This is a genomic window from Massilia rubra (genome assembly GCF_011682065.1).
Lineage (GTDB): Bacteria > Pseudomonadota > Gammaproteobacteria > Burkholderiales > Burkholderiaceae_D > Telluria_A > Telluria_A rubra.
Genome location: NZ_VUYU01000001.1, coordinates 57,672 through 171,972, shown reverse-complemented (window position 1 = coordinate 171,972; position 114,301 = coordinate 57,672). Strand labels below are relative to the sequence as shown.

Genomic DNA, 114,301 nt, shown 5'->3' with positions numbered 1-114,301 from the left:
AACGCCGCAGCGCGTGACCAGGGACCACACGCAGGGCGGCATTACATTTGGGCAAATTATACATCCAGGCAACACTTTGAGGGGCCAGGCTGGGCCGCGCCATGCCGACGCGGCCGCCTCGGCCCGGGTGCTTAGAGCCTATCTCAGTCGATCGGCGTCGCTGCTGCCGCGCCTGGCAAGCGAGTGCTGCGTTGCTCGTCGTTGCATGGCTAGCCATGCGGTCTCCTCGCGCCTTGCCCTCGCTTGCCATGCATCGCCATCAGCTTCCCCCGATCGACTGAGATAGGCTCTTACTGCTTGGGCGAGCCGCCGAGCAGCACGGCGATTTTCTGCTTGGGCTTGGTGCTGGCGCTGACCTGGTCGGCCACCACCGGCGTGCTCTTCTTGGCCGGTTCGTACGGGGTCAGGAACCAGGGATCGACTTTTTCGCGGCGCGGATACGGACCGGAACGGCCCGGCGCGCCGCTGGTCGAACTGCGCTCGGTGCTGGAACTGCGCTCGGCACTGAAACTGCGCTCGCCGCCGCGTTCGCGTTCGGGCGGACGGCTCGACGAACGGGGCGCACCGGCGCCGGCGCTGTCATCGCGGCGCGGACGGCGTTCGGTGGACGACTCCAGGCGCCCCGCGCCGGTCGTGCTCGCTGGCACGAAGCCGGGCAGCTCGCCGCGCGTGATGGTTTGCTTGATCAGTTTTTCGATATCGACCAGCAAGCGCTCGTCCTTGTCCGAAAACACCGACAAGGCGTCGCCCGAGGCGCCGGCGCGGCCGGTGCGGCCGATCCGGTGCACATAATCTTCGGCGTTGTACGGCAGGTCGAAGTTGATCACGCATGGCAGGTCGGAAATATCGAGCCCGCGTGCGGCCACGTCGGTTGCGACCAGCACGTCGATCTCGCCCTTTTTAAAGGCGTCGAGCGCGGCCATGCGTTCCTGCTGGGTCTTGTCGCCGTGGATCGCGGTGGCCTTGATGCCGCCCTGCTCCAGGTGGCGCGACAGGCGCGAGGCGCCGATCTTGGTGTTCGAAAACACCAGCACTTGCTTGAGGTCACGCCCGCGGATCAGGAATTCGACCACGTCGCGCTTGGCTTCGTCGGCCACCTTGTAGACGATCTGGGTGACCTTGTCGGCGGTGGCGTTGCTGCGCGCCACTTCGATGGTCACCGGGTCGGTCAGGAAACTGTTGGCCAGCTTCTTGATCTCCGGCGAGAAGGTGGCCGAGAACATCAGGTTCTGGCGCTTCTTCGGCAGCAGGTTGATGATGCGCTGCAAGTCCGGCAGGAAGCCCATGTCGAGCATGCGGTCGGCTTCATCCATGACCAGCATCTGGACCTGGCCCAGGCTGACGTTTTTCTGTTCGATATGGTCGAGCAGGCGCCCCGGGGTGGCGATTACGATTTCCACGCCGCCCTTGAGGATGATGGTCTGGCCCTTCATGTCCATGCCGCCGAACACCACGGTCGAGCGCAGCGGGGTGTGCTGGGCGTAGGCCTTGACGTTCTCGGCCACCTGCACGGCCAGCTCGCGCGTCGGGGTGAGCACCAGCGCGCGCACCGGGTGGCGCGCCGGCGACATGCTCGGGCTGGCGTGCGCCAGCAGCAGCTGGATGATCGGCAGCGAAAAGCCGGCGGTCTTGCCGGTGCCGGTCTGGGCCGCGCCCATGACATCGCGTCCCTGCAGCACGATCGGAATGGCCGCGGCCTGGATCGGCGTCGGATGGATATAGCCCTGGTCCGTCAGTGCGCGCAGGATCTCCGGCGCAAGGCCGAAATCGGCGAACTTGACGGTGGGTGCACTGTCGGCTTCGATGGTAATCGGTGTTTCAGACATAAGTTTTCCGGGCGTAAGTTCAATCTGCTCTACGCCCGGACAAGCCGACGCGGGGAACTTCCAGGATGGACGGGGACGAGCCGGCTGGCAGCCTGTCAGGCTTGGGGAGTCGAAGCGAAAAAATAGCTGGGCGAGGCCCTATTTCGACGATTTCGCAGTGCCAATAGCGAGCTATTGGCCGAGAAAGCGGTGAGATATGGCCCGTCCAGATATTTTTGCAGCCGACGATCCCAAGTCTGACAGGCTGCCAGTGGCAAGACCGATGGCCAGCTCGAATAGTGCCACGACAGCGTCGGCAGAACCGGGCGTACGGACGTAGATGCAATAATAGTGCCGTAAACGATACCCTAAATCCCGGCAACTGTACATCGATAATACATCTTGAAAGAGGTATTGCCGCACAGCCAACTTGGTTTACACTGCCCGGGTTCCCCGGCATTCCCGGGGTGGCCGGTACTGTAGACACCTATTTGCCATGCTCAGCGTATTTACCGCCTTCGCGCGTCACCCCTTCGCCCTGCCGCGCCTGCTGCTGTGCGCCCTCCTGTGCCTCATGTCGATCGCCGCCCAGGCCGGCACCGCCCCCACCTCGGCGCTGCGCTTCAAGCGCCTGCCCTCGTTCGATTCGAGCGAGCTGTCGATCCTGGCGCTGCTGCAGGACCGCCAGGGTTTCGTGTGGATCGGCACCCACAGCGGCGGGCTGTACCGTTACAACGGCTACCACGCGGTCAAGTACGTGAGCAACGCCAACAGCGGCGGCAACCTGCCGCACGACCGCGTCTCCGACCTGTATGAAGACCCGGCCGGCGCGATCTGGGTGGCGACCCAGAACGGGCTGGCGCGCTTCAATCCCGAGACCAACAATTTCACCCGCTTCGTGCCGGCCCCCGGCCCGGCCTCGCAGCGCATCGTCAAGAAGATCATCGGCGACGGCAAGGGCGGCATGTGGCTGGCCACCTGGGGCGGCTTGCAACACTTCGATCCGGCCAGCGCCCGCTTCACCCTGCACCTGCACGACGCGGCGCGCCCCGGCAGCCTCGCCTCGAACGACCTGAACGCCATCGCCCTGGACGCCGGCGGCGGCCTGTGGGCCGCCACCTGGCCGGGCGGGCTCGATTACCTGGCGCCCGGCGCGCGCGATTTCACGCACTTCCGGGTCGACCGGCCGGAGGCGCCCGATCCCAAGCTCAACATCGTGCGCGCCCTGCACTTCGCGCCCGACCAGACGCTCTGGATCGGCACCGAGACCGGGGTGGTGAGCTGGCGCGCCGGCCAGCCGTGGAACACGCGGCGCCAGGTGGACTCGCCCGCGACCCGCATCAACACCTTGTACGGCGACCGCAACGACACCGTCTGGGCCGGCACGCTCGGCGCCGGCCTGCTGCGCTGGGATAAACAGCGCGAGCGCCAGGAACAACCCGGCGCCCAGGCCGTCCATTACGTGCACCGCGCCAACGATAGCTACAGCCTGCCGTCGGACGATATCCGCGCCGTCATGCACGACCGCAGCGGCATGCTGTGGATCGGCTCGATCACCGACGGCATCAGCCTCGTCAACCTGAACAGCGAAGGCTTCCAGCGCTTTATTCCCTTCGACGTCGATGCCAACAACCTGCGTCCCAACAATGCCATGCGCGCCATGGAAGGGGCGCCCGACGGACGCTTGTGGCTGGCCAATAACGCCGGCCTGTCGCTGTTCGACAGCGCCAGCGGCGCCGTGCTGCGCAGCTACCGCGCCGACGCCAGGGCCGGTCCGGGCGCGGCGCCAGCGGGCCCGCCCGGACCCGCCCTGAGCAGCAATATCGTCTACAGCCTGTACCAGCAGCCGGACGGCCCCTTGTGGATCGGCACATCGGCCGGCCTGAACCGCCTCGACGCGCTCGACGCGCCGCTGCGGGTGGTCAGTTTCGGCTCGGTCGGCAGCGACTTCATCAACACCATCGCCCCGGCCGCCGGCGGCGCCCTGTGGATCGGCACCGGTTTGCACGTGCTGCGCTACGACCCGGCCAGCGGCCAGAGCACGCCCTACCCGTCCGACCCGGCGCGCGCGGACAGCCGCAGCGTCAGCGGCACCACCAGCATCGTCGAAGACCGGCTCGGGCGCGTGTGGATGGGCTCGGAATGGGGCGGCGGCGGGCTCGACGTGCTGGACCAGGCCAGCGGCCGCTTCCGCCACCTGCGCCAGCGCGCCGGCGATGCGCGCTCGCTGTCGGACAACAATGTGGTTGCGTTGTACCAGGACCCGCAGGAACGGCTGTGGGCCGGCACCGCGCGCGGCGTGAACCAGGTCATGACGGACGCGGCCGGGGCGATCAGCTTCCGCCGCTACGACGGGCCCGACAGCGTGGGGCCGCTGAAGATCCTGGCGATGCGCAGCGACCGCGCCGGCCAGTTGTGGCTGAGCACGGCGAACGGCTTGCTGCGGCTCGACCCGGACAGCGGCAAGGTGGCGCGTTTCTCCGCCGCCGATGGCTTGTCGGAAGGATTTTCCTCGGGCGCCGCGCACGCCGCGCCGGACGGGCGCCTGTATTTCGGCGGGGTCAAGGGGATCACCGGGGTCAGTCCGGCGGCGGTGCGCAGCGTCTCCTCGCCGCCGCAAGTGGCGATCACCGACATCAGCGTGTTCAACCGCTCGCTGCGCGACGGGCGCGCGGTGCCGGGCCTGAAACTCGACGGTCCGGTGACGGCGCCAAGCAACCTGACCCTGGCCGGCGACGGCTCGGTGTTTTCGATCGAATTCGCGGCCCTGCACTTCACCGATCCGGTGCGCAACACCTACGAATACCGGCTCGACGGTTTCGACCGCGCCTGGGTGCAGACCGACGCGGCGCACCGCAGCGCCACCTACACCAACCTCGATCCGGGCAGCTACACGTTTTCGGTGCGCGCCGCCAACCACCAGGGCGTGCGCAGCGAGAACGCGGCCAGCATGACGGTGACGATCCTGCCGCCGTGGTGGAAAACCTGGTGGTTCCGCACCATCCTCGCGCTGCTGGCGCTGGGGCTCCTGAGCGCGGCGTACCGCGCGCGGGTGCGCGACCTGACCCGGCGCCAGAAGCAGTTGCAGCACATGGTGGCCGAGCGCACCGCCGAGCTCGAAGCGAGCAACGCCAAGCTGGCGGCGCTGTCCTCCACGGACGGGCTGACCGGCATCGCCAACCGGCGCGGCTTCGACCATGCGCTCGAAGCCGAATGGAAGCGCGGCGCGCGCAATGGCTATCCGGTGGCGCTGGCGATGCTCGACGTCGACCATTTCAAGAGCTACAACGACCATTACGGACACCAGGCCGGCGACCAGTGCCTGCGCGCGGTGGCCGGGGTGATCGCGGCGCACGCGCGCCGTCCGTCCGACCTGGTGGCGCGCTACGGCGGCGAGGAATTCGCGCTGCTGGCGCCGGCCACCAGCGTGGCCGAAGCGCACGAACTGGCCTGCGCGCTGTGCCTGGCGCTGGAACAGCTGGCGCTGCCGCACGCCAAGTCGCCGTACGGGGTGGTGACGATCAGTATCGGGGTGGTGTCGCTGATGCCGGACGAGAACGGCGCGCCGGAGCAACTGGTCGAACATGCCGACCGCGCCATGTACCGCGCCAAGACCGAGGGACGCAACCGGGCCTTGTGCGCCTGACATCGTCGTGCGCCGGCGCCTGACCTGGCGCAGCCGCCCTCAGCGCTTCCAGCCGCGGTCGCGCGCGGCGCGTTCCGCGATCGGATCGAGCGGCTCGTCGGCGCGCCGCTCGATGGCGCCGCGCAGCGCCTGCGGCATATCCTGGCCGGGGCTGCGGTACTCGCCCGGCGCGCCGTCCATGCTGGCGAACAGGTCGATCTGCCAGCCGCCGCCATCGATGCGGCAGGCCAGCCCGCCGCCGTTGGCAACCCGGAAACTGCGGCAGTAAGCGCCTTCTTTGGACAAGTAACTGCGGGCGATCCGCACCGGGGCGTCGGCCGCCGGGGCGCCCGACAATTGCTGGGTCAGCGCCAGCGCCAGCGCGCCGCGCGCCATCAGGGCCGCGCCGTCGCCGTCGGCCAGCGCCAGCGGGACCGGGCCGATCGCGTAGCCGAGGCCGGCGCCGGCCAGCACCGCGGCCGACAGCATGCCGCCCAGCTTGGCCCAGGCCGGCCACGACCAGATCTGCGGCGTTTCTTCGGCCACCGGCGCGGGCGTGCCGACCACCCGCGCGGCGCGCACCGCGTGCAGGTGCACCACCTTGGCCGAGCGCGGCGCCTGCGGCTGGCGCTGGGCCGCACCATCGGCGCTGCCCGGACCGAAACCGGCAAAGGCGTTGCTGTGCTGGGTCAGGAGCAGGCGCACCCGTGCCGCCAGCAGCGGATCCTCGCGCAGGGCCGCCTCGACCGCCTGGCGAGTGTCCTCGCCCAGCGCGCCGTCGGCGTAGGCCTTCAGGATTTCATCGGAAAAGCTCATACTGCCATCCTCGTCTGATCGGGGCGCCCGTGCGGCAGGGGCAAAAGTCGCTTCCTGCTATCTTATCATTGCGCCGTGGCCGCGCAAGAGGCGGACTCCGGAACACGTTTCAGGACGTGATCAGGCCATGTTCGTCCAGCATATCGTGCAACAATTCGAGCCGGATGACCGGGTTGTCCAGCATCAGCAAGCGGTATTTCTGGTCGTTCGGCAGCGGCAGCAGGTCGCACCAGCGGTTGGCGACCCAGCCGCAGTCGTCCAGGCGGAACGGCGGCAGCACCGGCCAGCGCTGTTCGGGCACCTCGTCGAGCGAGGCCAGCACGCGGTCGAGCGCGTCGGCCGCGCCCTGCAGCTCGGACGGCACCGGCACCGGGTGGTCGTCTTCGACCAGTTCGGTCTCGGCCATCCACAAGCCGTTCGGGCGGCGCTCGCTGGCCAGGATGCGAAAGCGCGCGCCGCCGCGGCAACTGACCTGCATCAGCCCGGGCGCGCTCATGGCGCTGTCCTGCACCGAAGCCAGGGTGCCGGCCGGGTGGAAACGCTCCTGTCCCTCGGGCGTGCGCACCTCGTGGCCCTCGGTCAGCAGCACCACGCCGAACGGACTGCCGCTGGCGATGCACTTGCCCACCATGTCGAGGTAGCGCACTTCGAAAATCTGCAAAGGCAGCACGCCGTCCGGAAACAGGACCGTACCAAGAGGAAACAGAGGGAAAGAGAGGGTCGCCATCACCCCATGATGCCAGAATCCGGGCCGGCAGCGAAGCACGATTGTCCGGCCGCGTGCCGGCGTGTGTGTATCGCCATTTTACTTTTTTTACATCAAGCAACCCCTTTTTGGAGCCGCTTCCGTTACATTCCATGTCCCGCCAATGCGCAATAGTCGCTGCGGGGAAACAACAAGAGACAAGAAAAGACAACCACCAGGAGAGCCACCCCATGTCGCACTTTTTCGCGGCCGGCCTGGCGTTGCTGCTGCTCGCGGGCTGCCAGCAGCGCGCCAGCGAGCCGGCGCCACCGAAAACCCTGCACGCGTTCGAGGACGACGCGCAGCTGGAGGCGTTTTTCAAGGACCAGCCGGCAGCGGCCGCGCCGCTGCCAGCGGACCCAGCGCCACCGGCCGACAGCGCCCTGGCCGCCGAGCACGGGCGGCATTTGGTGCTGCTGCGCCACGGACGCCTGTTTACCGTCGAGATCGGCAAGGACCAGCTCAAGCCGGTCGTGGCGGTCGACGCCTTCGCGCCCGGCGCCGCCGCCATGAGCCGCCATGACGCGCTGATCGTGTCCGATGACACGGTGGCGCTGATTGGTTACAGCGACCCCGAGCGCAGCACCGGGATCAACCTGTTCGACATCGACGCCGGCGGCCGCCTGGCGTTTCGCGCCAGCTACCTGCTGCGCGCCGGCGATGGCGGCGCGCCGGGCACGGTCGCCGTCAGCCAGGTCGACAGCAAGCTGGTGCTGTACGCGGCGCGCGCGCCCGATGCGCTGGCCGCCGACCCGCTGGCCGCGCTGCCGGCGCTGCGCGCGGGGGCGGCGCCGTTCCAGCGCATCGCCCCGGCCAGCCGCGTGTATCGCCTCGACGCCGCCATCGACAGCGGCCTGGCCTTGCACAGCGTCACCGTGTGCGACCTGGCCGCGCGCGCGCTGCGCTGCGATGCCAGCGTGCTGCTGGCGCCGCGCGCGCGCGCCTTTTACATGGCGCCGCAAGCGCTGTACGTCTGGACGCTGCCGTACGCGGGCGACGCCGGCGCCGGCCTGGTGCGCATGCCGCTCAACGGTGGCGCGCCAGGCGCGCTGCGCGTGGCCGGCGCGCCGTACGACCAGTTCTCTTTCCACGAAAGCGCGGACGCCCACTTGAACGTGCTGGTGGGCGCGGACGGGGCCACCCGTTCCTGGCGCGGCCAGGCCGGCGCCAACGCCCTGGCCTTGCTGCGCCTGCCGCTACAAGCGTTTTCCGACGGCAGCGAGCGCGCGCCCATGGCCAGCTACAAGGACTTGCCCGATTTTTCCTCGGCGCCGATGCGCAACCGCTTTATCGGCCCGTGGCTGGTGTATGGCGGCGCGGCCAGCACGGCCGATGGACGCGCGCCGCTGTTCGCGCTGCGCTGGGATGGCAGCGGCGGCTTGCAGCGCCTGCAACTGGCGCACCCGGTCGAACGCATCGCGGCCATGGGCGTCGATGCGGTGGTGGCCGGCCAGGCGCGCAGCGCGCTGCACCTGAGCAGCATCAGGCTGGGGCCGGGGCCGGACCAGCAAGCCACCCTGGCCAGCACCTATGTCCATCCGAACGCGCGGGAGACGCCGGCGCGCGTCCAGGAGCCGTATTACGCCGCCCAGCGGCCCGGCCAGGGCATGCTGAGCCTGGCAATCGTGGAAGAAGCCGCGCAGCCGGATCGCAGCGAGGACGCGGTCGCGGTCGCCGACGCGGCCTCTGTGCTGTACCTGCGCAACACCGCGCTCAAGCTGCGCGAACTGGGCGCGCTCAAGGCCGGGCACGACGCACCCGGCGACGCCGCTGTGTGGTACGGCAATGCCCGTCCGCTGTTCGCGCAGGGACGCCTGTTTGCGCTGCTGGGCGATGAATTGGTGGAAGGCAAGCTGAAAAACGGCCGCCTGCGCGAAGCGCGGCGGATTAACTACGCTCCGGCGGCCCCTTGATGGCGTAACCGCGCAGCGCCTGTTCGAGCGCGTACAGGCGCCAGCGCAGGCGGTCCGGTCCGGGATTCGGATGGATGCTCACGAGCACCGTCAGTTCACCGCTGACGCGCGCGCTGCACGGCAGTTGCAATTCGGTGGCGCGCTCGAAGGGCAGGCGGAATTCCTGGCCCGGCATCAGGCGCAGGCCGCCGACCTGGTGCGGCACGCTGTCGCTGTTCCTGAGCAGCAGCACGTCGCGCAAGCCCACGGTCAGGCGCACCACCGGCGGCAGCACCTCGGCCTTGTCGCCGGCGCGGCGGCGTTCGGCGGCGTGTTCGGGAATGTCGAGCAAGAAATCGCGGCTGCCGGGGCGGATCGGCGCCATCGCGGCCCAGACCAGCGACAGCAGGAACGCGGCGAGCAGGAGCGAAGCGAGCCAGTGGCGGCGCAGGTGCTGTTCCATGCTCAACGGCCCGCCGGCGGGCTCGCCCGGCGCGGCGTCAAGGATCGATCACCGCGGCGCAGGCGTCGGTCGGCAGCGCCGCCACATGCCCGACCACGGGAACCATCTTGATCACGGCCGAACCGACGCGGCAAGGCGCCGCCATCACGCCGCAACCGCTCAGTACGGCAGGCAGCAGGAGGATGGCGGCGATACGGCAAACCAGGCGGGCATTCATTGTGAAATCCGGGAAAAGTGAAAGTGAGAAAGAATTGTAAATGGCGCGCCACAGCGGCGACAACAAATTCGAGGTAACAAAACGTATGTGCGCCACATTGTGCGCCACACAGTGCTAGGATATTCCGTATGGAATCGCATAACAGAGAATTACATATCGGCATCGTCGCCTGCTCGGCCGAGGGGGCGGCGCTGTGCTACCGCACCATCTGCCACGAGGGCGCGCGCCAGCTCGGCCCCTACGAGCATCCGCAACTGACCATGCATTCGCACGCGCTGGCCGCCTACATGCGCTGCATCGACGCCGACGACTGGGCGGGCGTGGGCGAACTGATGCTCTCGTCGGCGCACAAGCTGGCCAGCGCCGGCGCCGATTTCCTGATCTGCCCCGACAACACGATTCACCAGGCGCTGGCGCCGATCCTGGCGCGCTCGCCCCTGCCCTGGCTGCACATCGCCGACGTGGTGGCTGACGAGGCGCTGGCGCGCGGCTACAAGCGCATCGGCCTGACCGGCACGCGCTGGCTGGTCGAGAGCGAAGTCTACCCCGAACGCTTCGCCGCGCACGGCCTGGCCACGGTGCGTCCCGGCCTGGCGGCGCGCATGGAAATCAACCGCATCATCATGGACGAACTGGTCAACGGCGAATGCAAGCCGGCGGCGATCGCCTATTTCCAACAAACCATCGCGAAAATGAAAGATGGCGGTTGCGACGCGGTCGTGCTGGGCTGCACGGAAATTCCGCTGATCATGAACAACGGCAATTCGCCCCTGCCCACGCTCGACTCGACCCGGCTGCTGGCGCGCGCCGCGCTGCGTCATGCGATTGGGCAAGAATGACAGGCAGCCTGCACGGCCCGGCCTGCGCGGCCCGGTCCGATGGATTGACACGACCGCTTAAAACTGCGACGATACGAGCATGACAACGTTTAACTCACATGCCCGGTATTTGAATTGGTGGCTGCGCTGACATCGCGCGGCGCTTGCACCATCATGTGTTTTCCATGAACGCCGCCTCGATTGGGCGGCGTTTTTCATGAGCGTTTTCCGATAGGGGCACCCACCCAAGGACTATCGAAATGTCTTCACCCGCATCGACCGCAGCACCCATCATCCTGACCGGCGACCGTCCGACCGGCCCGCTGCACCTCGGCCACTACGTCGGCAGCCTGCGCAACCGCGTCACTTACCAGCGCGATTACCGCCAGTTCATCATGCTGGCCGACGCCCAGGCGTTGACCGACAATATGGACGACCCGTCCAAGGTCCAGCGCAACGTCATCGAAGTCGCGCTCGACTACCTGGCGACCGGGATCGACCCGGCCCAGTCGACCATTTTGATCCAGTCGCAGATTCCCGAACTGGCCGAACTGACCTTTTACTACCTGAACCTGGTCACGGTGGCGCGCCTCGAGCGCAACCCGACCGTCAAGGAAGAAATCCGCCTGCGTGGCTTCGAGCGCGACATTCCGGCGGGATTTTTGACCTATCCGGCCAGCCAGGCGGCCGACATCACGGCCTTCAAGGCGGTGCTGGTGCCGGTCGGCGAAGACCAGGTGCCGATGATCGAGCAAACCAATGAAATCGTGCGCCGCTTTAACCGCATCGTCAATAAAGAGGTGCTGGTCGAAGCCAAGGCGCTGGTGCCGGAAATCGGCCGCCTGCCAGGCATCGACGGCAAGGCCAAGATGAGCAAGTCGCTCGGCAACACCATCAACCTGTCGGCCACCGCCGACGAAGTGCGCGCCGCCGTCAAGAAGGTCTACACCGACCCGCTGCACCTGCGCGTGGCCGATCCCGGGCATATCGAAGGCAATATCGCGTTCGCCTACCTGGACGCCTTCGATCCGGAAAAGGACGCATTGGCCGAGATGAAGGCGCACTACCAGCGCGGCGGCCTGGCCGACAGCATCGTCAAGGCGCGCCTGGAAGCGTGCCTGCAAGAGTTCCTGGCGCCGATCCGCGCCCGCCGCGCCGAGCTGGAAAAGGACCGTGGCCACGTGATGCAGATCCTCAAGGAGGGCACGGCGCGCGCGCGCGAAGTGGCGGCGCAAACGGCCGATGAAGTCAAGCGCGCGATGGGCCTGAGCTACTTCTGAGTTACTTCTGGGTTACTTTCAAGCTGCTGGCGCCGCCCTCAGCGGTAGCGCGCCAGGATGGCGTCCACGCTGCCATCGTCGATCAGGCCGTTGATGGCCTGGTTGACCTGCCCGAACGGCACCCCCGCCTTTTTCGAGAACGCGCACTGCGCCTTGAACGAGGCGAACACCAGGTCCTGGCGCAGTTTCAGGGCATGGTTGGTACGCATCTGGTAGGCCAGCGTGGCCTGCCCGATCACGGTATGGAGCACCTTGCCGGCCATCAGTTTGCGTAAATTCTCTTCCATGGTGGCCGATTCGCTGCGCTGGAAGCGCAATCCCAGCACTTGCTCGACACGCGGATAGCGGTAACCGGCCACCGTGCCGACCGGGCGGTCGCGCAGGTCGGCCAGCGAGCGCACCGGCGGCGCGTCCTGCTGCGAGGCGACCACTTCGGCGTCGGCAATGAACGGACGGCTCCAGTCGTATTGCCCGTCGATCCAGAACGGGCGCACATAACAGATCCCATCGGCCATGCCGGCAGCGAGCGCGTCGCTCACTTGCTCGCTGGCCACGCTGACGTAGACGACGCCGCGTCCGAGCCGGTGCCCGATGGCGTCGCCGAGGTCCTTCAGGATGCCGCCGCTAAGCTTGTTATTCTGAAACTGGGCCAGCGGCATGTTCTGGTTCAGGGGCGCGATCATGACCAGGTCCGGGGCAGCGGCGGACGCGAGCGGCGCGCAGAGCGGGACAGTCAGTGCGAGGAGGCAGGCGGATCGCTTGAACATGGGGTGGCCAGGTGGTCGGACGGTGTGTCCAATGTACCATCGGCATCACGCTCGCACGCATCATCCTGATGCAATTTAGCAATATTTATCGCATAGAAGCGGCGAATATGCCACAAGCGCCCCAGCGCCAGCAACAGCAGGCAGGCGGGGCCGCCACAATAGGTCAGCATGGATTGGGCGTCGCGCACGCTCGGCAGCGGGCGCGGTATATCGCGCAGCATCAGGACGAACACCAGCGCGCAGAACAGGTAGCCGGCCAGCACCCAGCGCGGCGTCGGGCTGATGTAGGCGTCAAAGTGGCGCGCGGTCCAGAACAGGGACGCCAGGCTGACCCAGCCCATCAGCAGGATGACGCCCATGACGGCGCCGGGCAGGAGCTGGGGGAGCCAGGGGCTGCCGCCATGGGGAAGTAGCAAGGCCACGGCGATCATGGTGCAGAAAGCCCAGCCCGCCACTGCCGGGATCGTGAAGATAGCCATCAGGATGGCGAGCGGGCGCAGGATGTGCATGGAGAGAGGAAAACGGTGTAGCCCGGGATCATATCGCACATGCACGCACGCGCTCAAAAGTCGAGCGCCGCCGACAGCACCACGCTGCGCGGCGCGCCCGCGATCAGGGTGCCCCAGGTCGAGGCGCCCGCCCAGTAATTGTTCTCATTTTTGACCTATACAAAATAATGCCGCCAATCTTCGCCTGCCACAACATGGCAGTGCCGGCCATCCCTCTTTCCGGTGATGCGCCTTCCGGCGCATCGCTCTATCCTGCCGCGGCGGGCGCATCCCGCGCTTGCCAACCATCCCACGGAGAACCAGCGATGAGCACATTGACAACCAGCGACGGCGTCGAGATCTATGACAAGGACTGGGGCCACGGTCAGCCGATCGTGTTCTGCCACGGTTGGCCGCTCAATGCGGACAGCTGGGAGTCGCCGATGATCTTCCTGGCCGGCCAGGGCTACCGCTGCATTGCCCACGACCGGCGCGGCCACGGCCGTTCGAGCCAGCCGTGGGACGGCAACGACATGGACCACTACGCCGACGACCTGGCCCAGTTGCTCGACAAGCTAAGCTGGCGTTTATCCAGTCCTGATTCCTTTTTGTCGCCACCCGGCTGACAAGCTGCATCCATCAACACATCGGCCGGTGCCCCGCGATGGCGCCGCCATTGCTGTCCACTCCTCTGAAAGAAGCTTCCATGAACAAACTGACCACGGCCGCGGGCGCACCGGTGCCCGACAACCAGAACACGCAAAGCGCCGGTCCACGCGGCCCGCTATTGCTGCAGGACGTATGGCACCTGGAAAAACTGGCCCACTTCGACCGCGAAGTGATCCCGGAACGGCGCATGCACGCCAAGGGCTCGGGCGCGTTCGGCACCTTTACCGTCACCCACGACATCACGCGTTTCAGCAAGGCCACCCTGTTTGCCGAGGTGGGCAAGACGACGCCGCTGTTCATGCGTTTTTCGACCGTGGCCGGCGAGCGCGGCGCGGCCGACGCCGAACGCGACATTCGCGGGTTTGCCGTCAAGCTCTACACCGAACAAGGCAACTGGGATATTGTCGGCAACAACACCCCGGTGTTTTTCATGCGCGACCCGCTCAAGTTCCCGGACCTGAACCATGCGGTCAAACGCGACCCCAAAACCAATCTGCGCAGCGCCGAAAACAACTGGGACTTCTGGACCCTGCTGCCGGAAGCGCTGCACCAGGTCACCATTGTGATGAGCGAACGCGGCATTCCTGCCTCGTACCGCCACATGCACGGCTTCGGCTCGCACACATACAGCTTCATCAACGCCGCGAACGAACGCTTTTGGGTGAAGTTCCACTTCGTTTGCCAGCAGGGCATTAAAAACCTGAGCGACGCCGAAGCGACCGAACTGGTCGGGCGCGACCGCGAAACCCACCAGCGCGACCTGTTCGACAGCATCGAGAACGGCGAGTTCCCGCGCTGGCGCTTCCAGGTGCAAGTGATGCCGGAACGCGATGCGGCGACCTATCACATCAATCCCTTCGACCTGACCAAGGTATGGCCGCACAAGGACTACCCTTTGATCGATGTGGGCGTGCTGGAGCTGAACCGCAACGCCGAGAATTACTTTGCCGATGTGGAACAGGCCGCATTTGCGCCCGCCAACGTGGTGCCGGGCGTGAGTTTTTCGCCGGACAAGATGCTGCAATCGCGCCTGTTCTCGTATGGCGACGCCCAGCGCTACCGGCTCGGCGTGAACCACCACCAGATCCCGGTCAACGCGCCGCGCTGCCCGGTGCACAGCTACCACCGCGACGGCGCCATGCGGATTGACGGCAACCATGGCGCCACCATCGGCTATGAACCGAACTCCAAAGGGCAGTGGCAGCAGCAGCCCGATTTTTCCGAGCCGCCGCTGGCCATCGAGGGCGCCGCCGCGCACTGGGACCACCGGGTCGACGAGGATTATTACAGCCAGCCGGGCGCCCTGTTCCGCCTGATGACGCCGGCCCAGCAGCAGATTTTGATGGACAACACGGCGCGCTCGCTGGGCGGCGCTTCGCGCGCGGTGCAGGAACGGCATATCGCCAACTGCGCCCGGGCCGATGCGGCCTACGGCGCCGGGGTGGCGGCGGCGTTGGCGCGCGGGGTGGCGTCGGCGACGCCGAACAAGGTGCTGTAAAGACGTCGATAGCATCCGGACAGCAAGGGCGCTGCGCCGCCCTTGCGATGCAAGCTTGTCAGGCGCACCATCGCGGCGCGACGTTTTGCCTCCGATTGTCTCAATCGCACCACGCCGCTACGCGCTTCTTCCGCGCCAGGCGCCAAATGGCATACACTACGCATTTCCTTTAAGCATCAATATTTTCGGATGAGCTACATCTTGAAAGTGGTGGTCCCGCCAGTGCCTTCCGACAATCTGTCAGTGCGGGGGTTTGCCAACACGCTCGCGCATACCTCGATGGACTTGCCGCCGTCGGCGCGCCTGCTGCAGTTCTACGAGGCCATCACGGCGCGCTATCCGTGCGCTTCGAGCGGCGCCTACAGCCGCGCCAGCGCGGCTGCCTGCCCGTGGGGCGACACCCCGCTGCTCGACTGCCTGACCGGCGACATCGGCGTGCTCACCCTGTCATACAAGAATATCGAGGTGCTCTCGTTCGTGCTGCGCCGCGCCGGCGCGCTGTCGCTGACGGTGATCGACACCCAGGCCGGCCTGGTGTACCGTCCGGCGCGCTTTCGGGTGGTGCTCACCAGCATCCAAAAAAATGTGAATACGAGCGCCCTGCTCGACAAGCTGGCGCCGCTGCTCAAATGCACGCGCGAACAGGCGCTGGCGATGCTGGGGTCGCCGAACGCCGTCGTGCGCAGCCGGCTCGACCATATGACGGCGCAGCGCCTGGTCGCCACCATGCACCTGCTCGGCTGCAACTGCAGCGTCGAGAAAGAACCGTCGCGCTCGGCGCAGAAAGCGGCGGCCAAGGCGGCCATCGCTTCACCGGCGCCACGCGCTGCGGCCCCGCGTGCGCGCGTAGCGGCGCCGTCGGGCTTTGCGCTGGCGTACAAGTCGGTGCTGAACCGGGCCGTATGCTTCATGCAAGGGCTGTTCGAACGCCTCTGGGAACGCATGACGGCCACGCGCCCGTATTCTTAGCGCGCCGGCCAAGTGGTAGGATGCGCGCTCGCGGGCGTTTCGACAGCGGCCGCACCCTCCTCCACGGCAACCCAGGACCCCACATGAAACTGCTGCTGAACATCATCGGTTGCCTTGCCGTGCTGCTGGGCATCCTCGGCATTTTCCTGCCGCTGTTGCCGACCACACCCTTCCTGCTGCTCGCCTCGGCGTGCTTCGTGCGCGGCTCGCCGCGCCTGCATGGCTGGCTGCTGGGGAACAAAGTCTTCGGCAAATACCTGAGCGATTTCGAGCAAGGGCGCGGCATCCCGCGCCGCGCCAAGATCACCATCATCGTGCTGATGTGGGCGTCGCTGGCGTATTCGATGCTGCGCCTGCAGCGCACCGGCCTGACCGTGCTGCTGCTGTGTATCGGCGCCGGCGTGAGCATCTACCTGCTGCGCTATGTGCCCACCGGTGCGCCGCGTGTCGCGCGCCTGGAGAGGCCCGGCCAGGAGAGGCCCGGCCAGGACTAGCACCTGCCCGGCGGCGCCGCGCACGACTGATGCAGCGCAAAGGTTCAGCGGGTTCGCTGGCTAGAATGCCTCATGTCCGCTCATCACGACCTTGGTTACCGTTCGCTGTTCGCCCATCCGGAGCTGGTGCGCGAGCTGGTCACGAGCTTCACGCCCTTCAAGCTGTTCGACGATGTAGCGCTGTCCTGCTTCGAAGCGGTCGATCCGGCGTATGTCAGCGAAGGCCTGGCGGCGCGCCAGAACGACATCGTCTGGCGCGTCAAGATCGGCGAGCAATTCCTGTACGTGTACATCCTGCTCGAATTCCAGTCTGGCGTGGACCGCTGGATGGCGCTGCGCATGCAGAACTATGTGGGTTTGCTGTGCCAGAGCCTGGTCAAGCGGCATGCATTGCCGCCGTCCTTGCTGTTGCCGCCGGTGCTGCCGCTGGTGTTCTACAACGGCGTGCCGCATTGGAGCCCTAGCACCGACCTGGCCGCGCTGTTCATGGAAGCGCCCGCCGAACTGGCGCCGTTCCAGGCATCCCAGCGTTACGTCCTGATCGACCAGCAGCGCCTGGATGCCGAGGCGCTGGAAGCCAATGCCACCCTGCTGGCGCTGCTGTTTCGGATGGAACTTTCAAGCGCTTCCGAGGTCAAAAACACGATCTTGCCCGCGCTCGTCACCTGGTTCAACGATGCGCCGCAAGCGAGCTTGATGCGCTCGGTGGTGGTATGGATTGAATGCCTGGCGAAGCGGCGCGGCGAGCCGGCATCGTTCACGTTCGACAGTGCAGAGGAGGTCACCGACATGGGACGTAAATATGCAACCTGGGCCGAGGAATTCGAAGATATCGGCTTTCAGAAAGGAAGCGAAATTGGCAAGGCGGAAGGGCAACTGAGCGCATTGCGCGGCGTGCTCACGCATCTGTTGCGCAAGCGTTTCGGCGACCTGCCGGAAGCGGCGGTGCAACGTATCGCCGCAGCCACCCAGGCGGACCTCGAACAGTGGTGCCAGCGCAGCCTGGACGCGCCGGGTCTGGATGCCGTCTTCGGCGACAGAGCGACGTCGGCCTGACTAAAAGAAACGCCGCGCACGCCTGATGCAGCGCAAAGGTTCAGCGGGTTCGCTGGCTAGAATGCCTCATGTCTACCTATCACGACCTCGGTTACCGTTCGCTGTTCGCCCATCCGGAGCTGGTGCGCGAGCTGGTCACGAGCTTCACGCCGTTCAAGCTGTTCGACGATGTGGCGCTGTCCTGCTTCGAAGCGGCCGATCCGGCGTATGTCAGCGAAGGCCTGGCGGCGCGCCAGAACGACATCGTCTGGCGCGTCAAGATCGGCGAGCAATTCCTGTACGTGTACATCCTGCTCGAATTCCAGTCCGGCGTGGACCGCTGGATGGCGCTGCGCATGCAGAACTATGTGGGTTTGCTGTGCCAGAACCTGGTCAAGCGGCATGCATTGCCGCCGTCCTTGCTGTTGCCGCCGGTATTGCCGCTGGTACTCTACAACGGCGTGCCGCATTGGAGCGCCAGCACCGACCTGGCCACGCTGTTCATGGAAGCGCCCACCGAGCTGCTGCCGTTCCAGCCATCCCAGCGCTACTTCCTGATCGATCAGTAGCGCCTCGATGCCGAGGCGCTGGAAGCCAATTCCACCCTGCTGGCGCTGCTGTTTCGGATGGAACTTTCGAGCGCTTCCGAGGTCAAAAACACTATCTTGCCCGCGCTGATCACCTGGTTCAACGACGTCCCCCAGACCAGCTTGGTGCGTTCGGTGGAGGTATGGATTGAATGCATGGCGAAGCGGCGCGGCGAGCCGGCATCGTTCACGTTCGACAGTGCAGAGGAGATCACCGACATGGGACGTAAATATGCAACCTGGGCCGAGGAATTCGAAGACATCGGTTTTCAGAAAGGAAGCGAAAAAGGCAAGGCGGAAGGCCGGGCGGAAGGCCGCGCGGAAGGGCAACTGAGCGCACTACGCGGCGTGCTCACGCATCTGTTGCACAAGCGCTTCGGCGACCTGCCGGAAGCGGCGGTGCAACGTATCGCCGCGGCCACCCAGGCGGACCTCGAACAGTGGTGCCAGCGCAGCCTGGACGCGCCTGGTCTGGATGCCGTCTTCCACAGTGAAGCAGCATCAGCCTAGCCAGCACCCAGGAGTCCACGCGGCAGAAGCTTGTCGGCCGCGCAGACTCCTAGCCGCGCGGCGGCGTGTTCAGTTCGCGCATGGCCATGTTGGCCAAGTCTTCCAACCCCTGCAGTTCGCGGCTCTTGAGCCGGCGCGGCTCGCGGTCGATCACGCACAGCGTACCGAGCGCCAGGTCATTGACACCGACTAAAGGAAACGCCGCGTAAAAGCGGATCTCCGGTGCGCCCGTCACCAACCGATTATGGCGAAAGCGCGGGTCCTGCAAGGCGTCTTCGACGATGAATGGCTCACGCTGCAGGATGGCGTGCGTGCAGAACGCCCATTCACGCGGCGTCTCGGCAGCTTTCAAACCAACCCGTGCCTTGAACCACTGGCGCTGCGCCGTCAGCAAGGTAATGAGCGCGATCGGGCAATCGGTCACCAGCGACGCCAGGCGCACGATGCGGTCGAAGCGCTCCTCGGGGGCCGACGGCACCAGCTGCAGCGCCGCCAGCGCGGCCAGGCGCGCCTGCTCCTCTCGCGGCACCGGATACGGCGGGTCGGCCAGCAGGGTGAATTCGGGCGCCAGCGGCGCAGCGGGGCTGACCTGCGCCGTGGCGGCGGATGGGGCCGGCCGGGTCATGCGCAGCACCGAACTCATCAACGCACGGCGATGTCCGCCCGGGGTCTTCCACGAGGCAATCGCCCCGCTTTCCATCCACAGCTGCACCGTACTGGTGGCCACACCCAGGAGGCGGGCGGCGTCGCTGGTAGTCATGACGGGATCGGAGGTCGCTGTTGATGGGCCAGACATGGTTAATTGCTTTGACGAAAAATTCAGTGTAACGCGCAAATGTCATTTGCCCAAGCGCGCAGTTATCGAAATTGACGAAAGTTGCGCAAACACCTTCAAATTAACGATTAATCGGCATTATCGTCAAATATTTATTGATTATTGGAAATTTTTGATTCAAAATATCAACAGATTCAGCAATTTTGCCGTGCTCACACTGTTGCCTGGTTGAGCGACGCCATCGATTCCCGACCGCTCGACCTTGCTCACCTTCCCCACCATGAAAATTGCTACCAAACTCTACAGCGCCTTTGCCTTGATGCTCTTCATCACCTTGGGACTGGCCATCTTTGCTGTCGTGCAAATGCACAGCGTCGAAAATGATGTTGTCAGTCTCAACAAGGTGACCGCCGAGCAACTCGATCCGCTGTACGTGGCGCGCGAAGCGCTGGACCAGACCGGCATCGCCGCGCGCAATGCCTTCATCTTCGTGGACAACGGCGCCGCCACCAGAGAGCTCGACATCGTCGACCAGCAGAAGGCGCTCTACCTGGACGCGCTGGCACGGCTCGATAAAGTGTTCGGCGCCGATGCCGACTTCGCCAAGGTCAAGGCGGGCTTGCAGGCGATGGCGAAGGAACTCGAACGCCCGCGCCAGTACCGCGCCAAAGCCGAGATGGATGCCTTCGGCCAGTTCCTGGTCAACGAGTGCAGCCCGCTGCGGCGCCAGATCGTGGCCGACATCGACGTTCTGCTGAAAAAAGTCCAGTCGCAGAGCAACGCGGCCAGCGGCCAGGCCGGCCGCCGGGCGGCCAGCGCGACGCTCTGGATCGGCGCGCTGAGCATCCTGGCGGTGCTGGTGTGCACCAGCGTCGCCTTTCTGATCGTGCGTGGCCTGCTGCGCCAGCTCGGCGGCGAACCGGCGTATGCCACCGAAGTGGCGCAGCGCATCGCCGAGGGCCAGTTGCAGCATGCGGTGAATGTGCAATCGGCCATCCCATCGAGCCTGGTGTTTGCGATCAAGACCATGCGCGACAGCCTGAGCGGGATCGTCGCGCAGGTGCGGCACGGCACCGAATCGATGGCGCTGGCATCGAGCGAAATCGCGGCCGGCAATATCGACCTGTCCAGCCGCACCGAGCACCAGGCCTCGGCGCTGGCCGAGGTGGCGGCCTCGATGGCCCAGCTGGTCGGCTCGGTCGAACGCAATGCCGGGTACGCGGCCAGCGCCGGGAAAATGGTGCAGGCGGCGTCGGAAGTATCGGTGCGCGGCGGCGAAGCGGTCGATGGGGTGGTGGCGACAATGGGCGTGATCAATGCCTCCTCGCGCAAGATCGTGGACATTATTTCGGTGATCGATGGGATTGCGTTCCAGACCAACATCCTGGCGCTGAACGCCGCCGTGGAGGCGGCCCGGGCCGGCGAACAAGGGCGCGGCTTCGCGGTCGTGGCGACCGAAGTGCGCAACCTCGCGCAGCGCTCGGCGGCGGCCGCCAAGGAAGTCAAATTGCTGATCGACGATTCGGTGGCCAAGGTCGGCACCGGCACCATCCTGGTCGAGCAAGCGGGCAACACCATGCGCGAAGTGGTCGCGGGGGTGCAGCGCGTGAGCCAGATCATGGACGATATTTCATCGGCCACGCGCGAGCAGAGCGCGGACATCCGCAGCGTCGACCAGGCCATCGTCAAGCTCGACGAAATGACCTTGCAGAATGCCGCGCTGGTGGAACAGGCGGCAGCGGCGGCCCAGTCAATGCAGAATCAGGCGGCCCAGTTGGCCGACGTGGTGCGCGTGTTCAAGCTCGACGCGGCGCACGCCTGAGTTACCCGACCTTCGGCGGACGTAAAAAAGCCGGGAGTGCCCGCTAACGGCGCTCCCGGTTTTTTTACGTCATGCTCTTAATGCATGATGCCTTCTTTGACAAAATACTTGCGCGCGAAGGCCAGCAATTGGCCATCGTTCGGATGGTCGACCGTTTCGACGCTGACGACCTTGGCGGCGATGGCGGCGTGCTGCTTTTCCAGGTGCTTGATGAACACCAGCTTTTCCTGGCCCGGGCCGACGATCAGGATTTCCTGGGCGGCTTCGATGGCGGCGGCGATCTCGTTCAGGTAATCGGGATTCTGTTCCGATTGGACGCTGGCATCGACGCCGGCTTTTTTATGCTGCGAATGGACGGAAGCGGTCTTGATGACTTCCGACTCGGCGGCATCGCGCGTGAAATGGATAACGTGAGCTTCGGCCTGGTCGAGCCAGACGACGACGTGATTGAATGACATGGTGTATTCCTTGATAAAGCGTGATCGTGCGCGGACGGCGGCCGGGAATGCAAGGCGCGACGCTAAAAGACGGCGCGGCTCTTGAAGCCGCGCCTTAAACGGAAAATGCACCGGCTGGGGGCCGGGCATTGCAATCGAATGAAGCCATTGTGCCCGCTTGGAGCGAGGCCGTCCGTTCGGAAGCGCACGTAGCCGGGATGACAATCTTTTTGGCGCGCGGGCACACCGCATTGCACTACGCGCCGGCTGGCTGCCGCTCTCTCAGTGGCCCATCAGCCGGCTCAGTTCGGTGGTCAGACTGCCATCGCTAAAAAGTTTTTCATCATTCAATCGGAGTATGGCTGGTGCGCCCCTGCAAAATCGCCTCCAGCGCCAGCTCGGAACTGTTCAACGCCCCTTCCACGAACCCCTGGTAATCCGAATACGCTTCGCCGACGATGTGCACGTTTTTCGCGCCGCTGCCAAAGTCGAAGGCCTTGAAGGCGTCCATCACTTTCCATGAGCGCACGCCCGGCTGCCAGCCGTGGTTGGCGGCCCCATACGGCGCCCGAGCCCAGTCGCGGATGCCATAGGTGATGATCGAATTCTTGATGTAAGCCGTGGCCTGGGCCAGGGTCTGGTCGCGAAACACTGCCTTCGAGTGGTCGTTGAGCTTGAGGTGCGATTCGTTCGTTTCCAGCAGGCGCTTGACGTCGCGCGCGACGAACAGGGCGAAAGCGTCGACGATGCGCGCATCCTGGTCGACTTCGGCGCGGTCGTGCTTGTCGGGCTCGCTCAGGTAATGGCGCCAGAATTCGGTCGAAGGGCGGTCCATGTACAGCAGCACCATGCCGTGGCCGTCAAGATCGCGCCCCTGCGGACGGCGGAAATAGTGCACTTCGCGGGTCGGCAGGCAGTTCGCGTACTGCTGCGGCGGCTGGTCATAATCCCACCAGGGCGCGTTGCTGACGAAGAAAATCTTCAGCATCGGAAAGCCGTTGACGGCATCCAGATGGGTGGCGATGTGCTCCGGCAGATGCTGCGCCAGCTTGATCAGCGGCATGCGCGGCAATGCCAGGATCAGGCGCGCCGCCGGCAGCTTGATGGTGTCGTTCTTGGTGCGCACGTCCAGCTCCATGCTGGACTGGCCCAGGCCGGTCGGACGGAAACCGAGCAGGGTGTGGCCGCCGGCCAGGGTGATGTTGGGCAAGCTGTGGATCTTGGCCATCAGGCCATCGGTCAGCTTGGCCGAGCCGCCGGCGATGCTGGCCAGCTTCTGGCCCACGGTTTTCAAGGCGCGCAGCCACCAGATGATCCATTCGATCGCGTTCAGGTTCTCGGGAATCATGTGATAGAAGGTGCCGGTGTCGCGCAGCTTGACCAGCGCCCGGTGGCTGAGGATGCCCTGGCCCGACATCACGTTCCAGAAACCGGTGGCCCACAGCGGATGGCCGTGCAGTTGCGCGTGGCGGCGCAGGCGGTTGTAGTCGGCTTCGGTCAGGCCATCGATCCAGGCCTGGTCGGCCGGGTCGCGCCCCATCACCAGCATGATGCCGCGCTTGAGCAGTTGCAGCGAGTTCAGGCCCTGTTCTTCGGGCGGCAGCTGGCTGTCCGGTACGCTGATTTCATCGGCCGAGGGGCCGGAAAAATCGACCAGGCCCACGCCCAGTTCGGCGCACAACTGGGCGAAGCGCGGCTGCAGGGTCGGTTCGAAACGCATCGGACCGTATTCGGCGATGAAGCCGTCCATGTCTTCGGTTTCGATGCGCCCGCCCCAGCGGTCGGACGAGGCTTCCAGGATCAGCACCTGGTGCCCGGCTTCGGCCAGGCGGATCGCGCAGTACAGGCCGGAAACGCCGCCGCCGGCGATGACGATTTGTTGTTCAGACATGGGAACCATTCACGCGGATGTTGTGCCTTTGGCACCGAGGGCGCGATTGTGCCATGTAATTGATGAGCTTGGCAGGACCGGCATCCGGCGACACCGGAGCGTTGTTGTAGTTTGGCATCACTCGCTCATAGGTTGTTTATGGGCAATGTTTGTGATGCCCAGCTCTTGCATAGTTGAGCGGATGAATCACCCGTCCGCCTCTCTCTTTGCAGGAGTGCATGCATGATTGCCAGTCCCCAGCCAGCAGCTTTCCTCAGCGAAGCGAACCGTCCGATCCGTCTGCGGCTGTGCGGCGACGATGGCGTACTCGACGACAAATTGCTCGTCAAACAGGTGAGCGGCATCGAAACCATGTGCGGAGGGATAGAGTATTGCCTGCTGTGCGTCGCCACGCAGGCTGGCATGGAGCTCAAGCAATTCATCGCCAATCCGGTAGAACTGCAGTTTGTCACCGCCAGCGGCGGCTTGCGCTCGGTGTGCGGCATCGTCGCCGGTGTGGCCGAAGGCCAGAGCGACGGTGGGCTGGCAACCTATCAGTTAATCGTGCGCGATGCGTTTTCGCTGCTCGACAAAACCTGTAACACACGTGTTTTTCGCAACGCCAGCGAAATCGACATCACCAACGTGGTCCTGCGTGAATGGCGCCAGTCCAACCCGATAGCGGCGCGCGCCTTTGAATTCGACCTCGGCCACCTGAACAGCTATCCGGCGCGCGAATTCACGATGCAGTACAACGAATCGAGCGCCGCGTTCTTGCGCCGCCTGTGGAAACGGCGCGGCATCGCCTGGTTCATCGAGCCCGGCAAGGCGAGCGAACGAGGCAGCGACGATACGCCGGTTCACACGCTGGTACTGTTCGACGATGCCATGGCTTTGAAAAAGAATGCCGCCGGCACGGTCCGTTACCACCGCGACGCGGCAACCGAAACGAGCGACACCATCACTGCCTGGCATGCCGTACGCAGCCTGACGGCGGGCCGGGCGAGCCGGCGCAGTTGGGACTATACGCAGGCATGGTCGATGGCCAGCCAAGAGAGCGGCGCTAACGACCAGGGCATGCTCGGCAACCAGTTCGCCGCCAGTCTCGACGATTATCTGATCGACGTGCCGCATGCAGGCGACAATGCCGGCGACTACCGCAGCCTGGCCGCGCTGCGCATGCAGCGCCACGAATACGAGGCCAAGTTCTTCCAGGGCGAAGGCAGCGAGCGCAATATGTGTGTCGGCCAATGGAACAGTGTCACTGGCGATCCGGAGCTGGCCTCGCACGCAGCACACGAATGCGAGTTCGTCATCACCGAACTGCGTGTGGAAGCCGAGAACAACTTGCCCAAGGCGCTGGACGAACGTGTACGACGCCTGTTCGCGCTCAACCATTGGCGCAGCGACAGTGGCGGGCTCACGCAAGCCAGTGCCGAGCGCGACGTACGCTACACCAACCGCTTCACCTGCGTGCGGCGCGGCATCCCGATCGTCCCAAGCTACGACCCGCGCGTCGACCTGCCGCGCACGGAAGCACAAAGCGTGACGGTCGTCGGACCGCCCGGCGAGGAAATCCATTGCGATGCAATGGGACGCGTGAAGATACGCTTTGCCGGTTGCCGGGTAGAAGACCACGCGCACGCGCAGGGCGCCGGGGCGTCCGACAGCGAGCGCGACTCGGCTTGGGTGCGCGTGGCCAGCGGCTGGGCCAGCGCGCACTATGGCGCTATCTCGCTACCACGTGCCGGCGACGAAGTGATTTGCGTCTTTCTGGGCGGCGACCCGGACAAGCCGCTCATCATGGGCCGCGTGCATGGTGGCGATACGCCGCCGCCCTCGTTCAGCCACACCAGCCGGCTCCCGGGCGAGCGCTGCCTGTCGGGCATCGTGAGCAAGGAAGTCCATGCGCAGCGCTACAACCAGCTGCGCATGGATGACACGCCGGGGCAGATCAGCGCCCAACTCGAGAGCGAACACGGACACAGTCAGCTCAACCTGGGGTATCTGACGCATCCGCGCTGTAACGGCGCTGCGGAGCCACGCGGTGAAGGCTTCGAGCTTGCCACCAATGACAGTGGCGCCATTCGCAGCGCGAAGTCGCTGCTGATCTCGGCGTGGAAACGGCTCGACGCCTGCGCCGGGCAGTTAAGCAGCGAGGAACATCTGGGGCTGATGCAGGATTGCCTGGATTTGTTCAAGTCGCTGGGGCAGTACGCGGCAGAACACCAGGCGCTGGAACTCGACCCGGCGCCGCAGCAGGAACTCAAGGACGACCTCGACGCAGCGGCCGGCGGCAGCAATACGGCGCCGCAACAGCCGGGCGGCAAGCCCACCTTGAGCATGACGGCGCCGGCCGGGCTGGCGTTGAGCACGCCGAAGACGCTGGTCAGCTACGCCGGCGTCAATGTCGATACGGTAGCGCGGCAGCACATACAACTGATCAGCGGCCAGCGTTTCAACCTGAATGCGGGCAAGGGAATATCGCTGTTTTCGCAGCGGGATGGCATCACGCAAATTGCCCATCATGGCAAGTTCCTCATGCAAAGCCAGCACGACGACATGCTTGTCGATTCGGCCAAGGACATCAAGATCACGGCCGGGAAACGCGTGATCGTCATGGCGGAAGACGAAATCACCTTGATGGTTGGCGGCGGCGCCTATCTGACCCTGAAAGGCGGCAATGTGGAGATCGGCGGGCCGGGACCGATCGACATCAACACCAACGGCCATCACTGGAATGGGCCCGCCAGCGCCACGCCGGTCCTGCCCTCGTTCAGCGACGGCGAGTTCGGCCGCATCCCACGCCTGCTGCGCCCCACCGACGGCAAACCGGTCGAAGGCATGAAGCTGCATGTCGAGCGATCGGACGACGGCCCGCTGTCCGGCAAAAGCAATGCCGCTGGCGAAGGCGACAAGATCACCAGCGACCGCTTGCAACTGCTGACCGCTACGTTTTTCCGCTCAGATTCTGAATGAGGAACCTTGATGACCGCAGCTTCTAACCCGGAACAAGCGCAGGGCGCGACGGCGGCCTGCAGCCCGCTTGATGAACCCGATGCCCTGATGGTGGGCGTCAATTGTGGCATTTCCCTGCTCAATGCCAAGCATCTCGATGTGCTGATGCAGTTACCGCTGCCTGGCATCATCATCTTCGTCCATGGCGTCAATTCCGACGGCGAATGGTATGAGCAGGCAGAGGATGGATTATGCAAGGGACTGAACGACAGGCTCAAGCGGCGCGATGAACACATGGTATTTCCGACGCCGGCGGGCGGGCAACTGAGACCGGTGCAGTATCGCGCGGAACTGACGGAGGATGGATTTCTCAACCCGGACTGCACGGCAAAGCAGTTCATTTCAGAGGAGGAGCATTTTTCTCCGGTGATCCGGTTCCGCTGGGGCTATAAAGCTAGTGACGTAGATCTGCAGCAATACGGCGACGGACTGTATCTCAATGAAAAGAACTATTGGGGTGGTGGGCCGTTTGCGAATGGATGTACGGGGCTGCCCGATTTGTGGAGCAGTGGCTTGTCCGATCAACTGTTTCTATGGCTGCATGTGCAGCACTTAAATCCCACCAATAACCGCGACGTGTATGCGTGCCCGCCGCGCCCCTATTATGTGCTGGCGGCGTTGCGCCTGGCGAAACTGATCGAATCTCTGCGCAAGAAGCAGGCTGACGTGCCGATCACCATTGTCTGTCATAGCCAGGGCAATATGGTCGGCATGGCCGCCGCGTTTATTGGCGACGAACTGGCCGATGTGACAGATAAAAAGGGGAAAAGCGGTCGCTGCGTGGCCGATACCTATGTACTGTGCAATCCGCCATTCAGCCTGGTGGGTAAAAACGCTACCCAAGGCTGGGCCGAGCGCGATATGAAAGATGCTCAGGGCAACGGGGGACGCCAGTCCTTGTCCGCGCGAAACCGCACTCTCGCCGCCTTCTTCGACATCCTGCGCAAGCAAGTGCCGAAGGAACAACCGGTGCAGAGCATCGACGAATTCATGAAGAACGAAGCGCACGGCTTCGACGCCCAGTCCGACCGCAACAAGTACGGTTACGGACTGAAACCGTCGACGTATGGCCGCGTGACACTGTATTTCAATCCGCATGACCAAGTGATCTCTGCAAGCACCGTGCAGGGGATCGGCTGGCGCGGCTTGAGTCAACAGGAAATCAATGCCACCAACGGCGGCGGGACGTTTTGCCAGCGTGTCTTTTCCCAGAATTTTTTGGTGGGGTTGCAGGGGCAGTACGATTTCTGGGAAAACCAGTACGGCAAGCCCAAGCGTGGTAGCCAGGCATTCTGGTCTCCGGAGTCGCCCAAGGCAAGGTATTCGATATCCAAAGGCCTCGATGCCAACACGTCCTTTGTCGGAAAAATATGGACGGTCATAACAGCGCCAGTGATGATCGTCGCGACGGGGGTAACGAGCATCCGCATCAACGCACTACCGCCGGACGACTGGACGGTTCCGCTGACCGCGCCGATCCTGCCGGAAGCGTTTTTACCCGAAGGCCTGCGCTTGGGCGAGTCCAGCAAAAACTTCGATCAGGGTTTCGACGCGCCGGGGGAATATCGCAACAAGGATCGGGAATACAAAGATGGCGATCCCTACAAGGACGAGCAGGCGGTGAGCGCAGGGGAAACCGCAGGTGCCGAGGCCAAGCCGGGTGGCGCCGCTAAGGGCGACAAGGAGAGCGAAGCATCGCTGCGTTATGAACACCATGCCATGCTGCGCATGAAGGCCAGGCGCGAGGGTTTGTACAAAAAAGACGCGAAGGTAGATGAAGAAGACAAGCCAGACAGCGCCAGGGAAGACTACAAGGCGTGGCGCTCGAAACATATCAAGTCCAATCTGGCCGCCAATATCAATGCGCATGCGACCGATCACTCAACGATCATGACCAATGGGATGCATGCACAGAAGGCGCTGGCGTATGACGTGGCGATTGGTTGTTGCTATATCAAAAAGGAAGATTTGCATACGTTGAGAATAGCGGCAGATTGGCGGCATCTTGACGGATTAGAAACAAGCGATAGCAACAGAGTATTTTTAGAGTATTTCAAGGACGGAAAAATACGAGCTAAACCAGTGGAGAATTGGGCAACAGACGTTAAAGAAGGACTTATGCCAACAAAAATTGTCAATCAGCGAGAAATTTTCGGGAGCAGCAAAGGTGAAAAAATATGACCTATCTTATTTCTAACTGGAAGAGACGCATCGGCTGGACGTTGATTTCCTTCTGCTTCGCTTTTAGTGCTTCGCTATGGATAATTTATCGGCTGGACAACATCTCATCAATCAAGTTAACCGACGGAGAACTTATGCGCCGCTTGTTCATTTTACCCACGCTACTTGCAGCCGCAGTACTTGCGCTAACCACTGCGTGCGCAAGCAAACCAACAACCACGCAAGTCGATATCGTCCCAGACATTTCCACTAAACCAGACACTCCCTTCATCGTTCAGGTAGTAGGTTTGCAATGGCTGAATCCCCTTCAACGACGAGACTACCCAACAGAATGGCAGTTACTGTGGACGTTAGGACTCGTAAAGCCCAACAAAGATGACGATATGGTCAGAACCAACCCGAAAAAATATACCATGCTTGGGGCAATCGCAGAAATCGCATACGGCAATGAAGGACGAGAAACATTTAAAGGTTTTCACGAAAAATACTTCGACAAGTTGACCACTATTTTCCATGACATCTACTTCTCCAATTCCAAGTATTTCTATAATGCGCACTCGCTCACTGACAAGAAAACCTGGCGCGAACTGGCAGGTATCCGAGTGGAATATGCACTTCCTGTCGACAGGCTCGATCCGGTTACCGCTGCAGAAATGACACGCGACAATCTCATTCAGACTTTTTCCATCGGTAACGTCTATGCGCCAACCACTTGGTCGCGCAACACCCCACCTGACGTTCATGTAACCATGGGCGGTCCGAATGCCGGCTTCACGTCCCTGTCCGCCGGACTCGACTACCTGCAAGCACACCCGAACGAAACGGTCTGGGTCATGAACTGGGACGCCCCGAATTTTCCGCCCAAAGACGAACAGATCAACGAGAACATGGTGCTGCTGGTTCTCGCCGGTCCCAACTACAACACGGAACGCGCCGCACTCGCATGGCTGAGCTACCCAAGCACCAAGAAGGTCGCCGACTTCGACGCTCAACAAGGCAAACCAAGCCGCGCCGTGCAGGCATGGCAAGCCACGCTGTCCGCCGCCGCCCTCAACGCTGGCAAAACGACGGCCGACATCGGCTTCGTGATTCACGACGCCAACAACACCCATGCGGCATCCTCGGACCGGCTGGCCAACCTGGCCCACACCTTCACCACCGAGCTGGCCGAATTCGATTTCGCCAAACAAACCTTCAACACGCCCGCCTTGCTGGGAGAAATGGGCGCTGGCACCGCGCTGACCAACGTTGCACTCGGCATTGCCGTAGCCAATCACATGGGCAAACACGTCCTGGTCGCGGGCACGACCGATGCCGACGAAACGACCGCAGTGCTCGTCACCCCGCCGGCAACGGTGCGCCCTTTGAATCCGGACGCGCCATGGTTTCGTGCGCGTGGCGAAAACAATGCCTACCTTCCATGGTGGGGATTGCGTCACGACGCCACGCCGGGCTCGCAAGGCTATTCCAAATGAATGACTTCAACCGCCCTGTTTACGAGGAACCGTGATGCGTCTCGTCATTCGCCTGAACGACCCCACGACCCATGGCGGTAAAGTCATCTCCGCCGCCCCGACGACCACGGTACTCGGCATCATGGTCGCGCGCCTCGGCGACCGCTGCTCCTGCCCGATTGCGGGCCATGGAGCGTGTGTCATCGTCGAGGGCGATCCGAAAGTGCTGATCCACGGCATACCGGTGGCCTTTGAAGGTCATGCGACCAGTTGCGGCGCCAGGTTGATATCGACCGTGCCGGACAGCGGCCGCGGCTAGCTGTCGGCTGACAACGTGCCCCCCGCCCGCTTGCGGCCAGCCATGCCATTCCCGCCCTGATGTCACGGCACGCCCGGCGAGCGCCCCGCTTCGGCCTGGATCCAGTCCACGAACGCGCGCGCCCCCGACGCGGCAAAGCTGTCCGGCAAACCGACCAGGTAATACCCGAACCGCGTCGGCCACTGCCCCTCCAACGCCTTGCACAAAGTCCCCTTCTCCAGGTCGGCGCCGGCGTAGATATCGCGCACCAGCGCCAACCCCTGCCCTTCGCTGGCGGCGCGCACCAGCAAATGTTCGTCGCTGAACGACAGCCCGCGCCGCGCCTTGGGCGATGGGCTGCCGTTGGCCTGCAGCCACAAGGTCCAATCCTGGCGTTCACGGTCATGCAGCAGCGGGTAGGCCAGGCAATCGGCCGGACAGCGAATCGGCGGCCCCTGGCGCAATAAATCCGGCGCGCCGACCACGATCATGGCAGGCGACATCAACCAGCGCGCTTCGAGTCCGGGATAGTGTCCCAGGCCATGCCGGATGGCGAAATCGACCGCCTCGGTTTTCAGGTCGACCACGCGCGCATCGCTGTCGATCGAGAGCGAGACGGCCGGATGGCGCCTGGCAAAGTCGCCCAGTCGCGGCAACAGCCATCCGGACGCGAACGAGGGCATCACGCTCACCACCAGTTGCCGCGCAGCGTCATCCGCCACATCGCGGCGCGCCACCGTTTCGATCTGCTGGAACGGCGCCCGGATATCGGCGTACAAGGCCGCTCCGGCAGCCGTTGGCGTGACGCCGGCCCGGGTGCGCTCGAACAGGCGCTGGCCGTGCCGTAACTCCAGCTCGCGGATGCGCTGGCTGATCGCGCCGGCCGTGACATGCAACTCGCGCGCGGCGTCCTTCATGCTGCCGGCGCGGCACACGACAAAGAATGTATAAAAGCGCTGGAGCGGAATCTGCATGGCCTCACTTTAGCCCAGCTATAGTGAAAGCGGCAACAGATCGTTTGCGCGCGCCGGGCGCCGGCTTTACGCTCGGGACCACACAATCAATAAGGTGCTTGCAAACCGCCATGAAGACCATTTCCCCGTTTCGCCCTGCGCTGGAAAGCGCACTGAGCCACGCGCTGGCCCATCTCGACCATCTGGAGCAACAGCCGGTCGGCGCCCGCGCCAGCCTCGACACGCTGCGCGCCCGCTTATCCAGGCCGCTGGCCGACGCCGGCCTGCCGGCCGCGCAAGTCATCGACGAACTGGCCGCCGACACGGCCGGCGGCATCAACGGCAGCGCCGGCGGGCGCTTCTTCGGCTGGGTGATCGGTGGCGCCTTGCCGGCAGCGCTGGCGGCCGACTGGCTCACCAGCGCCTGGGACCAGAACGCCGCCACCTTTGCCTGCGCACCGGCGGTGACCGTGATCGAAGAAGTCTGCGGGGTCTGGCTGAAGGACTTGCTCGGCCTGCCGCGCGACGCCAGCTTCGCCCTCACCAGCGGCTGCCAGATGGCGCATGCGACCGCCCTGGCGGCGGCCCGCAATGCGCTGCTGGCGCGCCGCGGATGGGATGTCGAACGCGACGGCCTGTGCGGCGCTCCGCCGATCCGCATCCTGAGCGGCGACCAGCTGCACGGCAGCATCGCGCGCGCGGCCCGCTTGCTGGGCCTGGGCACGGGTGCCGTGCGCGGCCTGCCGGTCAACCCGGCCGGCCAGCTCGCGGCGGCAACCCTGCAACAGGCACTGGTCGAGAGCGCCGGCGCCCCGCTCATCGTGGTGCTGCAGGCGGGCGACCTCAACATCGGCGCCTATGATTGTTTCGCCGAGCTCATTCCGCTGGCGCACCGCTACGGCGCCTGGGTGCACGTGGACGGCGCCTTCGGCCTGTGGGCCAACGCCAGCGCGCGTTACCGCCATCTGCTGGCCGGCGTCGCACGCGCCGATTCCTGGGCGACCGACGGTCACAAGTGGCTCAACGTACCCTACGACAGCGGGTTCGCATTTATTGCCCATGCGGATGCGCAGCGGCGCGCCATGTCCTACGAAGCCAGTTATGTTGCCCACAACGATCATGTGCGCGAGCCCAAGGACTGGAATCCGGAATGGTCGCGACGCGGGCGCGGCGTGGCTGCGTATGCCGCCATGCGCGAGCTCGGGCGCGATGGCGTCGCCGCCCTGGTCGAGCGCTGTTGCGCGGCGGCGCACGCGCTCGCGACCGGCATTGCCGCCCTGCCCGGCGTTGAACTTGTATGGGAACCGACGGTCAATCAGGGACTGGTGCGCTTTCTCGATCGCGCGCCGGGCGCAAGCGAAAGCGATCACGACCGCTGGACGGATGCGGTCAGCAACGCCGTGCTGGCCGGCGGCGAGGCCCTGTTCAGCAACACGACCTGGCGTGGAAAGCGCTGCATGAGGATATCGGTATGCAATTGGCAAACCGGCGAGGCCGATGTCGCGCGCGCCGTCGCGGCCGTCGCGCAGGTGCTCCGAACGCATCAATACTAGCGAAACGAGGGGCATGGCGGCCATTGTCGGGCCAGTGTCGGGTGCTTTTCGTCACCGACACGGCTAGAATCGCGGAATACTCGTGGTTCACCAGCATCGGGAGAGAGCATGATTCTTAAACAACTTCGCCTCAGCCGCCATCTTTCTCAAGAACAATTAGCCCAGATGTCGGGCTTGAACGTGAGAACGATCCAGCGCATCGAAAGCGGCCACAAGGCCAGCGTGGAGTCGCTTAAATGTCTTGCTGCAGCGCTTGATGTGGAGGTGTCAACCCTGAACGAGGAGAACTTCGTGATCGACAAACATGCGCACAACTGGCAGGCGCTGCCGCTATGGCTGCGCTGCTGGTTCGGCTTCGGCTTTTTGCACATGCACCCGACCCGGCGTGTCGCCAAACGCATCGAAACCATGTCGCACGCCACCGGCTTCCTGTTTTGCCTGCTGGGTTTCGTGAGCGAAGCGGCGCTGGCGGGCGGCTTGATCATGCTGGCCACGGCGTATCTGTTTTACTTGTTTTCGTGGCAAGGCGACCGCTACGGGATCTGGTTCGATACCCCCGCGCCGGGCGAACGGCAGAGCGCCTGACGAAAGCACGCAAGCCGCGCCGGCTTACTCCAGGTTCTCGTGAAAGCCGCTGCCACCGCGCTTCCAGTAGGCGGCGGCGCGGATGGCCGTCTTGTGCAGGCCCTTGACGCCGACCAGTTCCTGGCGCACGGCGGCCATGCTTGCCGCTTCCCCCGCGCACCAGGCGTAGCCGTCGCCGGCCGGCAGCGCCCACGCCTGCACGGCAGCGATCAGTTCGGCGTCGTTGCCGACCCAGCGCAGGTCGACCTTGGCATCGCCGGCAAAGGCGCGGCGGTCGGCCGCATCGTCGACCTTGACGATGACGGTGGCGCGGGCGCCGGCCGGCAGTTCTTCCAGGCGGCGCGCAATCGCGGGCAAGCCGGTTTCGTCGCCCACGAGCAAATGCCACTCGTAATCGACCGGAATGATCAGCGAGCCTTTCGGACCGCCGATGATCACCTGCTGGCCGGGCGCGGCCTGGGCCGCCCAGGCCGCGCACGGGCCGTCGCCATGCAGGGCGAATTCGATCACCAGTTCGCCCGCGGCCGGATCGAAGCTGCGCGGGGTGTAATCGCGCTTGGCGGCGTCAGGCCCATCGCCGAGAATGAACTTGATATGGTCGTCGAACGAGGCGCTGTGAAAATCATTCAGCGCCGCGCCGCCGAAGGTAATGCTGCGGAAATGGCTGCCAATGGCGCGCACGCTGAGCACCTCGACCCGGCGAATCTTGAGCTCGTGGCGCACACGCTGCACACGGCTGACTGGAGCGTCTATACTCATCTCTTTATCGTTCAATTGGTTGACAATGTCCCCCATCATCCACGAATCAAATGACAATGTCAACCATTCCGACGAATCGCGCCGGGATGCCGTGCTGGAACTGATCCATACGATCATGCACCAGTACCGCTCGCAGCAATTCCAGGCCTTGCGCGACGGCCAGCATGAGCTCACGCACATGGAAGCGAAGGTGCTGGCGTTTTTCGGCCGCCATCCGGGCGCGACCCAGAGCGAGCTGGCGCGCCACAGCGGCCGCGACAAGGCGCAAGTCGCGCGCCTGATCACGGCGCTGCGCGAACGCGGCTTGCTGCATGGCGAAGCCGACCCGGCCGACCGGCGCAACACGCACCTGTCCCTGACCGAGGCCGGCAAGGCCATCCAGCAAGCGGCCCAGGCCGAAGCGAGCAAGCTGAACGCGCAAGCGGTGCGGGCAATGAGCGGGGAACAGCAACAGGTACTGCTCGGCCTATTGCTGCAAGTGAAGGACAATCTGGACCGGAACGACTGAGACGGAGCGCAGGCGCCCTCCTCCCGGATCGCCGTCCCGGGTGGACCTTACTGCTGCACGACACCTGCCTGATTGCCGCTGCCGCTTTGGGTAATCGCGGCTGCGAAGCCATTGCCCTTCTGGATGATCGAGGCGATGTTGGGCGTGTCGTACTGATTGCCGCCGTTTTGCGTGACGGACGCGATATTGTTGTTGCCCGTCTGGTCAATCAGCGACTGGCTGTAATCGAGGCGCTGCACCACCGTCGCCTTGTTCAGATTACCGGTCTGGACGATTTTGCTGGCGTTATCCTGGCCTTGCTCGTCGGCGCTGGCCACGTTGTAATTGCCTTTCTGAATAATGGTTTGCTCGCGCGTGAAATAGGAATCTTTCTGCTTGACGCTGGCGTTATTCCCATTGCCGCCCTGCTGCACCCACACGCCCGAATACACCGCATTATCCTGGTCGATCGTGACCTTGTTCAGATTGCCGACCTGTTCCACCAGCGGCCCGCCGAAACCCGAATTGACCTGCTTGGCGGTGATGTTGTTGTCATCGCCCTTCTGGTAAGCGCGGATACTGAACGGGAACAAGTAAAGCTGATCGACATTGACCGCATTGCGATTGCCGACCTGCTCGATCGTATTGCCCACCTCACCGGAATCCTTTTGCTTCACGACCGCCTTGTTATCGGCGCCGATCTGCTTGATGGCCGTGCCGCTGCGGTAGATATTGTCCTGCGAAATGGTCGCGCCATTCTGGTTTCCGGTCTGCACGATGTCCGCATACGCATCGTAGGAGCGGATCTGGAAAATGCCGGGTATCTTTTTGAGCGGGTCGCCGGCGACGTTGTTCGTGCCTGTCTGCTTGATCGTGGCAGTCAGTTCGTAGAATTCCTCCTCGGGCGCCTGCTGCACCACATACAGGCTGTTGCCTGTGCCCACTTGAGAAGTGGACACCGTGGGCTGGGCCGAGACGGCGCCGCTGGCGAAGGCCATCGCGACAGCGCTGGCGATGGTCGAGAGTATTGTTTTCATGATGTTTCTCCTTGAGAGTGCTGCGCAAAAAGGTGGCAGCGAAAGGTCCTGATGCCGCCGTGCACCCAGTGCAAAACCGGCTGCTTCAATGGTCGAGTGTATCGGCCGGTTCCCGGCCGCTTTTGATGGTTCTCAAGTGCTGAGACCGCTGCTTTTCGCGAGCGATCCCGTATGCAAGAGCGCGCTGCTCATGCGCCGATCGATGCTTGAGTTCCCGCCACCGGCGCATGCCAGCTCGCCTGTGTTACCCTCCCTTCAATATTTTTGAACGGAAATTACATGGTCAATTTGCGCCGCTTGTTCTTTTGGGGATGGATGCTCATTATCAGCGCGGGGGCGTTTGCCCAAGCGCCCGCACCGGCGCCAGCGCCACAAGCGCCGACTGCCGGCGCGATCAAGACCGACTTGATCAGGCAAATGCAGAAAGATGGTTATCTGAGCGAGCCGGTCGCGCGCGAAGTCACCGGCAAATATGTCACTCCGGGCGATTTCCGGCAAGCGGTGAGTGCGGCCGGCCAGGCGCAGGCAAGCGAGCCATCGCTGTGGGCGAAGTATATGTCCTGGGTAAACCTGATCAAGGTCGTCGCGGTCATCTGCTTTTTGCTGGTGTTTTACGACACGCTGCTCAAGATGAGAAAAGCGCTGTGGATTCACGTAAGCAAAGTGCCGACCATCGTTTATCAGCTGGTCTTTTTGAGCTTGACCATCTGCGGAACGCTGCGCGCGCAAGCGATCTGGCCGGCGCAGGCTTTTTACCTGGCGCTGTTTTGCGCCTGGGGCAACCTGATACTGGTGGCGTGGATGATGTCGACCTATAAGGTCATCGGAGAAACGCTGAACAAGCTGCCCTTGTACCGGCTGGCGCCCCATAGCGCCGACTGTGTGCTGGCGATGATTTATTTCGGCGCACTGGCATTAAGCTACCAATCCGCCATTTTCGGATTTTTCGCCGCCGTCTGCCTGTCCGGGGTTTTCTCGTTCAGCATGATGTACACGCCCCGCACGCTGTCCCTGGAGTTCAAGGAGCGCCTGCTCAAAGCCATGGTATTCGGCCACCTGGTGGTGCTGACGGCGTATTGCGTCATGCGCACCACCGGCATGCAATGGGAATCGGCCCGCTATTTCGAGGCCGGCATCGAGTACTACTGCACCATTGCGCTGTCGGTCGCCTTGCTGGTGGGCGCCTCGCCGTGGCCGTTCAAGGCGCAGCGCATCCACTACATGCCTTTGTTTATAGCGCTGGCGATCGTGGCCAGCATGATGTATGTGTTTCTCGACCTGAAAGTCATCGCCAGCATCCTGTTATGTTTTTTCGTCCTGGTGACGCTCGAGTGGATCTGCTACCTGGGATTCAGGACCAATATGCTGGTGGGCGCCGGCATGCTCGGCGCGATCCTGTATGGGATTGCCGTGCTGATCGAAAAATACGGCGCGCTGATCGTGCTGGCGCCGGCCTAAGTAAGTGTGCAGAAATTATTGTGATTTATAGCGAACAGAAGCGGATGCCGTGCAAGGCGCCCGCCGCGACGCAGTGCGAGCACTGCTAGCGGTGGGCAACGCAGCAAGGCGCCGCTTATGGAAGCTAGAAATGACAAGAATTTATGCGCACTTACTTAGCGTTATGCGTTTTGACGGGCGGCGGTCATATGTGCGAAATACTGCCCGTACGCGCTGAGAGGATGGGTTGGAGAAATGTGGCGCCAGTAAAGCGAAAAAGGGAGAACAGCCGATGCTGCTCCCCCTTCTTCTGTTTGGTAGGCCCGGACGGACTTGAACCGTCGACCAAAGGATTATGAGTCCTCTGCTCTAACCAACTGAGCTACAGGCCCAAAATTTGTACTGAATATCTGGGGACCTCGAAAAACCTACTGCGCGGCGTCATTTTCGAGGTCCCCACTGTCGTGCTTGGAATACAGCCCCGGCATCGGTGCGGCAGGGAGCCCGCCATCACCAATTCCTCCCGTCACAAAGTGGCGTGAGGATATGGCTTTTCGTATCAGCCCGTCAAGGCTTAATTACCTTCCAGGAAGCTCTTGAGCTTGTCGGAGCGCGATGGGTGGCGCAGCTTGCGCAGCGCCTTCGCTTCGATCTGGCGAATCCGCTCGCGCGTGACGTCGAATTGCTTGCCCACTTCTTCCAGGGTGTGGTCAGTCGACATCTCGATGCCGAAACGCATGCGCAACACTTTCGCTTCGCGCGGCGTCAGGGAGTCCAGCACATCCTTGACCACCCCGCGCATCGAAGCATGCAAGGCCGCGTCCGATGGCGCCAGGGTATTGTTGTCTTCGATGAAGTCGCCCAGGTGCGAATCGTCATCGTCGCCAATCGGCGTTTCCATCGAGATCGGCTCTTTCGCGATCTTCATGATCTTGCGGATCTTGTCTTCCGGCATTTCCATCTTGATCGCCAGGGTCGCCGGATCGGGTTCGGCGCCGGTTTCCTGCAAGATCTGGCGCGAGATGCGGTTCATCTTGTTGATCGTTTCGATCATGTGCACCGGGATGCGGATCGTGCGCGCCTGGTCGGCGATCGAGCGCGTGATGGCCTGGCGGATCCACCAGGTCGCATAGGTGGAGAATTTATAGCCGCGCCGGTATTCGAACTTGTCCACGGCCTTCATCAGGCCGATATTGCCCTCCTGGATCAGGTCGAGGAATTGCAGGCCGCGGTTGGTGTACTTCTTCGCGATCGAAATTACCAGGCGCAAGTTAGCCTCGGTCATTTCGCGCTTGGCCTTGCGCGCCTTCATTTCACCGGCCGCCATCTGGCGGTTAATGTTGCGCAAGTCAGGCAGCGGCAGCACCACGCGCGCCTGCAGGTCGATCAGGCGCTGCTGCAATTCCTTGATCGTCGGAATATTGCGTCCGAGGATGGCCGAGTAGGCGTGGCCGGCGCCCACTTCGCCATCGACCCAGTCCAGATTCGTTTCATTGCCCGGAAATACCTTGATGAAGTGGGCGCGCGGCATGCCGCACTTGTTCACCGCCACATCGAGGATTTGCTTCTCGATATGGCGCACTTCATCGACTTGCCCGCGCAGGGTGTCGCACAGCTTTTCCACCACCTTGGCGGTGAAACGGATCCCGAGCAGCTCGTTGGAAATCGATTCCTGCGCCTTGACGTAGGCTTTCGAGTTATAGCCATCTTTCTCGAAGGCCTTGCGCATCTTGTCGAACTGCACCGAGATGATGTCGAATTTTTCCAGCGCCTGGTTTTTCAGCGCTTCGAGCTGTTCGGCCGAGAAACCCGCGGCGCCGGAAGCGTTGTTCTCTTCTTCCTCTTCCTCTTCTTCCTCGTCGGCTTCTTCTTCGTCTTCATCCTCGTCGGTGGCGACCGGGGCCACGACCGGCTCGAGCGGCTCGTCCGGGTCGACCATGCCGTCGACGATCTCGTCGATCTTGATTTCGTCGTTCTGGATGCGGATCGCGGCGGAAATGATTTCGGCGATCGTCACCGGGCAGGCGGAAATAGCCTGGATCATGTCCTTGAGGCCATCTTCGATGCGCTTGGCAATCTCGATCTCGCCTTCGCGCGTGAGCAGCTCGACCGAGCCCATCTCGCGCATATACATGCGCACCGGGTCGGTGGTGCGGCCGAAGTCGGAATCGACCGTCGACAGCGCCGCCTCGGCCGCGGCCTCGGCTTCGTCATCGCTGGTGACGGTGGCCACATTGTCGGACAGCAGCAAGGTTTCGGCATCGGGCGCGTGCTCGTAGACCGCGATCCCCATGTCGTTGAAGGTGCCGATGATGCCTTCGATCGCTTCCGGATCGACGATGTTTTCGGGCAGGTGATCGTTGATTTCGGCGTAGGTGAGGAAACCGCGTTCCTTGCCGAACTTGATCAGGGTTTTCAGTTTCTGGCGCCGGCGCTCGAGTTCTTCCTCGGTCGCTTCGGTGTCCGACGAGAAGGCATCTTTCAGCAGCGCCTTTTCCTTGGCCTTGCGGTCCTTGGCCTTGGCCTTGTCGACCGCTTTCAGCTCGGCCCGCTCGACCGCGTTGAGGGCGGCCACTTCATCGTTCTCGGGCTGGAATTCTTTCGGCTTGCGCCCGCGCCTGCCCGGTACCTTGACTGAGGGCAGCACGTAACCGGACGTGTCGATCGCGGCCAGCGCGGCGGCATCGGTGGTCTGGCTGACGACAGGCGTGGCGCTCGCGCTCGTACTTGTACTGGCGCTGCGCGTTTCAGCCTTGTCTTGCGCTTTATCCGCCTTGGCGGACATTCTCGTTGGCTTATCAGCCGCTTTGGTTTCAGGTTTCTTGATTGGCACAGGCGCTTTCGATGTCACAACGACTAGCTTTATGGTGGATTAAGATAAAGTTTGTTGCCGGCCTTTTCGGCCCTACGTCCCCGGACCGGCCTTCGCAGACCCCTCCGGCATTGCTGCACTCATAACACCTTTACATCACCTTACGGGCACGACCCGCGCGATTTCGGCAGTAGTCTACTGCATACAACGGCGGTTGGAGGCGCGAGCCGTGTGTGGCTGAAAAGCAAACCGATGTTTGCCCCCGACAGCGCAACGCCGTCGCAACCAAAGCTGGCCCTGGCCGCCGACGCCCACCCTCTTTGCGCCGATCAAGAGCCTAACTCACTGAAAGAAATACAACTTACGGACAACGAAAAAATTTCTGCGAACACAACACTTATCGTTTTATTATAGCACGCAGTCCGTCTTTTTCCAGTGCCAAACGCCCCCTGTGCGGGCCTCCGATTTCATGCTTTGCGCGGGGTCTAACTCGGCCCCCCTTCATCCTCCAGCCGCTTCTGCTCGGCCATGATTTCGCGGTAGCGCACACCCACCTGATCTGAGGTCAGGCCGGCGGAAAACAACTGGGTCAACTCCTGTTTAAGCGCTGCAAGTTTGATCTGCCTCACAGCCCCGACCAGCCACAATTTCACGCTGTCGATATCCGATTCTGGCTCCGAGGCAATTTCGGCGATCAAGCCGTCGTATTCGTTGCTGGTATCCTTCAAATGCTGGGACAAGGCCGCGAAGCCGCCGTTCGGCCCCAGTGCCTGGCCGCAGGCGACCAGGTACAGCAGGCGCTCGGCCGCGTCCGGGCCAAAATGGTTGAACGCGGCCAGCGCCGCCTCGTCCAGCTCCAGGCTGAGCGGCGGATGGGCCACCAGGTGGCGCAAAATCTGCAATTCCAGCCCCACCGGTTCCGGCCGGCCCTGGCGCGGCGGCGCGCGGCGCGCCACCGAGACCGGCTTGGACAGCTCGAACAGGGCCTCGATTTCGGCCGGGCTCGACTCGGTCATGCTGGCCAGGCCGCGCACGATCTGCAGGCGCAGCGAGCTGGGCGACATCGATTGCAGCAGCGGCTTGGCGTCGAACTGGACGTGGGCGCGCCCTTCCGAGGTGGAAAGATCATGCTCGCCCGACACTTCACGCAGCAAAAATTGCGACAGCGGCATCGCTTCGTGAATTTCTTGCTCGAATACATCGGCGCCGAATTCGCGCACGAAACTGTCCGGATCGTGCTCGGACGGCAAAAACAGGAATTTGATGATCTTGTTGTCGCTCACCTGCGGCAGGCAGGCTTCGAGCGCGCGGCGGGCGGCGCGGCGGCCGGCCTTGTCGCCATCGAAACTGAAAATCACGCTGTCGGTCTGGCGCAGCAACTTTTGCACGTGGGTACTGGTACACGCCGTGCCCAAGGTGGCCACCGCTTGCGGAAAGCCGAGCTGGGCCAGGGCGACCACGTCCATATAGCCTTCCGTCACCAGCACGTAGCCAGCGTCGCGGATGGCCTGGCGCGCTTCGTACAGGCCGTACAGTTCCAGGCCCTTCTGGAACAGCGGGGTTTCCGGCGAGTTCAGGTATTTCGGTTCGCCCTGGTCCAGCACCCGCCCGCCGAAGCCGATTACCTGGCCCTTGGTATTGCGGATCGGGAACATGATGCGCTCGCGAAAGCGGTCATAACGCTTCTTGTTGCCGCCATCCTCGTCGACCTTGTCGATCACCAGGCCGGACTCGACCAGCGCCAGCACCTCGTAATCGGGGAACACGGTACGCAAGTTATCCCAGCCGGACGGGGCGTAGCCCATGCCGAAGCGGGCCGCCACTTCGCCGGTGAGGCCACGGTTTTTCAGGTAGGCGATGGCATTCGTGGCGCCGCGTAACTGGCCGCGATAGTAATCGCAAGCCTGGGTCATGGCCTCGGTCAGGGCCAGCGCCTGGGCCTGGTTGGCCGCGCGTTGCAGCGGAGGAATCTTGTCATCCGCGTCGGGCACGACCATGCCCACACCCTGGGCCAGATCCTTGACGGCATCGATAAAGCCCATGCCCGAATACTCGATCAGGAAACCGACCGCGTTGCCATGCGCGCTGCAACCGAAGCAATGGTAAAACTGCTTGGTCGGGCTGACGGTAAAACTGGGGGATTTTTCGCTGTGGAACGGGCACAGGCCCATGAAATTGGCCCCGCCCTTCTTCAGCTGGACGTAGCGGCCGACCACATCGACGATGTCGATACGGTTGAGCAAATCGGTAAGGAAGGATTGTGGAATCACGTGCGATGAACAGTCTTTGTGTCAGGTCAGACTATACCGCCGCGCCCGCCGCAGATTTGATCTGCGACAAGACGCGGGCTTGCTGGCTTGCCTTGTCGGCTTGCCTTGTCGGCTTGCCGGGGCGGCTTGCGCGAAAACGTTCCGCGCAACGCGCCATACGACGATCAGGCCGGCGCGAGCGCCTTCTTGATCAAGCCCGACACGATGCCCATGTCGGTGCCTTTTGGCAATTTTGCCTTGAGCAAGCCCATGACCTTGCCCATGTCCTGCGGACCGGTGGCGCCGGAGGCGCTCACGGCGGCGGCGACTTCGGCGGCGATTTCTTCTTCCGACAGGCCGGCCGGCATGTAGGCGGCGAGGATGACCAGTTCGGCCTTTTCGATATCGGCCAGGTCCTGGCGATTGCCATCTTCAAACTGGCTGATCGAATCCTTGCGCTGCTTGATCATTTTTTCGATGATCGCCTGGGTTTGTTCATCGTCGAGTTCGATGCGCTCGTCGACTTCGCGGCGCTTGATCTCGGCCAGGATCAGGCGGATCGTCAGCAGCTTGGCCGCTTCTTTCGCGCGCATCGCCGCTTTCATATCGTCGGTAATTTGTTCTTTCAAGCCCATGGCAATCCTCGTCTAAATAATGAATAAATATCAGGTAACACACAGCAAAAACCAAATAGCAAAACCCGCTGCGGTAAACCGGAGCGGGTCTGCGACTACAGTAAAAACAATGACCCGGACAGGCTGTTGGCCGTCACCGGATCAGGTTCGACTGGACAGTCTTAGAATAATTTCTTAGGCAGTTGCTGGCTGCGAATGCGCTTGTAGTGGCGCTTAACGGCAGCTGCCAGCTTGCGCTTGCGCTCAGCCGTTGGCTTTTCGTAGAACTCGCGTGCGCGCAGTTCGGTCAGCAGACCCGTTTTTTCGATGGTGCGTTTGAAGCGACGCATTGCGACTTCGAACGGCTCGTTTTCTTTAAGGCGAATAGTGGTCATGTAAAAATCAAACCGTTAGATTTAGGGAAGAACGAGATAATAGCACCGTTTCCCTCGCTGTGGAAGCTTTTCGCTTTTCCCCTGTTCCTTTTGCTGTTTCACAACACCGTCACGGAACCGCTCACACCGCCTGCCCGGCCGCCACGCCCGAGGCCCACGCCCACTGGAAGTTATAGCCGCCCAGCCAGCCGGTCACATCGACCGCTTCGCCGATGAAATACAAACCCGGCACCTTGTTGGCCATCATCGATTGCTGCGACAGCTCGCGCGTATCGATGCCGCCCAGGGTCACCTCGGCCTTGCGGTAGCCTTCCGAGCCGGTCGGCACGATGGCCCAGCGGTTGATGGCGTCGCCCAGCTTGCGCAGCTTTGCGTCCGGCAAGTCGGCCAGGCGCGCGTCGGGTGTCAGGCCGGCCACCGAGATCAAGACCTCGGCCAGGCGCACCGGCAGCCACTGCGAGACCACGTTGCCCAGTTGCTTCTTGAGCGTGCTCTTGCCGTCGATCAGCTCCTGCGCCACATCCATCTCGGGCAGCAGGTTGACGATGATCGGCGTGCCCGGCTGCCAGTAGCTGGAAATTTGCAGGATGGCCGGACCCGACAGGCCGCGGTGGGTGAACAGCAAGTCCTCGCGAAAATGGCCGCGCTTGTTGCCCTTGCCCTTGTTCGAGCCCGTTTCCACCTCGACTTCGAGGGCGATGCCGGCCAGCGGAACGAAGGCTTCCCAGCTGGGGCCGTCGAAAGTGAGCGGCACCAGGCCCGGGCGCGGCTCGACCATGTTCAGGTCGAACTGGGCCGCGATGCGGTAACCGAAATCGGTCGCGCCGATTTTCGGGATCGACAAGCCGCCGGTGGCGATGACGACGCTGTCGGCCAGGATCTCGCCGCTGTCGGTAAGGATGAAAAAGCCCTCGGCGGTTTTTTCCAGCGACTCGACCTTGGACGGCATGCGCCAGGTCACATCCCCGCTGGCGCACTCGGCCTTGAGCATCTGGATAATCTGCTCGGCCGACTCATTACAAAACAGCTGGCCGCGATGTTTCTCGTGATAGCCGATGCGGTGTTTCTTAACGAGGGTCAGAAAATCCTGCGGGGTATACCGAGACAAAGCGCTCTTGCAAAAATGCGGGTTATCCGATAAAAAATTCTGCGGCGTCGCATTCATATTGGTGAAGTTACAACGTCCACCACCCGAAATCCTGATCTTCTCTGCAAGTTTCTCCGCATGATCGATCAACACCACCCGTTTGCCGCGCTGGGCGGCGACGGCCGCGCACATCATCCCGGCCGCGCCCGCGCCGATCACTGCTACATCAAATTGTTTTGCCATGGCGTATGCCGGTTTCCGCTAATCACTAAAACCGTCATTGTAAACCGCGCAGGCCGGCCAAGTCCCCGAACCACCGGTAGAAACTCCTACAACCGGGGTCAGAGCTTTAACTTGCAACACTTTTGTTGCAAGTTAAAGCTCTGACCCCGGTTGTAGGAGTTTGAAGCTGGTGGGGCGAGTGAAACTCTGTACAGCGTAGGAAAAGTCAGGCCGGTCGGGCGTGGGCCTGGAGTTGCTCGACGGCGATGTCGGCGCAGCGCACCACGTCGCCAATCACGATGATGCTGGGACTGCCGAGGCCGGACACGGCCAGATCGTCCGCCAAATCCGCCAGGGTCGTCAGCAGTTGCGTCTGCCCCGCCCCGGTCGCCGACTGGATCACGGCCACCGGCGTGCTGCCGGCCTTGCCGCCGGCCAGCAGCGCCGCCTGGATCTGCCTGCAACGCGCCACGCCCATGTAGATCACCAGGGTCAACCCGGTCTGCGCCAGCAAGGCCCAGTCGGGCGTGCGGGCGCTGCCCGCCTCGTCGCCACGCTCGTGGCCGGTCACGAAAATCGCGCCCGAGCTCCAGTCGCGGTGCGTCAGCGGCACGCCGATCGATGAGGGCGCCGCCAGCCCGCTGCTGATGCCGTTGATGACCTCGACCTCGATGCCTTCGGCCATCAGGTGCGCGCGCTCTTCGCCGCCACGCCCGAAAATGAAGGGGTCGCCGCCCTTGAGCCGCACCACTTGCCGTCCGGCCCGCGCTTCGGCCACCATCAGCCGTTCAATGAAGTCCTGCGAGGTCGAGCGGCAGCCGCCGCGCTTGCCCACCGGTACGATGCGCGCCGAGGGCGCGGCATGCGCCAGGATCGCCAGGTTGACCAGGTCGTCCACCAGCAGCACGTCGGCCGTGCCGATCGCTTTCACCGCCTTCAAGGTCAACAGCTCCGGATCGCCCGGACCAGCCCCGACCAGATAAACCTTACCTTTGTTCCCCATGATGCGCACCCGTGTTTGCTTGTATTGACTTTGAAACTAGCAAGCACTGTGCCACTTGCTCGGTGATCGAGGCGGGCACGGCCACGCTGCCCTCCAGCGCGCGGGCGATCCAGGCCGCCGTGGTGGCCGCATCGCGCTCGGCCGGGGCCTCCGCCACGTCATCCGTTGGTGCATCGCGCTGCACCAGGATGGTGCACTGTGTGCCATGGAACCAGTCGATCTGCTGCGCCCGGTTGGCGTTGGCCACGGTTTCACCTTCGGTGCCGCGCATCAGGAAAGCGTCGCCCCGCCCTTCGCGCGCAATGGTCGTGAAGTATTCACCCAGCATCTCCAGGTATTCCGGATGCGTGTACGAAACCAGCCGCAGCGCCGGCCCGGCAAACGGCTGCAAGATCTTGACCAGGGTATGCGTCGAGTTGCGCACGCCCAGGATGCGGCGCAGCGACAGCAACTGCGCCATCTTCGGGGCCAGCGTCTCGATCGGCATGAAAGCCGGCTTGCCCGCCGCGAACGCGGCCTGCACGTCGCCTGCCGAAGCGGCCGCCTCGAATCCCATCTCACGAAGAATTTCGAAGCTTGTCACCCTGCCCGGATCGCTGCTCACGCCATGCACCAGCACCGGCACGCCTTCGCGCGCCAGCAGCAGCGCCAGCAGCGGGGTCAGGTTGGCCATCTTGCGCGAACCGTTGTAGGTGGGAATGAGCACCGGCGCGTACGCACCCGCCGGCGCCACCAGCGCCTCGAACGAGGCCTCGGCCGCGTCCAGGAAGCCGGCGATCTCGTCCACCGACTCGCCCTTGATGCGCATCGCCAGCAAAATGCCGCCCAGTTCCAGGTCGGACACCCTGCCGTCGAGCATCGCGCCGTACAGCGCCTGCGCGTTTTCGCGCGTCATGCTGCGCGCCCCTTTTTTGCCACGCCCGATTTCTTTGATGAAAGTGGCGGCCAGGAATGGTTCGGTTGTTTTGTTCATGGGGTTCAGCTTAACACTGCATTCATAAAGATTTATTTGGCATAAAGTGAATCCGGCGACGAAGCCGCCGCGTATATCTGCATGCACATCAGTGTGAAAACCTATAACGAGGAGAGCAACATGAATCAGATGAGATTACGGGCGACCATCGGCGCGGTACTGGCAGGCAACCTGCTGGCCTGCGCATTCGCGCCGTCGGCATTCGCATCGAGCCACCGGGAAGCGCCTTTCATCACGCGCAATCCGAAGATCGATGCCACCGACTTTTACATGTTCCGCAGTTACCAGGCCGGCCGCAGCGATTTTACAACGCTGATCGCCAATTATGTGCCGCTGCAGGATGCCTACGGCGGCCCGAATTACTTCATGATGGACCCGGACGCGCTCTACGAAATCCATGTCGATAATAACGGCGATGCCAAGGAAGACATCACCTTCCAGTTCCGCTTCAAGAATACCAATAAAGATACGCAGCTGACCGTGGGCGGTAAAAAAGTCTCGATTCCGCTCGTGATCAACGGCGGCCCGATCGCCGACGCCAACGCCGCCGGCGCCAATGTGCGCGAAACCTTCACCGTCACCGTGGTGCGCGGCGACCGTCGCAGCGGCGCCCGCGCCGTCGTCGCCAATGCCGACGGTGGCGGCGCCACCTTCGACAAGCCGCTGGACAACATCGGCAACAAGTCGATTCCCAACTACGACGCCTACGCCGCCCGCCACCTGTACAACGTCACCATCCCCGGCTGCACGGCGCCGGGCAAGCTGTTCGTCGGCCAGCGCAAGGATCCGTTCGTCGTCAACCTCGGCGAAACGTTCGACCTGATCAACATCAAGGCCCCGGCCGTCGAGTTCAGCGCCAACGCCGAAAAAGGCGCGAAGGATGACCTGGCCAACAAGAACGTAACCACCCTGAGCATGGAAGTGCCGACCTCGTGCCTGCTCAACGCGACCGCCGGCGACCCGGTCATCGGCGCCTGGACCACGGCCAGCCTGCGCCAGGGCCGCCTGATCAACCCCACGCCGAAGTCGGACGCCGACGTCTCGAAAGAAGGCGGCGCCTGGGTCCAGGTATCGCGCCTGGGCATGCCACTGGTCAATGAAGTCGTCATCGGCCTGAAAGACAAGGACCGTTTCAACCACAGCAAGCCAGCGGCCGACGGCCAGTTCGCCGACTACGTCACCAACCCGACCCTGCCCGCCCTGGTCGAGATTTTGTACGGCAGCGCCGGCGCCAAGGCCCCGACCAACTTCCCGCGCAACGACCTGGTGGCCACCTTCCTGACCGGGATCAAGGGCGTGAACCAGCCGAAGACCGTCACCGCGTCCGAGATGCTGCGCTTGAATACCTCGATCGCACCAACCGCGCCGGGCGCGCAAAAACGCCTCGGCGTGATTGAAGGCGACAACGCTGGCTTCCCGAACGGCCGCCGTCCGGGCGACGACGTGGTCGACGTTGCGCTGCGCGTCGTCATGGGCAAGCTGTGCACCATCAACATCGGCTGCGCACCAGCCGACGCCCCGGCCGGCGCGCTACGCTTTACCGATGGCGCGTATCTGGATGAGACGATGGTGGGCACCGCCTTCCCGTACCTCAAATCGCCGATCCCTGGTTCGCCACAGAAGTAATCACCACATCAGGAGAGCACCATGAAAAAACTCAGTCTGATCTGCGCCATGCTGTTGCTGACCGCCTGCGGCAGCGACACGCAAACCTCGTCGCCGCCGGACGTGCTGACGCCACCGCCGCCACCAACCGGCCCGGTCGCCGACGCCTTTTTCACCACCGTGAAGACGACCGTGGCGGCCATGCCGGACGACAGCGAAGCGGTCGCCATCGACGCCATCGCCAGCACCGCGCCGGAAGACACGGAACCGTCGGCCTTGTAAGCACTTGCAGTCCATCCGGCCGGGAAGCAGCTTTCCGGCCGGAGTCGTACCCAAAAAAACAGAATAATTCTCACGCACCGGGAACACACCATGCCGACACGATTCGCACGCCTTACCGCACCGGCGCTGCTGGCGTACGCGCTCCTGGCGCCGCTGGCGCAGGCCGCGCCGCACATTCCGGCCAGCGGCAGCACCGTGCTCGAGCGCCTGCCGCGCCGCGCCGACCCGGTCCAGCGCGAACTGGCCACCTTGCGCGCGCAACTGGCCGCCAGCCCGAGCGACCTGGCGCTGGCCAGCCGCACCGCGCAGCGCTACATCGCGGTAGCGCGCCAGGAAACCGATCCGCGCTACTTCGGCTACGCCCAGGCCGCGCTGGCGCCGTGGTGGTCGATGGCGGCGCCCCCGCCCGAGGTGCGCCTGCTGCGCGCCATCCTGCTGCAAAGCACCCACCACTTCGCCGAAGCGCTGCGCGACCTGGACGCCATCGTCGTCGCCGACCCGGCCAATCCGCAAGCCTGGCTCACGCGCGCCATCGTGCAGACCGTGCGCGGCGACTACCAGGCCGCCACCGCGAGCTGCGCGCGCCTGTCGTCGCTGTCGACCGAACTGGTGACGATTACCTGCGTGGCGAATGTGGGCGCCATGACCGGACGTGCAGCCAAAAGCGAAGCGCTGCTCGAGATGACCCTGCGCCGCAACCAGGAAGCCGACGCCGGCATGCAGGTCTGGGTCCTGACCCTGCTGGGCGAAATGGCGCAGCGGCGCGGCGACGCCAGGGCCGCCGAAGAACGCTTCAAGCGCGCGCTGGCGCTGGACGCGCGCGACAGCTACCTGCTCGGCGCCTACGCCGATTTTTTGCTGGACCAGCGGCGCGCGCCCGAGGTCATTGCACTCGTCAAGGACCACACCCGCATCGACGCCCTGCTGCTGCGCCATGCGCTGGCCCTGCGCCAGGGTGGCGCGGGTGCGGGCGACGCGCTGCGCAATGCCGACGCCGAACTGAAGGCACGTTTTGAGGCCGCCATGCGGCGCGGCGACACCGTCCACCAGCGCGAACAGGCGCGCTACGAACTGCACATCCGCGCTAACGCCAACACCGCACTGGCGCTGGCGCAGCAAAACTGGGCGGTGCAAAAGGAATCGGCCGACATGATCATTCTGCTCGAAGCGGCCGCCAAGGCGGGCGACAAGGCCGCCGCCGCACCGGTCATCGACTGGGTCGCGAAACATGCGCTGGAAGACGTGGCCGTGGCGCGCCTGGTCAAGCAGATCAGGGCGGGCACGTGATGGGCCGCGGCTTCCTGGCCCTCCTGACGCTGGCCCTGGCCCTGGTGGCCGCGCCGGCGCGCGCCCACAAGCCGAGCGACAGCTACCTGACCCTCAAGGTCGCCGGACAGCAGATCAGCGGCCAATGGGACATCGCCCTGCGCGACCTGGAATTTGCTTTGAATCTCGACCAGGACGGCGACGGCGCGCTGACCTGGGATGAAATCCGCAGCCAGCACGACGCCATCGCCAACTACGCGCTGGCGCGCCTGGCGCTCACCAGCGGCGACGCCCCCTGCCCCATCGTCGCCGGCGAGCAGTTGATCGACAATCACACCGATGGCGCCTACACGGTGCTGCGTTTTCGCGCCACCTGCCCCGCCGCCGGCGCGGCCCTGGGCGTTAGCTACCGCCTGTTCGCCGACCTCGATCCGCAGCACAAGGGCCTGGTCAAGCTGGAACATGATGGCGCCACATCGACGGCCATCTTCAGCCCCGAGGCGGCGCGCCAGGACCTGCCGCTGCGCGCAGCGGGCAAGTTCGCCCAGTTCGCCGACTACGTCAAGCACGGCGTCTGGCATATCTGGATCGGCTTCGACCATATCCTGTTCCTGCTCTCGCTGCTGCTGCCGGCGGTGATCGCCCCGCTCGCGATGAAACAGGCGCAAACCCTCAGGGCCGCCTTTATCGACGTGCTCAAGGTGGTAACCGCGTTCACGCTGGCGCATTCGCTGACATTGACCCTGGCCAGCCTGCAGGTGCTGTCGCTGCCGTCGCGCTGGGTGGAGTCGGCGATTGCGGCCTCGGTGGTGCTGGCGGCGGTGAATAACCTTTACCCGCTGTTTCGCGGACGGCGGCCATTGGCGGCGTTTGCGTTCGGCCTGATTCACGGCTTCGGCTTTGCCGGCGTGCTGGCCGACCTGGGACTGCCGCAAGGTGCGCTGGTGCTAAGCCTGGCCGGTTTTAACGTCGGCGTGGAACTGGGGCAGCTGGCGATCGTGGCGGCGTTCCTGCCGCTGGCCTTCCTGACGCGCCGCACCTGGTTCTACCGCCAGTTGATGAGCACCGGCTCGGTCGTCATCGCCCTGATCGCCGGCGTATGGCTGTTCGAGCGCGCCTTCGACATGAAGGTGCTGCCCGTGTAGTGCGTTAGTGCGTGGTTTTGGGGACGGAGCCGCATTCCACCGTGCGCCTCGTCCCCCTTTTTTGTCCGGCGCTATGCTGCGATCAGCTTGCGGTTGGCGGCGCCCGGCAGCGTCTTGAGGACCTTGCCTGGCACGACCGTGTAGCTGGTCGACTTGACCGTGCTCACAAAACGGTACTCGGCGCGCGCGTCCAGCGGCGTCACCGTCACCACCATGAAGCCGCGCGACTTCGTTTCCGCGTACACCAGCGGCCCGATGATCTGTTCCAGGCCGGCCGCCACCAGCGCCGGATCCTCGTTCTTGAAAATCTCTTCAAAACCCGGCGAGGTCACCGACGACACCCCGAACTCCACCCCGACCGCCTGCCCGTTCATGTCGGCCAGGTCGCTGGCCCATGCGTTGTGCGTGTCGCCGGCCAGCACCACCAGGTTCTTGTTCAGCGCTTTGGCGGTGGCCAGCACGGTTTCGCGCGCGGCCTGGTAGCCGTCCCACGCATCGAGGTTGTATGGCACCGATGGCTGGGCCAGGATCTGCTGTTCGGCCGCGCTCAAGCTGGCCGGCGCGCTCTTCGCTTTGGCCAGCAGCGCGACGTAGGCGCCGAAGCCGATTGCGCCCAGCACCAGCGGCGCCGGCAGGTTCATGCGCGCCATCAGCACCTGCTGGCCCAGCATCTGCCAGGTGGCGCTCGACTTGGTCAGCTGGCCTTTGAGCCAGGTGGTTTGCTCAAGGCCCATCAGCTGGCGCGCCGGGTTGCCCGCATCGGCCGCGAACGCGGCGCCGTTGAACGCGCCGCCGGCGCCGACGTAGCTTGGGTAAGCGAGCTGCTTGTCGCGCCCGATCACGCGCGTGTCGAGCATGTGCAGCGACAGCAGGTTGCCGAAGTCGAAGGAACGGTAGATGCGATCGGGCTTGCTGGCGTCCGGCAGGCGGATCGGCATCCACTCGTTGTAGGCCTGGATCGCCATCTGGCGGCGCGCCAGGAACAGGCCTTCGGTGGCCGGGTCGTGGTTCTCCGCACCTTCGCGCCAGGTGTCGTTGGCCAGTTCGTGATCGTCCCACACGGTGATGAAGGGCATGCGCGCGTGCAGCGCCTGCAGGTCCTTGTCGGCGCGGTACTGGGCATAGCGGCGCCGGTAGTCGCTCAGGGTAATGATCTCGTTGGCCGGCACCGACACGCGGCCCATCGCCTCGGCGTCCTTGGCGGCGTAACCGTCCTTGGCGTATTCGTAGATATAGTCGCCCAAATGGATGGCGGCGTCGATGTCGTTCAGTTTTGCCGCTTCGGCGTAGACGTGGAAGTAGCCTGCCGGGTAGTTGGTGCAGCTGAACACCGCCAGCTTGACCTGCGCCAGGTTGCCGCTGCCGATCGTCTTGGTGCGGCCGACCGGCGAGACCACGCCGTACGCCACGAAGCGGTAGTAATAGGCGCGATTCGCGGCCAGCCCGGTCACGTCGACCTTGACGGTGTAGTCGCGCGCCGGGCCGGTGCTGGTGCTGCCTTTGGCGGCGATGACGGCGAAGTTGCTGTCTTCGGAGAGCTCCCAACTGACGTCGATATCGCCGCTGGCGGCGGTGCCGATGCGGGTCCAGACGATGACGCGGTCGCTCAGCGGATCGCCGCTGGCGACGCCGTGCGCGAAGCGGACATCGATATCGCCGCCATCGCTGCCGCCGCAGCCGGCCAGTGCGACGCCGGACGCCGCGACGGTCCCGAGAGAGAGGTTGCGAAGGAACTTGCGGCGCGAATTCGGTTGGGTCATGACAGCTCGTGATAGGCAGTTGAGAAGCCGGCAAGCTTAAACGGGCGAGATGACTCGTTGATGACACGCACCGTCGCAATCGGGCCGGCTTTTGATGCAGCTTGTGCAAGAGTGCCCGATTCGGGCTAAACTCCCGTATCCACGCCGAAAAACACGAGAAAAAGCAGCCTTCATGATTACTACTCCAGACATCGAAAATACCAACGTCACGTCGTTCGCGACCATGCCGACCCCGGAAGAGCTGCACAAGCGCCTCCCCCTGACCGACAGCGCGTTCGCCACGGTCATGCAGGGCCGCGCCGCCCTGCGCGACATCATCGACCGCAAGGACAAGCGCCTGTTCGTCGTCGTGGGCCCGTGCTCGATCCACGACCCGGTGGCCGGCATCGACTATGCGCACCGCCTCAAGGCGCTGCAGGCCGAAGTGGCCGACACCATGCTGCTGGTGATGCGCGTGTATTTCGAAAAGCCGCGCACCACGACCGGCTGGAAGGGCTATATCAACGACCCGCACATGGACGATTCCTTCCGCGTCGACGAAGGCATGGAAAAGGCGCGCCGCTTCCTGCTGGACGTCTGCGAAATGGGCCTGCCCACCGCCACCGAAGCGCTGGACCCGATTTCGCCGCAGTACCTGGGCGACCTGATCGCCTGGACCGCGATCGGCGCGCGCACCACCGAATCGCAGACGCACCGCGAGATGTCGTCGGGTTTGTCGACGCCGGTCGGTTTCAAGAACGGCACCGATGGCGACATCAGCATCGCGATCAACGCCATTTTGTCGTCGGCGCATCCGCACTCGTTCCTGGGCATCAACGGCCAGGGCACGGTGTCGATCGTGCGCACCAGCGGCAACGCCTACGGGCACGTGGTGCTGCGCGGCGGCGATGGACGTCCGAATTACGATTCGGTGTCGATCGCGATTGCGGAGCAGGCGCTTGAAAAAGCCAAGCTGCCGGCCAACCTGGTGGTCGACTGCTCGCATGCGAACAGCTACAAGAAGCCGGAGTTGCAGCCGCTGGTGATGTCGGACGTGGTGCAGCAGATCCGGCACGGGAACAAATCGCTGGTGGGCGTGATGATCGAGTCGAATATCGTCGGCGGCAACCAGAAGATCCCGGCGGATCTGACGCAGTTGAAGTATGGTTGTTCGGTCACCGACGGCTGCATCGACTGGGATGCGACCGAGAAGATGCTGCGCGCCGCGCACGCGGAGCTGTTGCAGCGTCCTTAAAGCCCCCCCCTCAGAGCCGTCGTTCCCGCGCAGGCGGGAACCCAAGGACGTAGCGCAGCTAACGGCTTATCGACGGACTTGGGTTCCCGCCTGCGCGGGAACGACGGGGCAGTGCTTTACAATGGCGCATTCCCCCTTATCTTCCATACCCTCCATGATTGTTCTCGGCGTCGAATCCTCCTGCGATGAAACCGGCCTTGCGTTGTACGACACGCAACGCGGCTTGCTCTCCCACGCCCTGCATTCGCAGGTCGCCATGCACGAAGAATATGGCGGCGTGGTGCCGGAACTGGCCTCGCGCGACCATATCCGGCGCGCCATCCCGCTGCTCGAAGAAACCCTCTCGCGCGCCGGCGTGGCCATGGCCGACATCGACGCCATCGCCTACACCCAGGGCCCGGGCCTGGCCGGTGCGCTGCTGGTCGGCTCGTCGATCGCGTGCAGCCTTGCGCTGGCGCTCGACAAGCCGGTGCTCGGCGTGCACCACCTCGAAGGCCACCTGCTCTCGCCGCTGCTGGCCTCCGATCCGCCGCAGTTCCCCTTCATCGCGCTGCTCGTTTCGGGCGGCCATACGCAGTTGATGCGGGTCGATGGCGTCGGCCAGTACACCCTGCTCGGAGAAACGCTGGACGACGCGGCCGGCGAGGCGTTCGACAAGTCGGCCAAGCTGCTCGGCCTGGGCTACCCCGGCGGCCCGGCGATTTCACGCCTGGCCGAATTCGGCGATCCGCTGGCCTACAAGCTGCCGCGTCCCATGCTGCACTCGAAAGACTTCAACTTCAGCTTCTCGGGCCTGAAAACGGCCGTGCTGACGGTGGTGAAGAACCACGAAGAAAAAGTCATCGCCAATATCTGCGAACAGGACAAGGCCAATATCGCGCGCGGCTTCGTCGACGCCATCGTCGATGTCTTGACCGCCAAGTGCGTCAGCGCGCTGCGCCACACGGGCCTCAAACGGCTGGTGATCGCCGGCGGCGTGGGCGCCAACTCGCAGCTGCGCGCCTCGCTCAACGCGGCGGCGTCGGCCAAGAAATTCCGCGTGTTCTATCCGGAGCTGGAATTTTGCACCGATAACGGCGCCATGATCGCCTTTGCCGGCGCCATGCGCCTGCAAATCAACCCCGACGCGGCCACGCGCGACTACGGCTTCAATGTGCGCCCGCGCTGGCCGCTCGACGAGATCAAGGTGGTCTGACCAACACCCGCGCGGCGCACGTGCGGAGCGGATGACGATCCTACCGTGTACCGTATTTTTCCAAAGAATGGCACACTCGCCCGGTTCTGTTTTTCCGGAGGTGCTGTATGCGTGTTGTTAGCTGGAATATTCACTGGGGTTGCGGCAAGGATGGCAGGATCCGCATTCACGCCATCATCGATGTGTTGCGCAAATTAAATCCCGATGTGATTTGCCTGCAAGAAGTTGCGTCAAATCATGCTGAGCTCGAAGGCAACGCGACATCCAACCAGTTCCGCCAGTTGGCGGGCGCCTTTGGTGGCTACCAGCCGGTGATCGAACCGACCAGCGAAATCTACCAGAACAACCTGCCGCGCCAGTTCGGCAATATGTTGCTCTCCAAATACCGCATCAACCAGGTGCACCGCTACCTGCTGCCGTGGCCGCCCGATCCGAACAGTCCGGCCGGCATGCCGCGCGGGTTGATCGAAGCCGTCATCGACGCCCCCGGCGGCAAGGTGCGCGTGCTGACCACGCACCTCGAATATTACTCGCCGCTGCAGCGCATGGCGCAGGTGCGGCATCTCAAGTACCTGCATTGGGAAGCGTGCGAACGGGCGCGTATCTTTCAACCGGACCCGAGCATGGATTCGCCCTACCAGCTCGGTTTCCGCCCCGGTTCCGCGATCTATTGCGGCGACTTCAACTTCACGCCCGATTCGCCCGACTACCAGGAATTGATCACGCCCGACGACAACATCGCGCTGCCGCTGGTGGACGCCTGGCGCCTGCGCCATCCGGAGATCGCGCGCGCGCCCACCGCCGGCTTGCATGGCTTCAAGTGGCCGGAGCGGGCCGATTGCTTCGACTACTTTTTCGTCACGAACGATCTGGCGCAGCGCGTGACGGAGGTGGAAGTGCAGTCGGAAACGGCGGCCTCGGACCATCAACCGATCGTGCTCGATATCGCCTGACAGGCTGCGGCGCCGCCTGCCCTACGCCGCCTGCGGCCGTGCCTGGCGCTGATACAAAAACTCCAGCACGCGCGTGCGGTAGTCCATGTACTGCCGGTCATGCGCCAGCGCCAGCCGCTCGCGCGGGCGTGCCAGCGCTACCCGCACGATGTCGCCGATGGTGGCGGCCGGCCCGTTGCTCATCATCACGATGCGGTCCGACAGCAGCACCGCCTCGTCCACGTCGTGGGTCACCATCACCACGGTGGAGCCGGTGCGGACCACGATGCGCAGCAATTCATCTTGCAGGTGCGCGCGCGTGAGGGCGTCGAGCGCGCCGAAGGGCTCGTCCATCAGCAGCACCTTCGGCTCCATCGACAGCGCGCGGGCAATGCCGACGCGCTGTTTCATGCCGCCCGAGATTTCGTTCGGCCGCTTGCGGGCCGCCGCGTCCAGCCCCACCAGCGCCAGCGCCGCCGTGGTGCGCTCGCGCATCTGGCTGCCTGACTCCTTGCTCGCGAACACGCGCTCGACCGCCAGGTACACATTCTCGAAGCAGCTCAGCCATGGCAACAGCGAGTGATTCTGGAACACCACGCCGCGCTCGGGCGATGGTCCGGCAATCTCGCGCCCGGCGCAGATCAGGGCGCCGTCGCTAGCCTTGGTCAAGCCCGCCAACAGGTTGAGCAGGGTCGACTTGCCGCAACCCGAGTGGCCGATCAGGGTGACGAACTCGCCCTGCGCCACCGTCAGGTTGACGTTGCTGAGCGCGTGAAAGCGGCCCTTGCGGGTCTCGAACACCATCTCGGCGTGCTGCACTTCAATGAATTTCTTGTTCATGTCAGGTCCCCGCTTCTTCATAGGTAAAGGCCTTGGCCAGCGTCACCAGGGCAAGTTCGAGCAGCAGCCCGACCACGCCGATGACGACGATTGCGATGATGATGTGCGGCACGTTCAGGTTGTTCCACTCGTCCCACACCCAGAAGCCGATACCGACGCCGCCGGTCAGCATTTCGGCCGCGACGATCACCAGCCAGGCGGTGCCGATGGCCAGGCGCACGCCGGTCAGCATGTGCGGCAACACCGAGGGCAGCAAGATCCTGGTGAAAATTTTCCACTCCGACAGTTGCAGCACGCGCGCCACGTTCATGTAGTCCTGCGGCACGCGCTGCACGCCGGCGGCGGTGTTGACGATCATCGGCCAGATCGAGCAGATGAAGATCGACCAGATCGCCGCCGGATCGGCCGACTTGAACACCAGCAAGCCAATCGGCAGCCAGGCCAGCGGCGAGACCGGCTTGAGCAGGCTGATGATCGGGTTGAACATGCCCGCCAGAAAGCTGAAACGCCCGATCAGGAAGCCGAGCGGAATCCCGACCGCCGCCGCCAAGCCGAAACCGAGCGCCACCCGCTTGAGCGAGGCCAGGATATTCCAGCCGATGCCCTGGTCGTTGGGGCCGTTGCGGTAGAACGGGTCGGCGAACATGCGCAGCGCTTCGGCGAAGGTGACGGCGGGCGAAGGAAAGCTGCTGTTGTTGAGCGACAAAATCTGCCACAGCAGCACCAGCAAGCCCAGCCCCAGCAGCGGCGGCAGCACGGCCAGCAAGAAGGCGCGCAGGCGCGGCTTTCCATTGCTCAAAATCACGCCCTGGCTGGCGAGGCGCTCGCTGCGCGCACGTTTTTCCGGCGTGGGCGCCGCCAGCGGGGCGGCCTCCGCGTTCATCGATTCCAGTACGGCACTCATCATGGGCTCCCGGTTCAGGCTTTGATCTTGAAGGAATCGGCGTAGGCCTTGGGATTCTTGCCATCCCAGACCGTTCCGTCGAGCATTTTTACCGTGCGCAGCGGCGACTTCGGCACGCTTACTTTGGCCATGGCGGCGGCCTCGGTGTACAGGGCGATCTGGTTGACCCTGGTGGCGGTGGCCAGGTAATCGGGCTCGGCCTTGAGCAAGCCCCAGCGCTTGTGCTGGGTCATGAACCACATGCCGTCCGACAAATACGGATAGTTGACCGCGCCGTCGTTGTAGAACTTCATGCAGTCCGGATCGTCCCATGTCTTGCCCAGGCCGTTCTGGTAGCGCCCCAGGATGCGCTGGTTGATCACATCGACCGAGGTGTTCACGTAGGACTTGTCGGCGATAGTGGCAGCCATCCTGGCCTTGTTGACGAGGCCGGCGTCGATCCACTTGCTCGCCTCCAGCACGGCGGCGATCAGGGCGCGCGCGCTGTTCGGGTATTTTGTGGCCCACTCGAGCGTGGTACCGAGGGTTTTTTCGGGATGGTCTTTCCAGATGTCCTGGGTGGTGGCGGCGGTGATGCCGACCCCGTCCACGATGGCGCGGTGGTTCCACGGCTCGCCCACGCAAAAGCCGTCCATATTGCCGACCCGCATGTTGGCCACCATCTGCGGCGGCGGCACGGTGATCACCTTGGCGTCCTTGAGCGGGTTGATGCCGTAGGTGGCCAGCCAGTAGTACAGCCACATGGCGTGGGTGCCGGTCGGAAAAGTCTGGGCGAAGGCATACTCGCGCTTGTCCGTTTGCATCAGCTTGGCGAGGGAGGCGCCGTCCACGCCGCCTTTGTCGGCCACTTTTTTGGAGAGGGTGATGGCCTGGCCGTTGTGGTTCAGGTTCATCAACACCGCCATGTCCTTTCTGGCGCCGCCCACGCCCATCTGGACGCCATACAGCAGGCCGTAGAGCACGTGCGCGGCGTCGAGTTCGCCGTTGACCAGTTTGTCGCGTACGCTGGCCCAGGACGATTCCTTGCTCAGGACGATCTTGATGCCGTATTTTTTATCGAAGCCGAGCACCGAGGCCATGACCACGGAGGCGCAGTCGGTCAGGGGGATGAAGCCGACCTTGATCTCTTCTTTTTCGGGTTTGTCGGAACCGGCGGCAAACACGCCGCCGCTGGCAAGGCCGGTCAACGAGACGGCGGCGCCAGCCTTGAGCAGGGTGCGGCGGGTCAGCTTGGTGGTGCGGTCGGTGGTCATGGTTCCCTCGTTTGGCAAGCGAGGCGCGGACGTGCGCCCTTACCAACAGCATCAGCAAGCGGCGTGCCAGCGGGAAACGAGAGTGAGGGAGAGGGAATTGAACGGCATGGGGCGCCGCGATGGGTGGTTTTGGGCACCGTTATTGTGCGGCGCACCAAAACGGGAAGTCGCTTCCGGCAATGCCGGAGACGACGGTTTTCAGGTCAACGCTGAACGGTCACACCCTTCCAGAACGCCACGTGCCCCGCAATCTGCCTGGCCGCATCGAACGGCGCGCGGTAGGTCCACACCGCGTCGCGATTGGTTTCACCATCAACCAGCAAACTGAAATAGTTCGCCGTCCCCTTCCACGGGCACTTGGTCTCGGTCGCGCTCGGCTGCAAATATTCCTGCTTCACCGCCGACATCGGGAAATACACATTATTTTCAACGATCTGCACCTGATCATCCGATGCTTCGGCGATCACGGCGCCATTCCAGCTGGCTGTAGGCATCTTATTGCTCCGTTGAAGTGAGGTTGTCTGTGGACTCGGCCGCGATCTGGCGCAGCGCCTGTTCGAACACGTCCGGCGGCTGTCCACCGGAAATCAAATGACGGTCGTTGATGATGATCGCCGGCACCGAATGGATGCCCTGCCGCTGGTAGAACTGCTCGCGCTCGCGCACCTCGGCGGCATACGCGCCGCTGGCGAGCACCTCGGCGGCCGCCGCCGCGTCCAGGCCCACTTCGCCCGCCACCCGCGCCAGCACGGCATGGTCGCCGGGACTGTCGCCCTTGGTGAAGTACGCTTCGAACAAGGCCATTTTCAGTTCGCGCTGGCGCCCCTGCGGCTCGGCCCAGTGCAGCAAACGGTGCGCGTCGAAGGTGTTGTAGATGCGGCTGCGCGCACCCATGTCGAAGGCAAAGCCCAGCTCGGCCCCGCGTGCGCGGATCATCTCGCGCGTCTGCGCGCCCTGCTCCGGCGTGGCGCCGTATTTTTCGCTCAGGTGTTCGCCGATATCCTGGCCTTCGGCCACCATGCGCGGATTGAGTTCAAACGGTTGGAAGTGCAGTTCGGCGCTGGCCACGCCGTCCAGGCGGCCAATCGCCTGTTCCAGCGACTTGAGGCCAATCACGCACCAGGGGCAGGAGATGTCGGATACAAAATCAATTTTCAGCTTGGTCACCAGGGGCTCCTGTCAGTCGGGCGTTCCATTCTAGCCCCAAGCGGCAAAACCCACTTGCACACCCTATTTTTTGGCCTCGCCCGATTTGCTGCCGATCTTGCTTTCCTTGCCGGCCATCAAGTTGGCGATGTTCTGGTTGTGGCGGTACAGCAGCAGCGAACTCATCGCCAGGACGGCGAAAAACAGTTCATTGATGCCGAACATGACCCCGAAATACAGCGGTGCGAACACCGACGCCACCAGCGCCGCCAGCGACGAATAACGGAAGGTGTAAGCCACCGCCAGCCACACCAGCGCGGTGGCCAGGCCCAGCCAGATGTTAATCCCGAGCAGCACGCCGAGCGCGGTCGCCACGCCCTTGCCGCCCACGAAGCGGAAGAACACCGGCCACAGGTGCCCCAGGAACACCGCAATGGCCACCAGCGCGATGCCGGCCGTGCCCACGCCAAACTTGGGCGCCAGCAAAATCGCCAGCCACACCGCGAACCAGCCTTTGGCGGCGTCGCCGATCAGGGTGGCGATCGCCGCGCCCTTGTTGCCGCTGCGCAGCACATTGGTCGCGCCCGGATTTTTGGAACCGTAGGTGCGCGGATCGGACAGGCCGTACACGCGGCTCATCACCACGGCGAAGGAAATCGAGCCGATCAGGTAGGCGACGATGGCGAAAATTGCTGTATTCATTGTTGTCTCTCGTGTTGTGAACAGGCGCCACGCGCCGGGCGTGAATATACACCATAGTCGCGGCCCGATCACCCCCGGCCGGGACGCATGCCCTCGCCAACATCGCTTCCACCCCGTCGGCAGTTGGCGCGCAGCGACAGCGGGACCCCGCGCGGAGCGCATTCCTATTGCGCAAAAGAAACGATGATGCGTGCAATATTGGCTTCTTTGCACGCTATAATTCCCGCATGCAGCGCCCGCTCACCGCCACAAGGCGTGACCGTTGGCGCCACCACTTTTTGAGGATGAACATGAACGAGATAGGACGCGGACAAAAAGGGAAGCTGGCCGACATAGGCTGCTCCGGCCCCTTCAACGTCACAGTGGAGATGGCGCCGGCCGGGCTGGTGATCGACGTTGCCTGCTTCGGGCTGGACGCCAACAGCCGCCTGTCGGACGAGCGCTTCATGATCTTTTTCAACCAGAAAGCCAGTCCGGCCGATGCCGTCAAGTACGACACGCGCGGCGACGCCAGCATCTTCGCGATCGACCTGGCCAGGCTGCCGGCCAGCATCGAGCGCCTGGTGTTCGCCGCCTCCATCGATGGCGAGGGCGACATGAAGCGCCTCGGGCACAGCGCGATGACCCTGGGTTCGGCGCGCTTCGCTTTTTCCGGCGCCGATTTCGACACCGAAAAAGCGGTCATCGTCGGTGAACTGTACCTGCGCGACGGCGCCTGGCGCTACGGCGCCGTGGGCCAGGGCTTCGCCGGCGGCCTGTCGGCCCTGCTCGCCCATTACGGCGGCGCGGAAGATACCGGCGCCAAGGCGCCGGCTGCACCCGCGCCGGCGCCGGCGCCCGCCGCGCCCAAGGTGTCGCTGTCCAAGGTCACCCTGACCAAGCCCGGCGAGCGGCATGTGGTCTCGCTGGTCAAAGGCGCGGGCGCGCCCAAAAAACTGGTGGTGCGCGCCACCTGGCGGGACAACGGCGACAGCAATAGCAACAACGACGACCTCGACCTGCGCGTCGGCGTGCTGCTGCCCGACGGCCGAATGAACTTCATCACCGCCCCCGACCGCGCCGGCGCCTTCGACAAGGCGCCCTACGTGCATCACATGGGCGACGTCCAGGTGGCCTCCGCCAAGCAGCCGGCCACCGAAACGGTCGAGGTCAATCCGGCCCTCGCCCAGCTCTCGGGCGGACGCGTGGCGCTGGTGTTCAGCGTCTACTCGGCGGTGGGCAATGGCTCGGTGTCGGTGGCCTCGCTCAAGCCAATCATGCGCATGGAATACGGCGAGCAAGTGGTTGAATGCGCCTTCGACTTCAACAGCAGCAAGGCGGCCACGAGCAGCAGCGTGTACACCTACGTGATCGGCACGGCGATTATCGACGGCGACCAGATTTCGCTGGGGCCGTCGGGCCAGACCTCGGAGCCGGGCAGCGAGAATACGCCTTGGCTGCAGTGGGACGGCGAGCGCGTGCTCGTCACCATGGACGGCCCGATGGTATTCAAGGGAAAAGGCTTTGATGGCTTCAACGGCAGTTCGTACAGATACTCCTGACGGGCCGGGCCAGCGCGCAACTGAGCGCGCGCGCCAGGTTCCTGGTCGAAGCCTTGCAGTCGCCGTGCATCAGCTCGATCAGCGGCCTGGCCGCCTCGTCCTGCGGCAGCACCGCTAGCTCGTCGCTCGACATGCAAAAACAAAACGGCCCGTGTGGGCCGTTTTCTGTTACGACGGGTTAATCGCCCCTTACTGGGCCCCGCTTGCGCGCGACTGCTTGACGAGCACCGAATTGACGCCATCGGACAGGCTCAATTCGAACGCGCCACCGGCCGGCAACGCACCCAGCGACAAGACCGCACTCCCCCCTTGCAGATCCTGCGCCAGGGTCGAGCGCCCGGCATCGTTGACCACGGTCACGGTCAGGTACGGATAGCTCGCGCGATCCCAGTTCAGTTGCACCGTGCCGGCTTGCTCGCGCACCCGCACCACCGCTGCCTGGCCCTGGGCACTGTTCTCCGCAACCGGACGGGCGCTCGCCTGCATCAGGTTGGCCGTGCCCTTGAGCACCGAGATACTGACGATCGGACCCGGATTCGGAATCGCGAAGCTGAAGTTGAGCGCTGCCGCTTCGTCGGCATGGTCGACCACCAACGTGGCGAACGGATACGCGAGCGTGCCTTTGGCGGTCACGATGCGCAAGGTGTACTCGCCCCTGGCCGGCAGGCTGGCACGGCCGACGAACGATTTCAGTGGCGACAGGCTTGCCTTGTCGCCGCTGATCTGGCCGCTGATCAGCACCAGGTCCTGCGCTGCGGCGCTCGCCGCCGACGTCCTGAGGGCGTCGGCCGGGGTCAGGAATGCCTGCATCAGATGGGTGTTGTAGTCCGAAAAGGTGCTGCCTCCGCAATAACTCATGATGTCATGCAGATTCGGGCTGCGCGGATCGAAGAACGCCCCACGGCTGAACAGATAGCCCCAGGTGTAATGGTTGCCCGTGCCCAGTTGCGCGTTCGGGTAGGGATACTTCGGGTCCGGCGAGCCGGCGCCGCCGCAAGCGGCGTGGTTCAGGCGGTAGTTGTGGCCCAGTTCGTGGACGACGGTGCCGCGCAAGCCGTCTTCGCTCATCGACGGAATATCGGCGGCCACGCCGGCATTGCCCGGCACATAGGCCAGGCCGGCCAGGCCGTAACTGGCTTTCGGAATGATGCCGAAGTAATGCTGGCGATTGTTGGCGCCTTCCAGGCGGTGCAAATCGCCGATTTCGCCCAGGATCTTGCCGAACGCGGTACTCCATTCGGCCTCGGTGGCTGGCAGGCGGGTCACGCGCGACGAGACATACGGCGCGCGGCCGCTCTGGTTCACGACCGACACCGGAATGCGGTCCTGCACGAAGTCGCGCAGATTGCTGACGACCTTGCCGACCGAGCTACCGATCTGGACCGGAATCACGATCAGGTCCATCGGCACGCCGCCGCCCACCCTTGGATTGATGGTCATGCTCTGGCCATTCGACAGGACCACGCTCAAGCGCAGGCCGGGACGCACCAGGTCGGCGGGCACGATGCCGATGTACGAGGTGTTCCTGTCGGGCACGACAGGCACGCTGGCAGGCAGCGCACCGGCAGGTTTGCTCAAGGCGATCTCGCGCAGCACATTGCCGTTCGCATCCTTGACCTGGATTTTGCCGTCCGGCTTGGCCACCGCTGGATTGTTGCTCAGGGCATTGACCTTGACCATCACCGCCTTGCTGTTAATCAGGATCAGGGCGCTGTCGCTGCTGTCGAACAGCTGCGATTGCGCCAACTGGATGCTGCCGATGCGTGGATCGCCGACAGCAGGTGGCGTGGCGTCGGCAACCGGTGCGCCGGGGATATAGCAGTTTTTCACCAGGCCCGGGGCCGGGTTGGCCATGGCGGGACCCACGGCGCAATCGACGCCATCGGTCTTGGTATAGGTGTAATACTTGCCCTCCGCCCCGAACAGCACCGCATTGGTGCCGCTGAAATTGCAGCGGCCGCCTTCGGTGGCGCACAAGGTCCATGTGACGGGGGCGCTGTCGCAGCGCTTGGCGATGCCTGGCGTCGGATCGCCGAAGACATTGCTGTTGCAGGCGACGCCGCCGGTCGCCGTCTTGCTCATGAAGCTGGTGCCGGAACCGAAGCGCACGGTGCGCGTATCGGTAAAGGCGCACTGGGCGCCCTCGACGCTGCACGCTTTCCAGGTGCTGGTGACGTCGCAATGCTTGGCTACGCCCGGCGCCGGATCGCCGAAGGTGGCGCTGTTGCACGCGGCGCCCCAGCCAAGCGTCTTGCTGACGAAGCGATCGCCCGCGCCATAGCGCACGGTCTGGTTGCCATTGAAAACGCAACTGCTGTTTTCGTTGGCGCAGAATGTCCATTGCGTGGTCGAGGCAGCGGCGGCCACGCCCATGGTGGTGGCGTTGGCGATCGGGGCGACGCCAGGCTCGGCGGTGGCGGTGGCGTTGGCAGCGGTGCCGGCGACGTTGGCGCCGCCTCCGCTCATCACGCCGGCCACTGCGACATCGGGAGCAGCGGCGGCAGCGGCGCTGACGACAGGCGGCGTGTCCGCCCCTGCTGCGCGGCCGGGGCCGGATGCGCCGGTGTTATCGCCGCATCCGGTCAACACCCCGCTGGTGAGGGCAAGGATTGCCAGGTAGTTCAACAGACGTCTCATATCAACTCCGGTTCAGCGTTTCAGGATCTATATATATGCAACTTGGGTGCGTATTATCCTGCCGGACTGGACCGCGCTAACTTTTGAGCATGCGATTTTTCACATTTCCATGAACTATTTGCAATAAAACCACGTATTTTTGTGATAATTGGACGTTTTCACAACGATGGCGGCGGGCCGCAATGCCAATAATGAAAGTATTTCATTGCCGGGTGCGGCCGACCATGACGCAGTATCGGCCTATTCTTCCAGCGCACACAGCACCGGCCGCGCCGCCAGCAGCGTCACCAGCACCTGCGGCGCGATGCCGACCAGGTAGCCGCGCCGCCCGCCATTGATATAGATCTTTTCCAGCGCCAGGATGCCTTGCTCCACATACACCGGCAAGGCCTTCCTGGTGCCGAACGGCGAGGTGCCGCCGATCTGGTAACCGGAATGGCGCTGCGCCACCTCCGGCTTGCACGGCTCGACCGACTTGCAGGGGATCGCGCGCGCCAGGTTCTTGGTCGAGACCTTGCAGTCGCCATGCATCAGCACGATCAGCGGCTTGGCCGCCTCGTCCTGCATCACCAAGGTCTTGACCACCGAATGTTCGGGCACGCCGAGCTCGCGCGCCGACACCGAGGTGCCGCCATGTTCTTCATACGGATACGGGTGTTCCGAGAAATCGACCCGGTGCTTGCGCAGGAACTGCGTCGCCGGTGTTTCGGAAATATGCTCTTTCTTGGCCATGCGTGATACGCTAAACGTTCAATGAGGAGTTTCTTATTATGCAGCAAGAAATTCGCTTTGCCACGTTTAACCTGTACAACCTCGCCCCACCGGGCGTGAAGCTGTACGACAATCTCTTGCCCTCCACCCCGGAGGAGTACGAGGCCAAGCTGGACTGGACGGCGCGCCAGATCGACCTGCTCGACGCCGACGTGATCGGTTTCCAGGAGATTTTTTCGCAAGCCGCCCTGCTTGAGGCGCTGGCGCGCACCCGCCGCTACCGCAACGCCTTCCACGTCGGCTTCGATCCCGATCCGGCCGCCGAACGCCTCACGCCGAGCGTGGCGCTGGTGTCGCGCCTGCCGCTGGCCGCGCCCGGCGTGGCGCACCTGGCATTTCCCGAGGGCGTGGCGCTGCCGCCCGGCAGCCGCGAGGCCGACCGCTTTTCGCGCGCCGTGATCCATGTGCCGGTGATCGTCTCGCCCGACTGTACGGTCGATGTGGTGGTGGTGCACCTCAAGTCCAAGCGGCCCGACTACCGCAACGGCGACAATAGCGAAGATGCGCAACTGTACGCGCTGGCCTGCCTGCGCTCGCTGATCCGGCGCGGCACCGAGGCCGCCGCCCTGCGCGTGTTCCTGAGTCAATTAGCCAAGGAAAAACGCCGTCCGCGCGTGGTGCTGGGCGACTTCAACGACGTGGCCGACGCGGTCACCACCATGCTCGTGCTAGGCAACGGCAACACCCTGGGCGACCGCATGTTCGACGCCTACCAGTTGCAGCAGCGGCAAGACCATCTGCGCCACGTGGGCTTTTCCATCGTGCACGACAGCCACTACACGACCATCGACCACATTCTGGTGTCGGAAGAATTCAATGCCGCCTTGCCCAACGCCATCGGCGAAGTGGTGGACGTGGTCTACCTGAACGACCACGTGGTGCTGGAGCTGCCCGAGGCGTCCGACCACGGCCAGGTGCTGGCGCGCATCCGCCTGTTCGACGGCCCGCGCGGGGTTAACGAGGGCGCGGCTTGAGGTCCGGCTCGGTCGAGGCCATGCTGGCGTAATAGCCCTGGTAATCGTCGCAGCCGTGCTGCTGTAAAAACATCAGCTGCTCGGCCGTCTCGACCCCCTCGGCGATCACGCGCAGCTTGAGGCTGCGCGCCACCGCGATGATGGCGGGAATCAGGTTGGCCGTGGTATCGTATTCCGGAATCTCGTCCACGAAGGAGCGGTCGATCTTCAGCTTGGTCAATGGGTAGCGGCGCAGGAAGTTCAAGCTCGAATAGCCGGTGCCGAAGTCGTCGATCGTCAGTTGCACCCCGCGCTCGCGCAGGGCGGCGACGGTGGCCACGGTCGCCTCGTCGCCGCGCATGATGACGCTTTCGGTGATTTCCAGGTCGAGGAACTCGGGCGCCAGCCCGGACAGGCGCAGCGCTTCATCGACGCTGTGCACCAGCCCGCCGTGCAGGAACTGCGCGCCCGACAAATTGACCGCCACCACCACCGGACAGCCTTCATCGCGCCACGCGCGCGCCTGCGAACAGGCCTGGCGCAGCACCCACTCGCCGATCGGCACCATCAGCCCGCATTCTTCGGCCACAGGAATGAACTGGTGCGGCATGAGCAGCCCGCGCTGCGGATGGCGCCAGCGCAACAGCGCTTCGACGCCGATGGTCAGGCCGGTGGCGATGTTGACCTCGGGCTGGTATTCGAGCAAAAACTCCTGGTTCGACAGCGCGTGCCGCAATTCGTTCTCGATCTGCACCCGCTCGATGACATGCGCGTTCATGTCGGCGTTGAAAAAACTGAAGGCGTTGCGCCCGTTCTGCTTGGCGTGATACATGGCCACGTCGGCATGTTGCAACAGGGTATCGACGTCGAGCCCGTCGTCCGGGCAGATCGCGATGCCGATCGAGACCGACAGGCTGATCGTGTGGCCATTGCTGCGCACCGGCTGCGCCACCGCGTGCATGACGCTGGTGGCCACGTGGGCGGCCTGGTCGACCCCGCCGATGTCGGCCAGGATCACCACGAACTCGTCGCCGCCCTGGCGGCTGACCGTATCGACCCCGCGCACGCAGCCGGTCAGGCGCGTGGCCACTTCCTTGAGCACGGCGTCGCCCACGTGGTGGCCGAAACTGTCGTTGATGCCCTTGAAGCGGTCCAGGTCGAGGAACATGACCGCCACCTTGTTGTGCTGGCGCCGCGCCGACACCAGCGCCTGGTGCAGGCGGTCGAGGAACAGCACGCGGTTCGGCAGGTCGGTCAGGAAGTCGTGTTCGGCCAGGTGGCGGGTCTGTTCCTCGGCACGCTTGCGCTCGGTGATGTCGGTCATGATCGCCATGTAATTGGAGACCTGCTCGGCGCTGTCGCGGATCGCCGTGACCGCCACCCACACGGGGTAATCGTCGTCCTCGCGCCGCACGCAGCAAACTTCGCCTTCCCAGTGGTCGTGGACGGCGACATAATCCCAGATCTGCTGGTAGAACGAGGGTTCGTGCATGCCCGAACGCAAGCCCGGCACTTCGCCGCCCATCACCTCGCCCGCCTCGATGCCGGTCAGCGTCGTGAACGCCTGGTTGACGGCGATCACCCGGTAGTGGCGGTCGGTGATCAGGATGGCGTCGCGCGAATTTTCGAACACGCGCGCGGCCATGGCCAGCGCATGCTCGGCCGTCTTGCGCGGGGAAATGTCGCGCAGCACCGCATAGGACAGGAATTCATGGTCCAGGGTCACCGAGGTGAGCAGCACCTCGGCCCAGAAATGGATGCCATCGGGCAGCGCGTATTCCCACTCGTAGCGATAGTTGCCGTCGATGAAGGCGCGCGCGGTCACGGCGGCGTCGGCCACCACCGAAGTTTCGCCGGTGGCCTGCACCTCGGGCGAAAAATCGAGCAGGGTCTTGCCGACGATGTCTTGCTTGCCGACGCAGCGGAACAGCGCCACGGCGGCCGGATTGACATCGACGATGCTGTTGCCCTTGATGAGCACGATGGCGTCGGTCGAGCGTTCGAACAACTGGCGGAAGTTGGCGCCCGCCTCGATCAGCTCGGCTTCATCGACCTTGCGCTTGCTGATGTCGACTTCCATGCAGAACAATTGCTGCGGCACGCCGTCGCGCAGCACCGGGAAGTGGGTCGAGTACAGCCAGCGCTCGGCGCCGTCGAGGCGCCGGATGTGCCAGTCGCGCGGCGGCGCCGTGCGCCCGGTCTTCCACACCGATTCGAGGGTGTTTTTGAAGTCTTCCTCGCGCTCCAGGTGCGAGGCCAGGCTGGTCAGGGGACGCCCGACCGCCTCGGCGGCGGTAACGCCGAACACGTCGGCGCAGGTATGGTTCCAGTAGCGCACGATGCCGTTGCGGTCGGTACTGTGCACGGCCACCGTCGGCGCCAGTTCAAGGGCAGCGACGAAACGGTACAGGACGTCGAGCGCTTCGCGTCCTGGTCCTTCCGGCTCGAAACTGCCCGCTTGGGCAGGGGTGTCAGCACTCACGGTAATCCCTTCATCTCATTAAGCAAGGCCGGCGGCTGGCCGGTCCGTATCGTGAATCAATAGTTAGACCCATTCTGACCACGCGGGTTCGGTTCCGTTTGCGCGCACGCAAAGCCAAGGCCGGGAGAATTGTTTCTTATTCGCAAAATTTGCGCTTTGTCGGGTTTTTTTGCAGTTCGTCGTGCCGGAACGGCGGTCTGTCGCATTCGGGGTGCGCGCGCGGCGCGCATTTTCTATAGTGACAACATGCGCACCTGCCTCCATCCTGCACCCAGGACGGAGCGGCGGCGCTCCCGAATCGCCTCCAGCCACCCGTCCGACCAGAAGAAGACCAAGCCACCATGAAACTCGAGACCTTGCCCAGCGCGCCGGCCCAGATTCCCCTTCGCAAGCCACGCTGGCGCGCCCCCGCGCTCGGCGTACTGGTCGTCGCCGCCAGCGCCGGCGCCTGGTTCGCCCTGGCCGGCCCCAAGCCGGCCGAGGCGACTGAAAAACCGGCCGCCAAGGCGCCACCGGTGTACGAGCTGGCGCGCGCCGACGTAACGGCGGTCGCTAGCGCCGCCCTGAGCGTGAACATGCCGCTGTCCGGCTCGCTGGCGCCGCTGACCCAGGCCACCGTCAAGTCCAAGGTCTCCGGCCAAGTGCTGGAAACGACCGTGCAGGAAGGCATGAACGTGGCCGCCGGGCAGGTCCTGGCGCGCCTCGACCAGGCCGACCAGAAAGCGCGCCTGGCGCAGCAGCAAGCCGCGCTCGACGAGGCCAGCGCGCGCCTGTCGATGGCCACCAAGAACAATGCCAACAGCGGCGCTTTGCTGGCGCAAAAATACATTTCGCAAAACGCGTACGACACCACCGACAACAGCGTGGCGCTGGCGCGCGCCAGCGTGCGCGCGGCCCAGGCCCAGGTCGACCTGGCGCGCATCGCCTTGAACGACACGGTCATCCGCGCGCCGCTGGCCGGGGTGGTCAGCAAGCGCCACGTGCAGGCCGGCGACAAGCTCTCGCCCGACATGCCGGCGTTTTCCATCGTCAACCTGCGCCAATTGACGCTCGAGGCGCAGGTGCCGGCCTCCGACATTCCGCGCGTAAAAATCGGCCATGAAGTGAACTTCCGGGTCGACGGCTACCCGGCCCGCACCTTTGCCGGCAAGGTGACGCGCATTAACCCGACCACCGAAACCGGTTCGCGCGCGATGCTGGTCTATATCAGTGTCGACAATGCCGATAGCGCCCTGCGCGGCGGCATGTTCGCCAAGGGATCGATCACCACGCAAAAGTCGGCCGTGCGCCCGCTGCTGCCGTTCGCGGCCCTGCGCAAGGACAAGGAGAAGGACGTGGTCTACGTCGTCGAAGCCGGCAAGGTGGTCTCGCGCCCGGTCACCCTGGGCCTGCGCAACGAAGATGAAGGCATGGTCGAAGTGACCGAAGGCATCGAACCGGGCGCGCGCGTGATCACCGCCAGGCTGGACGCGGTCAAGCCGGGCAGCCAGGTCAAGCTCAGCGAGCCGGCCGCCACCGCCGCCGCCAACACGGCGCCAGCGGCCCCCGCCGCCCCGAAAGGCTGACACCATGTGGATCACAACAACCAGTATCAAGAATCCGGTGTTCGCCACCATGGTCATGGTGGCGCTGGTCGTGCTCGGCCTGTTCTCGTACCGTCGGCTGGGCGTGGAAAGCATGCCCAATGTCGCCATTCCGGTGGCCTACGTGCAGGTCAACTACCCCGGCGCCTCGCCCGAACAGGTCGAGAACGACATCACCCGCCCGCTCGAAGACGCCATCAACACCGTCAGCGGCGTGAAGAAAATCCGCAGCAATTCCTGGGAAGGCCGGGCCGGGGTGCAGGTCGAATTCCACCTGTCGACCAATATGGACAAGGCCATGACCGACATGCGCGACAAGATCGGGCTGGCGCGCCCCGGCTTTCCGAAGGAAGCCAAGGAACCGTTCATCGCCCGTGAAGAAGGCGACAACAGCCGCGCCATCGTCGAACTGTCGCTCATGTCCGACACCCGCAAGCTGCGCGAACTGTCGACCCTGACCGAGCAGGTCATCACCAAGCGCCTGCAAGGCGTGGCGGGCGTGGGCCAGGTGCGCGTGCACGGCACCACCAACCGCCAGATCCTGGTGCACATCCGGCCCGATGGCCTGACCAGCCAGAACATCGGCGTGGACGAAGTGCTGCGCGCGATCCAGAGCACCAACACCAATCTGCCGGCCGGCAATATCGCCTACGGCGCGGCCGAACGGCTGGTGCGCATCGAAGGCAAGATCAAGGATGCGCGCGGTTTCAACAAGATCATCGTGGCGCGCCGCGCCAGCGGCCCGGTGTACCTCGACCAGGTGGCCGACGTGATCGACGGCGAGCAGGAAGAAACTTCGATCTCGCGCATCAACGGCAAGCGCGCCATCACGCTCGAAGTGACCAAGATCCAGGACGCCAACGTGGTCGAAGTGGGCACCGCGGTCAAGAAGGCGGTGACGGCGCTCGGCGCCACCTTGCCGGCCGATATACACCTTAACATCGTCGAAGACCAGTCCGACCGCGTGCAAAAGCAGCTCGACAACGTCAAGCGCACCATCATGGAAGGCGCGCTGCTGACCATGCTGATCGTGTTCCTGTTCCTGCACTCGTGGCGCAGCACCATCATCACCGGGTTGACGTTGCCGATTTCGGTGATGGCCAGCTTCATCGCCATGAAGTTCTTCGGTTTCACGCTCAACTTTCTCACGCTGATGGCGCTGTCGCTGTGCATCGGCCTGTTGATCGACGACGCCATCGTGGTGCGCGAAAACATCGTGCGCCACCTCGGCATGGGCAAGAGCCACCACCAGGCCGCCAACGACGGCACCAACGAAATCGGGCTGGCGGTGATGGCCACCACGTTTGCGATCGTGGCCGTGTTCGTGCCGGTCGCTTTCATGGAAGGCATCATCGGGCGCTTCTTCCTGCAGTTCGGGATCACGGTGGCGGTGGCGGTGATGGTGTCGCTGTTCGTCAGCTTCACGCTCGACCCGATGCTCTCGTCGGTGTGGCGCGACCCGGTCAAGGACCGGTTCAAGTACCTGCCCTGGCTCGGGCGCGGCATGGAGAGAATCGAGCATGGCATCGAACGCCTGCACCTCTGGTACGGCAAGGTGCTGGAACTGGCGCTGCGCTGGCGCAAGGCCACCCTGGCGCTGGCCGCCGCCCTGTTCGTCGGCAGCTTGGCCCTGATGCCGCTGATCGGCGGCGAGATGTTCCCCGAAACCGACGACGGCTATATCCACATGGAATTCAAGGCCCCGGTCGGGTCGAGCCTGGAATACACCGACCAGAAGATGCAGCAGGTCGAAGCGGCGCTCAAGGAGTTCAAGGACATCGACAGCGCGATCACCACCGTGGGCACCGACAACGGGCGCCACACGGCCCAGATGAACCTGAAACTGACCGACCGGAACAAGAACAAGCGGCGCTCGCAGAAGGAAGTCGAACGCCTGATCCGCGAGCGCCTGCAAGCGGTCGCCGGGATCACCATGTCGGTCGGCTGGAAGCCGATCTTCATCGCGATCCTGGGCCAGGATGAAGCCAATCTCGACGCCGTGGCGCACCAGTTGATGGACAAGATGCGCGCCATTAAGGGCATCGCCGACCTGGAATACAGCCAGGAAGGCGCCAACCCGGCCACCATCGTCAAGATCAACAACGAGCTGGCCAGCGACCTGGGGCTGTCGACCCAGCAGATCGGGCTGGCGCTGCGACCCTTCGTGGCGGGCGACCAGATCAGCCGCTGGCTGGCGCCGGACGGACAGAATTACGACGTCAATGTGCAGCTGCCCAAGTCGGGGCGCCAGAAGGTGGCCGACCTGGCCGACCTGTCGGTGGCCTCGACCAAGCGCGATGCCGATGGCAATCCGGTAATGGTGCCGCTGCGCCAGGTGGTCGAATTCGTGCCTTCGACCAGCCCGCAGGTGCTCAAGCGCCAGGCGCTGGAACGGCGGGTGGCGATCTACGCCAGCGCCGAAGGGCGTCCGACCGGCGACGTGGACGGCGACGTCAAGCTGGCCATGAAGAGCATCACGCTGCCCGACGGCGTGCGTTTCGACGTCGGCGGCGACGCCGAGCAGATGGCCGAAACCATGGGCGCGGCCGGCGCGGCGCTGGGGATCGCGGTGATCTTCATTTACCTGGTGCTGGCCTCGCAGTTCGGCAGCTTCCTGCAGCCGATCGCGATCATGGTGTCGCTGCCCTTGTCGATGATCGGGGTGCTGATTGCCCTGCTGGTGACGGGCAGCACCTTGAATATTTTCTCGGTGATCGGTATCGTGATGCTGATGGGGCTGGTGACCAAGAACGCGATTTTGCTGGTCGACTTCACCAATCACGGCCAGCGAGAGGGCAAGAACCAGCACGATGCGATCCTGGAAGCGGGGCAGGTGCGCCTGCGGCCAATTTTGATGACGACCCTGGCGATGATCTTCGGGATGCTGCCGATGGCGATCGGCATGGGCGACGGCGGCGAATCGCAGGCGCCGATGGGACGCGCGGTGATCGGCGGGGTGATTACCTCAACCCTGCTGACTTTGGTGGTGGTGCCGGTGGCGTACACCTACCTCGACAGCCTGGGCAAGCGCGCGGCGCGCTGGTTCAAGGGTGATCAACAGGACGAGCATGAGGGCCAGCATGAAGAAGACAAGGTCGCGGTCGGCGTTTGAGCAGCCGCGCCATTTTTGAATCGCAACAAGCGTCGATGGCATGGGAACCGGTCCGAGCTTCCCATGCGCATCCCGCCCACAACCGAAGGATACACATGCAACGCTCTTTACTGTTTCTGCTGTGCGCCACAGCGCCGCTGATGGCGCAGGCGGCCGATGCCACCGATAATGCCTTGATCGAGCGCGCGGTACGCGACTATATCGAGTCGCAACACAAGGTCGATCCGGCGCGCATGGAACGCGGCCTCGATCCCAAGCTCGCCAAGCGCACCTACTGGCAGGCGGCCGACGGCACGGAATTCATCATGCAGACCGATTTCGACGCCATGGTCAAGGTCGCCAGGACCTACAACCGGGACGGTACAAAATTTCCGGCGCAGCCGCGGGTGGACATCAAGATCCTCGATGTCGACCAGCGTGTGGCAACCGTCAAGCTGAGCGCCGACGAGTGGATCGACTATATGCACCTGTACAAGAACCAGCGCAGCGAGTGGAAGATCGTCAATGTGCTCTGGCAGTACCATGACACCACGCGCCAGGTGAACAAAAAGTAGGTTTGCCGATCGCTTGCTTGCGCAAGGCCGGCTGCCGGTTCCGGCGCGAACCTGGCCGCGCCTGCCTGCGCCAGTGGCCGGGAGGACGCCTTGCCTATTCGGGCTTCGCTTCCTCGGTGTCATCCTCATCGGCCGCCTCATTGTCTTCACCGCCAGGCGTCGTTTTGGCTTCCAGCTTGCGCTTGGCCTTCTCGTCCGCCTTTTTCTTTTTCTCTAATTCCCTCTGCCGCTTTTCGTACTGGAAATTAGTTTTAGCCATGGATCACCTCTTGGGTTATAAAAGAAAGGGGGGTAGTAAGACAGCATTATGACGCAGTTATGCGTTCGGCATTTGAATTAACCACGTGGGTGATGCTCGGCGTGCAGTCGCTTCATGCGCTCGCGCGCAACATGGGTGTAAATCTGGGTCGTCGAAATATCGGCATGTCCCAGCAGAAGTTGCACAACGCGCAAGTCGGCCCCGTGATTGAGCAAATGCGTGGCGAACGCGTGGCGCAAGGTGTGCGGCGACAAGGGCGCCGTGATGCCCGCCGTGCCCGCATGCTTCTTGATCAGGATCCAGAACATCTGGCGCGTCATCGGTCCCCCGCGCCCGGTCACGAACAGCGCATCGTCCACCTGGCCGTTCAGGATGACGCCACGCGCTTCTTTCAGGTAGCGGTCGATCCACCGGCGCGCTTCCTGGCCAAACGGCACCAGCCGCGTTTTACTGCCCTTGCCGGTGATGCGCAGCACGCCATCGTTCAGGCTCAGCTCCATCATTTTCAAGGTCACCAGCTCCGACACCCGCAGGCCGCTCGCATACATCACTTCGAGCATGGTGCGCTCGCGCAGTCCGAGCGGCGTGCTCACGTCGGGCGCCTGCAGCAAGGCTTCCACCTGCGCTTCGGTCAGGGTATGCACGAAACGCTGCGGCTGCTTTGCCGACGCCATCTGCAAACACGGATCGGCCGTGACGTCCTTGTTGCGCAGCGCCAGTTGGTAAAAGCGCTTGAGCACCGACAGGCGCCGGTTGGCCGTGCTCGGCTTGGACTCGGCATGGCGGTCGGAAAAATACGCTTCCAGCTCGCCGGCGCCGACCGCGTGCAGGCTGGCCAGCGCCGGGCGTGTCACTTCGAGCCAGCGCGCGAACAGGCGCAGGTCGCGCCGGTAGGCGTCGATCGAATTCTTGGCCAGGCCCTGCTCGAGCCACAGCTGGTCGCAGAAGGCGTCGATCAGTTGAAGATTGATTGCTGTTGCCATGGTCCCTTGCCGGCCCCTTCGTGCGCGAGCAGCCAGCGCTTGACGCCCAGGTGGAAACCATTTTCATCGTCATGGTTCGAAAAGCCGCCCAGCCCGCCCGCGGCGGTGACCCGGTGGCACGGAATGATGATCGGAAACCAGTTGGCGCCGCACGCCTGCCCCACCGCGCGCGGGGCCGAGCCGATGTACTTGGCGACCTGGCCGTAGGTGCGCACGGTGCCGCGCGGGATTGACGCGATCGCTTCCCACACCTTGCGCTGGAAGACGCTGCCGGCGTCCAGCAACGGCAAACTGAAGCGGAAATCGGGATCGCGCAGGTATTGCCCGACCTGCTGCGCGGCCAGCGCGGCGACCGGGTCAAGCGCCTCTTTCGCACCGAAATGGGGCGGCAGGTACACCAGTTCGCGCACGCGGCCCGCGTCGGTGCGGATGCCGACCGCGCCGAAGGGCGCCTCCACGATGGCGGAAAAGATGTTCTCTGCTTGAGGGTTCATACACGAGAGTATATGCGCAGACGGCGTCAAACCAATCCGCCGCGCTTTCCGGCAGACGAAAAAAAACGCACCTCGCGGTGCGTTCCAAATTTTATTCACGTTCCCGGCTGTTTGGACATGCCAACAGCATTCTGTAAAACGCGTGTCTCCTCGATATTTCTCCGGTATGGACTACCGTTTCTTCTATCTTCCCACTCCCCCAACCTGCAATCCGTTCGCCCCCATCCGCACCAGTATGGTGCTGGATCGGTGCCCATCATAACTTATTTGATTTAAGAAAATGTGGCTTTTTTTTCACGGTGGGGGAAAATATATTTCACTTGTAAATTAAATTAGGCAGCCACAGCGAGATCTGTGGTACGTAGGTCACGATCACCAGGAAGCCGAGCATCGTCAACAGCCACGGCATCACCGCTACCGTCAACTCCGAAATGCCCATCTTGGTAATGCCCGAGGCCACGTACAGATTGAGCCCGACCGGTGGATGGCACATCCCCACTTCCATGTTGACGATGATCAAGATGCCGAAGTGCACCGGATCGATGCCCAGCTTCATCGCCACCGGGAACAGGATCGGCGCCATGATCAACACGATCGACGACGGTTCCATCACGTTGCCCGCCAACAGCAGCAAGATATTCACCACCAGCAAGAAGCTGACCACGCCGAGGCCCTGGCCGGTAATCCAGGCCGCCATCGCTTGCGGAATGCCTTCGCTGGTCATCAGGAAGGAGAACAGCATCGCGTTGGTGATGATGTACAGCAGCATGGCCGACATCGACGCCGAATCGAGCAGCACCTTGGCCACTTGCTTGAGCTTCAAGTCCTTGTAGACGAACACGGCGATGATGAAGGCGTACACCGCCGCCATCGCGGCCGCTTCGGTCGGGGTGAACTTGCCCGAATAAATCCCGCCCATCACGATGACAATCAGCAGCAAGCCCCAGGCGCTCTTGCGGAAGGCCAGCCAGCGCTCGCCCCAGCTCGCCTTCGGCATGCGCGGATAGTTATGCTTGCGCGCCAGGAACCAGGTGGTCAGGCCCAGCAGGCTGGCCAGCATGAGGCCCGGCACCACGCCGGCCATGAACAGCTGGCCGACCGAGGTATTGGTGGTGACCGAATACATCACCATCACGATCGATGGCGGAATCAAGATCCCGAGCGCGCCCGAGGTCGTGACGACGCCGGCGCCGAAGCCGCGCGGATAGCCCTGGCGCACCATGGCCGGCAGGATGATCGAGCCGATCGCCACCACCGTCGCCGGGCTGGAACCGGACACCGCCGCGAACAGCGCGCACGCCACCACGCCGGCCAGCGCCAGGCCGCCGTGCCAGTGGCCGACCATCGAGGTGGCGAAGTTGATCATGCGCCGCGCCACCCCGCCGTGCGTGAGGAAATTGCCGGCCAAAATGAAGAACGGAATCGCCATGATTTCGAACTTTTCGATGCCGGTAAACAGCTTGAGCGCGACCGACTGGATCGGCACGTCGGTCATGGTGAACAGGAAGGTCAGGACGGTCAGGCCGAGCGAGATCGAAATCGGCATGCCCGTGAGCATCAGGACGATCAGCAGGCTGAAGATGATGAGGGCGCTCATGCGGCACCGCCTTTCGCCGCGGCGATCTCGTCTTCCAGGCCTTCGACATGGCCGTGGTCATGCTTGGGCAGCTCGCCGGTGCGGATGAAATGCACGGCCACCTGGATGAAGCGGAAGCACATCAGGTAGGACCCGAGCGGCACCGCCAGGTACACCAGCCACATCGGCACTTCGAGGTCGGACGAGGTCTGGTCGGTGTGCGCCATGTGCCAGACGAAATTGGCGCCCAGGGTGCCGACGATGGCGGTAAAGGTCGCGCCGGCCAGGAGGCCGAACACGATGAACTTGTTGCGCCACGGGGTGTCCAGGCGGTTGATCAGCACATCGATGCCGACGTGGATGCCGGTGCGCACGCCGTAGGCCGCGCCGAACTTGGCCATCCAGACGAACATGTAGATGCACAGTTCCTGGGCCCAGCTGGTATTGATTTGAATCAGCCAGTCCTGCACCACGGGAATGGGCAGGCCGGACAGGTAGCGGTGGACCACCGCGACGAACACAACGAGCGTGGCTGCGCCCATCAGGCTCGCAATGATCCACTCTTCCAGATGGTCGAGAAATTTCATGTCGAATCCTTATGTTGAATCTGTAAATTAAGGAAAGGGGAATGGGGAAATGCGTGCGGGCGGGCGCCGCATGGCGCGGCGCCCGCCCGGGACCTGCGTGCTTACTTCGCTGCGGCGGCGGTCTTGTTGATCGAACCGATCAGCTCGGCGCCGATACGGCTTTCCATCTGTTTGTGCACTGGCAACAACACCTTGCGCCATTCGGCCTGTTCGGCGGCGGTTGGCGTGTAGATGGCGGTCTTGCCGGTTTTCTTGATCGCTTCCAGCGCCATGTCGTTATCGCGCTGGGCGATGGCTTTTTCGAACGTGGTGGCGTCGCGCATCGCGGTCGTCAGGCTGGTGCGTATATCGGCCGGCAAGCCATCCCAGAACTTCTTGTTGACGATGACGGCATAGCCCAGGTAGCCGTGGTTGGACAGGGTCACGTGCTTCTGCACTTCGTGCATTTTCTGGGTGAACATGTTCGACGGCGGATTCTCGGTGCCGTCGACCACGCCGGTCTGGAGCGCCTGGTACACCTCGGAGAAGGCCAGCACCTGCGGATTGGCGCCGAGTGCGCGCATCTGCGCGTCGAGCACCTTGGACGACTGGATGCGCAGCTTCTGGCCACGGAAATCGGCCGGCACGCGCAACTGCTTGTTGGCCGACATCACCTTGAAGCCGTTATCCCAGTACGCCAGGCCGGTAATGCCTTTTGGCTCGAGCTTTTGCAGCAAGCTCTTGCCGATCGGGCCTTCGGTCACGCTGTACAGCGCGGCCTTGGTCGGGAAAATGTATGGCAGGTCGAACGCTTCGAATTCTTTCACGCCCAGCGGACCGAACTTGGCCAGCGAGGGAGCCAGCATCTGCACCGCGCCCAGTTGCAGGGCTTCGAGCTCTTCCTTGTCCTTGTAGAGCTGGCTGTTCGGGTAGACTTCCACCTTGACGCGGCCCTTGGTGGCTTTCTCGGCCAACTCCTTGAAGCGCTCGGCGGCCTGGCCTTTGGGGGTATCGGTTGCCACGACATGGCTGAACTTGATCACGATCGGCGCTTGCGCCCATGCATTCAAACTGAGTGTGGCGGCGAGCGCGACGACGAACGACTTCATTTTCATACTTATCTCCATATTTACGAAAACCAACGTTTCTTGACCGCAATGCGGAATCCCGACCTACATTCTGCACTGCAACAGTGGATATCCACAATAGCCAGGACCGACTATTACGGACAAGGTGTGATGATGACTTCAACCGCGCGGCCCGCAAGGCCTCCCTTTGTACTTGGCGGCCCCTGGCGCTGGCTGTTGCCGGTACTGTTGGTACTGTTGTTTTTAGCGGTACTGTTCTGGCTGCCGTGGCAGGCGCGCCAGATGGAAACCACCGAACGCCAGGAACAATTGATTGCCGACACACTGTGGGTCGAGCAAACCATCCGTTTCGAGCTGACCCGCAACGAAGAAGCGCTGGCCGCGCTCGGCGCCGAACTGGCCGAGGGCAAGCTGGCCGCAGCCGCGCTGCAGGCGCGCCTGGCCCAGATGCTCAAGCTCAGCCACGAGCTCGAGCAGGTGCGCTGGTTCGACCCTGGCCTGCGCCTGCAGGCGGCCAGCGCCGCGCCCGGCGCGCCGGCCCTGCGCGCGCCGGCCCGGGACGCCGCCGAGATGGCGCGCGCCGGGCGCCTCGGGCGCTACGCCGAACCGTACGCCGGCGCCCTGCCCGGCCAGCACCTGCTCGACTACCACCTGCCGCTGTTTCGCGACGGCGCCTACGTGGGCAGCCTGGTGGCCACGGTCGACCTGAAAATCCTGCTCGACGAAACCGTGCCCTGGTGGTTCGCGCAGGATAACGCCATTTCCCTGGTCGACCGCGACGACGGCGTGCTGGCCAAGCGCGCCGCCGCCGGTCCCGGGCGCGGCGTGTACACCCACAAACGCGCGCTCGACCTGACCGGCGCCACGCTCATGCTGGCCACCGACAGCGTCAAGAGCGAACCGCGCCTGCTGCCCAATCTGCTGGTCGGCTCGGTGGTGCTGCTGGCGCTGGGCCTGTTGGCCAGCCTGATGGCGCTGTGGCGCCACATCGCGCGCCGCCTGGCGGCCGAAGGCGCGTTGCGCCAGCAGATGGCGTTTCGCACCGCCATGGAAAATTCGCTGGTCACCGGCCTGCGCGCGCGCGACCTGGAAGGCCGGGTCACCTACGTCAACCCGGCGTTTTGCAAGATGGTCGGCTTGCCGGCCGAGGAACTGCTGGGCAAGACCCCGCCCATGCCCTACTGGGCGCCGGAAGCGATGGCGGTCTACCAGCAGCGCTTCGCCGCCGTGCTGGCGGGCGAGGCGACCGAGCAGTTCGAAACCATCTTCCAGCGCAGCGACGGCGTGCGCGTGCCGGTGCTCATTTTCGAAGCGCCGCTGGTCGACAGCGAGGCGCGCCAGACCGGCTGGATGAGTTCGATTCTCGATATATCGGACCTGAAACGCGTCGAGGAACTCAACCGCCAGCAGCAGGAAAAATTGCAGGCCAGCGCGCGCCTGGCCACCATGGGCGAGATTTCCTCGATGCTGGCGCACGAGCTGAACCAGCCGCTGGCGGCCATCGCCAGCTACACCACCGGCGCCCTGAACGTGCTGGGACGGGCCAGCGCCCAAGGACAAAGCGTCGACGCCGGCCTGTTGCAGCCGGCCCTGGAACAGGCCAGCCTGCAAGCCCAGCGCGCCGGCCAGATCATCCGCAGCGTCCACGAGTTCGTCAAAAAGCGCGAACCGCAGCGCCAGCGGATCGGCGTGCATGCCCTGGTCGACGGCATTTACGCCCTGATCGAACTGCAGGCGCGCAAGTTCTACGTCATGGTCGAGACCAGCATCGCGCCCGACCTGCCGTGCGTGAGCGCCGACCGCATGATGCTCGAGCAAGTCTTGCTGAACCTGACGCGCAACGGCATCGAAGCCATGCAAGACATCGCTCCCGGCCGGCGCCTGCTGCGCATCGCCGCCAGTTGCGAGCACGGCCAGGTGTGCGTGGCCGTGATCGACCAGGGCCACGGGATTGCGCCGGAGGTGGCCGCACGCCTGTTTTCGCCCTTCTTCTCGACCAAGGCCGAAGGCATGGGGATGGGCTTGTCGGTGTGCCGCAGCGCCGTCGAATTCCACGGCGGCAGCCTGAAACACGCCGCCAATCCGGACGGCGGCACCATCTTCAGCTTCAGCTTGCCGGCGCAAGCGGCCCCGCTGGGGTAGACTACGCGAAAAACCGGAGACTCCCATGTTGCATATCGTCGATGACGAGGACGTTCTGCGCGACTCGCTCGTCTGGCTGGCGCGCTCGCGCGGTATCGAAGCTTGCGGGCACGCCAGCGCCCAACTTTTTCTTGATCAAGCCGCGGCCCGCTTCGACGCCCACGGCGACTGCCTGCTGCTCGACGTGCGCATGCCCGACATCAACGGCGTGGCCGTATTCGACCAGTTGATCGCGCGCGGCCTGACCGCGCGCCTGCCCGTCATCTTCCTGACCGGCCACGGCGACGTGCCGATGGCGGTCGACAGCCTCAAGCGCGGCGCCTTCGACTTCTTCGAAAAACCGTTCGACGGCAACCGCCTGATGGACCGGGTGGAACAAGCGCTGGCCCTGTCGCGCCAGGCCGGCGCCGGCGCGCTGGTGCAGGCGCGCCTGGCCAGCCTGTCGGCGCGCGAACGCGAAGTGCTCGACCTGATCCTGGCCGGCAAGATGAACAAGGTCGTCGCCGACCAGCTCGGCATCAGCATGCGCACGGTGGAAGTGCACCGCGCCCACATCTTCGACAAGATGCAGGTCAAAACCGCGGTCGAGCTGGCAGGCTTGCTGAAATAGGCCATCAGGACGCGCCGGCATAGCCTCACGCTATGGCCCCGAGTGACACAATTGACTGTCTTTTCTAAATGCGAACGATTATCATTTACTGATCGAGCACGCATTCGAAGGACAGCATCATGGTCAGGGCCGCCGCACAAACCACCAGCAGGATCGCCACCCACATGGTCATCGCCTTCGCGCTGACCTGGCTGATGACCGGCTCGCTCGCGCTGGGCGGCCTGGCCGCCGTGATCGAGCCGATCCTCAACGTGGCCTTGCTGCCGCTGCACGAGAAAGCCTGGCACGCCTTGGGCCAGCTGGCGCGCACCGCGCGCGGGCGGATGCTGGCGCTGGGCCTGGAAAAGCTCAGCCAGACCGGCTTGCACATTGCGGTGGCGTTCGGCGTGATGGCCTGGGCCAGCGGCTCGCTCGCCTTTGGCGGCCTGGCCGCGCTGATCGAACCGGTGCTCAACGTCATCGTCCTGCCCTGGCACGACCGCCTGTGGGACCGCTGCGGCAAAGGTGTCCGCATAGAAACCGAACAACATAATCAAAATGAAAATGAACGCAATGGTGCGTACCCCGGTCAAACACTGGTAGCATAATTTCGCTTCCTAATTCAATCTGGGTACGATCCGATGAGTGAAAAGACGATAGCCGACAAGATGTACCTGAAGACTGCCAGGTCGCTGGCGGTGTTCAATGGCGCGGTCCATCCGGCCATGATGGAACAGTTGCCGAAGAGCTTGATCAACGAGGAAGAAGGGCCGGCCGACGTGGTGCTGGTCTTCGCGCTGAACCAGGCTGAGCTTGAAAAATGGTTCCCTGCCGCCTTGCGGCGGCTGGGCGAGAAGGGGTCCTTATGGGTGGCTTACCTCAAGCCGAGCGCGCCCAAGGCCACCGACCTCACGCGCGACACCATTTTTGCGTGGGCCAAGGAACGCGGGGTGACGGGCGTGGCGATGGCGTCGATGGACAGCGACTGGTCGGCGGTGCGCTTGAAGCGCTTGTAGGGAGCAGAATTTGACAGGGTTGTATCGTTACATTCCAAACCGTCGTTCCCGCTCAGGAGGCTGTCTCAAAAGGGACGCGTTCAACGACTACCACCTCCAGCACCGTCATTCCCGCGCAGGCGGGAATCCCATTCCGTGGCATAGCAGCGAACTTGGATTCCCGCCTGCGCGGGAATGACGGATAAGAGTCTACCGCCTAGCGGTGATTTTAGCGTTTTGAGACAGCCTCTCAGGCGGGAAGTCGTTGCTGGCAGTGCCAGGAACGGCGGGGGGCTATTGAGCATGCCGCCCCAGCGCCCACGCCACATGCTCGCGCACCATCGGCGAGTCATGGTCCGCGCGCGTCCGCAAGGCCGCCACGATGGCGGCATCGCCCTTGCGCCCCTCGGCGGCATTGCCCAGGCCCACCGCCAGGTTGCGCAGCCAGCGCTCGTGCCCGATGCGCCGGATCGGACTGCCCTCCAGCCTGCGCCCGAACTCTTCCTCGCTCCAGGCGAACAAACTGACCATATCGGCACTGCCGAGCGCATTGCGTTCATCAAAATCGGGCACCACCGCCTTTTGCGCGAACTTATTCCACGGGCACGCGGTCTGACAATCATCGCAGCCATACACCCGGTTGCCGATCAGCGCCCGCAGCTCTTCCGGGATGCTGCTTTTTAACTCAATGGTCAGGTACGAAATGCAGCGGCGCGCATCGAGCCGCCCGGGCGCCAAAATCGCCTGGGTCGGGCAGGCTGTGATGCACGCGCTGCACTGGCCGCAATGGGCGCTGGCCGGCGCATCGACCGGCAACGCCACGTCCACCAGGATTTCGCCAATGAAAAACATCGACCCCGCATCACGATTCAGGATCAAGGTGTGCTTGCCGCGCCAGCCGATGCCGGCTTTTTCGGCCAGCGGCAGCTCCATCACCGGCGCCGAATCGGTAAACACCCGAAAACCCAGTTGCCCGGTCTCGCGCTCGATGCGCTCGGCCAGTTGCTGCAAGCGGCTGCGCAACACCTTATGGTAATCGCGGCCGCGCGCATAGATCGAAATGACGGCCGCGCCAGGGTCGCGCAGGCGCGCCGCCTCGCGCTCGCGCCAGTCGTCCGGCGTGGCGGGCGGCAAATAATCCATGCGCGCACTGATGACCCGCACCGTGCCCGGCACCAGTTCGGCCGGACGGGCGCGCTTCATGCCATGGCTGGCCATGTAATCCATCTCGCCATGGCGGCCGGCGTCGAGCCAGGCTTGCAAGCCCGCTTCGGCCTGCGACAGGTCGGCGTCGCTGATGCGCACCTCGCCAAAGCCGAGCTCGCGGCCCCAGAGCTTGATGGACTGCGCTAAAGCGGACAGATCGGGTTGGTCAGGGGAAGAAAGCATGCTGGGCGGGAGTACAATCGAAGGCTGGCAAACATCACAGCGACTATTCTATTCCATGCAGCACTTCAAAGCCCACCTCCATGACGAAGCCGGCACCAACGCACTGGGCGCCGCACTGGCGCGCGCGCTGCTGCCGGGGCTGTCCATCCACCTGCATGGCGACCTCGGCGCCGGCAAGACCGCCCTCACCCGCGCGCTGCTGCACGCGGCCGGGCACGCCGGCAGCGTCAAGAGCCCGACCTACACCTTGTCCGAGCCGTACCGCATCGAACTGGCCGGGCGCGCCGTGAATGTCATCCATTTCGACCTGTACCGCATGGCCAGCGCCGAAGAATTCCTGGACGCCGGTTTCCGTGAAGAATTTAACGGTGACAACATTTGCATCGTCGAATGGCCCGAAAAAGCCGATCCGGTGCTGCCGCCCCCCGACCTGCGTGTATTCCTTCACGTTGCCGGGCTCGGCCGTGATGTAGAATTGCAAGCGTTGTCTGACCTGGGTTTGCTATGCCTCGACCGCCTTACATTCGCACCAAACCTTTGATGCCGGGAGCAATAAGCCGGCGCACCATCCTGAAAGCTGGCGGCACCCTGCTGCTTTCCGTCTTTCCCGTGCTGCCCGCTAGCGCCGCGCAAATTCTCGCGGTGCGTGTCTGGCCGGCCGCCGATTACACCCGCGTCACGCTCGAAAACGACAGCGACCTCAAAGTCACGCACTTCACCGTGCCCGACCCGCAGCGCCTCGTGGTCGACATCGAAGGACTCGAACTCAATCCGACCCTGAAAAGCCTGGTGGCCAAGATCCAGTCGGGCGACCCGTACATCAAGCAGGTGCGCGTGGGCCAGAACCGGCCCAACGTGGTGCGCCTGGTGTTCGACCTGAAAGAAGAAATCAAGCCGCAAGTGTTTACGCTCGCGCCCGTGGGCAACTACAAGCACCGCCTGATTTTCGACCTGTATCCGGTCAAGGCGGTCGACCCGATCGCGGCGATGATCGAAAAAGGCGAGTGGTCGCGCGCCGATGCGCCGCCCGGCAACCCTGAACTGCCGACGCCCGCGCCCAAGCCGCCGATCGCCGCGACGCCGCCGCCGGTGGCCGCCACGCCGCCTGCCGCCACGCCAGCGCTGCCAGCGGTGGTCACGCCGCCGGTGGTGGTGGTGGTGCCGCCCGCGCAGCAGCCGGCGCCGTTGCCGCCGGCCGGCCCGGTACTGGCCCAGCCGGCCGTGCCGACGCCCAAGCCCGAACTTCCCGACCCGGCCCCGATCCGTCCCGACCCGCCGCGCGTGGCCGCGCAAAAGAACGACAAAGGCGGCAAGGTGGTGCGCATGATGACCATCGCGCTCGACCCCGGCCACGGCGGCGAAGACCCGGGCGCGATCGGCGCCTCGGGCACGCGCGAAAAAGACATTGTGCTGGCCATCGCCAAGCGGCTCAAGTTCAAGCTGGAGGAGCAGCCCAACATGCGCGTCATGCTCACCCGCGACGGCGACTACTTCGTGCCGCTCGGCGTGCGCGTCGAAAAAGCGCGCAAGGTGCAGGCCGACCTGTTCGTCTCGATCCACGCCGACGCCTTCATGCTGCCGACCGCGCGCGGCTCATCGGTGTTCGTGCTGTCCGAAAAAGGCGCCACCTCGACCGCCGCGCGCTGGCTCGCCAACAAGGAAAACCTGGCCGACGCCATCGGCGGCGTGAACATCCAGAGCCACGACAAGCAGATCGCCAGCGTGCTGCTGGACCTGTCGACGACGGCCCAGATCAACGACTCCATGAAGCTCGGCAAAGCGGTGCTCGGCGAAATCAGCGGCATCGCCAAGCTGCACAAAGGCTCGGTCGAACAGGCCGGCTTCGCGGTGCTCAAGGCGCCCGACATCCCGTCGATCCTGATCGAGACGGCCTTCATTTCGAATCCCGAAGAAGAAGCCAAGCTGCGCGACAATGGCTACCAGGACCAGATCGCGGCCGCCATCACCAAGGGCATCAAGCGCTATTTCGCGGCCAATCCGCCGCTGGCCAAGGGCCGCCAAACATGAACGACTCCATGAACAACACCATCGAGATGGTCGACTACGGCCAACTGCCGGCCGTGCGCATCCGCGGCGCCGACGGCGCCCAGGCCATCGTCACCTTGTACGGCGCGCACCTGGTGTCGTGGCAGGGCGCCGATGGCGCCGAGCGCCTGTTCTGCAGCGCCGCATCCAGGCTTGACGGCAGCCGTCCGATTCGCGGCGGCGTGCCGGTGATCTTCCCACAGTTCGCCGAACGCGGCGCCGGCATGCGCCACGGCTTTGCGCGCGTGGCCACCTGGCGCTTGCAAGAGAGCGGCGCGGGCTTCGCCGTCTTCGCCCTGGCGCCTGGCGACCTGCCGCCCGCGCTGGCGCAAGCGTGGCCGCACGGCTTCGCCTTGACCTTGCGGGTGGATGTGAACGGCGGCGTGCTGGCGCTGGCGTTCGAGGTGAGCAACACGGGCGCCGATGCGTTTGCGTTTTCGGCCGCGCTGCACAGCTACTTTGCGGTCGGCGAGCTGGCGCGCGTGCGCATCGGCGGCGTGCAGGAAGGCGAGCTGCACATCGACGACAAGTTCGACCGCATCTACCAGGGCATCGAAGGCGGCATGCTGCTCACCGACGGCCACTCCACCCTGCGCCTTGCGCAAAGCGGCTTCACCGACGCGGTGGTGTGGAACCCGGGTGCGCTCGACGCGGCCGCGCTGGGCGACATGCTCGACGCCGAGTACCAGCGCTTCGTGTGCATCGAACCGGCCCTGATCGCACCGCTGACCCTGGCCCCGGGCGCGGCCTGGCGCGGCGCGCACACGGTGTGCATCGACCCATAAGAACTTAGTTCGATTCCTTGATCATGCGTCCCGAGCTGGCCTGGATCGGCCGGGCGTTGAGCGGATACATGCGCGAGAACAGCGCCATCTGGGCCGGCGAGGCCTGCATCGGCTGCTTCATCACGAGCCACAGCACGCCCTCGTTGCAGGGCGGCGTGGTGAGCGACCCCATGAAAGTGAAGTAATCGCGGCGCTGCGGCAGCATCTCGGCCACGTCCAGCACCACATTCGGATTGACGACGTCGAGCTTTTCGAGCGGCAGGTTGTTCCACACCGTCTGGATCATATTGTTCCCCTTGCCGCGTTCGAGCAGCACCGCCAGCACCGCCAGCTTGCCCTCCGGGTCTTTATGCACCATGTGCACCACCATCTCGAAACCCTTGCCGTTGACCCTTTCCTCGGACGGGCGATGGAAGTGAAACTGCAGCAGTTCGTACGAGCGGTTCTGCACCGTGATGAAATTGCCGCCGCCGACCGTCACCTGCACCGTGTGGCCGTTATCGACCACGTTGAAGCCCGTCGGCTTGTAATCGAAGGTGATCTGTTCGAGGTCGACCTTCATGCCATCGCGCAGGTCGATCGGCGACTGGCGCGTGCCGGTATCGCACTTGCTCCAGGCCGCGTTGATTTTGCCCCAGTTGGCCGGGCCGGTCTCGCCCTCGTACGACCAGTGGTCGCTGTGGAAGGGACGCGCCGGCGCCGGCTGGGTGATCGCGCTGACCGCTTCGCGGCGCGTCACGGATACCTTTTTCGCCTTGGCGGCGGCGGCCAGGCGGGCTGCCTGGTTGGCGCGCATGAGGGCCAGGCGCGCCGCGATCTTGGCCGACAGCTCGGCTTCGGCGTCCGCTTCGCTCAGGGCCTGGGCGGCGGCGGCCTTGGCCGACGGCGGCGCCGGCTTGGGCGTCTCGAGCGCCGCCAGTTTGACTGGCTCGGCCTTGGACGCGCCGGGCTTGGCGGCAGGGGCGGCAGGGGTGGCGGCAGCCGGTTTGGCGGCGGCGTGAGGATCGTTGGCGCTTGCCGTCGAGATGGCCAGCGTGCAAGCGAAGAGGGCGATCAAGTTGCGCATGATGTTCCAGAAAGTAAGAAATACAGTCTGGTTATCGGCGGGTATGCCCGGAAACTTGAGTCCACAAAGCAACATCGGCGCGAAAATGTCGCGCCGATGGGGGAAGTGCTTAACGGCTGAGCATCTTTCGACTGACTTTGTACACGCCGCCGAGCAGCAGCGGGATGATGGCCGCGCCCACGCCGAGCAGCACGATCAGGGTCAGGTTATCGCGCACGATAGGCATGTTGCCAAAGAAAAAGCCCGCCGTGACCAGGCTGACCACCCACAACAGCGCGCCGGTGATGTTATAGAGCTGGAAACGGGTATGTGTCATGTCCGACACGCCCGCCACGAACGGAGCGAAGGTGCGCACGACCGGCACGAAACGCGCCAGGATGATGGTCTTGCCGCCATGCTTTTCAAAGAAATCGTGGGTGCGGTGCAAGGCATCCTTGTTGAGCCAGCGGTAATTATGGGTAAATACGCGCTGCCCGATGGCTTCGCCGATCCAGTAATTGAGGGTGTTGCCGGTGACGGCGGCGGTGACCAGCAAGGCCGTCAAGATCCACGGGTCGAGCTGGCCGGTGGCGCAGGCTGCGCCCGCAATGAATAGAAGAGTATCGCCAGGAAAGAAGAACAACACCACCAGGCCGGTCTCGCAGAACACGATGGCAAACAGGACGGCGTACACATAGACGCCATATTGGGCCAGCAACACCCCCAGCGTCTTATCGACATGCAGAATCATGTCGAAGAATTGCATCAGATCCATAAATATCCTAAAAGGTAGCGCCGCATAATAACATCACTCGGAGTCAAAATTTGTATCCGCCACAGGGGGTCCCGCAAGAAAATTGCGCCGCGTCAGAAGTTTCCTGACCAGCTATCTTGCGGTTTACAATTGTGTCGAGCGGCGCAGCGGACGCCATGCGAGCCAACCGACCTGGAGACAACAGATGGATGTACAACACCGAATAAACAAGGCCGGCATCGTCGCGGCCGTGCTGGCCGGCGGCCTGGCGTTGCCCGCGCACGGCGCCGCGGTAGCCAGGGAACTGCCATCGAAGAACACCGTGGCCGACGTGATCAAGGCCTCGAAGCCATCGGACTGGCGCGCGCTCGATCCCGACAATACCCTATATATGGAGGTGCCTGGCGGACGGGTGGTCATCGAACTGGCGCCCACATTTGCTCCACAGCACGCCGTCAACATCAAAATGCTGGCCCGCGAGAACTACTTCGACGGCCTGGCGATCATCCGTTCGCAGGACAACTGGGTAGTGCAATGGGGCGACCCGGATGAAAAGAACCCGCGCCCGATGAAGGCCGCCAAGGCCACCTTGCCCGCCGAATTCACGGTCCCGATGAAAAACGACAGCCGTTTCACGCGCCTGCCGGACCGCGACGGCTATGCGCGGCAGGTAGGGCACTCGAACGGTTTCCCATCGGCGCGCGACCCGAAAACCGGCCAGGCCTGGCTGGCCCACTGCTACGGCATGGTTGGGGTGGGGCGCGACAATGGCGCCGACAGTGGCGGCGGCTCCTCCCTGTACGTGGTGATCGGGCACGCCCCGCGCCACCTGGACCGCAACATCACGGTGGTGGGGCGGGTGATTGCCGGCATGCCGCTGCTGTCGACGCTGCCGCGCGGGCCGGCGCCGATGGGTTTCTACGAAAAGAAAGAGCAGCACGTCCCGATCGCCTCGTTCAAGGTAGCGGCCGACGTGCCCGAGGCCGAGCGCAGCAAATGGGAAGTCATGCGCACCGACAGTGCCGCCTACAAAGCGGCGGTCGAAGCCCAGCGCAACCGCGGCGGCCCCTGGACCAAAGTCGCCGCCGGCCACATCGACCTCTGCAACGCCCCCATCCCCGTGCGCGAACAACAATAATCTCCACACCGAGGCCAGCCCCCCCGCCCAAGCTCCCCAACCGGGGTCTGACCTCTGATTCGAAACTTTTTATCTGGAAAACGCGTGACGGGCTCCCGTTTTGCAGCATCTACGCCACAAGTCGACAAACGCGTTCGCGCAGGTTGTAGAACAGCGCTCCGTTCACACTTCCCTGCCCGGGGTTTTACAATGTTTCGAATCAGAGGTCAGACCCCGGTGGGAAGTTGGGGGCGCGCTGCGGCATTCGCGGACACTGGGGATATAATTCGCGCATGAACGCTCCTATTTCCGCGCACCGCCCGATCCAGGCCCTCCCCGACCAGCTGATTTCGCAAATTGCCGCCGGCGAGGTGGTCGAGCGACCGTCCGCCGTGGTCAAGGAGTTGCTCGAAAACGCGCTCGACGCCGGCGCCACCCAGGTCACCGTGCGCCTGGAAGAAGGCGGCGTGAAACGCATCGCCATCACCGATAACGGCCGCGGCATCGCCCCCGACCAGCTACCGCTCGCCCTGGCCCGCCACGCCACGTCGAAAATCGCGTCCCTGACCGACCTGGAAAACGTGGCAACCCTCGGCTTTCGCGGCGAGGCGCTCGCTTCCATCGCGGCCGTGGCCGCCGTCTCGGTCACCTCGCGCACCGCCGACGCCCCGCACGCCTGGGAAATCGTCGGCTCCCATCTCGGCGCCGTCGCGCCAGCCTCCGGCGCGCACGGCACCACGATCGATGTCCAGGACCTGTACTTCAATACGCCGGCCCGGCGTAAATTCCTCAAGTCGGAACAGACCGAATACGGCCATTGCGCGGAAGTGGTGCGCCGCATCGCGCTGGCGCGCCCGGACGTGGCGTTTTCGCTGTCGCACAACGGCCGCACCATCGATCACTGGAACGTGAGCGAGATGGCGCGCCGCAGCGCTCATATCCTCGGCAACGACTTCGCCGAGGCGCGCCTGGCCATCGACGAAAACGCCGGCCCCCTGCGCGTGCACGGCTACGCCGGCCTTCCGACCGCCTCCAAGGCGCGCGCCGACGGCCAGTTCTTCTACGTGAACGGGCGCTATGTGCGCGACAAGCTGCTGGTGCACGCGGTGCGCGCCGCCTACCAGGACGTGCTGCATGGCGACCGCTTCCCGTCCTATGTGCTGGCGCTCGACCTCGACCCGGCGCTGGTCGATGTCAACGTGCATCCGTCGAAAATCGAGGTGCGTTTTCGCGACAGCCGCGCGGTGCACCAGTTTGTGTTCCACGCGGTGCAGCGCGCGCTGGCCAAAACCTCGGCCACGGACCACGGCAACGCGCCGGCGCCGCAGATGGCGGCCGAGGTGGGCGGCGTGTCGTCATGGCGCCGCGAACATGAGCAAACCAGTTTCGGCGCCCAGCTCTCGGCCACCTATTCGCCCTCGCCCTACCCGCCCGGCAGCCGCTACGACGGTCCCGGCGTGGCGCAGACCATGGACAGCTACGGCGCGCTGTTCGCTGCTTCGTCCAGCGCGGCCAGCGCCCCGGTCACGCCCTACACCGCGCCGACGCAGACGATGTCGAACGATGAATACCCGCTCGGCTTCGCCCTGGCCCAGCTGCACGGTATTTATATACTGGCCCAGAACACCAAGGGCCTGGTGCTGGTCGACATGCACGCCGCGCACGAACGGATTCTGTACGAGCAGCTGAAAAACGCGCTCGACGCGCAGGTCGGCGGCCAGGAGATGCAGGTCCAGGCCCTGCTGATCCCGGTCACCTTTTTCGCCGACGCGGTCGAAGTGGGCACCGCCCAGGAAAACCGCGACACCTTGCAGGCGCTCGGCTTCGACATCGCGGCGCTCTCGCCCACCACGCTGGCGGTGCGCTCGGTGCCGGCCCTGCTCAAGAACGCCGACGCGCAAACGCTGGCGCGCGACGTGCTGCGCGACGTGCGCGAATTCGGCGGCTCGCGCGTGCTGATCGAGCGCCGCAACGAGCTCCTTGGGACCCTGGCCTGCCACACGGCGGTGCGCGCCAACCGCATCCTGAACCAGCCCGAAATGAACGCCCTGCTGCGCCAGATGGAAAGCACAGAACGCGCCGACCAGTGCAACCACGGCCGCCCAACCTGGGTGCAGCTCGACATCTCCTCGCTCGACAAGCTGTTCCTGCGCGGTCAATGACGATGCGCCAGCCCGACACCATCGCTCCGCTGGCGCCGTACGCGCACGCGCCTGTTCTTCTGCTGATCATCGGCCTGCTGATGCTGCAGCCCCTGTCCACCGACTTGTACCTGGCGTCGCTCCCCAGCCTGGCCAGCGGCTTCGGCGCGCCCGCCGCCACCGTGCAACTGACCTTGTCGATGTTCGTGATCGGCTTCGGTGGCGCGCAGCTGATCGTCGGCCCGCTGTCGGACCGCTTCGGACGCCGCCCAGTGCTGATCTGGGGCCTGTCGCTGTACGTGGTGGCTAGCCTGCTGTGCGCGGCCGCACCCGATATCACCTTGCTGATCGTGGCGCGCTTCCTGCAGGCGCTGGGCTGCTGCTCGGGCGTGATCGTCGCGCGCGCGATCGTGCGCGACGCCTACCCGCCGGCCGACAGCGTGCGCGTGATCGCGCGCGCCAGCTCCTGGATTTCGCTCGCGCCGCTCACCGGGCCGATTCTCGGCTCCTACCTGCAGGTGGCCTTCGGCTGGCGCGCCGCCTTCGTGGCGCTGTCGGTCCTGTCGTTGCTGCTGCTGGCGGCGGTTGTGCTGCGCCTGCCAGAGACGAACATGCATAAAAACCCCAGGGCGACCGACTTGAGCGGCCTCGCGCAAAACTACCGGCTGGTGCTCGGTTCGCGCCAATTCTGGGCTCACGCACTGCCCGGCGCACTGTCGTTCGGATCGATCTTCGCCTTCATTTCCGGTTCCTCGCTGGTGCTGATCCGCGTGCTGGGCGTGCCGACCGAGTGGTTCGGCTACTGCTTCGCGATTGGCGTATCGGGCTACCTGGCCGGCACCATCGTGTGCCGCCGCCTGCTGCCTTTGTTCGGCGCAGCGGTCACGCTGCGCATCGGCAGCACCGTCTCGCTGGCCGCCGGCGCCGTGTTCCTGGCCGCCGTCGGCGCGGGACTGGCGCATTGGAGCGTGGTGGTGCTGTCCCTGTTCATGACGATGGGCGCGCACGGCGTCAATTTTCCGGTGTCGCAATCGGGTTCGGTCACGCCCTTCCCGCAGCAGGCCGGCACCGCCGCCGGCTTGATGGGGGCTTTATATATGTGCGTCGCGTTCGCGGTCGGCAGCGTGGTCGGCGCGAGCTTCGACGGCACGCTGTATCCGCTGGCGCTGGTATCGTGCGCGCTCGGCCTGGCCGTATTCGCGTCCGTGCGCCTGACCGCCACGCCACTGAGGGTCACGCAATGAAACCAAGGATCACGCCATGAAGCCGTTCGCCGTTGCCATCATGGGTCCGACCGCGTCGGGCAAGACCGCCGCCGCGCTGGCGATTGCGCGCGCCATCCCCGCCGAAATCATCTCCGTCGATTCGGCGCTGGTGTACCGCGAGATGGATATCGGCACCGCCAAGCCGACACAAGAGGAACTGGCCAGCGCGCCGCATCACCTGATCGACATCATCGACCCGACCGAATCGTATTCGGTGGCCCAGTTCCGCGACGATACGCTGCGCCTGGTGGCCGAGATCAACGGGCGCGGCAAACTGGCGCTGCTGGTCGGCGGGACCATGATGTACTTCAAAGGCCTGGCCGATGGCCTGGACGACCTGCCGGTGGCCGATCCGGCCCTGCGCGTGCAGCTCGACGCCGAAGCGGCCATCATCGGCTGGCCCGGCATGCACGACAAGCTGCGCGCGCTCGACCCCGCAACGGCCGACAGGCTCGCGCCCAACGACGCCCAGCGCATCAACCGCGCGCTCGAAATCATCGCCCTTTCGGGCAAGCCGATGTCGGAACTGCTGGCCAAACGCGAAAAAACCGCGCTGCCCTTCGACCTGCTCTCGTTCGGGCTGGAGCCGTCGGACCGCAGCGTGCTGCACGCGCGCATCGCGACCCGCTTCGACCAGATGCTGGGCACGCGCGACGATGCCGGCATCGTGGCCGAAGTGGCGGGCCTGCGCGCGCGCGGCGACCTGCACGCCGGCTTGCCGTCGATGCGCTGCGTGGGCTATCGACAGGCTTGGGATTATCTCGATGGCAAGATCGACCGCGCCGCCCTGCGCGAAACCGGCATTATCGCCACCCGTCAGCTGGCCAAGCGCCAGCTGACCTGGCTGCGTTCGATGCCGGATCGGGTGGTAATTGATTGTCTGAGTGACAATCCGGCCGGGGAGATGCTGGAGTTGGTTGTGGCGCGGCAGAAAAAATAATCGCACAGCCTTGACATGGAAAAATGAGATCTCTATAATCTTGGTCTGTCGGGTGATATAGCTCAGTTGGTTAGAGCACAGCATTCATAATGCTGGGGTCGGTGGTTCAAGTCCACCTATCACCACCACGAACACGGCAAATAGCGATTTGCCTTAAAACCCCTGAGAACTCAAGCGCTCAGGGGTTTTTTTACGTTCGTGACAGCGTGGCTTGCTAGGTAAAATTCATCGGCCCACCCTCGCTGTCGATAATCGCGCACACCCGCGCCAGGGCGGCGGCGTCGCCCACGAACACGTACAGCACTGGATCGGTGCCGTCGATGGGAATGCACAGCGCTTCGGTCTGGTTATGGTCGAGCACATTGAGCGCGGCCGCTTGCAGGTCGCGCATCAGCTTTTTGTTGCGTGCGTCAAAAAAATCGTTCATGGACAACTCCTTGGCAGGTGATCTCACCTCCTTGGACGTCGCCCGCCGCCATCTGGTTCAGTGCCGCACCCGCTTTTTCCCCATCAACTGGCCCAAGTCGAGCGCTTTTGCCAGCGCGCGGTAGCCGGCGTCGCCCGGATGCAGATGGTCGCCCGAGTCGTAATCGGCCCGCATGCGCGACGGCCGCGCCGGGTCGCGCAGCACGGCATCGGCATCGAACACCGCATCGAACTGGCCACTGCCCACAATCCAGCGGTTCACGCGCTGGCGCACTGCTTCCTTGGCGGGACTGTAATGGCCTTCGTAGGGCGTGCCGGCCAGCGCGCCCTCGAACGGCAGCAGCGTGGCGCCGACGATGCGCAGCTTGTGCGAGCGGGCGCGCGCGATCAGCTGGCGATAGGCCTCGATGACCTGCTCCGCGCTGACGGCGGCATCGCCCGGCGCGAACGGGCTGCCGGGCCAGCCGATGTCGTTAATCCCCATCATGACGATCACGCTGGCCACGCCGGGCCGCGCCAGCACATCCTGGTCGAAGCGCGCCAGCGCATTGGCGCCCATGCGCTCTCCCAGCAGGCGCGCGCCCGAAATGCCGGCGTTGACGACGCCCACGCCACTTGGGGCGAGCCGCTGCGCCAGCACGTCGGTCCAGCGCCGGTCCTGGTCGGGCGAGGAGCCGTTACCGTCGGTGATCGAGTCGCCCAGCACCACCACGCTGCGCGTCGCGGCAGGCGCTTCGACCAGCACCGCGTTCAAAAAAGCGCGTCCAGCGAATCGCGCCGCCGCCGGCAGGTCGGCCGCCGCTGTGGCATTGCCGTTCGCCAGATACGGCGTTTGCTGGCCGCCCCAGTGAAAGGTCGACACCGGCGTGGGCGCCGGGTAGTAGGTGGTGATGGCCAGCCGCGCCAGCGCGCCGGCCGGCAGGTCGACCGGATCGCTGACCAGCACCGCACCGGGTGCCGCGCTGGCATTGGCACTGCCGCCGAAGGTGACCGCCCGACTCCTGCCCATCAGCGCGGCCCCGTCGCCGGCCAGCGCAACGCGCATCTCGCCCACCTGCAGCGGCGTGGCGCCGTAGCGGTTCGACAGCACGATGCGCAGGCGCTTGCCGCCCACGCTCAGGCGCACCACGTCACGCACCGACTGCTGTTCGACCGACGCCGGCACGCCCACCGGCAGGATGAAACTGTCGTCCCAGCGCGCCTGCGCACTGGCGCCCCAGCTGGCGACCCAGTGCGGCTCACTGGCGGCGGCAAGCTGCAATGAAAACAATAACAAGAACGGCAGCGCGCGTAATCCCGACATGGCATTTCCCCTTGAATGAAGTGAAGGCAAAAGGTAGACCATTCCGCATTGCGCCGATAGACAGGCGGATCGACTATCATCCATTCCAATCTGGAATAAGGAGCAACGATGGATACCTTGCGCTTGATGCGCCTGTTCACCCGCGCGGTCGACCTGGGCAGCCTGTCGGCGGCAGCGCGCGAGGCCGGCACCACGCAGCCGACGGTCAGCAAGGCGATCAACGCGCTCGAGGCCCACCTGGGCGTGCGCCTGCTCGATCGCAGCACCACGGGCCTGCTGGCGACGTCCGAAGGCTTGCGCTTTCATGAGCGCGCCCGCCGCCTGCTTGACGAATACGAGGATGCGCTGGCCGATGTACGCGGCCACGCGCACCAGGCAACGGGCCTGCTGCGCGTGAACGCGCCGGTGGCGCTGGGCCAGTTTCACCTGAACGCGCTGGCGCAGGAGTTCCTGGCGCTGCATCCGGACATCGGGATCGAGCTGATTTTGAATGACCGTTTCGTCGACCTGGTCGGCGACGGCGTGGACGTGGCGGTGCGCCTGGGCGGTCCGCTGCCGCCCGATTCGGTAGCACGGTCGATTGCGCTCTCGCCACGCTCGCTGGTGGCGGCGCCGGCCTACCTGGCGGCACATGCTCGCCTTGAGCGGCCGGACGACCTGGCGCAGCACGATTTCATTCGCTTTGCCTGGCTGGCGGACGGCGACGAAGTGACACTGCAACGCGGGGCGGAAGCGGTAACGGTGACGACGCGCGGGCGCTATCGGGTCAATAACGCGCTGGCGATTCGCGACAGCCTGCTGGCCGGCGCCGGAATCGGCCTGTGTCCGCACTGGCTGGTGCACGACATGCTGCAAGCGGGCCGGCTGGCGCGCGCGCTGCCCGCGTGGAGCGGCACGCCGCAGCAACTAGCGCTGGTGTATCCGTCGCGCCGCTACCAGCCGGCGCGCTCGCGCCTGTTCATGGACTTCCTGGCGGCGCGCATCGGCGCCCTGCCGGGATGGACCTCGACCGTCGACGCCTAAGTAAGTGCGCATAAATTCTTGTAATTTCCAGCTTCCATAAGCGGGGCCTTGCTGTGCTGCCCACCGCTAGCAGTGCTCGCACTGCGTCGCGGCGTGCGCCTTGCAAGGCATCCGCTTCTGTTCGCTATAAATCACAATAATTTCTGCACACTTACTTAGCCCGCGCGTTTACTCGGGCTGGCCCACATCGGCATCGTCGCTCAGGGCAAAGTCGCCGTGCTCGCGCGCGGCCAGCAGTTGCTGCGCCTGTTCCAGGTATTCCTGGGGCGCCAGCACGCGCACCCCGCCCATCGCCGGCAGCAGGAACTGGTCGGCCTGGGCGTGGTTGACATCGGCCACCACCGCCGGAATGCCGGAAGCGACCAGGAAGCTGCGCGCCAGGTGCGCTTCGGTCGGCGTGAAGAATTTGGCGACGATGAACAGGTCGCGCCCCGGAATCGCTTCAGATTCGGCTGTGCTGTCGTCCGGGAAGGACTCAGGGCCGCTCAGGGTATCTTGCATAGTGCCTCCGCAGGGTGTTTGACTGTGACGATCTTACTCCTGATCGCCCCAAGCGCTGGTTAATCGGGCCACACAAGCGCCATATCGATAAGAACGCTCCTTAAATGACGCCCTGCGCGGCCAGGGCGGCAATCGCATCATCATCCCAGCCCCAGTCTTTCAGCACCGCCGCGCTGTGCTGGCCGGGCCAGGCCGGTGCGCTACCGAGTTCCGGCACGGTGCGCGAAAAGCGCGGCGCCGGCGCCGGCTGCATCACGCCGTCGACTTCCACGAAGGTGGCGCGCGCGGCGTTGTGCGGATGACGGGGCGCTTCGTCCAGGTCGAGCACGGGCGCGAAGCAGGCGTCGGTCCCTTCCAGCAGCGCGCACCACTCATCGCGCGTGCGCCGCGCAAACAAGGCCGCCAGTTTTTCGCTCAGCCCAGGCCAGCCGGCCGGCTCCATCTGCGCGTCGAAGGCGGGATCTTCGGCCCCGGCGAGTTTGCGCAGCAGCGCGTAGAACTGCGGCTCGATCGCGCCCACCGAGACGAATTTGCCGTCGGCGCAGGCGTAGGTGTCGTAGAAATGGGCGCCGCCGTCGAGCAGGTTCGCTTCGCGCCCACCGCTCCAGCCGCCCTGGGCGCGCAAGCCGTACATCATGGCGCCCAGGAGCGCCGCGCCGTCGGTCATGGCGGCGTCGATCACCTGGCCCTTGCCCGAGCCGCGCGCCTCCAGCAGCGCGCAGACGACGCCGAAGGCGAGCATCATCGCTCCCCCGCCAAAGTCGCCCACCAGGTTCAGGGGCGGCGCCGGCGGCGCATCGGCGCGGCCCATCGCGTGCAGCATGCCGGTGAGCGCGATGTAGTTGATGTCGTGCCCCGCCGCCTGCGCCAGCGGGCCGCTCTGGCCCCAGCCGGTCACGCGCCCGAACACCAGCGCGGCGTTACGCGCCAGGCAAGCGTCCGGCCCGAGTCCGAGCCGCTCCATCACGCCGGGGCGAAAGCCTTCGAGCACCACGTCGGCTTTGGCGATCAGGTCCAGCGCAATCGCTTGCGCGGCCGGCTGCTTGAGGTCCAGCGCCAGCGAGCGCCGTCCGCGCGCCAGCACGTCGTATTTCGTTCCCAGCATGGGAAACGGCGTGGCCGCGCCGGGCGCGCTCTTGCGCTCGATGCGGATCACTTGCGCGCCCATGTCGGCCAACATCATGGCGGCGAACGGACAGGGTCCGAGGCCGGCCATTTCGATCACCTTGATTCCTGCCAGCGGTCCTGCCATGCGCTTCTCCTACAGTGAACGGGCGATGATTTCTTTCATGATCTCATTGGCGCCGCCGTAGATGCGCTGCACGCGCGCGTCCACGTACATCTGGGCGATCGGGTAGTCGAGCATGTAGCCGTAGCCGCCAAAGAGCTGCACGCACTGGTCGATCACCTTGCATTGCAGGTCCGAGATCCAGTATTTGGCCATGGAAGCGGTCACGGTATCCATGTTGCCCTTGATGGTCTCATCGATGCAGCGGTCGATGAAGATACGCGCAATGGTGGCCTCGGTCTTGATTTCGGCCAGCACGAAGCGCGTGTTCTGCATCTCGATCAGGGCCTGGCCGAAAGCGCGCCGTTCGCGCGTGTAGTCGATCGTCAAACGCAGCGCCCGTTCGATCGCGGCCACGCCGGCCACGCCCAGGATGGTGCGCTCGTAGGGCAGCTCGGTCATCAGCTGGGCAAAGCCCTGGCCCTCCACGCCTCCGAGTACGTTGTCGAGCGCCACATGGGCGTCATCGAAAAACAGCTCGCACGTGTCCTGGCCCTTTTGCCCGACTTTTTCCAGGATGCGGCCGACGCGAAAGCCGGGGTTGTCCCTGGTCTCCATCAACAGCAGCGAAACGCCCTTGGCGCCCGCTTCGGCATCGGTCTTGACCACTACGACGACCAGGTCGGCCAGGTAGCCGTTCGAGATGAAGGTCTTGGAGCCATTGACCTTGTAGCCGTCCACCGTCTTGACGGCGGTGGTGCGGATGCCTTTCAGGTCGGAGCCTGCGCCCGGTTCCGACATGGCGATCGCCGCCACCATCTCGCCGCTGGCCAGCTTGGGCAGGTACTTGAGTTTTTGTGCCTCGGTGCCCTGGTTGAGCAGGTAGTGGGCGACGATGGCGTGCACGTGGATGCCGAAGGCCATGTCGCCGCAGTAGCCCAGTTCTTCGAACACGATGGCCTGGTGCGCAAAGCTGCCGTCCGATCCGCCGTACTGCTCGGGGATGTCGGCGCACAGGATGCCCATGGCGCCGCCCTTGCGCCACAGATCACGGTCGACGTGCTGCTGCTCGCGCCAGCGCTGCTGGTGCGGCGCGACTTCGCTGGCCGCGAAGCGGCGCACGCTATCGCGAAAGCCTTCCAGTTCGGGGGTCATCCAGGGCGAGGCGCCGCACACGTTCATCTCCATCATGCGCCCCGGTACATGGTGACCACGCAGGCGCCGCCCAGGCCCAGGTTGTGCTGCAACGCGATGCGCGCGCCGTCGACCTGGCGCGCGCCGGCGCTGCCGCGCAACTGGTGGGTCAGCTCAAAGCACTGGGCCAGGCCGGTCGCGCCCAGCGGGTGCCCTTTCGAGAGCAGGCCGCCGGACGGATTGGTGACGACCTTGCCGCCGTAGGTGTTGTCGCCATCGTTGATGAATTTGTCGGCCCCGCCTTCGGGGCACAGGCCCAGGGCTTCGTAGGTGATCAGCTCATTGTGGGCGAAGCAGTCGTGCAGTTCGACGACATCGAGTTCGTCGGGGCCGATGCCGGCCTGCGCGTATACCTTGGCGGCGGCATCGCGGCTCATGTCGTAGCCGACCAGGCGCATCATGTCGCCCGAGTCAAACGTGCTGGCGCGGTCGGTGGTCATGGCTTGCGCGGCGATATACACGTCGGCCTTGAGGCCATGCTTTTTCGCGAAGTCTTCCGACACCAGCACGGCGGCAGCGGCGCCGCAGGTCGGCGGACAGGCCATCAGGCGCGTCATCACGCCCGGCCAGATCATGGGTGCGTCCAGCACGTCCTGGGTCGTGACCTCCTTGCGGAACAGCGCCAGCGGATTGTTCACGGCGTGGCGGCTGGCCTTGGCGCGGATCTTGGCAAAGGCGTCGAACGGGGTGCCGTATTTGTTCATGTGGGCCAGGCCCGCGCCGCCGAAGTAGCGCAACGCCAGCGGCAGCTCGGGCATGCCGACCAGTTCATCGGTAACACGGTCGAACGGCTCGAACGGGCTGGGACGGTCGGCGAACACGGCGCCGAGCGCGCCCGGGCTCATTTGCTCGAAGCCGAGCACCAGCACGCACTCGGCGGCGCCGCTGGCGATGGCCTGGCGCGCCAGAAACAGCGCGGTGGAGCCGGTCGAGCAGTTGTTGTTGACGTTGACGATCGGGATGCCGCTCATGCCGACCTGGTACAGCGCCTTCTGGCCGCTGGTGGAGTCGCCATACACGTAGCCGGCGTAGGCCTGCTCGATGTCGTCGTAGGCCACGCCGGCATCGTCGAGCGCCTGGCGCGCGGCCAAGGCGCCCATCTGGTCATAAGGCGCGCTGGCGCCCGGCTTGGCGAAGGGGATCATGCCCACGCCAGTGACAAAAACTTTGCGGCTCATGCGCGTCTCCTGGATATTTTTATGAACTAGGTCGCTCGACCTAGTGCGCCGATTATAGGTCAGCCGACCTGCTTTGCATAGCGCCATGCGATAATCGCGCCCATGTCCCCGACCCTCGCCAGCGCCCTCAAACACAAAGCCTCCGTCACCACCGAAAAAGGATTGGGACGGGCGCACGACATTTTGCGCGTGGCGCGCACCTTGCTGGCGGCCGAAGGCTATGCCGGGCTGTCGATGCGGCGCGTGGCGGCGGAGGTGGGCATCAGCCTGTCGAACGTGCAGCACTACTACCAGAGCAAGGATGCGCTGCTCGAAGCGCTGCTGCTCTATACGATGGACGTGTTCCAGTCGAAGATGGATTCGATTTCGGCGGCCATGACGAGCGAGCCGCGCCTGGACCAGTTTTTGTCGACCTGCGACATGTTTTTGGACGAGATCACCGACCCGGTGACGCACGCAATCTTTTTCGAGATCTGGGCCCTGGCCTCGCGCAACGCCTTCGCCTCGAACCTGATGGATACCATGATGGCGCGCGAGCGCAAGGCCATCTTCAAGCTCATTCGCGGCCTCAATCCCGCCATCGGCGACGAGCAGTACCGCCAGCGCGCCATCCTGATGGTGGCGCAGATCGAGGGCCTGATGCTGTTCCGGCTCGATAAAACCGGGCGCCGCGAGGAATTCCTGGCGGTGCGCGCCTCGGTGCGCAAGGTGCTGCTGGCGCTGGCCACCATTCCGTAGGCGTCTGTACAGGCCCATGTAAACTATACTGGGGGCTCCGCCCATCACGAGGAGAGCGTCCGTATGCACCACAACATCAGCCTGATTACCACCATCGCCGCCGCGTTGGGCTTCGGCCTCATATTCGGCATGATCGCCGTGCGCTTCAAATTGCCGGCGCTGGTCGGCTACCTGGCCGCCGGGATCGTGATCGGCCCGGCCACGCCGGGCTTCGTGGCCGACGTGGCGCTGGCCGGGCAACTGGCCGAAATCGGCGTGATGCTGCTGATGTTCGGCGTCGGCCTGCACTTTTCGCTCGACGACCTGATGGAAGTGCGTGGCATCGCCGTGCCTGGCGCGGTGCTGCAGATCGGCGCGGCCACCGGCATGGGCATCGGCATGGCGTATTTTTGGGGCTGGAGCCTGGGCGCGGGCCTGGTGTTCGGGCTGGCGCTGTCGGTGGCCAGCACGGTGGTGCTGCTGCGGGCGCTGGAGGACTTGGGCATACTCGATTCGATCAACGGCCGCATCGCGGTCGGCTGGCTGGTGGTCGAGGATCTGGTGACGGTGCTGATGCTGGTGATGCTGCCGGCGCTGGCCGGCGCGCTGGGCGGAACAGGGCCGGACGGCGTCGCCGCCGGCGCCGACGCGAACATCTGGAAAACCCTGGGGCTCACCCTGGGGCAGGTGGCCGCTTTCATCGTCTTCATGCTGGTGGTCGGGCGCAAGCTGTTCCCGTGGTTTTTGTGGCGCGTGGCGCGCACCGGTTCGCGCGAGTTGTTTACGCTGGCCGTGGTCGCCACCGCGGTGGGCATTGCCTACGGCTCGTCGGAATTGTTTGGCGTCTCGTTCGCGCTGGGCGCGTTCTTTGCCGGGATGGTGCTGCGCGAGTCGCCCCTGAGCCACCGCGCGGCCGAAGAATCGCTGCCGCTGCGCGATGCGTTTTCGGTGCTGTTTTTTGTGTCGGTGGGCATGCTGGCCGATCCGATGGTGCTGGTCGAGAGCCCGCTGCGCGTGCTGGCGGTGGTGGCCGTGGTCATGTTCGGCAAGTCGCTGGTGGCCTTTGCGCTGGTGATCGCGCTGCGCTATCCGCTCAATACGGCGCTGACGGTGTCGGCCAGCCTGGCGCAGATCGGCGAATTTTCGTTCATCCTGGCGGCGCTCGGCATGTCGCTCGGCTTGCTGCCGAAAGAAGGCCAGAGCCTGATCCTGGCCGGGGCGATTATTTCGATCGCGCTCAATCCGCTGCTGTTCAAGGCGATCGAGCCGCTGCAGCGCGCCTTGCGCGCGCGCTCGGACGCGGCGCGCAAGGTGGAGCGCTCGACCGATCCGCTGGCCGAGCTGCCGATGTCGGTGCCGCAAGAGCGCCTGAGCGGGCAGGTGGTGCTGGTCGGGTACGGGCGGGTTGGCCGGATGATCGCCGATGCGCTCACGGCGCAGGGCGTGCATATCGTGGTGGCGGAGCAGAACCGCGAGCTGGTCGACCAGCTGCGCCGCCGCGATATTGCGGCGGTGGCGGGCAACGCGGCGGAACCGGCGGTGCTGATCCAGGCGCACATCGCGCGCGCGGCCTTGCTGGTGATTGCCACGCCCGATACCTTCCATGTGCGCGCCATGATCGAAACGGCGCGCGCGCTCAATCCGGGGATCCGTACGCTGGTGCGCACGCATAACGAGGAAGAAGCGGAGTTGCTGCGCAAGGAGACCGGCAGCCAGGTGTTCGTCGGGGAGAGGGAGCTGGCGCGCAGCATGGTCGAGCGGATCAGCGTGGATCTGGCGGCGGTGAAGCCGGTGAACGGCGGGCATTAAAACTACCCGCTCGCTAAATAGCACTTAGCACCGTAGACCAAAAACCGTCATTCCCGCGCAGGCGGGAATCCAAGGCACCGCCGCTAACCGAAGATGCCTTGGATTCCCGCCTGCGCGGGAATGACGGTTTTTAATACAAGGGTACTAAGGTGTGGCGTGGGTATTCAAACCGCAGCCACCTCGGTACACAGCTTCAGATTGCCCAAGCGCTGGCCGGCCACGTGAAACGCCAGCAGGTCGCGGCGCTCTTCCAGCAGCGCGAACACGGCGTCTTTCGACAGCACGTACTGGTCCAGCAAAGTATCTTTCAGCGACTCGATCACCGCCTTGTAATCGCGGATCGCCCCCAGGGTGTACGTGTAGAGCTCATCGGATTTCTCTTCCACCTGGCGGATCGTGTGCTCGCCGCTGCCTTCGTTCTTCAACTGCGTGTAATCGATCTTGGAGTGCGAATACATCGACAGGCGATTGACCATCAAATTGAGCATCTTGGTCGCTTTCTCGATGTCGTTCTGGCTGCCCACCGAAATCCCGCGCGCTCCGTAAAACAGCTCCTCGGCGGCCACGCCGCCGTACAGCTGGATCACGTCCTGCTCCAGTTCTTCCAGGGTGCGCAGCGACACGTCATCGCCCGATTGCAGCACATACCCCAGCGCGCCCAATTTGGACACCGACTCGGTACTGATCTTGAGCAGGTGCGATTTTTCCTTCACCTCGGCCAGGCTCAGGCCCTGGCGCAGGTACGGGTCGATCTGCATGAAGAAGTGCCCGAGTTCGTGCAGCGCCACCCGTTCGCGCTGCTTGTGCTTTTCGGCGGTGGTGGCGCGGTCGGTCAAGCCCAGGGTGGCGCGCTCGAATGCGCGGAACATCAGGTCGGTGTTGATGATCGCCTTTTCCTGGATCGAGATCATGCTGGCGCGTTCGACCACGGTTTCCAGCAGCGCGGGACTGAGGTTGGCGGTCATTTCGGCGACCTGGCCCAGATCGAGGTCGTTCCAGTCGACCAGGCCCTCCTTCTTGCGGCCCAAAAAGCTCTTGAGCAGCGCACCGCGCTCGCCCTTGTTCGGCAGGCGGAAGTTGATCTTGACCGAAAAACGGCGCAGCATCGCTTCATCCATCTCGACCGACGCGTCGTCGAAGTTCGAGGCCACCACCCAGATCACGCCGGCGCCCTTGTCGCTCTTGACGCCGTCCAGGAGGCCGAGCAGCGTGTTGGCGGTGTCGTCTTCCCACTTCTTCTCGCCGCGGCCGCGCGGCATGAACAGGGTTTGCGCTTCGTCCAGGAAGATGATGCAGCTGCCGCGCGCGCAGGCCTTGCGGTACAGGGCATTCAAGGCCTTGGAACCACCGCCCACGTAGCCCGATTCGAGCGCCGAGCCGGAGGCCTGGATCAGCGGCACATTGAGTTTCTTGGCCAGGTAGCCAACCAGCTTGGTCTTGCCGGTGCCGGCGGGGCCGGTCAGCATCACGTTGAACGGCTTGTCGATATTGTGCGACTTGTATTCGCTGCGGTTGCGGATCATGTCTTCCAGGTGCAGCACTTCCTGCTTGATGTCGTCCATGCCGATCAGGTCATCCATGCTGCCTTTGAGCTTGTCCGGCATGATGACGGCGGCGCTCATGCCCATGCCGGGGATGCCGAACTTGATCGCGTAGAGAATCAGCAGGATCAAAAAGATATCGAGCGCGTGGCGCTTCAGGAAAGCCACCGCTTCGGCGCTGGCGGCGTTCTGGCCTTCGTCGAGCAGGACCGCCTTGTGCGAGGCCAGGTAGTCTTCCTTGGCGATCGAATACGGAATCGCGTTCTTGAGCAGCACTTCGCGCTCCAGGCTCAGGTGCGAGGTGCTCGGCACCTTGATCACGTGCAGCTGGGGCGCACCCTTGAACTTGAAGATGTAGCGCGGCGACTCCGACAGCGGCTTGGCCACCATCAGGTATTCCAGCTTGTCCTTCTGCGAGGCCAGCGCGGTGATGCGCGAAATGTCCTGCGAATGGACCAGCGGGCTGGTGTCCTGCGCCACGTCGGCGTTGTAGATGACCAAGCCGACGAGCAGGACGAACAGGAGTCCGGCGCCGATGCGCACGTAGACATTCTTGAGGGCGAGCTGGAGCTTGGCAAGATTGGGCATGTGGTTACTCTATGAATGGTGGCTGCGGAAGGACTGACTATGCAAACATCGTTCTTCTGCCGCGCAATGGTGGGGAGCGGCAGTGACAGCGACGTTCGATATGTGACCATGATAATTTCCGCAAACCATGTGGCCGATCGATGTCGCCTGACGGTACATCCGCACGACGGGCGATGTGGCCCATGCGTGCTCCTTTGCCATCAATTTAATGCTTGAAGGCAATGGATTAGGGAGACTATACCGCCAAAAAAATGCCAGGTATACCTTGATCTGCTGAAAAAATTTTGCGACGCAACACCTCTGATCAACTCGACAATGCGTCTTGTGGTGGACCTGAGCCAGCTCAAGGCCCGCTTGGGAAATGCCGGTATGTTCGTAACATTTCGTATCAGCCCTTGATGGTAAATCGCGATCATTAGATGATCCTTAAAACCCACGAATGGATTAGTGACATGCGTCGTCTCTTCGCTTATTTCGCCAGCCTGTTCGGCGCCCGCTCCGCCGCCGCCGAAGACCCTCTGACCGGCGCAGTCGACCTGTCCGATACCGCCTACTGCCACGGCTTGCTGTCGCGCGACAGCGAGGTGTAACGAGTGGCAACCCTCGTGTCTTTTTGATAGTTTCCTTGCGTTTTGATGCAGCGCAGCATTTACCGGGAAATGTTAATTCCTCTGATCAATAAAACATCAAAAAAACGACGTTTAGAGCGGAATGGCTTTGAATTCGGTGGCGAGCGTGGTTAAATACAAGGCTGGATGATTCGCATTTAGTGCTCATCTGGTTGCAATGCAGCATGAGTAATCATGCTCTTGCGGAAACCAAAAAGAAGAGGAAACACCGTGAAAAAATACGCAGTCGCAGCAGCTTTCATGCTCGCCCTGGTGGCCGCCGCACCAGCGAGCGCTATCGAGGTATTGGACAACCAGCAGGCCGGCGCCGCCGCCATGGACAGCCACCCGCAGATGAACGCCATGCAGATGGCCGCGATGCCAGCCCCGCAGATGTCGGAATTGCCCGAGCCTGAAGTCTTCGCCATGATGCTGCTCGGCCTGGTGCTGATCGGTTACCGCGCACGCCGCGAAAGTGGCGAGAAATTCCAGTAATCGAAGAATCGCATAAAAAAATCCCGCCGAACGCGGGATTTTTTTTGCCTGCCCGATCCCGCATGGCAGGCGGGTCAGCCCTTGGGCGGTTCGGCGCACAGCGCCTGCAATTTACACAGGGTATTCCAGTTGCGCGCGGTCAAGCCGTCGCCGAGCAGCTTGCCCATCGCGCCCGCCACTTTACTTTCCAGTACGCCGTCCGGACACCACAAATACGCGGCTTGCTCGCCCACGGCCAGCATGTCCGGGGCCCAGTCGCGCGCGGCCAGCGGCGCCAGCAAGGCCGGCGCCTGCGGATCGCTGAACACGAACACCAGCAGGCGCGCGTTATCGGTGGCCACCGCCAGCAAGGGGTTGGCGGCGACGATGCGGTCGAGGTCATCGCTGCCGAGCACCATCACCCTTGCCACCACGCCCAGCTTGACCACCATCGCATCCTGGATGCGGGCGGCCATGGCCGCACGCAACTTGGGCGGCGCACGGAACACCACATTGCCACTGTTGAGCAGAGTGCGGACATCCGTACAGCCCAGTTCGCCAACGAGCTGGCGCAGGTCGGCCATGGCGATCCGTTTGGCGCGCCCGACGTTAATGCCGCGCAACAGGGCGATACAGCATGCGCCGTTCATCCGGCGCTTACTTGAGCAAGCCTTCGTCGCGCAGCGCCTGCCGCACCATCGGCCGCTCGCTCACGCGCTGTTGGAACGCTTGCACCCGGGGAAAGCCGGACAGGTCGAACTTGAGCACGCCGGCCCAGTTCAGCACCGTAAACAAATACGCATCGGCCACCGTGAACTGGGCGCCGGTCAGGTAGTCGCGTCCGTCGAGCATGCGTTCGACATAGGCCAGGCGCGTGCTCAGGTTGCCGTGCGCATAGTTAACCAGCTCTTCGCCGATGTTGGGACGGAACAGCGGGCTGAAATTCTTGTGCAGCTCGGTGGAAATGAAGTTGAGCCACTCGGCCAGCGCATAGCGTTCCGGGGTGCCGGCGGCGGGCGCCAGTTTTTTCTCGGGAGCCAGGTCGGCCAGGTATTGCACGATGGCGGGACCTTCGGTCAGCAGCATGCCGCGCCCGGTGTCGAGGGCCGGCACGTAGCCCTTGGGATTGATGGCGCTGAAGTCGGCTCCGCTGGCAGTGACCTTCTTGCGCAGATCGACCGCTTCGGTCGTAAATGCCAAGCCTGCTTCGAGCAGGACGATGTGGGGAGAAAGCGAACAAGCACCGGGACTGAAGTACAGTTTCATGATGGTCCTTTGAATGTGGAAGGGTCACGGAGGCAAGCGGCGCGCGGGACGGCGGCGCGTCGAAAGAATGGCAAGCGTACAATAAAACGAGCGCTCGCGCTTGGGCGCACGCAAGGACGGTGACTACGCCGCGCCGTCGGGCGCGCCTTCGACCGGCGTCACCCTGGGAATGCGCAAGGTGAAATGGGTGCCCTGGCCCAGCGTGCTGCTCACGGCGATGGTGCCGAGGAATTGCTTGACGATCAGGTTGTACACGATATTGAGGCCGAGCCCGGTACCGCCCTGCCCGCGCCGGGTGGTGAAAAACGGGTCGAAGATGCGGTCGAGTACGTCCGGAGCGATGCCCCTGCCGTCATCCTTGACGTGCAGTTCGACCACTTCGCCGTCGAGGCGGGCGCTGATCATGATTTCGCCGGCGGTATCGACCTCGAAGGCATGCTCCACGCAATTGAGGGTCAGGTTGGTGATGACCTGGGCGAACGCGCCGGGGTAGCTGTCGAGCACGATGTCGTCCGGGCAGTTCAACACCAGCGCGATCGGGGTTTTCTTGAGCTTGGGCTGGAGGCTGGAGACGATTTCTTCGATGTATTCGTGCAGTCCGAAGGGACGGCGCGCCTCGCTGGTCTGGTCGACCGCGATCTGCTTGAAGCTGTGGATCAGGTGCGCCGCGCGGTAGGCGTTGTTCATGATCAGGCGCGCGCTTTCGCTGGCCGTTTCCACGTACCGCAGGATGTCGGACTTTTTCAGGCCGGCGCCCTTGACGGCGATTTCCAGCTCGTCGGTGGCGGCCTTGAGCACCGAGGCGCTGGTCAGGGCGATCCCGACCGGGGTGTTGATTTCGTGCGCGACCCCGGCCACCAGGCTCCCGAGCGAGGCCAAGCGTTCCGCCTGGAGCAGCGATTCCTGGGTCTGGCGCAAGTCGTGCATCGCCTGGGCGGTCTGCTGGGACGAGCGGCGCGCCGCATCCTCGGCTTCGCGAATGCGCCCGATGGTCGATTTCAGGCGGCGCTGGATCTGGTTGAAGCCGCGGATCACCTCGCCGAGCTCGTCGCGCCGGTTCTCGGGCAACTCCTCCACCTCGTCGCTGCCGCGCGTGGCCAGGTCGAACAAGCCGTCGCGCAATTGCTTGAGCGGCTCGAACACCACCCGCAGCGACAGCGCCAGCGCCGCCACCAGGATCAGGTCGAGCAGCAGCACTTCGATCACCTTGCGTATCAGTTCGGAAGCGAGCGCCTTGTCGATCTGGGCGCGGCTGAAATTGATCACCACCCGCCCCACCGAGACCGGCTTGATCGAGGCGCTGGCGGTGCCGCCTTCGTGGAACACCAGCGCGGCGTCGACCGCCTGGCCGACCGGCTCGGGCGCGCCATCGACCGTGACCAGCTTGCCGTCGGGCGCACGCAGCTTGCCGGCGAACAGGCCGACCGAGCTGTCGTAGACGCGGATCGCCACCACTTCGGGCGGCAGCATCTCGGCCTCGACGATGCTGTCGACCTTGGACTTGTCCAGGTCCCACAGGGCCGATGGCAGGCTGATCTGCAAACGCGTGATCACCCCCTTGCGCAGGCGCTGGTTGCTTTCCTCCAGGGCTTTGCCCAGCGAATACTGGGTGTAGCTGCCGGAAATGGTGAGCACCAGGGTGACGATCACCACGAACAGCAGTTTCAGCCGGCTTTGAATACCGAACATCCGATTCCTCCCGAAAAACAGCATGCGCGCGATGCATCTCCGAATGTACGGTAAGCCCTTCTTATTGGCAAGAAATTGCCGTGTGCGGGTATGCAAAAGTAAAGCTTTTTACGTAGCGCACAGGCCCGGACAGCAATGGTAAGATCGTAGCCTTACGAGGGAGGATGCCTATGAGCGCAGCTTACCAGCACCTGGCACTGGCCGAGGTGGCCCCGGGAATGGTCTTGTCCGACGATCTGCTCGACCGACAGGGACAGATCCTGTTGCCCAAGGGAGCAATCCTGACCGACCGCACCATTGCTTTGCTGCCCAGCCACGGCATCGACGCCGTCCCCGTGCTGCGCAGCGGCGCCGCGCCGGCCGCCGCCAGTCCCGCACCCGACCACGCCGCCAGCGTGCAGCGCCTGGCGCTGCTGTTTCGCAAGCACAAGCCGGACGAACCGCACGACTGGGCCACCAGCGCCTTGCGCCGCTATATAGAAGACTACCGCGCCGCGCGCGAGGCCGCCTTATGAGCGCCATCGTGCTCGACGACGTCCTCAAGCGCCTGGCCGACCTGCCCTCGCTGCCGGCGGTGGTGATGGAACTGCTCACCAGCATCGACCAGGAAGACATCGACATCACGGTGCTGGCCAAAAAAGTCTCGCACGACCAGGCCCTCACCGCCAAGACCCTGCGCCTGGCCAATTCCTCGCTGTACGGCTTGCAGGTGCGCGTGACCACCATCCAGCAGGCGATCACCTACCTCGGCTTCCAGACCACGCGCAACCTGATCACCGCCTCGGCCCTGACCGGCTGTTTCGCCGAGGGCCGCTGCGCCGCCTTCGACCACAAGGCGTTCTGGCGCCACTCGATCGGCAGCGCGTGCTGCGCCAAGGTGCTGGCACGCAAGGTGCGCTTCAACCAGGATTACGCCTTCACGGCAGGATTGTTGCACGACATCGGGCGCCTGGTGCTGGTGAGCAGCTACCCTGATTTGTATCAACAAGTGATGGAATACCGCGCGGCCAACGATACGTATGTGCAAGATGCCGAGCTGGCGGTGATGGGTGTGGACCATGTGGAGGCCGGCATGGCGCTGGCCGAACACTGGAATTTTTCGGATACGATGAAGATGGCGATCGCCTTCCACCATGATCCGGGCGCGCCGGACGCAGGCTTGCTGGCCACTATCGTGCATGTGGCCAACGCCATTGTGCATGCGCTCGACCTGGGGCGCGAAAGCGACGATCTGGTGCCCGCCGTGTCACCGGTGGCGTGGACCGCACTGGGACTGAACGAAGAATGCTACCTGCAGGTGTTCCGCGAAACCGAACTGCAGTACGAAGAAATCACGATGATCCTGATGGGCTGACCGACCCGCCTCTGCATGCAGAGGCGGAATCAGGCGCCCCGTTCCGCTGGCATGACAGCCGGGAATGCCGAAAAACCGTAGCGAGCGGCACAAGTTTTGTCCGAGACGCGCAGCCGTACGATTGTACGGTGAGCATCACAGGGCAAAAATTGTGCCGCGCAGTAGGTTGGTCGGCGTTCCCGTGCAAGCGCCATGCCGGAGGACTTAGTGCGCATAGTTTCCGGACGTCGATGCGTCCGGTGCCGCCGGTTTTTCCTCGGTCGCTTTGGGGCGGCCTTGGGCGTCGGACAGGCGGTACTTGGTGCGGCGGTCGCCCATCAGGTCGCGCAGGTCGCGGATGCTCATGCCGGTCACTTCGTGCATGCGGATCAGCAGCGAGGCGCCGACCGGCAGGCGGTGGTGGCGGATCTTGCTGATGACCGGTGGCGCGACTTCGAGCATGCGCGACAGCGCTGCATCGTTTTTCAGCTGCATCTTGCCAAGCAAAATGTCGAGCAGATGGTTGGGGTTATAACTTTCCTGTGATGCCAGAGCATGGTGTGCCATGATTTTACCTCGTGGTGAGTGGTTGAAATAATGCCGTTACGAACTATGTTAAAGACCCATACGCGTCTTAATAAGTTCCCGGAAAATCGCCCTTGAGCGTGATTAAACAGAACAAATCTGATAACTGGCTTAAAAGCACGTTCCCGGATCGTATGCGCTCTGCGCTACTCACTTCCAACGCACTTGAAACTCCAAACACATTATTAGACTCATATGCCATAAGTACAACTTACCTGTGCATAGGTGACATTGTTTGAAATCAAGCTATCCGCCGGAAAGCTTGTCACATCGTCATTTCAACACAGCGAGATAAATTGTGGCGCACGCAAGAACTTTTCATGTGCTCAGTCCGTTCACAGAATTCTCTCGGAACTCATTGATTTACAAGAAGAAATAGCCAAGCTCCAATCGGGCAATTGTGAAACATTTCCACTGGAAACTTTTCCGGGCGATATGGAAGAATGACGGGCGGCTAAGCCGGCCGTTGAACAGGTGCAATACCGGGCTGTGCGGAGCTTGCCCTCGCGAACATGGCCGCCCCCGCTGATTTACGATAAACTGGCAACCCCGCCTGAAACCAGGCTGCAGCGCCACGTTGATCATTCCATGCAGAAAAAAGTCTTCATCAAAACCTTCGGTTGCCAAATGAACGAGTACGACTCGGACAAAATGGCGGACGTGCTCGGCGCGTCCGACGGCCTGGTTCGCACCGACACGCCGGAGGACGCCGATGTGATTTTGCTCAACACCTGCTCGGTCCGTGAAAAAGCGCAAGAAAAAGTCTTTTCCGACCTCGGCCGCCTGCGCGAGCTGAAACTGGCCCGCCCCGACTTGATTATCGGCGTCGGTGGCTGTGTTGCCTCGCAGGAAGGCGCCGCCATCGTCAAGCGCGCCCCGTATGTGGACATGGTGTTCGGCCCGCAAACCCTGCACCGCCTGCCGCAGATGATGCGCGAACGGCGCGCCAGCGGCGCCGCCCAGGTCGACATCAGCTTTCCCGAAATCGAAAAATTCGACCACCTTCCGCCGGCCAAGGTGGACGGCGCCTCGGCCTTTGTGTCGATCATGGAAGGCTGCAGCAAATACTGCAGTTACTGCGTGGTGCCTTACACGCGCGGCGAGGAAGTGTCGCGCCGCTTCGAGGATGTGCTGACCGAAGTGGCGGGCCTGGCCGCCCAAGGCGTGAAGGAAATCACCCTGCTCGGCCAGAACGTGAACGCGTTTCGCGGCGTGATGGAAGGCGGCGACATCGCCGATTTCGCCCTGCTGCTCGAATACGTGGCCGACATTCCCGGCATCGAACGGATTCGCTTCGTCACCAGCCATCCGAAGGAATTCACCCAGCGCCTGATCGACGCGTATGCCAAGATCCCGCAACTGGTCGACCACCTGTACCTGCCGGCCCAGCATGGCGCCGACAATGTGCTTAGCGCCATGAAGCGCGGCTACACCGGCCTCGAATACAAGTCGATCATCCGGCGCATCCGCGCGGTGCGCCCGAACATGTCGATTTCGTCCGACTTCATCGTCGGCTTCCCGGGCGAGACGCAAGCGGACTTCGACGCGATGATGAAACTGATCGCGGACGTCGGTTTCGACACCAGCTACAGCTTCATCTTCAGCAAGCGCCCCGGCACCCCGGCCGCCAACCTGGCCGACGATACGCCGCACGACGTCAAGCTGGCGCGCCTGCAGCAGCTGCAGGCGGCGATCGACGCCAACACGCGCAAGTACAGCGCCGCCATGGTCGGCACGGTGCAGCGCATCCTGGTCGAAGGGCCGTCGGTCAAGAACGCCGCCGAACTGCAGGGCCGCACCGAAAACAACCGGGTCGTCAATTTCGAACCCGGCATCAATGCGAGCGCGCTGATCGGCCAGATGGCCGACGTGCGCATCACCGAGAGTTTTAACTACACCCTGCGCGGCGAACTCGTTGCGCGCGGTGACACTTTAGCCTGCGCCAGTTGAAAACCAAGACCCCTATCCAGCCCCACTATTTCATTCCCGAGCCGCTCGACAACACGCGGCTGGCCCACCTGTGCGGACCGCTCGACGAGAACCTGCGCCAGATTTCCTCGGCGCTCGA

Annotated in this window: 101 protein-coding genes, 2 tRNA genes and 2 pseudogenes (1 of these 105 running past the window's edge); 53 read left to right on the top strand and 52 right to left on the bottom strand. The window is 64.0% G+C overall.

Translation table 11 applies throughout. The features are described from left to right. Positions 1-290 precede the first annotated feature (290 nt). On the bottom strand, positions 291-1,826 hold the full coding sequence (locus F0185_RS00785; RefSeq protein WP_167220705.1) for a DEAD/DEAH box helicase: 1,536 nt from the start codon (positions 1,824-1,826) through the stop codon (positions 291-293). 475 nt (positions 1,827-2,301) lie between these two features. Here F0185_RS00785 and F0185_RS00780 point away from each other — a divergent pair, with 475 nt between their 5' ends. Next, positions 2,302-5,451, top strand: a complete 3,150-nt coding sequence (locus tag F0185_RS00780) for a ligand-binding sensor domain-containing diguanylate cyclase (protein ID WP_167220703.1) — start codon at positions 2,302-2,304, stop codon at positions 5,449-5,451. A 39-nt stretch (positions 5,452-5,490) separates the two neighbouring features. Here the strand turns inward: F0185_RS00780 and F0185_RS00775 are convergent, their stop codons facing one another. Together F0185_RS00775 and F0185_RS00770 are read right to left on the bottom strand one after the other, a co-directional pair. Next, on the bottom strand, positions 5,491-6,246 hold the full coding sequence (locus F0185_RS00775; protein WP_167220694.1) for a hypothetical protein: 756 nt from the start codon (positions 6,244-6,246) through the stop codon (positions 5,491-5,493). 109 nt (positions 6,247-6,355) lie between these two features. After that, positions 6,356-6,973 (bottom strand): LON peptidase substrate-binding domain-containing protein, encoded by a 618-nt coding sequence (locus F0185_RS00770; protein ID WP_167220691.1) that lies wholly within the window; start codon positions 6,971-6,973, stop codon positions 6,356-6,358. A 209-nt stretch (positions 6,974-7,182) separates the two neighbouring features. Here F0185_RS00770 and F0185_RS00765 point away from each other — a divergent pair, with 209 nt between their 5' ends. After that, positions 7,183-8,904: a hypothetical protein gene (locus F0185_RS00765; protein WP_167220689.1), complete on the top strand. Its 1,722-nt coding sequence runs from the start codon at positions 7,183-7,185 to the stop codon at positions 8,902-8,904. On the opposite strand, the gene F0185_RS00760 is transcribed toward F0185_RS00765, so the two are convergent. Together F0185_RS00760 and F0185_RS00755 are read right to left on the bottom strand one after the other, a co-directional pair. After that, complete coding sequence (locus F0185_RS00760) at positions 8,879-9,346, bottom strand: hypothetical protein (protein ID WP_167220687.1); 468 nt, start codon at positions 9,344-9,346, stop codon at positions 8,879-8,881. The genes F0185_RS00765 and F0185_RS00760 overlap by 26 nt on opposite strands. 37 nt (positions 9,347-9,383) lie before the next feature. Continuing rightward, positions 9,384-9,563, bottom strand: a complete 180-nt coding sequence (locus F0185_RS00755) for a DUF6726 family protein (protein WP_167220685.1) — start codon at positions 9,561-9,563, stop codon at positions 9,384-9,386. A gap of 128 nt (positions 9,564-9,691) precedes the next feature. On the opposite strand from F0185_RS00755, the gene F0185_RS00750 reads away from it, so the two are divergent. Together F0185_RS00750 and trpS are read left to right on the top strand one after the other, a co-directional pair. Next, a complete protein-coding gene (locus F0185_RS00750) occupies positions 9,692-10,402 on the top strand; it encodes an aspartate/glutamate racemase family protein (protein WP_167220683.1) in 711 nt (236 codons plus the stop codon). A 239-nt stretch (positions 10,403-10,641) separates the two neighbouring features. Further along, entirely contained in the window at positions 10,642-11,661 is a 1,020-nt protein-coding gene (trpS, locus tag F0185_RS00745; RefSeq protein WP_167220681.1) for a tryptophan--tRNA ligase, read from the top strand. A 38-nt stretch (positions 11,662-11,699) separates the two neighbouring features. On the opposite strand, the gene F0185_RS00740 is transcribed toward trpS, so the two are convergent. After that, on the bottom strand, positions 11,700-12,428 hold the full coding sequence (locus tag F0185_RS00740) for a substrate-binding periplasmic protein (RefSeq protein ID WP_167220679.1): 729 nt from the start codon (positions 12,426-12,428) through the stop codon (positions 11,700-11,702). Next, positions 12,395-12,937, bottom strand: a complete 543-nt coding sequence (locus tag F0185_RS00735) for a hypothetical protein (RefSeq protein WP_167220677.1) — start codon at positions 12,935-12,937, stop codon at positions 12,395-12,397. Before F0185_RS00735 ends, F0185_RS00740 begins: the two co-directional genes overlap by 34 nt. A gap of 194 nt (positions 12,938-13,131) precedes the next feature. On the opposite strand from F0185_RS00735, the pseudogene F0185_RS00730 reads away from it, so the two are divergent. From F0185_RS00730 to F0185_RS00700, 7 genes and pseudogenes are all read left to right on the top strand, one after another. Further along, positions 13,132-13,494, top strand: a pseudogene (locus F0185_RS00730) (alpha/beta fold hydrolase); the annotation flags it as partial. Positions 13,495-13,622: 128 nt separating this feature from the next. Further along, positions 13,623-15,083, top strand: coding sequence for a catalase (locus tag F0185_RS00725; protein WP_167220675.1), 1,461 nt, complete (start codon positions 13,623-13,625; stop codon positions 15,081-15,083). Between the two features lie 189 nt (positions 15,084-15,272). Further along, the gene (locus F0185_RS00720; protein WP_167220673.1) at positions 15,273-16,052 is read left to right on the top strand and encodes a hypothetical protein; all 780 of its coding nucleotides are present in this window, start codon (positions 15,273-15,275) and stop codon (positions 16,050-16,052) included. A gap of 83 nt (positions 16,053-16,135) precedes the next feature. Further along, positions 16,136-16,546: a YbaN family protein gene (locus tag F0185_RS00715; protein ID WP_167220671.1), complete on the top strand. Its 411-nt coding sequence runs from the start codon at positions 16,136-16,138 to the stop codon at positions 16,544-16,546. A gap of 72 nt (positions 16,547-16,618) precedes the next feature. Then, positions 16,619-17,602 carry an Rpn family recombination-promoting nuclease/putative transposase gene (locus F0185_RS00710; RefSeq protein WP_167220669.1) on the top strand — a complete coding sequence of 328 codons (984 nt, stop codon included), beginning with the start codon at positions 16,619-16,621 and terminating at the stop codon, positions 17,600-17,602. 68 nt (positions 17,603-17,670) lie between these two features. After that, entirely contained in the window at positions 17,671-18,150 is a 480-nt protein-coding gene (locus F0185_RS00705; RefSeq protein WP_167220666.1) for an Rpn family recombination-promoting nuclease/putative transposase, read from the top strand. Between the two features lie 57 nt (positions 18,151-18,207). Next, on the top strand, positions 18,208-18,678 hold the full coding sequence (locus F0185_RS00700; protein WP_167220664.1) for an RpnC/YadD family protein: 471 nt from the start codon (positions 18,208-18,210) through the stop codon (positions 18,676-18,678). A gap of 49 nt (positions 18,679-18,727) precedes the next feature. On the opposite strand, the gene F0185_RS00695 is transcribed toward F0185_RS00700, so the two are convergent. Further along, a complete protein-coding gene (locus F0185_RS00695; RefSeq protein ID WP_229476649.1) occupies positions 18,728-19,438 on the bottom strand; it encodes a GAF domain-containing protein in 711 nt (236 codons plus the stop codon). A gap of 295 nt (positions 19,439-19,733) precedes the next feature. Here F0185_RS00695 and F0185_RS00690 point away from each other — a divergent pair, with 295 nt between their 5' ends. Further along, positions 19,734-21,275, top strand: coding sequence for a methyl-accepting chemotaxis protein (locus tag F0185_RS00690; protein WP_167220660.1), 1,542 nt, complete (start codon positions 19,734-19,736; stop codon positions 21,273-21,275). A 77-nt stretch (positions 21,276-21,352) separates the two neighbouring features. Here the strand turns inward: F0185_RS00690 and F0185_RS00685 are convergent, their stop codons facing one another. Further along, entirely contained in the window at positions 21,353-21,733 is a 381-nt protein-coding gene (locus F0185_RS00685; RefSeq protein WP_167220658.1) for a translational machinery protein, read from the bottom strand. 322 nt (positions 21,734-22,055) lie between these two features. Then, on the bottom strand, positions 22,056-23,603 hold the full coding sequence (locus F0185_RS00680; protein WP_167220656.1) for a flavin monoamine oxidase family protein: 1,548 nt from the start codon (positions 23,601-23,603) through the stop codon (positions 22,056-22,058). 222 nt (positions 23,604-23,825) lie between these two features. Between F0185_RS00680 and F0185_RS00675 the strand changes: the two genes are divergently transcribed. The 4 genes from F0185_RS00675 to F0185_RS00660 are packed head-to-tail and all read left to right on the top strand — an operon-like array spanning position 23,826 to position 30,554. Further along, positions 23,826-26,561, top strand: a complete 2,736-nt coding sequence (locus F0185_RS00675) for a type VI secretion system Vgr family protein (protein ID WP_167220654.1) — start codon at positions 23,826-23,828, stop codon at positions 26,559-26,561. 9 nt (positions 26,562-26,570) lie between these two features. Then, positions 26,571-28,781, top strand: coding sequence for a T6SS effector phospholipase Tle3 domain-containing protein (locus tag F0185_RS00670; RefSeq protein WP_167220652.1), 2,211 nt, complete (start codon positions 26,571-26,573; stop codon positions 28,779-28,781). Continuing rightward, positions 28,778-30,256, top strand: coding sequence for a virulence factor (locus F0185_RS00665; RefSeq protein ID WP_167220650.1), 1,479 nt, complete (start codon positions 28,778-28,780; stop codon positions 30,254-30,256). The genes F0185_RS00670 and F0185_RS00665 overlap by 4 nt, the downstream gene beginning before the upstream one ends. A 34-nt stretch (positions 30,257-30,290) precedes the next feature. Further along, on the top strand, positions 30,291-30,554 hold the full coding sequence (locus tag F0185_RS00660) for a PAAR domain-containing protein (RefSeq protein ID WP_167220648.1): 264 nt from the start codon (positions 30,291-30,293) through the stop codon (positions 30,552-30,554). 62 nt (positions 30,555-30,616) lie between these two features. On the opposite strand, the gene F0185_RS00655 is transcribed toward F0185_RS00660, so the two are convergent. Continuing rightward, positions 30,617-31,507, bottom strand: coding sequence for a LysR substrate-binding domain-containing protein (locus F0185_RS00655; RefSeq protein WP_167220646.1), 891 nt, complete (start codon positions 31,505-31,507; stop codon positions 30,617-30,619). Positions 31,508-31,617: 110 nt separating this feature from the next. Here F0185_RS00655 and F0185_RS00650 point away from each other — a divergent pair, with 110 nt between their 5' ends. Together F0185_RS00650 and F0185_RS00645 are read left to right on the top strand one after the other, a co-directional pair. Beyond that, positions 31,618-33,039, top strand: coding sequence for a pyridoxal phosphate-dependent decarboxylase family protein (locus F0185_RS00650; RefSeq protein WP_167220644.1), 1,422 nt, complete (start codon positions 31,618-31,620; stop codon positions 33,037-33,039). A 108-nt stretch (positions 33,040-33,147) separates the two neighbouring features. Next, entirely contained in the window at positions 33,148-33,624 is a 477-nt protein-coding gene (locus tag F0185_RS00645) for a helix-turn-helix domain-containing protein (protein WP_167220642.1), read from the top strand. 24 nt (positions 33,625-33,648) lie between these two features. On the opposite strand, the gene F0185_RS00640 is transcribed toward F0185_RS00645, so the two are convergent. Further along, positions 33,649-34,383, bottom strand: a complete 735-nt coding sequence (locus F0185_RS00640) for a siderophore-interacting protein (RefSeq protein WP_167220640.1) — start codon at positions 34,381-34,383, stop codon at positions 33,649-33,651. Between the two features lie 25 nt (positions 34,384-34,408). Here F0185_RS00640 and F0185_RS00635 point away from each other — a divergent pair, with 25 nt between their 5' ends. Further along, positions 34,409-34,891, top strand: coding sequence for a MarR family winged helix-turn-helix transcriptional regulator (locus F0185_RS00635; RefSeq protein WP_166889650.1), 483 nt, complete (start codon positions 34,409-34,411; stop codon positions 34,889-34,891). A 47-nt stretch (positions 34,892-34,938) separates the two neighbouring features. On the opposite strand, the gene F0185_RS00630 is transcribed toward F0185_RS00635, so the two are convergent. Continuing rightward, a complete protein-coding gene (locus F0185_RS00630; protein ID WP_167220638.1) occupies positions 34,939-35,907 on the bottom strand; it encodes a hypothetical protein in 969 nt (322 codons plus the stop codon). A gap of 279 nt (positions 35,908-36,186) precedes the next feature. Here F0185_RS00630 and F0185_RS00625 point away from each other — a divergent pair, with 279 nt between their 5' ends. After that, entirely contained in the window at positions 36,187-37,365 is a 1,179-nt protein-coding gene (locus F0185_RS00625) for a hypothetical protein (RefSeq protein ID WP_167220636.1), read from the top strand. A gap of 294 nt (positions 37,366-37,659) precedes the next feature. Here F0185_RS00625 and F0185_RS00620 read toward each other — a convergent pair. From F0185_RS00620 to ybiB, 8 genes are all read right to left on the bottom strand, one after another. Continuing rightward, a tRNA-Ile gene (locus F0185_RS00620) sits at positions 37,660-37,736 on the bottom strand. 182 nt (positions 37,737-37,918) lie between these two features. Beyond that, the gene (rpoD, locus tag F0185_RS00615; RefSeq protein WP_167220634.1) at positions 37,919-40,129 is read right to left on the bottom strand and encodes an RNA polymerase sigma factor RpoD; all 2,211 of its coding nucleotides are present in this window, start codon (positions 40,127-40,129) and stop codon (positions 37,919-37,921) included. A gap of 512 nt (positions 40,130-40,641) precedes the next feature. After that, positions 40,642-42,426 carry a DNA primase gene (gene dnaG / locus F0185_RS00610; RefSeq protein ID WP_167220632.1) on the bottom strand — a complete coding sequence of 595 codons (1,785 nt, stop codon included), beginning with the start codon at positions 42,424-42,426 and terminating at the stop codon, positions 40,642-40,644. Positions 42,427-42,590: 164 nt separating this feature from the next. Continuing rightward, positions 42,591-43,040 (bottom strand): GatB/YqeY domain-containing protein, encoded by a 450-nt coding sequence (locus F0185_RS00605; RefSeq protein ID WP_167220630.1) that lies wholly within the window; start codon positions 43,038-43,040, stop codon positions 42,591-42,593. 161 nt (positions 43,041-43,201) lie between these two features. After that, positions 43,202-43,414 carry a 30S ribosomal protein S21 gene (rpsU, locus tag F0185_RS00600; protein ID WP_008451879.1) on the bottom strand — a complete coding sequence of 71 codons (213 nt, stop codon included), beginning with the start codon at positions 43,412-43,414 and terminating at the stop codon, positions 43,202-43,204. 121 nt (positions 43,415-43,535) lie between these two features. Beyond that, positions 43,536-44,744, bottom strand: coding sequence for a BaiN/RdsA family NAD(P)/FAD-dependent oxidoreductase (locus F0185_RS00595; RefSeq protein ID WP_167220628.1), 1,209 nt, complete (start codon positions 44,742-44,744; stop codon positions 43,536-43,538). Between the two features lie 205 nt (positions 44,745-44,949). Next, complete coding sequence (cobA, locus tag F0185_RS00590; RefSeq protein ID WP_167220626.1) at positions 44,950-45,726, bottom strand: uroporphyrinogen-III C-methyltransferase; 777 nt, start codon at positions 45,724-45,726, stop codon at positions 44,950-44,952. Next, positions 45,710-46,699 (bottom strand): DNA-binding protein YbiB, encoded by a 990-nt coding sequence (ybiB, locus tag F0185_RS00585; protein ID WP_167220624.1) that lies wholly within the window; start codon positions 46,697-46,699, stop codon positions 45,710-45,712. The genes cobA and ybiB overlap by 17 nt, the downstream gene beginning before the upstream one ends. 120 nt (positions 46,700-46,819) lie before the next feature. Between ybiB and F0185_RS00580 the strand changes: the two genes are divergently transcribed. The 4 genes from F0185_RS00580 to F0185_RS00565 all read left to right on the top strand — a co-directional run bounded on the left by F0185_RS00580 (position 46,820) and on the right by F0185_RS00565 (position 50,997). Continuing rightward, positions 46,820-48,325: a DUF4331 domain-containing protein gene (locus F0185_RS00580; protein ID WP_167220622.1), complete on the top strand. Its 1,506-nt coding sequence runs from the start codon at positions 46,820-46,822 to the stop codon at positions 48,323-48,325. 21 nt (positions 48,326-48,346) lie between these two features. Next, a complete protein-coding gene (locus F0185_RS00575) occupies positions 48,347-48,586 on the top strand; it encodes a hypothetical protein (RefSeq protein ID WP_167220620.1) in 240 nt (79 codons plus the stop codon). Positions 48,587-48,676: 90 nt separating this feature from the next. After that, on the top strand, positions 48,677-49,873 hold the full coding sequence (locus F0185_RS00570) for a tetratricopeptide repeat protein (RefSeq protein WP_167220618.1): 1,197 nt from the start codon (positions 48,677-48,679) through the stop codon (positions 49,871-49,873). Continuing rightward, the gene (locus F0185_RS00565; RefSeq protein WP_167220616.1) at positions 49,873-50,997 is read left to right on the top strand and encodes a HupE/UreJ family protein; all 1,125 of its coding nucleotides are present in this window, start codon (positions 49,873-49,875) and stop codon (positions 50,995-50,997) included. The genes F0185_RS00570 and F0185_RS00565 overlap by 1 nt, the downstream gene beginning before the upstream one ends. 71 nt (positions 50,998-51,068) lie before the next feature. Here F0185_RS00565 and F0185_RS00560 read toward each other — a convergent pair whose 3' ends face one another. After that, positions 51,069-52,757: an alkaline phosphatase D family protein gene (locus F0185_RS00560; RefSeq protein WP_167220614.1), complete on the bottom strand. Its 1,689-nt coding sequence runs from the start codon at positions 52,755-52,757 to the stop codon at positions 51,069-51,071. Positions 52,758-52,932: 175 nt separating this feature from the next. On the opposite strand from F0185_RS00560, the gene F0185_RS00555 reads away from it, so the two are divergent. The 3 genes from F0185_RS00555 to F0185_RS00545 all read left to right on the top strand — a co-directional run bounded on the left by F0185_RS00555 (position 52,933) and on the right by F0185_RS00545 (position 56,139). After that, positions 52,933-53,991, top strand: coding sequence for a 3-deoxy-7-phosphoheptulonate synthase (locus F0185_RS00555; protein WP_166889921.1), 1,059 nt, complete (start codon positions 52,933-52,935; stop codon positions 53,989-53,991). 154 nt (positions 53,992-54,145) lie between these two features. Further along, entirely contained in the window at positions 54,146-55,186 is a 1,041-nt protein-coding gene (gene tsaD / locus F0185_RS00550; protein ID WP_166889547.1) for a tRNA (adenosine(37)-N6)-threonylcarbamoyltransferase complex transferase subunit TsaD, read from the top strand. A gap of 107 nt (positions 55,187-55,293) precedes the next feature. Then, positions 55,294-56,139, top strand: a complete 846-nt coding sequence (locus F0185_RS00545) for an endonuclease/exonuclease/phosphatase family protein (RefSeq protein ID WP_167220612.1) — start codon at positions 55,294-55,296, stop codon at positions 56,137-56,139. 21 nt (positions 56,140-56,160) lie between these two features. On the opposite strand, the gene F0185_RS00540 is transcribed toward F0185_RS00545, so the two are convergent. The 6 genes from F0185_RS00540 to plsY form a co-directional block, all read right to left on the bottom strand. Further along, positions 56,161-56,958, bottom strand: a complete 798-nt coding sequence (locus tag F0185_RS00540; RefSeq protein ID WP_167220610.1) for an ABC transporter ATP-binding protein — start codon at positions 56,956-56,958, stop codon at positions 56,161-56,163. A 1-nt stretch (position 56,959) separates the two neighbouring features. Next, positions 56,960-57,862, bottom strand: a complete 903-nt coding sequence (gene ntrB, locus F0185_RS00535; RefSeq protein WP_187362406.1) for a nitrate ABC transporter permease — start codon at positions 57,860-57,862, stop codon at positions 56,960-56,962. 14 nt (positions 57,863-57,876) lie between these two features. Continuing rightward, on the bottom strand, positions 57,877-59,115 hold the full coding sequence (locus tag F0185_RS00530) for a CmpA/NrtA family ABC transporter substrate-binding protein (protein WP_167220608.1): 1,239 nt from the start codon (positions 59,113-59,115) through the stop codon (positions 57,877-57,879). 203 nt (positions 59,116-59,318) lie between these two features. Next, entirely contained in the window at positions 59,319-59,609 is a 291-nt protein-coding gene (locus F0185_RS00525; RefSeq protein WP_167220606.1) for a DUF427 domain-containing protein, read from the bottom strand. A gap of 1 nt (position 59,610) precedes the next feature. Further along, entirely contained in the window at positions 59,611-60,285 is a 675-nt protein-coding gene (locus F0185_RS00520; RefSeq protein ID WP_167221286.1) for a DsbA family oxidoreductase, read from the bottom strand. Between the two features lie 60 nt (positions 60,286-60,345). Next, complete coding sequence (plsY, locus tag F0185_RS00515) at positions 60,346-60,963, bottom strand: glycerol-3-phosphate 1-O-acyltransferase PlsY (RefSeq protein ID WP_167220604.1); 618 nt, start codon at positions 60,961-60,963, stop codon at positions 60,346-60,348. 290 nt (positions 60,964-61,253) lie between these two features. Here plsY and F0185_RS00510 point away from each other — a divergent pair, with 290 nt between their 5' ends. Then, entirely contained in the window at positions 61,254-62,504 is a 1,251-nt protein-coding gene (locus tag F0185_RS00510; RefSeq protein ID WP_167220602.1) for a TerD family protein, read from the top strand. Here F0185_RS00510 and F0185_RS00505 read toward each other — a convergent pair. From F0185_RS00505 to F0185_RS00495, 3 genes and pseudogenes are all read right to left on the bottom strand, one after another. Next, positions 62,500-62,607, bottom strand: a pseudogene (locus F0185_RS00505) (Cys-tRNA(Pro) deacylase); the annotation flags it as partial. The gene F0185_RS00510 and the pseudogene F0185_RS00505 overlap by 5 nt on opposite strands. A gap of 86 nt (positions 62,608-62,693) precedes the next feature. Then, positions 62,694-65,141, bottom strand: a complete 2,448-nt coding sequence (locus F0185_RS00500; RefSeq protein ID WP_167220600.1) for a M66 family metalloprotease — start codon at positions 65,139-65,141, stop codon at positions 62,694-62,696. A 240-nt stretch (positions 65,142-65,381) separates the two neighbouring features. Beyond that, positions 65,382-65,873: an aminoacyl-tRNA deacylase gene (locus tag F0185_RS00495; RefSeq protein WP_167220598.1), complete on the bottom strand. Its 492-nt coding sequence runs from the start codon at positions 65,871-65,873 to the stop codon at positions 65,382-65,384. Between the two features lie 38 nt (positions 65,874-65,911). Between F0185_RS00495 and F0185_RS00490 the strand changes: the two genes are divergently transcribed. Next, positions 65,912-66,886: an endonuclease/exonuclease/phosphatase family protein gene (locus tag F0185_RS00490; RefSeq protein WP_167220596.1), complete on the top strand. Its 975-nt coding sequence runs from the start codon at positions 65,912-65,914 to the stop codon at positions 66,884-66,886. Here F0185_RS00490 and F0185_RS00485 read toward each other — a convergent pair. Next, positions 66,867-69,347: a sensor domain-containing protein gene (locus tag F0185_RS00485; RefSeq protein WP_167220594.1), complete on the bottom strand. Its 2,481-nt coding sequence runs from the start codon at positions 69,345-69,347 to the stop codon at positions 66,867-66,869. The genes F0185_RS00490 and F0185_RS00485 overlap by 20 nt on opposite strands. Before the next feature lie 341 nt (positions 69,348-69,688). Here F0185_RS00485 and F0185_RS00480 point away from each other — a divergent pair, with 341 nt between their 5' ends. The 3 genes from F0185_RS00480 (at position 69,689) to F0185_RS00470 (ending at position 74,596) form a co-directional block, all read left to right on the top strand. Beyond that, on the top strand, positions 69,689-70,912 hold the full coding sequence (locus F0185_RS00480) for an efflux RND transporter periplasmic adaptor subunit (RefSeq protein ID WP_167220592.1): 1,224 nt from the start codon (positions 69,689-69,691) through the stop codon (positions 70,910-70,912). A 4-nt stretch (positions 70,913-70,916) separates the two neighbouring features. Continuing rightward, on the top strand, positions 70,917-74,042 hold the full coding sequence (locus F0185_RS00475) for an efflux RND transporter permease subunit (RefSeq protein ID WP_167220590.1): 3,126 nt from the start codon (positions 70,917-70,919) through the stop codon (positions 74,040-74,042). A 95-nt stretch (positions 74,043-74,137) separates the two neighbouring features. Next, on the top strand, positions 74,138-74,596 hold the full coding sequence (locus F0185_RS00470) for a nuclear transport factor 2 family protein (protein ID WP_167220588.1): 459 nt from the start codon (positions 74,138-74,140) through the stop codon (positions 74,594-74,596). Positions 74,597-74,690: 94 nt separating this feature from the next. On the opposite strand, the gene F0185_RS00465 is transcribed toward F0185_RS00470, so the two are convergent. The 6 genes from F0185_RS00465 to F0185_RS00440 all read right to left on the bottom strand — a co-directional run bounded on the left by F0185_RS00465 (position 74,691) and on the right by F0185_RS00440 (position 79,589). Continuing rightward, positions 74,691-74,855 carry a hypothetical protein gene (locus F0185_RS00465; RefSeq protein WP_167220586.1) on the bottom strand — a complete coding sequence of 55 codons (165 nt, stop codon included), beginning with the start codon at positions 74,853-74,855 and terminating at the stop codon, positions 74,691-74,693. A 77-nt stretch (positions 74,856-74,932) separates the two neighbouring features. After that, positions 74,933-75,838, bottom strand: a complete 906-nt coding sequence (gene xerD, locus F0185_RS00460; protein WP_167220584.1) for a site-specific tyrosine recombinase XerD — start codon at positions 75,836-75,838, stop codon at positions 74,933-74,935. Further along, complete coding sequence (locus F0185_RS00455) at positions 75,811-76,332, bottom strand: methylated-DNA--[protein]-cysteine S-methyltransferase (protein WP_167220582.1); 522 nt, start codon at positions 76,330-76,332, stop codon at positions 75,811-75,813. Before F0185_RS00455 ends, xerD begins: the two co-directional genes overlap by 28 nt. 316 nt (positions 76,333-76,648) lie before the next feature. After that, on the bottom strand, positions 76,649-77,929 hold the full coding sequence (locus F0185_RS00450; protein WP_167220580.1) for a TRAP transporter large permease: 1,281 nt from the start codon (positions 77,927-77,929) through the stop codon (positions 76,649-76,651). Then, on the bottom strand, positions 77,926-78,495 hold the full coding sequence (locus F0185_RS00445) for a TRAP transporter small permease (protein ID WP_167220578.1): 570 nt from the start codon (positions 78,493-78,495) through the stop codon (positions 77,926-77,928). Before F0185_RS00445 ends, F0185_RS00450 begins: the two co-directional genes overlap by 4 nt. Before the next feature lie 101 nt (positions 78,496-78,596). Continuing rightward, complete coding sequence (locus tag F0185_RS00440) at positions 78,597-79,589, bottom strand: TRAP transporter substrate-binding protein (protein WP_167220577.1); 993 nt, start codon at positions 79,587-79,589, stop codon at positions 78,597-78,599. 126 nt (positions 79,590-79,715) lie between these two features. On the opposite strand from F0185_RS00440, the gene F0185_RS00435 reads away from it, so the two are divergent. From F0185_RS00435 to F0185_RS00420, 4 genes are all read left to right on the top strand, one after another. Next, positions 79,716-81,704, top strand: a complete 1,989-nt coding sequence (locus F0185_RS00435; protein ID WP_167221284.1) for a sensor histidine kinase — start codon at positions 79,716-79,718, stop codon at positions 81,702-81,704. Between the two features lie 25 nt (positions 81,705-81,729). Then, complete coding sequence (locus F0185_RS00430; RefSeq protein WP_167220575.1) at positions 81,730-82,314, top strand: response regulator transcription factor; 585 nt, start codon at positions 81,730-81,732, stop codon at positions 82,312-82,314. A gap of 119 nt (positions 82,315-82,433) precedes the next feature. Next, positions 82,434-82,901, top strand: coding sequence for a DUF2061 domain-containing protein (locus F0185_RS00425; protein WP_167220573.1), 468 nt, complete (start codon positions 82,434-82,436; stop codon positions 82,899-82,901). A gap of 60 nt (positions 82,902-82,961) precedes the next feature. Next, positions 82,962-83,309, top strand: a complete 348-nt coding sequence (locus F0185_RS00420; RefSeq protein ID WP_229476647.1) for a DUF3052 family protein — start codon at positions 82,962-82,964, stop codon at positions 83,307-83,309. Between the two features lie 273 nt (positions 83,310-83,582). Here the strand turns inward: F0185_RS00420 and queG are convergent, their stop codons facing one another. Continuing rightward, a complete protein-coding gene (gene queG / locus F0185_RS00415) occupies positions 83,583-84,677 on the bottom strand; it encodes a tRNA epoxyqueuosine(34) reductase QueG (RefSeq protein ID WP_167220569.1) in 1,095 nt (364 codons plus the stop codon). Positions 84,678-84,732: 55 nt separating this feature from the next. On the opposite strand from queG, the gene tsaE reads away from it, so the two are divergent. Genes tsaE through F0185_RS00400 form a run of 3 tightly spaced genes read left to right on the top strand, consistent with a single transcriptional unit; the run spans position 84,733 to position 87,508 of the window. Further along, on the top strand, positions 84,733-85,218 hold the full coding sequence (gene tsaE, locus F0185_RS00410; protein WP_167220567.1) for a tRNA (adenosine(37)-N6)-threonylcarbamoyltransferase complex ATPase subunit type 1 TsaE: 486 nt from the start codon (positions 84,733-84,735) through the stop codon (positions 85,216-85,218). Further along, positions 85,218-86,705, top strand: coding sequence for an N-acetylmuramoyl-L-alanine amidase (locus F0185_RS00405; protein WP_229476645.1), 1,488 nt, complete (start codon positions 85,218-85,220; stop codon positions 86,703-86,705). The genes tsaE and F0185_RS00405 overlap by 1 nt, the downstream gene beginning before the upstream one ends. Continuing rightward, complete coding sequence (locus F0185_RS00400) at positions 86,702-87,508, top strand: D-hexose-6-phosphate mutarotase (protein WP_229476643.1); 807 nt, start codon at positions 86,702-86,704, stop codon at positions 87,506-87,508. The genes F0185_RS00405 and F0185_RS00400 overlap by 4 nt, the downstream gene beginning before the upstream one ends. A gap of 4 nt (positions 87,509-87,512) precedes the next feature. On the opposite strand, the gene F0185_RS00395 is transcribed toward F0185_RS00400, so the two are convergent. Both F0185_RS00395 and F0185_RS00390 read right to left on the bottom strand, forming a co-directional pair. Then, positions 87,513-88,574: a carbonic anhydrase gene (locus F0185_RS00395; protein ID WP_167220556.1), complete on the bottom strand. Its 1,062-nt coding sequence runs from the start codon at positions 88,572-88,574 to the stop codon at positions 87,513-87,515. A gap of 109 nt (positions 88,575-88,683) precedes the next feature. Beyond that, positions 88,684-89,328 (bottom strand): VTT domain-containing protein, encoded by a 645-nt coding sequence (locus F0185_RS00390; protein ID WP_167220554.1) that lies wholly within the window; start codon positions 89,326-89,328, stop codon positions 88,684-88,686. A gap of 184 nt (positions 89,329-89,512) precedes the next feature. On the opposite strand from F0185_RS00390, the gene F0185_RS00385 reads away from it, so the two are divergent. From F0185_RS00385 to F0185_RS00365, 5 genes are all read left to right on the top strand, one after another. Next, the gene (locus F0185_RS00385; protein WP_167220552.1) at positions 89,513-90,445 is read left to right on the top strand and encodes a peptidylprolyl isomerase; all 933 of its coding nucleotides are present in this window, start codon (positions 89,513-89,515) and stop codon (positions 90,443-90,445) included. A 272-nt stretch (positions 90,446-90,717) separates the two neighbouring features. Continuing rightward, positions 90,718-92,586 (top strand): DNA mismatch repair endonuclease MutL, encoded by a 1,869-nt coding sequence (mutL, locus tag F0185_RS00380; RefSeq protein ID WP_167220550.1) that lies wholly within the window; start codon positions 90,718-90,720, stop codon positions 92,584-92,586. Beyond that, complete coding sequence (locus F0185_RS00375) at positions 92,583-93,809, top strand: multidrug effflux MFS transporter (protein WP_167220548.1); 1,227 nt, start codon at positions 92,583-92,585, stop codon at positions 93,807-93,809. The genes mutL and F0185_RS00375 overlap by 4 nt, the downstream gene beginning before the upstream one ends. A 16-nt stretch (positions 93,810-93,825) precedes the next feature. Further along, the gene (miaA, locus tag F0185_RS00370) at positions 93,826-94,770 is read left to right on the top strand and encodes a tRNA (adenosine(37)-N6)-dimethylallyltransferase MiaA (RefSeq protein WP_167220546.1); all 945 of its coding nucleotides are present in this window, start codon (positions 93,826-93,828) and stop codon (positions 94,768-94,770) included. Positions 94,771-94,821: 51 nt separating this feature from the next. Beyond that, positions 94,822-94,898, top strand: a tRNA-Met gene (locus F0185_RS00365). Between the two features lie 86 nt (positions 94,899-94,984). Here F0185_RS00365 and F0185_RS00360 read toward each other — a convergent pair. Further along, positions 94,985-95,197: a hypothetical protein gene (locus tag F0185_RS00360; protein WP_167220544.1), complete on the bottom strand. Its 213-nt coding sequence runs from the start codon at positions 95,195-95,197 to the stop codon at positions 94,985-94,987. Positions 95,198-95,254: 57 nt separating this feature from the next. Further along, on the bottom strand, positions 95,255-96,499 hold the full coding sequence (locus F0185_RS00355) for an SGNH/GDSL hydrolase family protein (RefSeq protein WP_167220542.1): 1,245 nt from the start codon (positions 96,497-96,499) through the stop codon (positions 95,255-95,257). Positions 96,500-96,607: 108 nt separating this feature from the next. Here F0185_RS00355 and F0185_RS00350 point away from each other — a divergent pair, with 108 nt between their 5' ends. Beyond that, complete coding sequence (locus tag F0185_RS00350) at positions 96,608-97,522, top strand: LysR family transcriptional regulator (RefSeq protein WP_167220540.1); 915 nt, start codon at positions 96,608-96,610, stop codon at positions 97,520-97,522. Between the two features lie 168 nt (positions 97,523-97,690). Here the strand turns inward: F0185_RS00350 and F0185_RS00345 are convergent, their stop codons facing one another. The 4 genes from F0185_RS00345 to F0185_RS00330 form a co-directional block, all read right to left on the bottom strand. Next, on the bottom strand, positions 97,691-98,023 hold the full coding sequence (locus tag F0185_RS00345) for a putative signal transducing protein (RefSeq protein ID WP_166887003.1): 333 nt from the start codon (positions 98,021-98,023) through the stop codon (positions 97,691-97,693). 100 nt (positions 98,024-98,123) lie between these two features. Then, entirely contained in the window at positions 98,124-99,275 is a 1,152-nt protein-coding gene (locus tag F0185_RS00340) for a CaiB/BaiF CoA transferase family protein (RefSeq protein WP_167220538.1), read from the bottom strand. Between the two features lie 9 nt (positions 99,276-99,284). After that, a complete protein-coding gene (locus tag F0185_RS00335; protein ID WP_167221280.1) occupies positions 99,285-100,439 on the bottom strand; it encodes an acyl-CoA dehydrogenase family protein in 1,155 nt (384 codons plus the stop codon). Continuing rightward, entirely contained in the window at positions 100,439-101,623 is a 1,185-nt protein-coding gene (locus tag F0185_RS00330) for a lipid-transfer protein (RefSeq protein ID WP_167220536.1), read from the bottom strand. The genes F0185_RS00335 and F0185_RS00330 overlap by 1 nt, the downstream gene beginning before the upstream one ends. A 102-nt stretch (positions 101,624-101,725) precedes the next feature. Between F0185_RS00330 and F0185_RS00325 the strand changes: the two genes are divergently transcribed. Continuing rightward, positions 101,726-102,361, top strand: a complete 636-nt coding sequence (locus F0185_RS00325) for a TetR/AcrR family transcriptional regulator (protein WP_167220534.1) — start codon at positions 101,726-101,728, stop codon at positions 102,359-102,361. Positions 102,362-102,424: 63 nt separating this feature from the next. Next, complete coding sequence (locus tag F0185_RS00320) at positions 102,425-104,149, top strand: cation:proton antiporter domain-containing protein (RefSeq protein WP_167220532.1); 1,725 nt, start codon at positions 102,425-102,427, stop codon at positions 104,147-104,149. A 164-nt stretch (positions 104,150-104,313) separates the two neighbouring features. Here the strand turns inward: F0185_RS00320 and F0185_RS00315 are convergent, their stop codons facing one another. Beyond that, positions 104,314-106,278: an AAA family ATPase gene (locus tag F0185_RS00315; protein WP_167220530.1), complete on the bottom strand. Its 1,965-nt coding sequence runs from the start codon at positions 106,276-106,278 to the stop codon at positions 104,314-104,316. A gap of 452 nt (positions 106,279-106,730) precedes the next feature. Between F0185_RS00315 and F0185_RS00310 the strand changes: the two genes are divergently transcribed. Both F0185_RS00310 and F0185_RS00305 read left to right on the top strand, forming a co-directional pair. Next, a complete protein-coding gene (locus F0185_RS00310; protein ID WP_167220528.1) occupies positions 106,731-106,868 on the top strand; it encodes a hypothetical protein in 138 nt (45 codons plus the stop codon). A 249-nt stretch (positions 106,869-107,117) separates the two neighbouring features. Then, a complete protein-coding gene (locus F0185_RS00305) occupies positions 107,118-107,381 on the top strand; it encodes a PEP-CTERM sorting domain-containing protein (protein WP_167220526.1) in 264 nt (87 codons plus the stop codon). Positions 107,382-107,455: 74 nt separating this feature from the next. Here the strand turns inward: F0185_RS00305 and F0185_RS00300 are convergent, their stop codons facing one another. The 3 genes from F0185_RS00300 to F0185_RS00290 all read right to left on the bottom strand — a co-directional run bounded on the left by F0185_RS00300 (position 107,456) and on the right by F0185_RS00290 (position 110,315). Continuing rightward, on the bottom strand, positions 107,456-108,010 hold the full coding sequence (locus F0185_RS00300) for a DUF1697 domain-containing protein (protein ID WP_167220524.1): 555 nt from the start codon (positions 108,008-108,010) through the stop codon (positions 107,456-107,458). Positions 108,011-108,017: 7 nt separating this feature from the next. Then, positions 108,018-108,626, bottom strand: coding sequence for a glutathione transferase GstA (gene gstA / locus F0185_RS00295; protein WP_167220521.1), 609 nt, complete (start codon positions 108,624-108,626; stop codon positions 108,018-108,020). A gap of 123 nt (positions 108,627-108,749) precedes the next feature. After that, a complete protein-coding gene (locus F0185_RS00290; RefSeq protein WP_167220519.1) occupies positions 108,750-110,315 on the bottom strand; it encodes a sensor histidine kinase in 1,566 nt (521 codons plus the stop codon). A 170-nt stretch (positions 110,316-110,485) separates the two neighbouring features. On the opposite strand from F0185_RS00290, the gene F0185_RS00285 reads away from it, so the two are divergent. Both F0185_RS00285 and F0185_RS00280 read left to right on the top strand, forming a co-directional pair. Beyond that, complete coding sequence (locus F0185_RS00285; RefSeq protein WP_167220517.1) at positions 110,486-110,830, top strand: hypothetical protein; 345 nt, start codon at positions 110,486-110,488, stop codon at positions 110,828-110,830. Continuing rightward, positions 110,827-111,669 (top strand): HDOD domain-containing protein, encoded by an 843-nt coding sequence (locus F0185_RS00280; protein ID WP_167220515.1) that lies wholly within the window; start codon positions 110,827-110,829, stop codon positions 111,667-111,669. Before F0185_RS00285 ends, F0185_RS00280 begins: the two co-directional genes overlap by 4 nt. Before the next feature lie 204 nt (positions 111,670-111,873). On the opposite strand, the gene F0185_RS00275 is transcribed toward F0185_RS00280, so the two are convergent. After that, a complete protein-coding gene (locus tag F0185_RS00275) occupies positions 111,874-112,215 on the bottom strand; it encodes a hypothetical protein (protein ID WP_166872052.1) in 342 nt (113 codons plus the stop codon). A 606-nt stretch (positions 112,216-112,821) separates the two neighbouring features. On the opposite strand from F0185_RS00275, the gene miaB reads away from it, so the two are divergent. After that, on the top strand, positions 112,822-114,183 hold the full coding sequence (gene miaB, locus F0185_RS00270) for a tRNA (N6-isopentenyl adenosine(37)-C2)-methylthiotransferase MiaB (RefSeq protein ID WP_167220513.1): 1,362 nt from the start codon (positions 112,822-112,824) through the stop codon (positions 114,181-114,183). Then, positions 114,180-114,301: the 5' portion of a PhoH family protein gene (locus F0185_RS00265; protein WP_166872046.1), read on the top strand. Its footprint extends 928 nt past the window's final position; only the first 122 of its 1,050 coding nucleotides appear in the window; it begins with the start codon at positions 114,180-114,182; its stop codon lies off the right edge, out of view. Before miaB ends, F0185_RS00265 begins: the two co-directional genes overlap by 4 nt.

Coding starts and splice junctions, on each gene's coding strand:
- F0185_RS00375 (WP_167220548.1), top strand. CDS start 92,583: ATGACGATGCGCCAGCCCGACACCATCGCTCCGCTGGCGCCGTACGCG.
- F0185_RS00390 (WP_167220554.1), bottom strand. CDS start 89,328: ATGGATCTGATGCAATTCTTCGACATGATTCTGCATGTCGATAAGACG.
- F0185_RS00685 (WP_167220658.1), bottom strand. CDS start 21,733: ATGTCATTCAATCACGTCGTCGTCTGGCTCGACCAGGCCGAAGCTCAC.
- F0185_RS00720 (WP_167220673.1), top strand. CDS start 15,273: ATGAGCTACATCTTGAAAGTGGTGGTCCCGCCAGTGCCTTCCGACAAT.
- F0185_RS00670 (WP_167220652.1), top strand. CDS start 26,571: ATGACCGCAGCTTCTAACCCGGAACAAGCGCAGGGCGCGACGGCGGCC.
- F0185_RS00710 (WP_167220669.1), top strand. CDS start 16,619: ATGTCCGCTCATCACGACCTTGGTTACCGTTCGCTGTTCGCCCATCCG.
- F0185_RS00700 (WP_167220664.1), top strand. CDS start 18,208: ATGGAACTTTCGAGCGCTTCCGAGGTCAAAAACACTATCTTGCCCGCG.
- F0185_RS00705 (WP_167220666.1), top strand. CDS start 17,671: ATGTCTACCTATCACGACCTCGGTTACCGTTCGCTGTTCGCCCATCCG.
- F0185_RS00430 (WP_167220575.1), top strand. CDS start 81,730: ATGTTGCATATCGTCGATGACGAGGACGTTCTGCGCGACTCGCTCGTC.
- F0185_RS00330 (WP_167220536.1), bottom strand. CDS start 101,623: ATGAGCCGCAAAGTTTTTGTCACTGGCGTGGGCATGATCCCCTTCGCC.
- F0185_RS00360 (WP_167220544.1), bottom strand. CDS start 95,197: ATGAACGATTTTTTTGACGCACGCAACAAAAAGCTGATGCGCGACCTG.
- miaA (WP_167220546.1), top strand. CDS start 93,826: ATGAAGCCGTTCGCCGTTGCCATCATGGGTCCGACCGCGTCGGGCAAG.
- F0185_RS00310 (WP_167220528.1), top strand. CDS start 106,731: ATGCGTCGTCTCTTCGCTTATTTCGCCAGCCTGTTCGGCGCCCGCTCC.
- F0185_RS00775 (WP_167220694.1), bottom strand. CDS start 6,246: ATGAGCTTTTCCGATGAAATCCTGAAGGCCTACGCCGACGGCGCGCTG.
- F0185_RS00425 (WP_167220573.1), top strand. CDS start 82,434: ATGGTCAGGGCCGCCGCACAAACCACCAGCAGGATCGCCACCCACATG.
- F0185_RS00385 (WP_167220552.1), top strand. CDS start 89,513: ATGGATGTACAACACCGAATAAACAAGGCCGGCATCGTCGCGGCCGTG.
- F0185_RS00335 (WP_167221280.1), bottom strand. CDS start 100,439: ATGGAGATGAACGTGTGCGGCGCCTCGCCCTGGATGACCCCCGAACTG.
- gstA (WP_167220521.1), bottom strand. CDS start 108,626: ATGAAACTGTACTTCAGTCCCGGTGCTTGTTCGCTTTCTCCCCACATC.
- F0185_RS00495 (WP_167220598.1), bottom strand. CDS start 65,873: ATGGCCAAGAAAGAGCATATTTCCGAAACACCGGCGACGCAGTTCCTG.
- F0185_RS00345 (WP_166887003.1), bottom strand. CDS start 98,023: ATGCAAGATACCCTGAGCGGCCCTGAGTCCTTCCCGGACGACAGCACA.
- F0185_RS00655 (WP_167220646.1), bottom strand. CDS start 31,507: ATGCAGATTCCGCTCCAGCGCTTTTATACATTCTTTGTCGTGTGCCGC.
- F0185_RS00770 (WP_167220691.1), bottom strand. CDS start 6,973: ATGGCGACCCTCTCTTTCCCTCTGTTTCCTCTTGGTACGGTCCTGTTT.
- tsaD (WP_166889547.1), top strand. CDS start 54,146: ATGATTGTTCTCGGCGTCGAATCCTCCTGCGATGAAACCGGCCTTGCG.
- F0185_RS00320 (WP_167220532.1), top strand. CDS start 102,425: ATGCACCACAACATCAGCCTGATTACCACCATCGCCGCCGCGTTGGGC.
- F0185_RS00735 (WP_167220677.1), bottom strand. CDS start 12,937: ATGCACATCCTGCGCCCGCTCGCCATCCTGATGGCTATCTTCACGATC.
- F0185_RS00285 (WP_167220517.1), top strand. CDS start 110,486: ATGAGCGCAGCTTACCAGCACCTGGCACTGGCCGAGGTGGCCCCGGGA.
- F0185_RS00765 (WP_167220689.1), top strand. CDS start 7,183: ATGTCGCACTTTTTCGCGGCCGGCCTGGCGTTGCTGCTGCTCGCGGGC.
- mutL (WP_167220550.1), top strand. CDS start 90,718: ATGAACGCTCCTATTTCCGCGCACCGCCCGATCCAGGCCCTCCCCGAC.
- F0185_RS00445 (WP_167220578.1), bottom strand. CDS start 78,495: ATGAAATTTCTCGACCATCTGGAAGAGTGGATCATTGCGAGCCTGATG.
- F0185_RS00340 (WP_167220538.1), bottom strand. CDS start 99,275: ATGGCAGGACCGCTGGCAGGAATCAAGGTGATCGAAATGGCCGGCCTC.
- F0185_RS00595 (WP_167220628.1), bottom strand. CDS start 44,744: ATGGCAAAACAATTTGATGTAGCAGTGATCGGCGCGGGCGCGGCCGGG.
- F0185_RS00660 (WP_167220648.1), top strand. CDS start 30,291: ATGCGTCTCGTCATTCGCCTGAACGACCCCACGACCCATGGCGGTAAA.
- F0185_RS00470 (WP_167220588.1), top strand. CDS start 74,138: ATGCAACGCTCTTTACTGTTTCTGCTGTGCGCCACAGCGCCGCTGATG.
- F0185_RS00580 (WP_167220622.1), top strand. CDS start 46,820: ATGAATCAGATGAGATTACGGGCGACCATCGGCGCGGTACTGGCAGGC.
- F0185_RS00725 (WP_167220675.1), top strand. CDS start 13,623: ATGAACAAACTGACCACGGCCGCGGGCGCACCGGTGCCCGACAACCAG.
- F0185_RS00480 (WP_167220592.1), top strand. CDS start 69,689: ATGAAACTCGAGACCTTGCCCAGCGCGCCGGCCCAGATTCCCCTTCGC.
- F0185_RS00500 (WP_167220600.1), bottom strand. CDS start 65,141: ATGAGACGTCTGTTGAACTACCTGGCAATCCTTGCCCTCACCAGCGGG.
- F0185_RS00640 (WP_167220640.1), bottom strand. CDS start 34,383: ATGAGTATAGACGCTCCAGTCAGCCGTGTGCAGCGTGTGCGCCACGAG.
- F0185_RS00645 (WP_167220642.1), top strand. CDS start 33,148: ATGATTCTTAAACAACTTCGCCTCAGCCGCCATCTTTCTCAAGAACAA.
- F0185_RS00575 (WP_167220620.1), top strand. CDS start 48,347: ATGAAAAAACTCAGTCTGATCTGCGCCATGCTGTTGCTGACCGCCTGC.
- F0185_RS00780 (WP_167220703.1), top strand. CDS start 2,302: ATGCTCAGCGTATTTACCGCCTTCGCGCGTCACCCCTTCGCCCTGCCG.
- F0185_RS00280 (WP_167220515.1), top strand. CDS start 110,827: ATGAGCGCCATCGTGCTCGACGACGTCCTCAAGCGCCTGGCCGACCTG.
- F0185_RS00530 (WP_167220608.1), bottom strand. CDS start 59,115: ATGACCACCGACCGCACCACCAAGCTGACCCGCCGCACCCTGCTCAAG.
- plsY (WP_167220604.1), bottom strand. CDS start 60,963: ATGAATACAGCAATTTTCGCCATCGTCGCCTACCTGATCGGCTCGATT.
- F0185_RS00545 (WP_167220612.1), top strand. CDS start 55,294: ATGCGTGTTGTTAGCTGGAATATTCACTGGGGTTGCGGCAAGGATGGC.
- rpsU (WP_008451879.1), bottom strand. CDS start 43,414: ATGACCACTATTCGCCTTAAAGAAAACGAGCCGTTCGAAGTCGCAATG.
- F0185_RS00465 (WP_167220586.1), bottom strand. CDS start 74,855: ATGGCTAAAACTAATTTCCAGTACGAAAAGCGGCAGAGGGAATTAGAG.
- F0185_RS00690 (WP_167220660.1), top strand. CDS start 19,734: ATGAAAATTGCTACCAAACTCTACAGCGCCTTTGCCTTGATGCTCTTC.
- F0185_RS00540 (WP_167220610.1), bottom strand. CDS start 56,958: ATGAACAAGAAATTCATTGAAGTGCAGCACGCCGAGATGGTGTTCGAG.
- F0185_RS00300 (WP_167220524.1), bottom strand. CDS start 108,010: ATGAACGGCGCATGCTGTATCGCCCTGTTGCGCGGCATTAACGTCGGG.
- F0185_RS00560 (WP_167220614.1), bottom strand. CDS start 52,757: ATGACCCAACCGAATTCGCGCCGCAAGTTCCTTCGCAACCTCTCTCTC.
- F0185_RS00355 (WP_167220542.1), bottom strand. CDS start 96,499: ATGTCGGGATTACGCGCGCTGCCGTTCTTGTTATTGTTTTCATTGCAG.
- F0185_RS00525 (WP_167220606.1), bottom strand. CDS start 59,609: ATGCCTACAGCCAGCTGGAATGGCGCCGTGATCGCCGAAGCATCGGAT.
- F0185_RS00450 (WP_167220580.1), bottom strand. CDS start 77,929: ATGAGCGCCCTCATCATCTTCAGCCTGCTGATCGTCCTGATGCTCACG.
- F0185_RS00605 (WP_167220630.1), bottom strand. CDS start 43,040: ATGGGCTTGAAAGAACAAATTACCGACGATATGAAAGCGGCGATGCGC.
- cobA (WP_167220626.1), bottom strand. CDS start 45,726: ATGGGGAACAAAGGTAAGGTTTATCTGGTCGGGGCTGGTCCGGGCGAT.
- ntrB (WP_187362406.1), bottom strand. CDS start 57,862: ATGAGTGCCGTACTGGAATCGATGAACGCGGAGGCCGCCCCGCTGGCG.
- F0185_RS00315 (WP_167220530.1), bottom strand. CDS start 106,278: ATGCCCAATCTTGCCAAGCTCCAGCTCGCCCTCAAGAATGTCTACGTG.
- F0185_RS00570 (WP_167220618.1), top strand. CDS start 48,677: ATGCCGACACGATTCGCACGCCTTACCGCACCGGCGCTGCTGGCGTAC.
- trpS (WP_167220681.1), top strand. CDS start 10,642: ATGTCTTCACCCGCATCGACCGCAGCACCCATCATCCTGACCGGCGAC.
- F0185_RS00290 (WP_167220519.1), bottom strand. CDS start 110,315: ATGTTCGGTATTCAAAGCCGGCTGAAACTGCTGTTCGTGGTGATCGTC.
- F0185_RS00695 (WP_229476649.1), bottom strand. CDS start 19,438: ATGACTACCAGCGACGCCGCCCGCCTCCTGGGTGTGGCCACCAGTACG.
- F0185_RS00475 (WP_167220590.1), top strand. CDS start 70,917: ATGTGGATCACAACAACCAGTATCAAGAATCCGGTGTTCGCCACCATG.
- F0185_RS00715 (WP_167220671.1), top strand. CDS start 16,136: ATGAAACTGCTGCTGAACATCATCGGTTGCCTTGCCGTGCTGCTGGGC.
- F0185_RS00400 (WP_229476643.1), top strand. CDS start 86,702: ATGAACGACTCCATGAACAACACCATCGAGATGGTCGACTACGGCCAA.
- F0185_RS00785 (WP_167220705.1), bottom strand. CDS start 1,826: ATGTCTGAAACACCGATTACCATCGAAGCCGACAGTGCACCCACCGTC.
- F0185_RS00490 (WP_167220596.1), top strand. CDS start 65,912: ATGCAGCAAGAAATTCGCTTTGCCACGTTTAACCTGTACAACCTCGCC.
- queG (WP_167220569.1), bottom strand. CDS start 84,677: ATGCTTTCTTCCCCTGACCAACCCGATCTGTCCGCTTTAGCGCAGTCC.
- F0185_RS00755 (WP_167220685.1), bottom strand. CDS start 9,563: ATGAATGCCCGCCTGGTTTGCCGTATCGCCGCCATCCTCCTGCTGCCT.
- F0185_RS00275 (WP_166872052.1), bottom strand. CDS start 112,215: ATGGCACACCATGCTCTGGCATCACAGGAAAGTTATAACCCCAACCAT.
- F0185_RS00740 (WP_167220679.1), bottom strand. CDS start 12,428: ATGTTCAAGCGATCCGCCTGCCTCCTCGCACTGACTGTCCCGCTCTGC.
- F0185_RS00565 (WP_167220616.1), top strand. CDS start 49,873: ATGGGCCGCGGCTTCCTGGCCCTCCTGACGCTGGCCCTGGCCCTGGTG.
- F0185_RS00625 (WP_167220636.1), top strand. CDS start 36,187: ATGGTCAATTTGCGCCGCTTGTTCTTTTGGGGATGGATGCTCATTATC.
- ybiB (WP_167220624.1), bottom strand. CDS start 46,699: ATGAACAAAACAACCGAACCATTCCTGGCCGCCACTTTCATCAAAGAA.
- F0185_RS00350 (WP_167220540.1), top strand. CDS start 96,608: ATGGATACCTTGCGCTTGATGCGCCTGTTCACCCGCGCGGTCGACCTG.
- F0185_RS00455 (WP_167220582.1), bottom strand. CDS start 76,332: ATGAACCCTCAAGCAGAGAACATCTTTTCCGCCATCGTGGAGGCGCCC.
- F0185_RS00675 (WP_167220654.1), top strand. CDS start 23,826: ATGATTGCCAGTCCCCAGCCAGCAGCTTTCCTCAGCGAAGCGAACCGT.
- F0185_RS00395 (WP_167220556.1), bottom strand. CDS start 88,574: ATGCGCAACTTGATCGCCCTCTTCGCTTGCACGCTGGCCATCTCGACG.
- xerD (WP_167220584.1), bottom strand. CDS start 75,838: ATGGCAACAGCAATCAATCTTCAACTGATCGACGCCTTCTGCGACCAG.
- F0185_RS00405 (WP_229476645.1), top strand. CDS start 85,218: ATGCCGGGAGCAATAAGCCGGCGCACCATCCTGAAAGCTGGCGGCACC.
- miaB (WP_167220513.1), top strand. CDS start 112,822: ATGCAGAAAAAAGTCTTCATCAAAACCTTCGGTTGCCAAATGAACGAG.
- F0185_RS00440 (WP_167220577.1), bottom strand. CDS start 79,589: ATGAAAATGAAGTCGTTCGTCGTCGCGCTCGCCGCCACACTCAGTTTG.
- F0185_RS00760 (WP_167220687.1), bottom strand. CDS start 9,346: ATGGAACAGCACCTGCGCCGCCACTGGCTCGCTTCGCTCCTGCTCGCC.
- F0185_RS00680 (WP_167220656.1), bottom strand. CDS start 23,603: ATGTCTGAACAACAAATCGTCATCGCCGGCGGCGGCGTTTCCGGCCTG.
- F0185_RS00635 (WP_166889650.1), top strand. CDS start 34,409: ATGTCCCCCATCATCCACGAATCAAATGACAATGTCAACCATTCCGAC.
- F0185_RS00420 (WP_229476647.1), top strand. CDS start 82,962: ATGTACCTGAAGACTGCCAGGTCGCTGGCGGTGTTCAATGGCGCGGTC.
- F0185_RS00750 (WP_167220683.1), top strand. CDS start 9,692: ATGGAATCGCATAACAGAGAATTACATATCGGCATCGTCGCCTGCTCG.
- F0185_RS00650 (WP_167220644.1), top strand. CDS start 31,618: ATGAAGACCATTTCCCCGTTTCGCCCTGCGCTGGAAAGCGCACTGAGC.
- F0185_RS00665 (WP_167220650.1), top strand. CDS start 28,778: ATGACCTATCTTATTTCTAACTGGAAGAGACGCATCGGCTGGACGTTG.
- F0185_RS00435 (WP_167221284.1), top strand. CDS start 79,716: ATGACTTCAACCGCGCGGCCCGCAAGGCCTCCCTTTGTACTTGGCGGC.
- F0185_RS00630 (WP_167220638.1), bottom strand. CDS start 35,907: ATGAAAACAATACTCTCGACCATCGCCAGCGCTGTCGCGATGGCCTTC.
- F0185_RS00325 (WP_167220534.1), top strand. CDS start 101,726: ATGTCCCCGACCCTCGCCAGCGCCCTCAAACACAAAGCCTCCGTCACC.
- F0185_RS00510 (WP_167220602.1), top strand. CDS start 61,254: ATGAACGAGATAGGACGCGGACAAAAAGGGAAGCTGGCCGACATAGGC.
- tsaE (WP_167220567.1), top strand. CDS start 84,733: ATGCAGCACTTCAAAGCCCACCTCCATGACGAAGCCGGCACCAACGCA.
- rpoD (WP_167220634.1), bottom strand. CDS start 40,129: ATGTCCGCCAAGGCGGATAAAGCGCAAGACAAGGCTGAAACGCGCAGC.